The organism is Pseudomonas sp. P129 (genome assembly GCF_020312195.1).
Classification (GTDB): domain Bacteria; phylum Pseudomonadota; class Gammaproteobacteria; order Pseudomonadales; family Pseudomonadaceae; genus Aquipseudomonas; species Aquipseudomonas fragariae.
In genome coordinates this window covers 576,242-689,485 of sequence record NZ_JAGPYS010000002.1, presented here as the reverse complement: position 1 = coordinate 689,485, position 113,244 = coordinate 576,242, and the positions used below count along the sequence as shown (strand labels likewise).

The following is a 113,244-nucleotide window of genomic DNA, read 5'->3' as shown; positions in this document are numbered from 1 at the left end:
GCGGGTGTAGGCATTAACGTCCTTCCTTACAGTCGGTGGCGCCTCACAAGCGAATTGGCTTGGAGATCGAAGCATCGCTATAACAAGTTACGTGCCAGGTATCTCTTAAGTCAGTATTGTCAGCTGATTTGGCTATGAGGGTGACGCTCGTTGTGAATTTTTTCGAGTAACTTGCGCAAGTTTCTGCACACTATTTTCATTTTTTTGCGCAGCTTTCCAGGATTCTATCCAAATATATCCATATTTCTATATCTGGTCTTTTTGTGCGGAAGGTCATGGGTTTTGTACGTGCTATTGGCAAGGTTGCTGGCCGTTTAATGGCGCCTCCTGGGTGAGTTTTAAGCCAAATATATATGTGTGTTCTGATGAGCATGTGATAGCGTGTTTAGTCAATAGATAGTTAGGTTGTTAAATATTTTGGTACATAAATTATATGCGTTCCTACGTATTCTCTTCGTTTGTTTGTAAGAATTTTCCGAAAGTCTACTATCTATCAAGTGTCATCTTGCTTGCTGGTTTTTATGACGATAAGGTCTGCCTGGCTTTATGAGTGGTTAGACAATTCGTTCACAATGAAATGCACGGCGTGCGGGAATATGAGCAGTGGCCAGTAAAGACAAGCTCTCTATTCGATATCTGGATCTGGCCCGGCATCCTGTCGCAACGGGTGATTATGCAGGCGAAGACATCCGTTTTTCTACGGCGTTTGAAGCCTTGGAGCGTGAGTTGGGCGGTGCACAGGCCATTCTCGGGGAAGTGAATGTAGACTGGCTGCGGATCAGAGAGGGCTGCGAACATATCCTTTCAAATCAGTCCAAAGACCTGCGCGTCGCCAGTTGGCTGGCGTGGGCTCTATATGAATGCGAGTCTGTTAACGGATTATCTGCGGGGCTGGGATTGATTCATTATGTGTGCAAAGAGCATTGGCTGCTTTTTCATCCCAAAAAATTACGAACACGTTCAGCGGCCATGCAATGGCTCTTGCTGAAACTCGACAAGGCGCTGGGAGAGGATATTTCCATTACTCACCAGCTTCCTGAATTCCAGCAACTGCTCAGACAGCTTGATGGCCTGGATGAAATATTTAATCTGTATCTGGGAAGTGATGCCCCGTTGCTGCTGCCGTTGCGAAGACGGCTCGCCCGTATGATTCAGCGCGCTGAGCAAGTTGAGAAAGAGCCTGTCAAGGTGGTGGAGCGCGTCAAGCAGGCTGCGGTCCAGTTATTTTCAAGTGACTCTCACATCGACAACGAGAAAGACGCCCAGCGGACTTTAAGTGTGCAGGAGTACTCCGTACGTAGCCTTTGCAGATGGTGGCTTAAGCAAAAAACGACAGATCCGCGAGCTTTCCGCCTGGGTCGTTCGCAGACCTGGTATGCAGTGGACAGTCTTCCTGAAAGAAACAGTGAAAAAATAACCCCGTTAAGGAGGTTGCCCGCTGACAAATTAAGCAATTACCAAGAGCGATTCGAACAGGGTCTTTACGCAGACCTTATTGTGGATGTTGAAGCAAGTCTTGCGGGGTCGCCTTTTTGGTTTGATGGTCAGCGAATGGTCTGGAACTGTCTGAAAGCCCTGGGGGGCGAAGCGGCAATGCGCGAAGTGGAAGCTCAGTTTGCTTTGCTTTTAAAGCGCATTCCAGACCTTGTTGAACTTCGCTTTCACGACGGTGTGCCGTTTGCAGACGCGGAGACATTACAGTGGATCGCCACTTATATCCTGCCTGCCGAGGTCCATGTCGGAAATGCGTATGGCAGCGAAAGTCAGCATGACGCCTCAGAACGAAATTCGTTGTACCACGATGCACTGCCGGTTTTGCAGACAAAAGGGCTGAAAGCTGCTGTGCAATTAGTGAGTGATCGAATGAATGGTTTAGAGGGCGGGCGAGAGCGATTTTTCTGCAAACTATGCATCGCACGTCTCTGTATCGATGCAAATAAATATGAGTTAGCGAAGGTTCAACTTGAGTCTCTTGATCAGGAGTTTCAATCAGCAAGCCTCCCGGCATGGGAACCCACGATCTTCCTCGACGTGTCGCGCTTGTTATATAGCTGTTATGAGCGAATGGCTCTTAACGATAAGGCAGCAGCGCGCAAAGAAGTGATTTACCAGAGGTTGTGTCATCACGACCTTGAAAGATTTATTGATGGCTAACGTACAGTTTAATAAATTGAGGGGAAATGGAATGGCCAGAGAAGGCTCTGTAGCGCCCAAAGAGCGGATCAACGTGACGTTCAAGCCTGCTGTTGGTGGTGCGCAGGAAGAAATAGAGCTGCCACTTAAGTTGCTGGTTCTTGGCGATTTCATACAGCGCGCGGACGAGCGAAAGCTTGAGGACCGTAAATCAATCAGTATCGACAAGAACAATTTCGATGATGTGTTGGCGAAGCAGGAGCTTGAGCTGGTACTGAATGTACCTGACCGCTTGCAGGCTGAAAGCGGGGCTGACGATCTCACTGTCAGCATCAAGGTCTCTTCGATGAAAGACTTCAACCCTGCCAGTCTCGTCGAACAGATTCCTGAGCTTAAAAAGTTGATGGAGCTGCGCAACGCCCTCATGGCGCTCAAGGGGCCGTTGGGGAACATGCCTTCTTTTCGTAAGGCCATCGAGCAGGTCATTACGGATGAAACATCGCGTAAGAACGTGCTGGATGAGCTTGGCCTGGATGTCGCGGCGCAACAGTAACATCGGACCCATTGTCAGGAATTAACATATGAACACAAAAGCCATACCGCAGCGCGATGCAAGTGAACTTCACCATGGAATTCTCGATCAGATTATTGCACATACCCGATTAGAGCCTTGTGACGACGCCTATGGTATTGCCAAGCGAGGGGTGGCTGCATTTATTGAAGAACTGCTGAAACCGCGTAATAACGACGAGCCGGTCAAAAAAGCGCTGGTTGATCGGATGATTACCGAGATTGACGTCAAGCTGAGTCGCCAGATGGACGAGATCATCCATCATGCAGAATTTCAGGCGTTGGAAGCATCATGGCGCGGGCTGCAGTTACTGATTGATAGAACCGATTTTCGCGAAAATATAAAAATTGAGTTGTTAAGTGTTTCCAAGCAAGATCTTCTGGACGATTTTGAAGACTCGCCTGAAGTGGTTCAATCGGGCCTCTACAAACATGTCTATACCGCTGAATATGGTCAGTTTGGCGGTAATCCCGTAGGCGCGATCATTGCCAATTATTTCTTCTCGCCAAGCGCTCCCGATGTGAAGACCATGCAGTACGTTTCAAGCGTTGCCTGCATGGCGCATGCACCTTTTATTGCGGCCGCAGGCCCCAATTTTTTCGGGCTTGAGCAGTTCACCGGTCTGCCCGACCTAAAGGATCTGAAAGATCACTTCGAAGGGCCGCAGTTCGCCAAATGGCAAAGCTTTCGGCAGCGGGAAGACGCGCGTTATTTCGCACTGACAGTACCGCGTTTTCTTTTACGCAGCCCCTACGGGCCGAAGGAAAATCCGGTGAAGACGTTTGCCTATGAGGAAAACGTCTCGAACGACCACGAGCACTATTTGTGGGGCAATACGGCCTATGCATTTGCTACCAAGCTGACAGACAGCTTCGCCAGATTTCGGTGGTGCCCCAACATCATTGGTCCTTTGAGCGGTGGTGCTGTTGAAGACCTGCCTTTACACCACTTCCACAGCATGGGTGAAATCGAGACCAAGATTCCGACTGAGGTACTGGTGTCTGACCGTCGTGAATACGAGCTGGCGGAAGAGGGCTTTATCGCATTAACCATGCGCAAGGGCAGCGACAACGCAGCGTTCTTTTCTGCCAGCTCAGTACAGAAGCCCAAGTTTTTTGGCAACAATCCAGAGGGGAAAATAGCCGAGCTTAATTACAAGCTAGGCACTCAACTGCCCTACATGATGATCGTCAATCGCCTCGCACATTACCTCAAGGTGCTGCAGAGAGAGCAGATAGGTTCCTGGAAAGAGCGAGCGGACCTGGAGAGTCAGCTTAACAAATGGATACGTCAGTACGTTGCGGATCAGGAGAATCCGAGTTCAGAAGTGCGTGGCAGACGACCGCTGCGCACGGCACAGGTCATTGTCAGTGATGTTGAGGGTGATCCTGGCTGGTACCGGGTCAGTCTGAATGTTCGTCCTCATTTTAAGTACATGGGCGCTGACTTTACGCTGTCGCTGGTCGGCAAAATGGATAAAGAGTAGATCATCTATTGATGATGAATCCAAAAGGTAGCCTCTTTCAACGCTTGGCAGGTGACGTACTGCAACAGCAGTCTTTTGACAAGGAAGAGCAGTTAATGATGTTGATATCAGCTCATCTGACCAAGATGCTGGGTACGCGCGCCGGTAGCGTAAAGATGCTGCCTGATTATGGTCTCCCTGACTTGAACAATATGGGGCTGAGCCTTGACGATACGCTGAGGCACTCTCGCATGATCATCGAAAAGATGATTCGAACATATGAACCACGATTGTTCGATGTTCACGTGACGGTGGAAGAACACGAAGGTTGTCTGCTGAGGCGAACATTCTCGATCGGTGCGGCTCTGGACATTGCAGGTGTAAAGAAGTCCATTCGATTTTCTGCAATGCTCGGTGGCGACGGCAAAATAAGCATTATTTGAGTAAGTTTTTCGCCTCGCGAGGCGGTGCGCCGATTATCTACAGTTTTATACCCAGATTTTTCATTATCGATTTACGACCGGCCAGGTAGAAAAACGGTGTCATTTAACCTCTATTATCAAGAAGAACTGACGGCTCTCCGAGAGTCTGGGCGTCGCTTCTCCGAGCGTAATCCGGCGCTGGCTCCTTTTTTAGGGCAGGCGGGCAAGGACCCGGACGTAGAACGTTTACTTGAGGGGTTTGCTTTCCTGACGGGCCGTTTGCGTCAAAAGCTGGATGAAGATTTACCTGAGCTGACCCACTCCCTCATGCAGTTGTTATGGCCCAACTACCTTCGACCTCTGCCCTCGGTGAGCATGCTTCAGTTTGACGCTCTGGACGGCTCCGGCCCGGGTTTCGTTGTGGAGCGAGCAACACCTGTAGAAAGCGAACCAGTGAATGATCAGGTGTGCCATTTCCGTACCTGCTTTGCCACTCAGGTATTACCGTTGAAACTGACTCACCTCTATTGTTCGTCAAGCGGGGGCGGGACAACGCTGAAGCTGTGTCTCGCGATGAATGGAGACAGCCATTTAGGCGAGGTAAAGTTCAGTCAGTTGCGCTTGCACCTGGCGGGTGAGCGTCGCGTCAGCCAAGCTATTTACTTCGCGATAATGCAGAAGCTCAAGGGCATCACATTATTGCCTCTTGATGCGATGGGCGAACCGTTACTGAACTCTTCAGGTAAAGCGATCGAACTGATCATTCCTGTGGAACACGTGAAACCTGTAGGCTTCGCTGAAGAGGAGTCGTTGATTCCCTACCCACTCAATACCTTTCGGGGCTATCGCTACCTGCAAGAGTATTTCTTTTTCCCTGAGAAGTTTCTTTTTGTCGATGTTCTCGGTTTCGATGTCATTCACTCATTGACTGACGACCTGCTGAAGCGCGCGCGCGGGCTACAACTTGTTTTTGATGTGCAAGGAAAGGACATGCAACTCCTTCGTCCTACCCTCGAAAACATCAAGCTTTACTGCACGCCGGTCGTGAACCTGTTCAAACAGGATGCCTTGCCCATTCTTGCGGATGCCCGGCAGGACGAATATCTGCTCATTCCTGCGCATTACGCACACGGCGGTTGTGGTGTGTACTCGGTCGATAAGGTGGTTGGCTGGCAGCCTGGAGGGCTGGGCTATCAGAATTACGTACCCTTCGAATCGTTTGAACATGACGCTGCGGTCGATGTGGATAGTGACTCGCCTTACTACAGCGTGAGGCATCGTACTTCGCTGCAGCACAAGGGGCTTGATACATTTTTAAGCTTCGGTCTTCGAGCTGGGCGAACTGACGAGACAATGTCCATTGAGATGACATGCACTAACGGCGACCTTCCGTTGCAAATCAAGGCAGGAGGCCTATGTAAACCCTGTGAGGGCACCCCTGACTTTTTGCGTTTCAGAAATATAACGCCTGCCACGAAAACATTTGCGCCACCCATGGACGGGGATTTTCTCTGGCGTGTGATCAGTAACATGTCGCTCAACTACTTGTCGCTCGAAAATATCGAAGCACTGAAAGTGATTCTCGAAACGTACGATTTGCCTCGGTATTACGATTCGCAGGCAGAGAAAGTCAGTAAGCATCTCCTGGGCGGGTTGAAGTCCATTCGGCACCAACATATCGACTGCCTGCATGACGGGCTGCCTGTAAGGGGAGTCAGGACGGAGTTGACCGTCGAACCTGACGGCTTTGCAGGGGAGGGCAGTTTGTTCTTGTTCGCCTCCGTCCTAAACGAATTCTTTGCGCTCTACGCGAGCCTGAATTCCTTTCACGAACTTCATGTAAAGAGCACACAAGGTGGAGGATACGAATGGGCACCGCGCATGGGCATGCAACCGCTGCTTTAGCCAGGCTGAGTCAGGACATACGGCGGTACTCTGTTTATCAGGCGATACCGCTGATTCTCAATACTTTGCGTGAAATCCATCCCGATACGGATGAGCGCCGCGTTCATGATTTTCTCGAATTGCGGGCAAATCCGGGTCTTGGATTTCCTGGCAGTGATATTGAATGCATGGAGCTTTTTTACGAGCAGGGTCAGCTGCACGTACGACTTGATCTAAATGTGATGAGCCTGGTCGGTTCCGGCTCTCCATTACCCGCTTTTTATGCTGAACAAGCCTTGGGTGAGCGGGACAAGCCTAATGTGACTCGCGATTTTCTGGATATCTTTAATCGTCGATTGCAGATGTTAATGCTCCCCGTATGGCGCAAGTATCGCTATCACGCCATGTTCACCCGTGGCGCGACAGATCCGTTTTCCGAACAGCTGTTTGCACTGATCGGCCTGCACGGGCAGCGCATTCGCGAAACTCCCGAATTGAACTGGAAACGGTTGTTGCCGTATCTGGGGCTCTTGAGCCTGCGCGCTCATTCGGCCGCCTTGATCGAGTCGGTGCTTCGTTATTACTTCAAGCACGCTCAGCTGTTTATCGAGCAGTGCGTTGAGCGAACCGTCGATATTCGCAGCTCTCAGCTTAATTGCCTTGGAGTGACCAATCATCAGTTAGGACGCACTGTTGTTCTGGGTAATCGGGTCCCTGATCGGAGTGGCAAGTTTCGCGTCCACGTGAAAGAACTCGATTGGGAGCGGTTCCACGAATTTTTACCCATCGGCCCCGGCTACCGTCCGTTGGGCGCTCTTGTCCGATTCACGTTACGCGATCCTTTGGACTACGACGTTTGTCTTGAGCTGCGCCATGAAGACATCAGAGAACTGCGCATTGGCCAATCGAACACCTGTCACCTGGGCTGGACCACCTGGCTCGGGCGCGAGCATGCCCTGGGTCTGGTCATGCTCAACAGACCGATACATTAAGGATGACTCATGATCGATGTAGATTTGCAGCAACTCGTCAATGCCCTCGATGCGCCTACACGCGGAGAACTGGAGGGAACGGCCGAACGCTGCGTTTCGAGAGGCAGCAGCAAAATTCTGGTTGAAGACCTGTTGCTTGCCCTGTTGGAAAGACCTGATGGGATACTTGCCCGTGCGTTACTGGACGCCGAGGTTGGGGCTGACGAACTTGCAGGGTTTCTTCACCCGCCAGTCGAGCAAAGTGCTACCCGGAGCCCGGCATTTTCTGCCGAACTTGTTCAATGGCTTCAGGACGCGCTGTTGATTGCCAATCTGGATCTGGGCCAAAGCCTGATTGATCAGTCTGCGTTGATTCTTGCCTTGCTGCGTAATCCCTTGCGCTATGCCGACCGTCCATACCAGCCATTATTGGCGAAGATTAATATCGAGCGCTTTCGCGATCATGCCCTTGCCGAACAGATGCCGGAGGTAACAAAACCGTCAGTGAATCAATGTGATTCGCTGCTCGAACGCTTCACTCATAATCTGACGCAGCAGGCCAGGGAGGGGTTGCTCGATCCTGTGCTGTGCCGTGATGACTGTCTGCGTCAGATGATCGATATCCTGTCTCGTCGACGCAAGAACAACCCCATTGTGGTGGGCGAGGCGGGTGTCGGCAAGACTGCGGTTGTCGAAGGGCTGGCGCTTAAAATCGTTCACGGGGAAGTCCCCGATCTATTGGAAAACGTTGAATTACTGTCTCTGGATATGGGGCTGCTCCAGGCGGGTGCCAGTATCAAGGGCGAGTTCGAGCGTCGTTTGAAGGGCGTGATTGACGAGGTCAAATCCTCATCCAGTCCGGTTATTCTTTTCATCGATGAAGCTCACACACTCGTCGGCGCCGGTGCGCAGGCGGGTGGTTCGGATGCGGCCAATCTGTTGAAGCCGGCATTGGCACGCGGCGAGTTACCGACCATTGCAGCGACGACGTGGGCCGAGTACAGACAATATTTTGAAAAGGATCCGGCGCTTGCACGTCGCTTTCAACCGGTCCGGGTGCTGGAGCCGACAGTAGAGCAGGCCATCACCATTCTGCGCGGGCTTGCTCCGCTATATGAACGTACTCATGGTGTCTATCTGCGCGATGATGCTGTAGTCGCCGCAGCCCGGCTTTCGGCACGCTATCTCACCGGGCGCCAGTTGCCGGACAAGGCAATCGATCTGCTTGATACAGCTTGCGCTCGAGCACGAATCGCTCTGGTCGCCGTGCCTGAGCGTCTTGAATATCTACGAAGCGAGATGGCGCGTCAGCAGAGGCATTTCGAAGCAGCACGGCGTGATGCCAATGCCGGTCTGTCGGTTGATGACAAGGCATTGGATACGCTGGCTGCCGATCTGTCACGGCTGCGGAGCGAGGCTGTAGTGCTGGAGTGTACGTGGGCTGATCAACGGAAAGCCGTCGAGCGTCTGCTGGACCTGCGCAAGCGACTGGCTGACCGAACAGCACAGTCGGCTGAGGCGAATGAGTATGAGTCCATACGCGCGCTTGCGTCCGAGTTGGCCCAGGTTCGACAGACCCTGATCGATATTCAGATGAACGAGCGTCTCGTGAGCTTTGAGGTATGCCCCAGGCTGATAGCTGAAGTAGTGGGTGGTTGGACTGGAATTCCTGTATCGCGTCTGGCTCAGGAGCACAGCCCGGCAATCAACAGCTTTTCCTCAGAACTGCGTATGCGCATCCGGGGTCAGGAGCCGGCGATGCTGACCATTGAAAAGGCAGTCCGGGCATCGGCTGCGGGTTTGAATGCACCCGGTGCCCCAACAGGGGTATTTCTTCTGGTCGGACCCAGCGGAGTGGGCAAGACGGAAACAGCCATTGTTCTGGCTGATCTGTTGTATGGCGGCGAACGTTTTCTCACGACGATCAACATGTCCGAATTTCAGGAGAAGCATACCGTTTCCCGATTGATCGGCGCCCCTCCGGGCTATGTCGGTTATGGCGAAGGGGGGATGTTGACCGATGCCGTTCGATGCAAACCGTATTCAGTCATTCTGCTCGATGAGGTGGAGAAGGCTGATCCGGATGTACTGAATCTGTTCTACCAGATTTTCGATAAAGGCACGGCCAACGACGGAGAGGGCCGGGAAATCGATTTCCGCAACACTCTCATTCTGATGACCTCCAACCTGGGTGCCGATCTGATCCATGCAAGCTGCCAAGAGGGCAGACGACCTGATGTCACGGAGCTGAAAAACAGGCTGAAACCGATACTGAGTGCGCATTTCAAACCGGCATTGCTGGCTAGAATGCGGGTTGTGCCTTATTACCCGATCATGGGGTCGGCGCTGCGTGAACTGGTCGAGTTAAAGTTGGCTCGTCTTGGCGAGAGGCTTCAATCCCGTGGCCTGACCTTCAGCTATTCGCATGATCTGGTTTGCTATCTGCTTGAGCAGTGTGCGCAAGACGACAGCGGCGCCCGGCTGATCGATCAGTTACTGGAGTCCAGTCTGACCCCCTTGATAGCAGACCATTTACTTGGCGCCATGAGCCGTGGTGACAAAGTCGTCAGGGTTCACGCAACACTGGACAGTTCAGGTGGTGTTGTCTGTGAGTTCGAATAAGGTGGTCTCGTCCTTTCATTCGCTACACGACTCATTAGGCTATGCGCAAACATTGGTTTCGCGATACTCGGCGCTCTCCCGATCAGCCGATAGCCAGTCGTTGCAGCATGATTTTGTACTATCTGCTGCCGAGCTCAGTAGCTGCCAGGCAAGCCAGTTGTTTTTGCTCGACGCGAGCCACAAACGCCTCTGCCTTGCTGCGCAGACCGTCGATAGCATCATTCAGCCTGATCAGAAAACGATTTCACTTAAAGACTACTACGACGAGCCTTTACTGCAGTTCTGTCTGCTTCAGAACCGGGTTGTCAGCGTGCCGAAAATCAGCAGCGGTCTTTACGGAACCCGCTTTCTACCGGTAGAGGCGCAAGAGTGGAAATCACTGCTGTGCGTTCCGCTGCACAATCGTGAGCGGACAACTGTCGGGGTGCTGGTATGTGTGAGCAGGCATTCTGGAGAGTTGGAAGGCTACGCAGAATCTCTGGGCGCGCTAGGGTCGTTCGTGATTTCTCAATTATCCGTTCTGCAGTCATCAGCCAGGCTAGTGGGCGCGAGGCTTCATCCGCGCTGGCGCGCCCTACCGGCAGAGCGCTTTGGACTTATAGGGCGTAGCGCTGCCCTGGATCGAACCACCCATCTTCTGAGCAAGATTCTCGACAGTACTTGCACGGTATTGCTGACGGGCGAGACAGGGACAGGCAAGGAGATAGTGTCTCGTGCCATTCACGAACACGGACCTCGTCGCTCCAACGCGCTCGTGGTACAGAATTGCGCCGCCTTTCCGGAAGCCCTTTTGGAAAGCGAACTCTTTGGTTATCGCAAAGGCGCGTTTACCGGCGCCGATCGTGATCGGCTTGGCCTGTTCGACGCAGCGCATGGCGGCACGCTGGTACTCGACGAAATTGGCGATATGCCGCTGCAATTACAGGCAAAGCTTCTGCGGGTCTTGCAGGAGGGCGAGATTCGTCCACTGGGCGGCAACGACGTTCGCAAGGTAGATGTGCGAATCATCGCGGCGACTCATCGCCATTTACCGACATTGGTCGCCGAAGGGCGCTTTCGAGAAGACCTCTATTACCGTCTGGCGCAGTTCCCTATCGAGCTTCCTCCGCTACGTCATCGCGTGGAAGATATCGAAATACTGGCCCGGCATTTCTCCGACATGGCTTGCCAGAATTCACAGCGAGAGCCTGTGCTGTGGTCGGAAGCTGCGTTGAGAGCGTTATCGGGTTACGCCTTTCCTGGAAACGTTCGAGAGCTGAAAGGATTCGTCGAGCGTGCCGTATTGTTATGCGACGACGCGGAGCTGAGACCGGAACACTTTCCCATTGCCACCGACTCGACAAGCCATCCGGCTGGTCTTTCACTGCGTGAGCGCATCGAACAGTTCGAGCGTGGCGTTCTGCTTGAGAGTCTGCGCGACAGCGGCGGTAACCGGAGCCTTGCAGCACGCACGTTAGGGGTGTCGCGGCGCACGCTGCTTTACCGCCTGGCACATCTGAAGATTGGTGCTGCTCATGGACGGCGTACCTAGCCACTCAATAATCACGTTTTAGTTAATTTCTTGTCTGGAGACGTTCCAATGAACTTTCATTGTTGGCGCACTGTGCCTATCACATTCGTTGCGCTGATGTGCCTTGGAGGGTGCAAAGGTCATTTCAAGTTCAGTGATGATCAATACCGCGCGCTGGGCAGTCCAGAACCCTCCATCCCACTGAATGCGTTGCGGCAGGACTCGACTCCTGAAAAAGAGATGTCGGCGTCGCGTGCTTTTTCGATTGCTGCCCTGCGTCAGGATTTCCAGAAATGATCTCGGTGAGCTCTTGTGTTACCCGAGTCTTCCAAAAGGTACTGATAGTACTTTTGGTTTTGATCTCAGGTTGCTCTGCACTGTCGCCGTACTCAACGCAGACACGTCTGGATATCAGACTGAGCGCGAATGATCGACTGAATCCCGATGTGAATGGCAGACCGTCTCCGGTTGTTTTCAAGCTGCTTGAACTTCGGCGTCCCGTGACGTTTGAGAGCATGGATTTTCTCTCGCTTTATAAACGCACCGGGCAGGCGTTGGGAAATGATCTGGTGGCCAGCGAAGAGTTTGAACTTCGTCCTGGCGACAGTATTGAGTTGAAGCTGAAGCTCGACCACAGCAGTCGTTATATCGCTGTGCTAGCGGCTTATCGCAACCTGTCCGAGGCTCGCTGGCGTCAGGTGATTCAAATACTCCCCAACCAACAGAACAGCGCTGTTTTTGTATTGGGGGATTCCGGCCTGCAACGGGCAGACAGCCCAACTCGCACAGGAAATTCACTATGAATTCGCACAAGGTTATCTGGCAGGAAGGCATGCTGCTTCGCCCGCAGCACTTTCAGCATCACGATCGTTACTATGACGATCAATTGCGGATTCGGACTCAGTTGGCAGGCGCCTACAACTGGGGCTTTACAGCTCTGGAAATTGATCCGCAATTTCTGGGTTCGGGGCAGATCGTGATTGCCCAGGCCTCGGGCATCCTGCCGGACGGCAGTGTCTTCGATATACGCGGCCATGAGAGTCCTTTGGCGCTGGATATTCCTCCCAATACTTCAAACGTGTCGGTGTACCTGGCACTGCCGATCGTGGCGGGCAATTGCATTGAGTCTCGCAGTCATGAACAGCCGGATGTGGTCGCACGGTTTACAAGCTATTCAGCGAGCATCCGCGATTCAAACGCCGGTGAAGACCGTTCCACACCAGTGCTGTGCGCCCGTCCGGAGTTTCGGTTGTTAATGGGGGAGCCCCAGGGAGAGCACACCTACAGCATGCTCAAGGTCTGCCACATTCTGATCTGCAGCCCTGATAAGGCGCTGTCGCTGGACCTCGAATTTTCACCTGCCTTTATGAGCGCCAGCGGTTCCCGCTATGTGATGTCGTGCCTGAGGGAAGTGGCAGGCCTGCTGCATCATCGTGGGGACGTAATTGCCGAGCGTATCGGTGCTCGCGGTCAGGCGAGCAGTGCAGAGGCAAGCGATTTGATGATGTTGCAACTGGTCAACCGCAATGCTTTGGTTTTCCAGCATTATCTCAATATTCGAAGCGTCCACCCTGAAGAGTTATACCGTGCACTGCTGTCGCTGTTGGGCGAGTTATCGACATTTGGCGATGAAAGCAGACGTCCTCGATTGGAGGTTACTTACCAGCACAGTGACCAAGGCAGCACATTCAGAGGCGTAATGTCCGAGATTCGACAGATGCTGTCGATGGTTCTCGAACAGCAGGCTCAGGAACTGGAGTTGCAGCCCCGGCAGTATGGAGTTCTGGTTTCGCCTCGGGTGGATCGTGAGCTATTGGGGGATGCCTCGTTCATTATTGCTGCCCGTGCAGATTGCGATGCCGAAGAACTGCGTCTGCGACTGCCTTCACATCTTAAAGTCGGCTCGGTGGAACGTATTCGAGAGCTGGTGAGCCTGCATTTGCCGGGTTTACGTATCAGACCTCTGCCTGTCGCGCCTCGGCAAATACCTTTTCATGCTGCCAAAAGCTATTTCATTCTCGATGTCGATGACCGGGAACACGCCGGGATCGATCAGTCAGGAGGATTCGCTTTCCATGTATCAGGTGAATTTCCCGGCCTCGAACTGCAGTTCTGGGCGATCAGAAATTGAACAGGGTGGCGGATATGCAAAGCGGTCTCGAAGATCATGCTGCCTTCGACCGGGACACTAGCGGGTCGGGGAACGGTTATCTCACCGACACCCACAATACGACTCTTTTCGAAGGTCTGCAGGAGCAGTTGCTCTACAGCACTCGGCGAGTATCTGAAAGAAAGGTCGGTAGCCACATTAACCCACTGGTTGCTGCAGCAAGCGAATTGCTGGCTCAGGTGGCGAAGCTGGGTACAGCAAAAGACGTTGGGGATATCCATCTTCTGAATGTACAGCTTTCCGATCAGGTGAAACTGTTCGAAGCCAGGGCAAGGCGAAACGCGATAGCGAACGATGAACTGCTGGCCGCGCGCTATGTGCTGTGTACGGTAGTGGATGAAGCTGTGCTGAACACGGTTTGGGGTAGCCAGAGTGACTGGTCGAAGATCAGTCTGCTAAGCCGCTTTCACAAGGAAACCTTCGGCGGCGAAAAATTCTTTCAACTGCTTGAAAAGCTCTCCGCAAACGCTTTCAGGCATCTCTCGATGCTTGAGTTGATGTACCTGTGCCTGGCACTCGGTTTTGAGGGGAAGTACCGCTCCCATCGTCGCAATGGCAACGAGCTGGAAGATATCCGGCATAACCTCTATCTACAGATAAAACACGTAAGAGGCGATGTTTCGCGAACGCTTTCGCCTCACTGGCAGGGCGCACGCTCCGGCGCAGCCGACCGGCTGCGCATTATGCCTGCCTGGCTGATTGTGTTGTTCACCGCTATAAGCCTGACCGCGCTGTATTGCGGATTTGCCTGGGTACTCGGCGAGCAGCGTGAGGCCGTACTCAGGCCTTATCAGTCTGCGGATGCGGTAGTCATCGAGCGGCGGTCTTGAAATGAGAGATGCAGTGAAAAACTTGTTTAAAAAACTCATGACGCTATTGGGCAGCAGCTGGTTCTGGTCGCTGTTATTGGTACTGACGCTGGCCGCCTGTATCTGGATATTTGGCCCATTGTTGGCGATGGCCGATAACAGGTTCTGGGAGAGTCCCGTTGTGCGTCTGGCAACTATCAGTGCGTTGTTGCTGATTTGGGGGCTCGGGGTTGTATTTTCCAACTGGCGCAGCGGCTGGCAGAAAAGGAAGACGGAGGAAAGCGCGGCAGGCCAGGAGCATCTGCGTAAAACTGTTGCGGTGGAAAAAGAGCGCCTGGAACTCGTGGGCCGGTTCAAGGATGCCTTGCGCGTGCTCAAGGATTCGGACCTGTATGGCGTATTGAGCGCTCGGGGCCGAAATGAACTGCCGTGGTATGCAGTGATCGGACCCCAAGGTAGCGGCAAGACCAGTCTGCTGGATTTTTCCGGGCTCGATTTTCCCTTGGACAGGCGAGGGCGCAAGCTGACGCACGATATGCGCAGCACCAGCAGTTGTGGCTGGTATTTCACTGAGCAGGCAGTCCTGCTGGACACATCCGGGCGCTATCTCGAGCAGCCCGTGCCTGAGGTCGACGGCAGTGCTTGGACCACGTTATTGGAGTTGTTACGAGGCCGCCACCGCACGCATCCACTCAGCGGGGTGCTGGTCACATTGCCGGTCGACACTCTGCTTGATGAGCACGACAAGCGCCTGGAGAAAATCGCTGAAGACGTGCGTGCTCGCCTGGACGACGTATTTCATCAGTTGCATGTCGATGTGCCGGTTTATCTGGTACTGACCAAGAGCGACTTGATCGCAGGCTTCGACGCCTTTTTCGATCAACTCTCCCGCGAAGAAAGTGAGCAGGTCCTCGGCACTACGTTTCAGCAAGGCGAGCGAGGTAGCGATGTCGATGTTATCGGTAAGGCGTTCGATACGTTGCTGCAACGCCTTGGCAGTCAGGTGATCACCCGCATTCATCAGGAGCGGGATAGCCGACGCCGAGGGGAAATGCTTGAGTTTCCCAACCAGCTTGGAGGCATCGCGTATCGACTGAGCGTCTTTGTAGAATTGGCATTTTCCGGAAATCGCTATCAGCGGGCCAGTCAGTTGCGTGGATTTTACCTGACCCGAGCGCCGCAATTTTTGCAGAATGATCAGCCATCCGATGGGCAAAGCGATACTGGATCACTGACCCGCTACAGCGGAAAAGCGCGGTTCATTCATGATTTGTTACGACATGTGATTTTCCCTGAGGCCGATCTCGCGATTCTCGATAAAACAGCACGCCGAAAGATTCAGTGGCGTCAGCGGGGTATGTGTTGCGCGGCGTTGTTGCTCCTGTCTGTGTTCGGTGTGCTGTGGGCGACCGGTTTCAGTGCCAATCATGACCGGCTGGAAAGACTGCGTGTTCTGGGCGAGCAGTGGGCGCAACAACGATCATCACTTAGCGCCGAGGACGATCTGCTGACGGTTCTTGATAGCTTGAACACGCTTTATCTGGCAGCCCAAGTATTTCCGGATGGCGATGAGGTCCTTCTGTATGAACGAAGTGGCCTCTACCAGGGCGAACCTGCCAACGATGTTCTGATGCGCACCTATCATGCGGAGCTGCAGAGGCAGTTGCTGCCACGCGTGGCCCACATGATCGAGGCGCGCATAATGGCCAACCTGGGGGATCGCGAGCAGTTGCTGGATAGCCTGCGTGCCTACCTGATGCTGGTCAAGGACGAGCACCGGGAACCCTCTGCGCTGAAGGCGTGGGTAGCGACCGACTGGTCAGTTCGTTATGTCGGTCATGCGCAGGCTCAGAACCAGCTGACTCAGCATTTCGAGCGTCTGCTTGCTCAGTCCTTTGCCTACCCTGTAAACGACGCGCTAGTGGCACAGGCTCGACAGGTTCTGCGCAACGAGTCCTTTGCCAGCGTCGTTTATCGAGTGTTGCGCGAAAGGGCAAGTACACTCCCGGACTACAGTCTGGCCCACCACGTCGGCTCTCAGGCAGGTTTACTGGCGGGTACTGACTACCGAATTCCCGGGCTCTATACCCGCCATGGTTATGAGCAATATTTCGTCACTCGTGGCACGGGTTTGGTGACCGAACTCATGCATGGCAATTGGGTTCTGGGTGAGGGCGCGCTGCTCAATGCCCAACAATTGCGGGCCCTGATGGTCGAGCTGGAAAAGCTGTATTTCCGGGATTATGCGGATCATTGGGCCGAGGCCATCGGACGGGTTTCGCTGCAACCCTTCGAGGGGCCTGGTGCGGCCGCAGTGCAGATGGCCGGACTGACGGCAGCCCATTCGCCGTTGTTGCAATTACTGATCGAAGTACGTGACAACACGCTTTTCCCGGTCCTCGCAGACAGTATTGACGCTATGAAGGCTGACGCTGACAAAGCAGTATCGAGACCTTCGGCCCTCACTCAGGTGGCCGCGATCGGCGAGACAATGCAGCAGGCGGTTACTGCCAGTCTGCCCGGGACGGCAAAGAAAGCATTGCAGCGCCGTTTTGATCCCTTGCATCGGTTACTGGATGGCGATAATGGTCCCACTCCCGAACTGATTGCCGCACTTAACGCGATCAATGAATTGCAGATGCAAATGGCTGCCTTGGGACGCTCCGGTCAGCCCGACCTTGCCGCCTACGAGATGGCAAAGGGACGAATGTCCGGACAGCGGGATGCACTGAGCAACCTGCGCAACGCGGCGACCGGTCTGGCGCAGCCTCTGGGCGGGTTGCTCAATACGCTTGCGGAGGATACCTGGAGCTTCGTGTTGTATCAGTCTCATCGGTACCTTAACCAGCGCTACAAGGCCGAGCTTTACAGTTTCTATGAGCAATCGCTCGACAAGCGCTATCCGTTTCATGCACACAGCAGCAGTGATGTGGCGCTTAATGATTTTCGTGAGTTCTTCGGCTCGCAGGGGATAGCCGAACGCTTCTTTGATAGCTACCTGAGGCCATTCGTCAGTGGCGATCCGGGGCGATACAAACTGCGCAGCATTGACGGCTACAGCCTGCCCATGAGCCGTGCGTATCTGGATCAGATGGCAGGTGTGCATCGAATCCGCAAAAGTTTCTTTGCCCATCGCGCGCAAGAACTGCAGGTGCAGTTTACCCTTGAACCCTACACGCTCGACCCAAGTGTTCGCCGCGCCGAGTTCCGGCTCGGCGAGCAGTCACTGGAGTATCGGCATGGTCCTATCGTACCGACCTTGTTCAAATGGCCTGCTGACGCTGAAGAGGGGCGTACGAGTCTGGTGATGGAAGGGATGGTTGGCAGGCCACTGGGGATTGAAAAGAACACCGGTCCCTGGTCGCTGTTTCGCCTTCTGGATCTGATGCAGACCGAGCCTCTGAAAGGACGCGACGTTCTGCTGCTCAAGGCCGACGTGGGCGGGATGCGCGCCAACTATCTTTTGTCGAGCCAGCGGGCACCCAATCCATTTGATATGGGTGCGTTGCGCGATTTTCGTATGCCTGCGCAGCTTTGATGCCAGGAATGGACTGGAACGCTGATTAATAGAAATGACCTTGTATAAGTCGCAGGATCTCTATAGGTCCTGTGTTGCATCGGTACTTGGAGCGCTTATCGTTACGGGGATGAGTCTCGAGCAGAGGCTTGACTATCGTGCCAATGCTCCGCGTTGGCATGCATCGGGTGACGCTCTGCGTCACAAATCTTCAGGCTTGCGCAGTATCAAGCGCAAAGGAGTCTCAGGCTCTGGCGCTGCCTGTATCTCGGGCCGAATCGAGTAATGCGCCATGGCTGCAAGGTGACGCAGAGCGTCACGAAATGCATTACCACGCGGAGCGTGGGAACGAGAATCATCGGGGTGTCAGCCCTGTATTTCGGACTCTTCAAGGCTTGTGTGTAACGATGAGCGCGGAGCGTGGGGACGATATTATTGCTCGAAACTCCGTTTTCTTGCTGAAGAAATACTCAGCGTTAGCCCCGTTGTCAGTCAACCAACTGCACCAGGCTCGGCTCAATCGCATCTGAATTCATTTCAAGTATTGCCAGCGTCACCGGCAGTTTGAAACGCCGCCGTCCGGCGCTGCCCGGATTCAGATACAGCGTGTCGCCGCGCCAATCGATGAGAGGTTTGTGCGAGTGGCCGGTCACGACCAGTTTCACGCGGTCATCCACTAGCGCTGGAACGTCCGCGATGTCGTGGACCAGCAGGACCTCCCAGCCCTCGATGTCGAAGCGCAGGTGATCGGCTATGGGGGTTGCCCAGTCTGCTTCCATATCATTGTTGCCGCGCACGATGTGCAGCGGGGCAATGGCGGTCAGTTGCTCGACGATGTCCTGGCTGCCGATGTCTCCGGCATGGATGATCTGTGCGCAGCCCTGTAGCGCAGCGATGGCTTCAGGACGGAGCAGTCCGTGGGTGTCGGAAATCACACCAACTTTCATACGGGGGCCTCGGGTCGGGGGCAGGGTAGAAGCGCAGTGTAACGCGTTGCGCTTCTACGGCCAGTTACAGGATGGGCGCTATTGGCCGCACCCAAGCGCCAATACCAGCCGCTCCAGTCCGATGCCAAACCCGGCACCCTCCCGATAGGCGCCGCCGCCGACCACTTGTTGCTGCGCACCCAGGCGCGAACATCGCACCTCGAAGCCGTTGCCTTCCAGGTAGTAGCTCAGGCCCCGTTTCACCGCGGTATTGAGTTCATAGTCCAGGCCCAGCGAATCCAGAAAACCGGTGCAGATGGCCTGGCTGCGCAGCAACGCCTGCTGCGGTGAAGGGCTGAGGATTTCCAGCCCCAGCTGGGTGAATTCGCGGTAGCGTCCGGCTTGCGGGCGCTCGTAGCGATAACAGCGTGCGACGTAGAAAAACATTGCGTCACGTCGCCCCTCAAGCAGCGCTTCACTGCGCTCCTGAAACAGCGCCGTGGCTTCGGGTATCAGGCAACAGGCGCGTCCGGCCTTGTCCTCGAAGGCCCACATCTGGCCGATGATTTCGCTGCCGCCGGCTTTTTCGATAAAGGTGTCCTGGCCCCATAAGGCCGGCACTATCGCTTCCTCAGCCCCGGCTTCGATGAAGATAGCTCCGGAAACGGTTTTCTGTGTCACGCAGGGTTGCGGCTTCTGTTCCGGTCACGATGCGGGTTCCGCGTAGCATGGTCATGGGTGATGATCTCCAGTTTTTTCAGGCAATAAAAAAGGCGCCATGGGCGCCTTGGTCGGTTTCACTGATGGGTCAGAATGTGGATCTGTGTCTGGCCAATCGATGAGCACAAGCAACCGCAGCACCTTGAAGCGGGCTGTGGTGGTGATGTCGGTTGCTTCGGGGAAATTGATTCATGGCTGATCCTTGCATGCTTTAACGCAGCGCTCAAATAGCGGTGTTGAAGGACACGGTTTATCTGAGCCGCGCCATGCTGAAGGCATCAACGAACAGGCCATCGCGCACCGCGTAGTTGCGCAGCCGGCCCTCTGTTTCGAAACCGAATTTTCGATACAGACCCTGGGCAGCTTCGTTGTCGACATACACGGTCAATTCCACTCGGCGCAGGTTCATCCAGTTGTCTGCGATGTCCAGTGCTGTTGCCAGCAACTTCGAGCCGACGCCCTTGCTCTGCCAGGCCGATGCGACGCCCATACCGATAGCGCCGACATGGCTTTGCCGACTGCGCGAATACTGCTCCAGGCCAATGCTGCCAATCACCTCGTTGCCATGGAGAGCCACCAGTTTCACGTGTCGCTCGGTACTGGCAGCCAGGCGTTTGCGCCAGACTTCGATGGACTGATAAGGCATCTGCAACACCTGACGGCACACCGCAGGCTCGTTATAGAGTGCTGTGACACCTTCGAGGTGAATGTCGGCCATGCGCTGGATGAGGATTTGCGGGGCAGGGGCGTGCACGTTGATTCTTTCCTTGAATTGCATATCAGGCGTTCGTTCGAGGTACTTTGGCAGCGGATTATCCTGGCCGCAAGCAGGTAATATCGAGATTGGCGCCACAGTGACTCAAGAAGTAATGTATTTGAAACAGCCGAATTGAATGAGGGCCAGCGACACCGCCATTCTGTTCGCACTCATCAAACAAGGAATGACCCTGCCAATGACGGAGCAAAAAATTTACGGTGTTGAAGGCGAGAGCGAGGACTTTCGTGTCGCGGTTGCCAGTGCGCAGCGCACCTTCAGATTCTTCTGGCGCGAGATGTCCTGGGAGCGTCGCCGAATTGTGAAAGCGCTGGACCTGGCTGCGGTAAAGGTGTCCTTCACGACTGACTCAGCCGATCCCGACAGCCCGTCGGTTGAGAACATGTGGGTCACGGATGTCGATTTCGACGGCCTGACCCTCTCGGGCATTCTCATGAATGAGCCTGTATGGGTGAGTTCGATAAATGCCGGGGACCCTGTGTCGGTTTTCCTGGACCGCTTGAATGACTGGGTCTATGTATTTGGCGGTCGCGCATTCGGCGGTTTCACTATCGATGCCCTGCGGTCCGGCATGTCTGCGGCCGAGCGCGTCGAGCATGACCAGGCGTGGGGGTTGGACTTTGGTGAGGCGGGGACCGTTATGCTTGTTCCGCCAGCAGAGGGCAAGTCACCGGTCTGCTTCTCTCGCGCACTGGACAGTGCATCGGATAAACGTGCCTTGAACAAGCTGGAGCGGCTTGAGCATCCGATGGGACTCAACGCACAGGGTGCCGTGGAAGAGGGCCTTCGTGATGACCCGGGTCTGGCCACTGACTACGACGACTCGGGCTGGCAGATGATCCATCGCGAAACCCTCGCCGGTAATTGCAATTTCGTCGCCACGCTTCTGTACATGGGGGCAGATTCTGCGGCGACCAACAGCAACGGCCATGACGTACTGACGCTTGCTCGCATCGCAGGATGGCCGAGAACCATCGAGCTCTTGGAGGGGGATCGGTCGAACCTTGAAAAGCACGTACAGCGTCGTGGCTTTCCAGCCTGGCCCATTGGGCTGGTGATGGCGGTCATCGGGGTGGTCGGCCTTTATTTTGCTGCCTTGAGTCAGTCGACAGGTTCTCTGATTGTCAGAAACGATAGCCTTTTAAGCACTGGGCTTTTCATTGCCCTTGTCTGGTTCCTGGGGCAGGGTCTGATTCTCTGTACGGGCCCCTGGTATTTTCGACTCCGGGAGCGCACGCCGATATGGGGCAAGGCCAGAGCGCTGGATTTGCTGGCAATGCTTATCGGAGTATTGCTCGCTTTCTTCCTGCACGATCACTTGGGTAATTACCTGCATTCCCTTTAAAACGTCCCGCGGCAAAACAGGGCTATTGCTTCCATTTCTTCATAAGTGTACCGTTGTGTTCACTTATGAGGAGGGTCGCACCATGTTAGCCACTTCGCTCGTTCAGCTGTCGCAGGAACCCATAAAGCCAGGTATTGGCTCGCGTATTTTCAACGGCAAGCAGGAACTGCTGTCGGGTCGATTCGCTGGGGAGATCCGGGAACTGCTGGAGCAGCGAGGGGTGCTGGTGTTCCCGCAGATTCATTTTTCCGACGCAGAGCAGATTGCCTTTACTCGCACCCTGGGTACGTTCTGCCCTGAACCCGGCGATGGGCAGAACATCACCCGGATCAGCCTGGATGTGAGAGAGAATCCGGCAGGTGCGGAGTTTCTCAAAGGTTCGCTCTACTGGCACATCGACGGTACGAGCAGCGATTCACCCATTCTGGCGTCGTTGTTGTCCTGCAAGGTGCGCGCCAGTTGGGGAGGCAACACGGGTTTCTGTAACACTTACGCGGCGTACGAGGGGTTATCGAGCGCTGACCAACAGCATTACGACGGTCTGCGCGTCATTCATGCCCCATGGGCATCGTTACTCTATTACAATCCGGAGCCTGGCCTTGCAATGCTTGAGGCCATGCAGGCGATCGGCGAGAAGGAGTTGCCGCTGGTCTGGAAGCACCGATCCGGTCGCAAGTCGCTGATTCTGGGCTGCACCGCGCAGCAGGTCGTTGGCCTCAGCCTGGCGCAAAGTGCGCGGATTCTGGTCGGCCTTCGCGAGTGGGCCACGTCCGAGGCGTTCAGTTACAGCCATGCGTGGCAGGTCGGTGATCTGGTGATCTGGGACAACACCGGCACCATGCATCGGGCGCAAGCCTATGACCCCGAGTGCGGGCGGATGATGCATCGTACCAAGTTGCAGGGCGAAGAGCCCTTCGCCTGATGCGCCGACTGCGAGAGCCGGTTGACGCCCAGGCTTTTATACTGAATGGCTCATTGTGAGCCGGATCGTTTTGCCGGATTGGAGAAACGAGAATGTGCAGACCCAAAGAACCCATTGCGGGTATTTTTCTATTGTTGGTTCTGGCCGCTGGCGGTTGGTTGGCTCAGGAGCCATTTCCTCATTTCGGGATTGATCTGCCTGCAGAAGCCTTGCTGGACGGCGATCACCCGGTCACACCTGTACCGTCCCGACATCGCCTGCAACTCGACGAAGGCCAGTTCAGCAGCGACTTGCTCGAGTCTTAGCCGCTGCATGCGCTGGCAGAGCAGCCCGTGAGTCGACAGCGTTGCTTCAGGACGCAGCCCCGGATCAGCTGCCTTCGTTGATGTTGGCGAAGAAAATGCACCCGATCAATCGGGCGAACAGGGTCAGGGTTTCCGCCAGATCGGGGTCGTCGAACAGTGTCGTTCTTGAGTCCAGAGCGCATAACGCACCATACAGCTGTCCGTCGGGAAGGTAGATCGGCACGCCAGCATAGCTTTCGATGGCGTAGCGCTTCACAACTGGCAGGTTCGCATACCGGCCGTTCGTGCTGATCTGCGGCACGAACAGTGCCTGGGGATTGGTACAAAACTCGTTACAGAGCGTGGTCTCGAGTTCGAACACATCGCCGTCGTCGATACCCAGGTCAGTGGGGTCATAGACAGAACAGGCGATCCAGTCTGCGTCGGTAAATTTGGCGATACCAGCGAAGCGCATGCCTGTCAGGCGAGTGACAAGGCGCAGCACATTGGTCGTGGCCTCGATCTCGGCAATCGCAGCGCGCTCCTCGATGGTCAACAAGCTGCTTTTTGAGGCGATCAATTCCAGACTCATGTACTTCTCCAGAATACCCAAGTGTGGGTAACGGCCCATGCTAACTGACTGCAATGAAAATGCCATCGGGGTTGGTCGCGCCTGCGAGGATTTATTTTCAAGCGAAATATTGACGCCAGTTTTAAAGTTTGAAGCCTCGCTGCCGACATTTGTGGATTGTATGGCTAGCTGGCAAGGACAGGCCTCTTGTACTCCACTGATGACCAACGAAAGAGCGACTCCCTGTGATAAACACTCTGCGCAATATTTCTGTCAGGTCCAAGCTCGTGCTCGGGTTTGCTCTGGTCATCGTACTGACGGTGCTGATCGCGCTGACAGGCTGGACAGGCATCACCTCACTGAGCGAACGAAGCGAGCGGATTTCCGACATCGGCAAGCTGAGCGCACTCACGCGAGATGTCCGCATTGCCCGATTGGCCTATTCGGTCAACTATGACGCCGAGCGCGCCAGCAACTGGTTGAAAGCGCTCGAAGGTCTCGAAAATCATGTGAAGTACGCGCAGAAGGTGTTCGATTCTCCGTTGAACGTACCGTTGGTGAATACTGCCGCAGACGCCTTGAAGGATTACCGTATTCACTACGACAACCTCATGCAGGCAACCGCTGCCCGTGAGGCGACCCGTTCGGTGTTTGGCCAGTACGCCGATGCAGGCGCTGATGATTTGCAAAAGCTCAACGCCGTTGCCCGATCCGATGACGGGACTCCCGCGCAGCGCGATGCCATCGTGCAGGCGATGACGCTGTTCCAGAAAATGCGCTTCGACTTGCGTGGCTACACCTATTCGCTGAAGGCGGAAAACCGTGCTCCAGCGGAAACATCGATGAACACGGTTATCGAGTTTGTCAGAAATCTGCAGGGTTTCGATGGCCAGTCGGCGATCATCAAGCACCTTGTGGACTCGATGATCAGCTACCAGAACACCTTGAATCAGTTCACCGCGGCGCAGGCCAGGATTGATCTGGCTCAGGCAGGCATCACCAAAGACATCGGCATCCTGTTTGAATGTGCTGACAAGCTGTCCGAGAACCAGGTCAACCTGAGAGTGGAGGATGTGAGTCAGGCCAAGATGCTGCTCTCTGTCTGGCTGATTGCAGCGTTGATCATGAGTGCCCTGGCGGCGTGGGTCATTACCAACCTTATCGTTGGCCCGCTGCGTGACACACTGAAACTGGCCGAGCGTGTCGCTGATGGTGATCTGACGCACAACCAGGTGGTTACCCGCAAGGATGAACTGGGCCAGCTGCAGGGCAGCATGATGCGCATGACCGGCAACCTGCGCGAGCTGATTGGTGGCTTGCGCGATGGCGTGACACAAATCGCCAGTGCCGCCGAACAGTTGTCGGCTGTCACCGAGCAGACCAGCGCTGGCGTCAACAGCCAGAAGAGCGAAACCGATCAGGTCGCCACTGCGATGCACGAAATGTCTGCGACCGTTCAGGAAGTCGCACGCAACGCAGAGCAGGCTTCACACGCTGCGGTCAACGCCTCGAAAGAAGCTCGCGAAGGCGACGGCGTGGTGTCCAAGGCTGTTGCGCAGATCGAGAAGCTTGCGACTGAGGTCACTCACTCCAAGTCCGCGATGGACGACCTCAAGAACGAAAGCAACAAGATCGGTGGCGTGCTCGATGTCATCAAGGCCGTTGCCGAGCAGACCAATCTGCTGGCCCTCAACGCTGCAATCGAAGCAGCGCGTGCGGGCGAAGCAGGCCGAGGCTTTGCGGTGGTGGCTGACGAAGTGAGAAGCCTGGCCCAGCGCACGCAGACGTCGACCGAAGAGATCGCGGCCTTGATCAGCGGCCTGCATACCCGCACGGCGCAGGTGGCGACGATCCTCGACAACAGCCAGGCACTGACTGCAAACAGTGTCGAGCTGACACGCAATGCGGGTGTTTCCATCAATAACATGACGCAGGCAATCTCGACGATCGAGACGATGAACCATCAGATCGCCGCTGCCGCCGAAGAGCAGAGCGCCGTTGCCGAAGAGATCAACCGCAGTGTCCTGAATGTGCGAGACATCTCCGAACAGACGGCTTCCGCCAGTGAAGAGACCGCTGCGTCGAGCGTCGAGCTCGCTCGTCTGGGCGTGCATCTGCAAAGCCTGGTCAGTCGATTCCGGGTCTGACGTTCATTCCCGGTAAACCCCGGCGCGCACCGCAAAGGCCGCGCGCAGGGGGCGACCCGGTGACCCTCCGGCGGTAAGTCCTTACCGCCCCCAAAGCCCCGTCGCGTACTCCACAAAACTTCTCAGCTTGGGCAGTCGATAACGGTCCTGCACATACAGCAGGTTCATCGGTCGTCGGGGCAAATGGTAGTCCGGGAACAACGCAAACAGCCGGCCTTCCTGCAGGTCGCGCTGTACCAGTGCATCCGGAAGCATCACGACGCCCATGCCTGCACGAGCCGCCTGATAAAGACCGGCGGAAGTGTTGGCCACCATCGAACCGCTTACCTCCACCAGCACGTCGCCGTCTGCGCCGGTCATACGCCATTGTGTACCGGCAGTCCGCCATTCGTCTCCCGCCGGGTAGGCGAACGCCAGGCAATTATGCTCACGAAGATCCTCGGGATGGGTCGGCGTGCCGTGGCGGGCGAGATAGTCCGGCGCGGCGCAGATGGTCAAGGTGTAATCCTGCAGGGGACGGGCGATCAGTGGCGACGATTCTGGAATGTTGCCCAAGCGAATGGCGACGTCAAAACCATTGTCGATCATGTCCAGACGTTGATTGGTCAGTACAAGGTCGAGCCTGACTTCGGGAAAACGCCGCGAGAATTCGACCAGCGCAGGCGCCAGCACTTCCGAACCGAATGTCAGTGGTGCGGTGATGCGCAGCGTACCTGTGGGATCGCCATGAGCCTGCTCGGCCAGTTGCTCGGACTCGGCCACCAGCCCCAATACTTCCAGGCAACGCTCGTAATACGCGGTACCGAATTCCGTCAATCGCTGACGGCGTGTGGTGCGCTGCAAGAGGCTGACGCCCAAGCGCTCCTCCAGTGCGCGCAAGTGATTGCCGACCATGGTGGTGGAAATCGAACACGCTTGCGCCGCTGCCGTCAGGCTGCCTGCCTCGACCACTTTCACGTACACGCGCATTGCCTGAAACAAATCCATTATCAATCCTGGCTTTAAAATGATTGAAGTATTTCGCTGTTTATCCATTTGAGGTGGTTAACGATACTGCAAAAACCGAAACATACCCAAGGAGCTTCACCTCATGACCGCCACCTGCCTGATGAGCACTTACCAACCTCTGGCCCTGAGCTTCACACATGGTCTGGGCACACGTCTGTGGGACCAGAGCGGCCGCGAGTACCTGGACGCCGTGGCGGGCGTAGCCGTGACCAATGTGGGGCACTCGCATCCACTGCTGGTCGAGGCGATTCGCGATCAGGCGGGTCTGCTGTTGCACACCTCCAACCTGTACACCATCGACTGGCAGAAGCGCCTGGCGCAGAAACTGACGGCCTTGTCGGGGCTGGACGCGGTGTTTTTCAACAACTCCGGTGCCGAGGCCAACGAGACTGCGCTCAAGCTGGCGCGCCTGCATGGCTGGCACAAGTACATCGAACGGCCTTTGGTCGTGGTCATGGAAAACGCCTTCCACGGCCGCACCCTGGGCACATTGTCGGCCAGTGACGGGCCGGCCGTACGCCTGGGTTTCAGTACCTTGCCGGGCGATTACATCAAAGTGCCCTTTGGCGATCTGGCAGCGTTCGACAAGGTTTGTACGACGTATGGGCATCGGATCTGCGCCGTGCTGGTCGAACCGATTCAGGGCGAGGGCGGCGCGCAGGTGGCACCCGCCGGGTACCTCAAGGCCTTGAGGGAGCGTTGCACACGGCGTGACTGGCTGTTGATGCTCGACGAAATCCAGACCGGTATGGGCCGGACAGGCAAGTGGTTTGCCTTTCAACATGAGGGCATCGTTCCCGACGTCATGACCCTGGCCAAGGGGTTGGGCAACGGTATACCGATTGGTGCTTGCCTGGCACGGGGCAGGGCGGCGCAACTGTTCACGCCCGGCAGCCACGGCAGCACCTTCGGCGGTAATCCGCTGGCCTGTCGGGTCGGCTGCACGGTGATCGACATCATCGAACGGCAGGTGCTGGTGGCAAACGCCGCACTGCAAGGCCGGCAGTTGCTGGAAGGGCTGCGCACTGCGCTGGGTGCCCACCCGAACGTGCTGGAAGTTCGTGGCCAGGGTTTGATGATAGGGATCGAGTTACGCCAGGCGATACCCGAACTGACACGCATCGCAGCCGAGCAACATGGCCTGTTGATCAATGTCACCCGGGGCAAAATCATCCGCCTGTTACCGCCCTTGGTGCTGGACGCCGCTGAAGTGGGGCAGATTGTCCAAGGCCTGACGGCGAGCCTCGACAGCGCCTGTGATCAGTCGTTTGCACGCTCTGCCTGACGCAACGGATTAAGGAAAAGGACTACATCGGGCTGTACCGGGATGACCCATATGCGGTAGAACAGATCAGCATCGTGTCGGTCTGTACGCGATGGCTACCCAATGGATTTGAAAGGAGCCCACCATGTTAATCCGGTCCCTGACCCTCGCCACCCTGCTTGTCGCTGCCGGTACAGCGCTGGCTGCTGACAGCGATGGCCCTCTGGCACAGGAGCGCGGCAAGTCGCGTCCCTTGATCATCATCGCCCCCAGCAGCATCGATCCGGTGCTGATCAAGCTCAAGAAGTCACTGGACGAGCCTGCCAACCGTGAGGCTTTTGCGCAGCGCAATATGGTGCTGTTCACGGTGGTCAACACCATGGGCGAGCGCGACGGCAAAAGCATGGACCCGCAGTCGACCATGGCATTGATCCGTGAGCTGAAGCTGGGGGCGGGTGTGGGGACCAAGGTCATTCTGGTGGGCAAGGACGGCGAGAAAAAGATCGATAAGACTGTCGGAAAGTCGGAATCGATAGAGCCCAAGGAAATCTTCGCCACTATCGATCAGATGCCGATGCGCGAGCAGGAAGCTGCCGCACCGGCTCCCGAGCCGCCAGCCAAACCCGCGCCTGCCGAAAAACCCGGCAAGCCGGTCAAGGGCGCGGCACCTGGCAAGACGCTGGACGACTGAATGAACGGCGTGGCGCGCGGCAATCGCGCGCTGCGCCTGATGTGTTGCTCAGGTCATTCGCCGCGAATGTACTGCTCGAGCTGTTGAATGAGGTTCGCCTGTTCTGCAATGGCTTCCTTCACCAGGTCACCGATGGACAGCAGGCCCAGCAACTGGCCGCCTTCCACGACCGGCAGGTGGCGCAGATGGCTGTCGGTCATGATCCCCATGCACGCTTCGACGCTGCGTTGCGAGTCGACAGTGATCACTTTGCTGCTCATGATGTCCCTCACCGGTGTCCCCACCGACGAGCGTCCCTTGAGCACTACCTTGCGCGCATAGTCGCGCTCGCTGATGACGCCGACTACCACGTTGCCCTCGACCACCGGCAGCGCACCGATGTTCTTTTCAGCCATTAACTTGAGTGCGTCGAGCACCATCTGATCCGGTCCGATGGTATGCACTTGCTGGTTCTGCAGGTCTTTCAATTTCAGTAGCTGGGCGACGGTTTTCATGGGGCTCTCCGTGATCGGGACCTGGGTGGCTGTAGTGCATTGCCAGAACCACTACAGAATCATCCAGCGCGCAGAATCGAGCAAGCAGTAAATAAGGATCACGGGGATAGGAGGAATCAATTGTCCATGCCCCTCAATGTGCCGCTAATTCGCCTCCAGACGCGCCTTTAGCCTCATAGCCAAGTAGAATCATTTGTTTCACCGGGCGGTCGAGGTAACAGCGTTGGATGTACAGCAGGGCTTTATCCTGAGTCGGCACTGGCAAGACACGCCCGCCGGGACCGAGGTCGACTTCTGGTTGGCCACCGATCAGGGCCCGCGCCATATTCGCCTGCCTTGCCAGCCCTCTGTCGCCTTTATTCCTGCCGAACAGGGTGAGCGGGCCCGATCGTTGTTGCGTACCGAACGTGGCGTCGAACTGCGTCCGCTTGAGCTCTGTGATTTTCGTCACCGTCCGGTGCTGGGTGTGTATTGCCAGCAGCACCGCCAGTTGATGAACATCGAAAAGTTGCTGCGCAGAGGCAATGTAGACGTCTATGAAGCGGACATTCGCCCGCCCGAACGCTACCTGATGGAACGCTTCATCACCGCGCCGGTGCAGTTTGGCGGCACGCCGGATGCCGATGGGGTGCTGTGCGACGCGCAGATCAGACCATCGCCCGATTACCGTCCTAATCTGAGGCTGGTCTCGCTGGATATCGAAACCACCGCCCGCGGCGAGCTGTATTCGATTGCACTGGAGGGCTGTGGGCAGCGCCAGGTCTACATGCTGGGGCCGGCCAACGGTGGTGACGAGACGCTGGATTTTCAGCTCGATTATTGCGATACCCGCGCGCAGTTGCTCGAACGCCTGAACGACTGGCTGGCGCTGCACGACCCTGATGCGATTATCGGCTGGAACGTTATCCAGTTCGATTTACGCGTGCTGCATGAGCATGCCCAGCGCCTGCAAGTGCCGTTAAGGCTTGGGCGTGGCGGTGAAGCGATGGGCTGGCGTGAGCATGGCAGTCGTAACAACCATTTTTTTGCCGAAGTGAGCGGGCGGCTGATCATCGACGGAATCGAGGCATTGCGCTCGGCGACCTGGAGCTTTCCGTCGTTCAGCCTCGAATACGTCGCGCAGACTCTGCTGGGCGAAGGCAAGGCCATCGACACACCTTATCAGCGTATGGACGAAATCAACCGCATGTTCGCCGAGGACAAACCGGCGCTGGCGCGTTACAACATCAAGGACTGCGAACTGGTCACGCGCATCTTTGCCAAGACCCAATTGCTGACCTTTCTGCTCGAGCGCGCCACGGTCACCGGTCTGCCTGCCGACCGCAGCGGTGGTTCGGTTGCGGCTTTCTGCCATTTGTATATCCCGTTGATGCACCGCCAGGGTTTCGTGGCGCCCAACCTGGGCGAGCGCCTGCCAGAGGCCAGCCCTGGCGGTTTTGTCATGGATTCCCAGCCAGGGCTGTATGAGTCGGTGCTGGTACTGGACTACAAGAGCCTTTATCCGTCGATCATTCGTACCTTTCTGATTGATCCGGTGGGCTTGATCGAAGGCCTGCGCCATCCAGCGGACAGCGAGTCGGTGCCGGGCTTTCGCGGCGCGCGCTTCTCGCGCACCCGTCACAGCCTGCCAGCCATCGTCGAGCGCGTGTGGCAAGGTCGGGAAGCGGCCAAGCGCGAGCAGAACGCCCCCTTGTCCCAGGCGCTGAAAATCATCATGAATGCCTTCTACGGCGTGTTGGGCTCGAGCGGCTGTCGCTTTTTCGATCCGCGCCTGGCTTCATCGATCACCCTGCGTGGGCATGAAATAATGCTCAAGACCCGCGACCTCATTCAGGCGCAGGGCTACACGGTGATCTATGGCGATACCGACTCGACATTCGTCTGGCTGGGCCGTCCTCATGGGCAAGAGGAGGCAGCAAGCATCGGCAAGGCGCTGGTGCAGCAGGTCAATCAGTGGTGGCGCGAGCACTTGCACGCCGAGTACGGTTTGCACAGTGCCCTTGAACTGCAATACGAAACGCATTTTCGGCGCTTCCTGATGCCCACCGTGCGCGGTGCGGAGGAGGGCAGCAAGAAGCGTTACGCCGGCCTGGTGACCCGTGCTGACGGTTCCGAGGAGATGGTCTACAAGGGCCTCGAAACGGTACGCACCGACTGGTCGCCACTGGCTCAGCAGTTTCAGCAGGAGCTGTACCTGCGGATCTTCAAACGCCAGCCGTATCAGGATTACGTGCGTGACTACGTGCAACGCACCCTGTCAGGCGAGCTGGATGACCTGTTGATTTACCGCAAGCGCTTGCGTCGCAAGCTCGATGACTACCAGCGCAACGTGCCGCCTCATGTACGCGCTGCACGGCTGGCCGACGAATACAACGACCAGCAGGGGCGACCGCGTCAGTACCAGAGTGGCGGCTGGATCAGCTACGTGATGACCACCGCCGGGCCGGAACCGCTGGAGATTCGTCACGCCCCGATTGACTACGATCACTACGTGACTCGTCAGTTACAACCACTGGCTGACGCGATCCTGCCGTTTGTGGACGACGATTTCAGCACCCTGATCGGTGGGCAGTTGGGGCTGTTTTAAAGCGAAACCAATTGCTCGGCGAGCCACGGCAAGGCCTGCTCACAGGACGCTTCGATCTTCATTTCAAGCAGCTCGTCCGCCCGGGTCTTGCCATGGTTGATGGCGATGACCGGTTTGCCCTGTTCGGCCATGGCCTTGCACAGGCGGAATGCCGACCAGGCCATCAATGACGTGCCCACCACCAGCAGACCTTCTGCGTCCTCGACACTTTGCGTAGCCCTGGCAGCGGTCTGCGCGGCGACGTTTTCACCGAAGAACACGACGTCCGGCTTGAGCCTGTCGCCTCCACAGTGCGGACAGCGGGGCACCTCGAAACTGGCTTCGAACGCCGGGTCTAGCAGGGTATCGCCGTCCGGTGCCTGTGTCGCGTGGACGCCGATCAGATAAAGGTTGTGCGCCAGCATCTGCTCTTGAATTCCTGCACGGTCGCTGCGCTGCTGGCAATCCAGACACAGCACCCGGTGCAGGCTGCCGTGCAGCTCGATGACGTCCCGGCTTCCGGCCTGTGTGTGCAGTGCATCGACGTTCTGGGTGATCAGTCCGGTAATGGCGTGTTCAGCCTGCAGCGCAGCCAGGGCCAGATGCGCGGCATTGGCCTGTGCCGCGCGGATCCGCGGCCAGCCGAGCATGGCGCGTGCCCAGTAGCGCTGGCGCGCTGCAGGGTTGCCGAGAAATTCCTGATACATCATCGGCTGCTTGCCGCGCCGCACGCCATTCTTGTCGCGGTAGTCCGGAATGCCGGATGCGGTGCTGATCCCTGCGCCGGTCACCACCAGAAACGGTTTGTCGGCCATTACCTGGCATAGCGTGTCGAGCAGATCTCGGATTGGGCTGTCGAGCATGTTTGAACCTCGGGTGGCCTGCCTCTTGTGACTGGACACATTATCATCTGGCATGCAGGTAGCGTTGCGACTGCCACAGCTGTGAGCCGCCGTGGCCGACGTTGGTTCAATATCCCGTTGTTCACCCGGCTGTGGACGTGGCACTCTGGTTTTTTATACCGGAAAGGACGCCCCGATGCGCTCGTTCGATTTCAAGCAACTGGATGTCTTCACTGATCAGCCTCTGCTCGGCAATCCGCTGGCGGCGGTGTTGGGCGCTGACGGGCTGAGTGACGAGCAGATGGCCGCCTTTGCCCGCTGGACCAACCTGAGTGAGACCACGTTTCTGCTCAAGCCGACAGACCCGCGTGCCGACTATCGCGTGCGTATTTTCACCACCCTTGAAGAGCTGCCGTTCGCTGGCCATCCCACCCTGGGCAGTTGCCACGCCTGGCTGGAAAGCGGTGGCGTGCCTCGCGGTGAGGAAATCATTCAGGAATGCGGCATCGGCCTGGTGCGTATCCGCAAGGATGCCGCCGGGCTGGCATTTACCGCGCCGCCGCTGTTGCGCTCAGGCGCCGTGGACGCCACGTTTGTCGAGCGGATTCGCCTCGGTCTGAAGCTGGCTTCCGAGAGCATTCTGGACGCCCGCTGGGTCGATAATGGCCCTGGCTGGGTCGCACTGCGGCTGAAAGATCGTGCAACCGTTCTTGCTCTGCAGCCTGACCATGTTCAACTGGACGGCTTGAAAATCGGCGTTATCGGAGCGTGGGACGCTGATGTGGACGGTGTAGATGCCCAATTCGAGGTGCGTGCGTTTGTTTCCGGCGACGGTATGGCTGAAGACCCGGTGACCGGCAGTCTCAATGCCGGCATCGCTCGCTGGTTCCTGGAGGAAGGCCTGGCACCGGAGCGCTATGTCGTGAGTCAGGGCACTGCGCTCGGACGCAAGGGGCGGGTGTCCGTTCAGCGTGCAGGTGAGGATATCTGGGTGGGCGGCTCGACTGTGACGTGCATCGACGGAAGGGTTACGCTCTAGAGGATCGGGCTGGAAAGCCCCATGTGCGAGATACAGGCAGCACCAAAGCCTTAGACTCCTTTGCCCTTGATACCAGGCAGCAGATGTGTGACGCGGAGCGTCACGAAATGCATGCCAACTCGGAGCATTGGCGCGTTAGTCAAAACAGACTTGTGTATACCGACGCGCTCAATCCTTCAGCGCAATCTTCTTGCCGCGTCTGGCGGCGATGTCGCTGGCCTGGCCGTCACGCTGCTTGCCGGTGCGGGCCTGGGTGATCAGGGCAGGGATCAGCGGGCCTTCCGGCAGGTTTTTCCAGAAGCGCGAAGGGAAGTGACCTTCCATGACCTTGGGGTTCAGGCGCGCAGGGTTGAAGATGTGGCTGTAGTAGGTCAGCCACAGTTCGCCATGCGGGTCTTCCACCTGCCGGGCCATGGTCTGCCAGGCTTGCGGGCAGCGTCGCTCATGAATCAGTTGTTGGCCGTCGTAATACACGCCGTCCTGAGGCGTGGCGATCATCCAGCGATGCTGACCCATACGGCCGATGAAATGCTCGCTGGCACTGAGCAGAATATCGTGGGCCGGTTCGTGCCAGGCCACGTACTGCGGACGCATCAGAGCTTCGTCGGCAGCCACGGGCGGCAGCGCGACAAACCGCAGAAACGCATGCAGATGATGGGCCTCACGCCTTACCGATTTGAGGCGGCGATGCAATTCACTGCCGAGTTTGTCACCGGCCATCATGGCGGTGCGATCACCGTGGGTCACGCGCCACAACACTTCGTACAGAAGGCTCCAGCGCTGATCGCCCCGATAGTGCGAGGCGCTCTCCAGCAACTGCACCAACTCCAGCGGAACCCGTGCCTGAAAAGGCCCGGCTTCCCTGGGGTACTCTTCTTCACTGCCGAACAGGTCGGCGGCATCCGGCGACTTCCAGCTGACCTGACTGGGGTCGATTTCATGGCTCAACAGCCAGCGAGCCTGTTGTCGCCAGGTCTCGAACAGGTCGTCGCAGTCGAGGCAGATCATCCCCACAGGCCCATTTGCTGAGGCTGAGGCCGGTCGCGCAACTGGTGATGCAGGAACTCGCTGGTGGTTTCCGCGTGCGGCGGGTGGTAATCACTGGTAATGATGAACGGCTTGGCCTTGGCCAGTATGCAGCGCATGCGGGTGAGGTCTTCGTAGCGGATGCGTCGCTGTCTGCGCAGCTCGACCAGCCGCTGCGTGGTGCGGATGCCAATACCCGGCACCCTGGCGATCAGCGCCGGGTCCGCCTGGTTCAGGTCCAGCGGGAAAACCTGGCGGTTGCCCAGCGCCCAGGCCAGTTTAGGGTCGATGTCCAGCGCCAGATCACCGGGGCCGTCGAGCAGTTCACCCGCGGTAAAACCATAGCCGCGCAGCAGAAAGTCAGCCTGATACAGGCGATGCTCGCGCATCAGAGGCGGTGCCGCCAGGGGAACACTGTTGGGGCTGTTGGGTATCGGGCTGAACGCAGAATAGTAGACCCGGCGCAGCTTGAAGTTGCTGTACAGCGACTGCGCGCTGTGCAGGATGGTGCTGTCGTCGGTGGCATCGGCACCGACAATCATCTGCGTGCTCTGCCCGGCAGGCGCAAAGCGCGGCGAGCGAGGCTCGTTGCGCACCGTCTGCTCACCGGTGTAAATCGTCTGCATGGCCTGCTTGATCGACGCGACGTCTTTTTCCGGGGCCAGGGTCTGCAGGCTCAGGTCAGTTGGCAGCTCGATGTTCACGCTGAGACGGTCGGCGTAGCGGCCGGCCTTTTCGATCAGCGCCGGATCGGCGTCAGGGATGGTCTTGAGATGGATGTAGCCGCGAAACTCATGCACCTCGCGCAACAGCCGGGCAACTTCGACCAGTTGCTCCATGGTGTAGTCCGCGGAGCGAATGATCCCGGAACTCAAAAACAGCCCGCTCACGCAATTGCGGCGATAGAAGTCCAGGGTCAGGGTGACCACTTCTTCGGGAGTGAAGCGCGCACGGGGCACATCGCTGGAGCGACGGTTGACGCAGTACTGGCAGTCGTAAAGACAGAAGTTGGTCAGGAGGATTTTCAGCAGCGACACGCAACGCCCGTCCGGCGTGTAGCTGTGGCAGATGCCCATGCCATTGGTGGAACCGAGCCCGGACTTGTCCTGCGAGCTGCGCTTGGGTGCTCCACTACTCGCGCACGACGCATCGTACTTGGCGGCGTCTGCCAGAATGCTGAGCTTGTCGATAAGCTGCATGAAGTGCCCCTTGACTGTTTGTATATACAGTATAGGGAGGCGTGCAGTGTCACAAGTACCGCACGGCGGAGTTGTGCGTGGCGATTCTGAAACTGATCTGCGCGGGAGTTTATCTGCGTGGCTGGAAAGCAAGGTGCCGGCATGAATGTTATTTAATAACATTTATCCGGTTGATATGTAATACTGTAACAAATAGTTGCAGGTTACTTTTACTTGAAAAATCCTCCTGACGCTTCGACAGCAAGCGCTTCGATAGCAGGTTCCGTGCTGGCTCAGTCGGCCTGGAAGCGCGTCCTGTTTTCCCTGGCGATACTGATATTGCTCTGGCTGGCCATTGGCTGGTCGGTGGCGATTCCATGAGTGCCGCCATCGCTCTGGAAAACCTCACGGTGGCGTATGAACGCCGCCCGGCCGTGCACCACATCAGCGGGCGCTTCGAGGCCGGTAGCCTGACGGCTATCGTCGGGCCCAACGGCGCGGGTAAATCGACGCTGATCAAGGCCATCGCCGGCACCATGAAGCCTGCTCAGGGGCGCGTCGACCGGGGGCGTCTGGCAACCCGCACAATTGGCTATCTGCCGCAGGCCGCAGAAATCGATCGCAGCTTTCCGCTGAGCGTTGCGGATACGGTTTCGATGGGCGCCTGGCACAGCATCGGCCCGTTTCGCAGCCTGACCCGCAATCACGCGCGTCTGACCGGCGAGGCGCTGACGACTGTCGGCCTTGAGGGTTTTGAAGGGCGTAGCGTGGGCTCGCTGTCGTCTGGCCAGTTTCAGCGGGTGTTGTTCGCCAGGCTGCTGTTGCAGGACGCCTCGGTGATTCTGCTAGATGAGCCGTTCACTGCCATCGACGCGCGCACCACGCGTGATCTGTTGCAACTGGTGCGCGCCTGGCACGGGCAGGGGCGCACGGTGATTGCCGTACTGCACGATATCGAACAGGTCCGTCAGCACTTTCCGCAAACCCTGTTGATGGCTCGCGAAGCCATTGCTTGGGGTGAGACCTCGCATGTGCTTAGCGACGCCAACCTGCGCAAGGCGCGCAACATGGCTGAATACTGGAGCCCGGATGCCTTGTTGTGTGATGCCGAGGACGACGCATGATGCTCTATAGCCTGGTGGTTGAGCCGTTTATCGAATTCGGCTTCATGCGCCGCGCGCTGGTGGCGTGTCTGGCGCTGGGCATCGGCTCGGGGCCGGTCGGCGTGCTGTTGATGTTGCGGCGTATGAGTCTGGTGGGCGACGCCATGAGCCATGCGGTGCTGCCGGGCGCGGCGGTGGGCTTCATGGTCGCCGGTCTGTCGTTGCCGGCAATGGGGTTCGGCGGCCTGATCGCCGGGCTGGCAGTGGCCTTGCTGTCCGGTCTGGTGAGTCGACTGACCTCATTGCGCGAAGACGCCAGCTTTGCCAGCTTCTACCTGACCTCGCTGGCCGCCGGGGTGCTGATCGTGTCGCTGCATGGTTCCAGCGTCGATCTGCTGCACGTATTGTTCGGCACCATTCTGGCCATTGATGACACGGCGATCTACATGGTCGGCAGCATTGCCTCCTTCACCCTGATTCTGCTGGCGATCATCTATCGCCCGCTGGTGCTGGAGTGCTTCGATCCGGGCTTTCTACGTGCGGTCGGCGGGCGCGGCTCGCTGTACCACGTTCTGTTCCTGCTGCTGGTGGTGCTCAACCTGGTCGCAGGCTTTCAGGCGCTGGGCACGCTGATGGCGGTGGGCATGATGATGCTGCCGGCAACCGCCGCACGTTTCTGGACCCACTCGCTGAGTGGCCTGATGGTGATTTCGACGCTGCTGGCGACCTTGTCCGGGCTGATCGGGCTGATTGTTTCCTACCACCTTGGCGTCGCCTCGGGGCCGGCCATCGTGCTCACGGCCAGTGCGTTCTACGGCATCTCCCTGTTGTTCGGGCGCACGGGCATCGTGCGCCGGCTGTTTCCCAAACCTCACCTGGCTCACTGAAAAGGTACGTCATGAAACGATTGATGATGTTGAGTTCCCTGGCTGCACTGGCGTTGTCGGCATTCGCCAGCCTGGCTCAGGCCAAACCGCTCGAAGCCGTTGCCTCGTTCACGGTCATTGCCGACATGGTCAGTACGGTCGGCGGTGATCGTGTGCACGTCAGATCACTGATCGGTCCGAACGGCGATCCACACGTCTACGAGCCGACACCGAGTGACGCCCAGGCGCTGAAAAACGCCGATCTGGCATTTGTCAGCGGCCTGCATCTGGAGGGCTGGATGGATCGTCTCATCAAGGCTTCAGGCTACAAGGGGCAGCCGGTGGTGCTGTCCGAGGGCATCAAGACCCGCAGCATGGATGAGGACGGCAAGCGCATTGTCGACCCGCATGCCTGGAACAGCGCGGCCAATGGGGTGATTTATGTGCGCAACATCGTCGCAGCGCTGAAGAAAGCCGATCCGGAAGGGGCCAGCGTGTATCAGGCCAATGGTGATCGCTACATCGTCGAGTTGCAGCAACTGGACACCTACGCCCGCGATCAGATCCGTTCGATTCCGGCTGCCAGACGCAAGATCCTCACCTCTCATGACGCGTTCGGCTACTTCGGCGATGCCTATGGTGTGACCTTCCTGTCGCCGCTGGGCTTGTCTACCGAGTCTGAGGCGTCGGCCGCCGATGTGTCGAAACTGATCCGTCAGATCAAGACCGAACATGTCAGTGCCTACTTCTTCGAAAACTCCAGCGACCCGCGTCTGGTCAAGCAGATAGCCGAAGCCAGTGGCGCTCAACCAGGGGGTGAACTGTACGTGGAGTCCCTGTCGCCAGCCGACGGCCCGGCGCCAACCTACGCGAAGATGTTCCGTTACAACGTCGATACCCTGACTGCGGCAATGAAGCGCAATCAGTAAGCCTGAAGCTGCCCGGCGCTCTGATCACAGGCGCCGGGCAGCTCAACGCTTTAGTCGTTGAGGAATTTGAACACAGTCGTCTGGGTGTAGGCCTTGCCAGGATCCAGTCGGGTGCTGGGGAATTTCGGCTGGTTGGGTGCATCGGGGTAGTGCTGCGTTTCCAGGGTAAAGGCGCCCCAGTGCGGGTAGACCTTGCCTGCCTTGCCGTGAATGCTGCCATCCAGGAAGTTACCGGTGTACAGCTGCACGCCGGGCTCTGTGGTGAACAGTTGCAGTCTGCGGCCTGATTGCGGATCGCTGACCTCGGCGGCCAGTTTCTTCACATCACCCTTGGTGTCGAGCACCCAGTTGAAATCAAACCCGCCTTGCTTGGGTTCGGCGTATTTCAACTGCTGGTGATCAGCCTTGATGTGTTTGCCGAACGCGGTGGGCTTGAGAAAGTCCATGGGCGTGCCAGCCACAGCAGGCAGTTCACCGGTCGGGATCAGCTTGTCGTTGACCGGGGTGTAGTGCGAGGCGTGAAGGGTGGCGACCTGTTTGAGCACATCACCACTGCCAGCGCCGGCCAGGTTGAAATAGCTGTGGTTGGTCAGGTTCAGCACCGTCGGTTTGTCGGTGGTGGCGCGGTAGTCGATCTTCAGCTCGTTTTTTTCATTCAGGCTATAGGTCACTTCAGTCAGCAGGGCACCCGGAAAGCCCATCTCGCCGTCCGGCGACAGGTAGGTCAGCTTCACGCCGACCGAATCACCGCTCTTGGTTTCTTCTGCCTTCCACAGACGCTTGTCAAAACCCTGCGTGCCGCCGTGCAGCGCGTTGGTCTTGTCATTGAGCGGGACCTGATAGGTTTTGCCATCCAGACTGAATTTGCCGCCTGCCAGCCGGTTGCCGAAGCGGCCGATGGTCGCGCCGAAATAGACCGTACCGTTGTTCTGGTAGCCCTGCACATCGTCGAAACCCAGGACGATGTCTTCGACCTTGCCGGCCTTGTCAGGTACCAGCAGCGATTGCAGCGTCGCGCCGTAGGTGATGATGCTGGCCTGCACGCCGTGACTGTTGCGCAGGGTGTATTTTTCGACGGCAGAGCCGTCGGGCAGTTGGCCGAACGCGCTGTGTTCGCTGGAGAGTGCGGCGGCCTGTGCGGTCAGGGTGCTGATCATCAAGGACAGTCCAAGGGTGCTGAGAAGCGCATGTTTTTTCATCTGATCTGCCTGCTTTTATTGTTATTGGTAAGACTATTTGATCGGATTCAAGCCGATGCATGGATGTATAGCCTATAAAATGGTGCTTGAAAAATAAATTGTAATACTATTTAGTAGTGCCATCGTCGCGGAAGGCTTGTGACTTACCTTAGCCGATCTGTCGAATTTTTTGCCATGCAGCCCGAACGCCGTGCAACGGGTCGGCGCAGGCAGAGGTTGGACAAGACCGCGACACAAACATCCAAAAGTGCCTTTACAACAATAACAAAGGACATTTTTCATGAACTGGCTGCCCGTTTCCGAGCACCGCTTCAAGCTGGCCGAAGGCGCCTTCTGGGATGCCGAGCAGCAGGCTTTGTACTGGGTCGACATTGCCGGGTTTCTGGTGTGTCGTCTGGTCGCCGGGCAGATCCGCCAATGGCGCATGCCGGAGCCAGTCTCCGCATTTATTCCGACCGAGCAGGGTGATGCACTGGTGACACTGGCCAGCGGCGTCTATCGTTTGGACCTGGACTCCGACAAGACTTCCTTGCTGCCGTTCTGCGTGGCAGATCCCACACCCGGCAATCGCGCCAACGAAGCCAGGTGCGATGCACGCGGCCACCTTTGGCTTGGCAGCATGCAGAACAACATCGATGCCGAGGGCGGCGACGTGCCTTTAGTGCGTCGTTCAGGCGGGTTGTTCCGCGTTGAACCTGATGCCCGGGTGACTCGTTTGCTGGACGGGCAGGGCATCGTCAACACCCTGTTGTGGAATGAAGAGTGCAGTGTGCTGTACAGCGCCGATACCCTGGACGACGTCATTTATCACTATCCGGTGCTGGCGGATGGTGCTTTGGGGCCACGCAAGGTATGGGCGGAAAAACACCATCGAGGCTCACCCGACGGCTCGGCGATGGATGCCGAAGGGTATGTCTGGAATGCGCGCTGGGGTGGCAATTGCCTGATCCGCTTTGCCCCGGATGGCAGCGTTGACCGGGTTGTCGAGCTGCCGGTCAGCCATCCCACCAGTTGTGTATTCGGCGGTCCTGGCCTGGAGACGTTGTACGTCACCAGTGCCGCGCCTGCCGATGCAAATGGTCGCTTCGACGGCGCGCTGCTGATGGCGCAGGTTGGCGTCAAGGGCACGCCGTGTCAGCGTTTCGCCGGTTGAGATACGTGTCGTGCCGCTGAGTTTTATGCGACGGCAGCATGAGGGTAGATGCAAGGGTGACATTAGGTTACATAGCGGTCATCCGTTATATGGTATGACTATTTGATCGGTTTCGGACGTTCCGGCGTTTGCAACCGCCACCTCGCTGGTCGCTGTAGCTATTCAATAAAAATAAGGAGTTAGCTATGTTGAGTCGTCACGGGATTCGTTCCCTGTGCTGTGCCGCTGTCACTACCGCCATTCTTGGCATGAGTGGCATCACCTCCGCTGCCGAAGAAGTCAAAATCGGCTTTCTGGTCAAGCAGGCTGAAGAGCCGTGGTTCCAGGCCGAATGGGCCGCTGCTGAAAAAGCCGGCAAGGAGCATGGTTTTACCGTCATCAAGATTGCCGTGCCCGATGGTGAAAAGACCCTGACCGCTATCGATAACCTCGCCGCCAACGGTGCCAAGGGTTTCGTGATCTGCCCGCCTGACGTGTCGCTCGGCCCTGCGATTGTGGCCAAGGCCAAAGCGCTGGGATTGAAAGTCATGGCCGTGGATGATCGCTTTGTCGACGCCAAGGGCAACTTCATGGAGGACGTGCCTTACCTGGGAATGGCGGCATTCGAGGTCGGCCAGAAACAGGGCGCCGCCATGGCCACCGAAGCGAAGAAACGCGAGTGGGACAAGGATGGCTGGAAGGGCACTTACGCGATCATCAACACCTACAACGAGCTGGATACCGGCAAAAAACGTACGGATGGTTCGGTGAAGTCGCTTGAAGAAGCCGGCTTGCCTAAGGACCATATCGTCTTCACCGCACAGAAAACCCTCGATGTGCCGGGCAGCATGGACGCCACCAACTCGGCGCTGCCGAAACTGCCGGGCGATGCTAAAAACCTGATCATTGGTGGTATGAACGACAACACCGTGCTGGGTGGCGTACGTGCGACTGCGAGCAATGGCTTTACCTCGAAAAATGTCATCGGGATCGGCATCAACGGTACTGATGCAATCGATGAACTGAAGAAAAAAGAGAGTGGTTTCTTTGGTTCCATGCTGCCAAGCCCGGACAAGGAAGGCTACAAGACGGCCGAATACGTGTTCAATTGGGTCACCAAGGGGGTCGAGCCGCCCAAGTACACCGCTATGGATGACGTGACATTGATCACTCGCGAAAACTTTCAGGCTGAACTGACCAAAATCGGTCTGTGGAAGTGAGCTGAGCGAGGGGCCTGATTTTCGGGCCCCTCAACTGTGCGAGGAGGTTGGTTTCATGCAACAGGCTATCGAGCTTCAACCCATAGGCGGTGCCTTGCGTTTCAACGGCATCGGCAAGGTATTCCCCGGCGTCAAGGCGTTGTCTGACATCACCTTCGAGGCCCGTCCTGGCAGCGTTCACGCATTGATGGGCGAGAACGGCGCAGGCAAATCGACACTGCTGAAAATCCTTGGCGGGTCGTATCAGCCCAACAGCGGCAACCTGCAGATCGGCGACCAGACTCATCAGTTCAAGTCCACTGCCGACAGCATCGCGGCGGGTGTGGCGGTGATTCACCAGGAGCTGCATCTGGTGCCGGAAATGACCGTTGCCGAGAACCTGCTGCTCGGGCACATGCCCAATCGCTTCGGGCTGATCAATCGCGGTGCGATGTATCGCCGCGCCGGCGAGCTGCTCAAGGGTCTGGCTGACGAAATTGACCCGCACACACGCCTGGGCGACCTTTCGCTGGGCCAGCGGCAACTGGTCGAGATCGCCAAGGCCATGTCGCGCAATGCCCACGTCATCGCCTTCGACGAGCCCACCAGCAGCCTGTCGGCGCGTGAGATCGACCGACTGATGGCAATCATCGTGCGCCTGCGCGACGAGGGCCGAGTGATTCTTTACGTGTCGCATCGCATGGAAGAAATCTTCCGCGTCTGTGATGCGGTGACGGTGTTCAAGGACGGCCGTTTTGTAAAAACCTTCGAACAGATGGCTGATCTTGATCATGACCGACTGGTGACCTGTATGGTCGGTCGCGATATCCAGAACATCTACAACTACCGTCCGCGCCAGCATCAAGGGCCAAGTCTGCGTGTCACCGGTCTGCTGGGGCCCGGCCTGCACGAGCCGGTCACCTTCGCCGTGCAGAAGGGCGAAGTACTGGGCTTCTTCGGCCTGGTCGGCGCCGGGCGTACCGAGCTGTTCCGGCTGCTCTCGGGGCTTACCCGCAGCTCTGCAGGTACCCTGCAACTGGACGGAAAACCGCTGACACTCAAGTCTCCCCGAGATGCCATCGAGGCTGGAATTCTGCTCTGCCCCGAGGACCGCAAGAAGGAAGGCATCGTGCCGCTGTCCAGCGTCGCGGAGAACATCAACATCGGTGCGCGCCCCCGGCACGTGAATCTCGGCTGCCTGATTCAGGGTCGCTGGGAGCGTGACAACGCACGCAGCCAGATCAAGTCGATGAACGTCAAGACGCCATCGCCCGAGCAGCAGATCATGTACCTCTCGGGCGGTAATCAACAGAAGGCGATTCTTGGCCGCTGGCTGTCGATGCCCATGAAAGTCCTGCTGCTGGACGAGCCGACTCGCGGGATCGACGTCGGGGCCAAGTCCGAGATTTACGAGATCATTCACAACCTGGCCGCCGACGGTATTGCGGTGATTGTGGTCTCCAGCGATCTGATGGAAGTGATGGGCATTTCAGACCGCATTCTGGTGATGAGCGAAGGCGCAATCACCGGCGAACTCAATCGCGACGAGGCTGAAGAGTCGCGACTCCTGCAATTGGCTCTGCCTCGCACGCGCGGCTGACAATCGGTCCCTGACCATGAACAATAAAAAAGAGGTGCGTATGTCTACCGAATCCAGCCTGCAGGCTCCCCGCCAGGGCATGAACCTGCGTCGTTTCGCCGATGACTGGGTGATGCTCCTGGCCGCCGTGGGGATTTTCCTGCTGTGTGCCGTGTTCATCGATAACTTCATGTCGCCGCTGAACATGCGCGGTCTGGGCCTGGCGATTTCCACTGTAGGTATCGCTGCCTGCACCATGCTCTTTTGCCTGGCGTCCGGGCACTTCGACCTCTCGGTCGGTTCGGTGCTGGCCTGTTCCGGGGTGATCGCCAGTATCGTCATCCGCGACACCGACAGCGTATTCCTGGGTGTCTCGGCAGCCCTGGCGCTCGGGTTAGTCGTGGGTCTGATCAACGGCATTGTGATCGCCAAGCTGCGCATCAATGCCCTGATCACGACTCTGGCAACCATGCAGATCGTGCGCGGCCTGGCGTACATTTTCTCCAACGGCAAGGCGGTCGGCGTTTCCAACGAGGACTTCTTCATCTTTGGCAATGGCCAGGTATACGGCGTGCCGGTACCGATTCTGATCACCATCGCCTGCTTCATATTCTTCGGCTGGTTGCTCAACTACACCACCTATGGGCGCAACACCATGGCCATCGGCGGCAATCAGGAAGCTGCGCTGCTTGCCGGGGTGCATGTTGATCGCACCAAGATCATCATTTTCGCCGTCCACGGCCTCGTCGGAGCATTGGCGGGCGTGGTCCTGGCTTCGCGCATGACCTCGGGGCAGCCGATGATCGGACAGGGCTTCGAGCTGACGATCATTTCTGCCTGCGTACTGGGCGGGGTATCGCTAAGCGGCGGCATCGGCATGATCCGTCACGTCATCGCCGGGGTGCTGATTCTGGCGATCATCGAGAATGCGATGAACCTGAAGAACATCGATACGTTCTACCAGTATGTGATTCGCGGCACGATCCTGTTGCTGGCGGTGATCATCGACCGCATGAAGCGCCGCTGACCGGCCAGCGCAGTTAAAGAGCCCTTGTCTATGTATGGCAGGGGCTTTTTATTGCGGGTCAAACCGGCCGACTGCGGAAGTCGAGTCCTGCCCGGGTGCCCAGCGTCGGCATTGACTCCAGCGTCAGTGTCCACTGAAAGCGTTCACAGATACGTCGCACCAGAAACAGCCCGAGGCCTTTGCCACTGCCCGTCCTGATCGGGTTCCTCAGCAGCGACAGGTAATGCCGGGAAGCCTGCTCGGTGTCGAACCCTTCACCCGAATCGGTCACGCTCAACACATCATCCTTGAGTCGCACAGCGATGGTGCCGTCGTAGGTGTTATCTGCCGCATTGCGCAACAGATTGCCGACGGCAATGCGTAGCATTGCTTCCGGCACGTGCAGAGTCAGGGTCTGGTGGATCTGCACCGAGAACTTCACCGGCTTGCCGTCGAGCAAATGCTCATGATCCTTGACAAGGCCGGGCAGCAGACGATCAAGCTCGATCGGGTCATCCCGGTTGGAGGTCAACGGCTCACGCGACAGGTAAAGCAGCGCAACCATGATTTCCGTCAGGTTTTCCACGGTGGCTCGCATGCGTTGCAGTGGCGGCGCTGCACGCGGCGGCAGTTTTTGCCTGGCGAGGATATCCAGCGCACCGCTGATCACGGCGATAGGCGTGCGGAATTCGTGGCTGGCCTGATCCAGCAGCGCGCGTTCGCGGGCCATGAATTGTTCGACCCGTTCCAGGTGCGCGTTGATTCCGCAGGCAATGTCCTTGAGCTCTTCCTGAGCGTAGTGCACTGGCAATCGCTGGGCGGGGCGCTCCGGGTCGAGTTGCTTCATGCCCAGTGCCAGCCCCTGAACCGGAAGATGCAGGCGCACGTACAACCAGGCGATCACAGCAATGATCAGAATCAGATTGAGTACCAGAAACATCGCCCCCACCAGCGCGATGAAGTTCTGCTCCCGCTCCAGATCGCTGATGTCGATGGCGGCGATCAGGCGCTCTCTGCCAAGCGAGGTCACCAGCACCGCATAGTCGCGATCGCCATTGTCAGCGTCCTGGCGGTCCAGATCGCCCTCACTGTAATAGCCAGGTGCGAGTGCAGCGAGAGAGGGCGGCATGCCGGCTGCCGGCGTGCTGCCTGACAGTTTCCAGACCTGGATCCTGGCGTCTTTCTGCGCCGCGGGCAGCACGTCGTCTGCAAGCGTGTTGGCGGTCGCGGTCTCAAGCAGATCCTTCCAGATCGGATGATCAACAAGGTCCTGGCTCATGAACGCGAGGGTGGTCAGGCCGGTGGTCATCAGCAGCCCGAAACCGAGAATTATCACGCTGACGAGGCGATGCAGGCTGCCACGTCGGCGAGCGAAGTCAATCATGTGCGCACACGCACAGACGAAAACCGATGCCCTGCACGGTATGCAGCAATTTTTGCCCGGCAGCACGCTCGCCATCAATGGTTTTTCTGAGCAGGTGCATGTGCGAGCGCAGCAGATCGCCATCGGGCACGCTGTCACCCCAGACGAGTGATTCGAGTTGCGTGCGTGTGACCACGTGCGGTGAGTTGCGCATCAGCACCTCCAGCAGCGTTCGTCGGATCGGCGAGAACGGTAACGGTATGCCATCGCGCGTCACCAATTGCGTGCCGAGATCGAAGCGCAGGTCAGCGATTTCCAGTATTTGTCGCCTGTCTGCCCGCGTGTGGTTACGCGCTGCCAGCACTCGCAGGCGAATCTCCAGTTCAGGCAAGGCCAGCGGTTTGACAATGTAGTCATCCGCACCCGATTCAAAGCCTTCCAGCTTGTCATCCAGCTGGTCCTTGGCAGTCAGCAACATGACTGGCACCGGGTTATTCAATTCATTGCGCAGATGACGCAGCAATGAGATCCCGTCCATGCGCGGCATCATCCAGTCCAGCACAATGACGTCGTAACGGTTTTCCGCGAGCAGGCGGATGGCCGACTTGCCATCCGGTGCGGCGTCCGGCGTATGCCCGCAAGCCTCCAGGTAATCAAACATGTTGGCGGCCAGCGCCAGGTTATCTTCGACAATCAAGACGCTCAGTGATCGTTCGAGCACGGCGGGCTCCCGGTGAGTGGGTTCGAGGCGTTATCAGAGTGGTCTTCAGCATCAGAACTTTCGCGATATGCCGATGAACATCGACGTCGAGCTGTCTGTGTCGTGCTCCACCAGCGGGCTGTCGCTCAGTTCATCCGGCAGGGCGCTGTAGCGCAGGTTACCCGAGACTTCCCACTGTTTACCGATTGGCTGAGAAAAGCCAATGCCGACATAGGACACTGTGGCGCTACCGGGACGATACTCGGCAATGCCGCGTCGTTCTTCCTCGTTCAGGGTGCCGTAATAGTAATCCACCCTATTGCCGGACAGGTGGGTGGCACCGATGTTGGGTTTGAAGCGGGTGTTGCCCAAGGTAAAGGGGTACGCGTATTCGAGGTTTAACGAATAGCCATCGCTGGCACCGCTGATATCGTTTTTGGCGACCAGTTCAAGCAGGCCGGCATCACCGCGCAGCTTTGCCGCCAATCCGGCGTCGATGCCATTGTCGCGGTCTTCCAGCAGGTCGCGGTTGATGCCGTTTCGAGCCAGTTCGCGACGACCGAAATCGTCACGATCAATACCGTCCATCTGCAGGGCAAGAATGGCATCAAGGGCAAACGACTCGGTGTTGATCAGGTGGTAACCCGCTGTTACGCCGTTGACGTAAAAGCGTTCTCCTTCGTACCTGATCAGCGGGATCGGGTTGACCTGCGTGCCGACGCCTGCGTAAGGGCTTTCGCTGATGGCGGCGCCCAGGCCCAGACTGAAATCGCCCGGTTCGGCGTGGGCCAGCTGTAAAGACAGGGCAGGCAATACGACAACAGTCAGTGCAGGAAGGAAAAGGTGCTTCATGTCGAGGCTCTCTGAGTGGTCTTTCTGGCGTGCATCAGTGTGCGACTGCGCGTGTCGCCTGCATGTCGGCGTCGCAGCCAGCGAGAGAGTCAGGTGTGCGGGACAGGGTGGCCAGGTAACGCTGGACTGCCGGTACGAAATCGTCCGTGGCGGTCAGGCCGACGTACCCGTCGGGACGTATCAGAAAGATGATGTTTTCCTGAAGGCTTACGCCGTAAGCGTCACGTGCCTGACCGGTTTCATCGACCAGACCGTAGCGGTCATTACTGACGTGCGCGGGGCGAACCGCAAATGCCTGCAGGAATCGCTCGTCATGGCTGCCGAAAGTATTCATTGCAGCGATGGCCTGCGTACCGAAGGCCAGCAAGGTGAAATGCCCACCTCTGAAAACGTCGAACAATCGCGTGCGTCCGCCGTGCTGCTGCGAGCAGGTGGCATCGGGTGCGCGATCACCTGCCTGGACCTTGCCATCGACGATGTCGGCGCTGTTCACGGAAAGCGAGCTGGCGCGGTAGTTGAGTAATAACTGCCGCTCCTTGTCGCCACGCCTGAATGTGGGCAAGCCGGTGCCAGTGGTGTTATTGAAGAGTTCGCTGGACAACTCCAGCACCGCAGCAGCTACAGGCCTGCGTTCCTCTTCGTAAGTGTCGAGCAGTGCCTCGGGCGCGCCGTCCAGCACCGCTGCCAGTTTCCAGCCCAGATTCCAGGCGTCCTGCACGCCCGTGTTGAGGCCTTGAGCACCTGCGGGGGTATGCACATGGGCGGCGTCGCCGGCGAGGAACACCCGCTCGACCCGATAGCGCTCGGCCAGCCGAACATTGGGGCGGAATACCGAAAGCCAGGTCGGGCTGTGCAGGTGAATCTTCCTGGAGCCCGTAGCTGCCAGCCAGCGGGTCTGGATAGCATGCTCTGAGAGTTCCGGAGCCGGTTCGTCGGCGTCCAGACGCATCATCAGCTGGAACAGGCTCGAATGCGGAAGCGGACACAGGCCGATCATTCCACCTTTGCGCGTCGGCCATATGTGCCATGCATCCCGGGAAAGCCCCTCTACGTGCAGATCGCCAACGATCATCCGGCCTTCCTGAGACGTGGAGCCCGTGAAGTTCACGCCCAGCTGCTTGCGCACAAAACTCTTGCCGCCGTCAGCGCCGACCAGATAGCGGGCATGCACGATACGAGGCTCTCCCTGACAAGCAACCCGAACAGAGACACCTTCGGCATCCTGTTTGATCTGGAGTGCTCCAGTGTCCCATTCAACCTGAGTGCCCAGTTCAGCCAGTCGATCACGCAACACCTGCTCTGTGCGCCATTGCGGTACGAGCCAGACGTTCGGGTACGGGATATCCGCTGTCTGTTTCTGGTACTTCATCATGTTCCATTTGATCTTCAGGAAAGAAACATGAAACTTCATCGGCGGATAAAGCTGCCCGACGCCCAACAATGGCTGGGCGACGCCAAGGTTATCGAACACCTCGATCGTTCGTGGCTGTATGCCTTTGCCGCGAGAACCATTGAAGGGGACAGCCGATTTTTCAATGATTCTGACCTTGATCCCGCGCCTGGCCAGATCGCAGGCCAGCGCCAGTCCGGTCGGCCCCGAGCCGATTATCAGGACGTCGCAAACGTCCTGCTCAACAGGCTGATGTGTATTCAATTTAAAGGTGTTTGACTGGAAATGAATATCGCCGTCTGACATACCTGAACTCCACTTTTGTGTAGGCCACTTCCAGCGGCAGATGGTTGTCTCTCCTATTTCGGATACGATGTATCCGAAATAGGGTTGTGTCAATAAATCAGATCATTCACAAGGCAGCCAAGCAGACGGACGGTGATCCAGGTTGGCGCATCACCGGGGTGGCGGTAATCGATCACGTTCGGCTTATAATCTGCAAATGACTGAAGACCTGAATTGCCAAGCCGTTCCTGGAAGCCCTCGCTGGTGGATGAACCGCGTACGTCGCGTGGAAAAAAGCAGAAGTCGAGGCAGGCCTTCCGTTTCGGCAGAACGGATCATTGCAACTGCCCTGGAGGCGGTCGACGAGGTCGGCGCGCAGGCGTTCAATATGCGCATGCTTGCGGAGCGGCTCGAGTCCGGTACAGCGACGCTCTATCGGCATTTCGCCAGCAAGGACGAGATACTGGTTTACGTGGTCGATAGCGTGCTGGGCGAAATGAGTGCGGATCAATCCGATGCCGCTGAAGGAGCACCGCAGGAGCAGGGCGGCGATGAGCATGCCTGGCAAAAAGCCTGCGCATCAGGCGCCGAACGCCTTTATCGCGTATTGCGCAAGCATCCGGGTATCTTGCCGCTGTTGGTGTCACAGATACCGATCGGACCCAACGGGCTCAAGCGCCGCGAGCAGGGCATTGCGCTGTTTCTGGCCAACGGGTTTCCTGCCGAACTGGCTGCCCGCGCCTACACGTCGGTCGCTCACTATGTGCTGGGTTTCGCCATACAGCAGCATTCAAACGTTGCAAGCGAAGCCACGGACGGCGAGGACCTGGTCGAGTTTTTCTCCGCACTGGATGCGAGTGAATACCCGGCGATTGCGGCTGCCGGACGCCATTTACCTGGCGTTTCCGTGGAGGATGAGTTCAGGTTCGGCTTGCAGCTCATCATCGACGGTCTGGATCTTGCGCTTGCCGGGCTCCAGCAAGGCACCGGCAAGCGCTGAAGCAATGACTGCGCCGTTCAGCGGGGATGCGAAGCGAACGCCGAGCTGCCCAGCCGGGTCAGTCCGTAAAGCGCAGCACCGACCGCCAGCATGATGCCTGCCCGCAGCCAGGTTTCCGGACCTTGCTGAGTGAGCAGCAACAGGCACGAAAGAATGCCCAGCAGCGGGATAACCCAGTGGACCTGAAAGTGCCCGGCTTCGACCTTGTCGCGCTTGAGCACCAGAACGGCGATGTTCACGCTGAGAAACACGAAGAGCAGCAACAGCACGACGGTTTCGGCGAGGATGGTCAGGGTGCTGGTGAAGGACAGGGCAATGGCTACCAGTGTGGTCGCCAGAATTGCCAGCCCCGGCGTGCGCCGCTTGGGCAGCACCAAACCCATCACCGCAGGTAACAGGCCTTCGCGCGCCATGCCGAAGGTCAGTCGGCTGGCCATGATCATGGTCAGCAGTGCGCCGTTGGCCACCGCAATCAGTGCAATGACCGCAAACCACGGCGCAGGTATGCCAAGGCCCGAGGCACTGACCACGTCCATCAGGGGGGCTTGCGAATCCTTGAGTTGCTCGACGGGCAGGACCATCGCTGCGCCCATGCCAACCAGCATGTACACCGCACCCGCCGCCAGCAGCGCGCCGAACAGGGCACGTGGATAGACCTTGCGCACGTCCTTGATCTCTTCGGCAAGGTTGGCCGAGGTTTCAAACCCCACGAACGAATAGAACGCCAGCAGCGATGCGCCGAGAATCGCCGTCGCAGGCGAGGCGCTATCCAGTTCGAACACCCGTTGCGGCACGCCTTGCCCCTGGCTGACGAACCAGATCGCTGCCGCGATCACCATCAGCAAGCCGCTCAGCTCGATGACCGTCATGACCAGATTGGCTGAAAGCGATTCCTTGATACCGCGTGCATTGAGCAGGCCGACGATGACCAGAAATGCCACGCAGACCCACTGCGCAGGCCAGTCGAGCAGCGCCTGGAAGTAGTCGCCGGCGAACGCCACGGCCAGCCCGGCAGCGCTGGTAACGCCTGCTGCGACCATGGAGAAGCCAACCAGAAACGACAGCAGCGGCTTGCCGAAGGCTTTTTCGGCGTACACCGCGGCACCGCCCGCACGCGGGTATTTGGTCACCAGTTCGGCGTAGGACGCTGCGGTCAACAAGGCAAAGCACAGGGCAATCAGCAAGGGCGCCCAGATGGCTCCGCCGACGCGTCCGGCGATCGTGCCGGCCAATGCGTAGACGCCCGCCCCGAGCACGTCGCCAAGGATGAACAGGGTCAGCATGGGCGCCGTGATTGCCCGGCGCAGCGATGAAGTCTCGGCAGTGGCCATGGTCAAGGATTCCTTTCTCTACAGGTGCGGGTATCAACAGCAGAGCGTCGCGCGACAGGTAAATTCAAAACGATGGTGGCTGGCCTGGACCAGCGGCGCCGTTTGCCTGCTTGACGCTGAAATAAACGCTGTTGGCAAAAAAGGTGGAGCATTGTGTCGGGGAGGGGTCTCAATGAGATATTTGATGGATCAGCCAAGAGGCGAACATGAGTCATAGCAGCCAGCAACAGTTCAGGTCAGTCTGGGCAACCCTGCAGTCGTTGCGCAAGGAAGTGGGTGATCTGCAGCTCAGTGAACTCGAGCGTGCCGAAAGCCTGCGCGGTCATCAGACGGTGGACGACAGGGAGGTCATTGAACAATCGTTCGCGACGCTGGAACAGGCCATCGATAATATGGAAATAACGCTTGCCAGCATAGGTGAGGCCACTGGAGAGATCGGCAAGCTTTGAGCGAATGGCAGCGCCATCCTCAAGCGTGCGGCGTGAACCATAAGCAATTTTCCAGGTCTTATTCCGGCCCTGAAATTGATGCCACGCTGTTTCCTTCCAGAGTCTGTTCTCATGCCCGCATTGCCCCGTTTTTCCTGGCGCATCTGGTTGTATCTGGTCGCTCTGTTGCCGATCTACGCGAGCCCTGTCAGTGCTGCCGAAGAACGACAACTGGTCCAGGCAATCAATGATTTTCGCGGCCAGCCGCAGCGTTGCGAAGCGCGTACGACAAACATCTCCAGAGCCCTGGCGCTCAATTCCAGCGTGGCACTGCCGATCGGTTTCAGCGGTAATTTACGTGACGCACTCAAGGCATCCGGCTATCAGGCGGTCACTGTGCGGACCGTACGACTGGCCGGTGTGCAAAGCGCCGACGCAGCGTTCGACATGCTCAGGAGCCGCTACTGCGGTGCGTTGCTCGACCCGCAATACGCGGACATCGGCATCACCCGGCAGGGGAGCGACTGGCGTGTGGTGCTGGCGAAACCGTTGATCGACGAGAGCCTTGAAGACGCGCGCTCGGCTGGACGGGCGCTGCTGGCGCAGGTCAACGCCGCGCGTGCCAAGCCGCGCATGTGTGGCAAGCGGCCTTTCCCGTCGGCTCGGCCGTTGAGCTGGAATACCACCCTGGAAACGGCCGCGCAGGGGCACAGCCAGTCTATGGCCAGCGAGAATTACTTTACCCATCGCGGTTTCGATAATGACTCGCCGGCAGATCGCGCGCGTGCTGCCGGTTACGGCGGACGGCAGATCGGTGAAAACATCGCCGCGGGGCAGAGCACGGCCAGCAAGGCCATGGCGAGCTGGCTGGCCAGCCCGGGGCATTGCGCCAACCTGATGAACCCGATGTTTACCGAAGTCGGCGCGGCTTATGCGACGGCTACCCATGCTGATTACGGTGTGTACTGGACCATGCTGTTTGGTGCGCCCTGATCAGCAGCCAGCACCGTAGCGATCTTGCTCACCTGGCAGTCAGGCCGGGTACCGTTTGTCGCCTGTTCGATGTTATTTGAAAACCGCCGCTGATGAGCAAGGGTCGGTTGTACCACAAGAGGCGCGCTTGAACGGTGCGTCCGGTGGCAACGTCAGCGAGGTGTAACAGACGTCATGAAACGAACCATTGATGCTGCAGAGCTGAATATCTGTTTCAGCGAGGACCTCGAAAAGGCCTTATTCAAGTGGTTCGTCGCCAGCTTTCTGATGGGCAAGCGCATTCAGGCAGACATTGCCTGCGAGGCCTATCGCGTTATCGTCGAGAAGCATCAGCGTGACACTCCACGCAAGCTTGCTCACTGCACTCACCGGGAACTGGTCGCCATGCTGGGGCAGGCACATTATGTGCGCTATGACGAGTCAACGGCGCATCGACTGTCTGCACTGTGCGCAAAGCTCAATGACGAATACGCGGGCAAGATAGGTCGAATTCGCGAAGTGAGTGAGGATCGGAAGCAATTCGAGAAGCGACTCTGCGAGTTTGCCGGTGTCGGCCCCAAGACTGTTGAGATATTCATGCGCGAAGCCGGCAAGGTGCTGTATTGATTATGCCGCCAGTTTATATCGGTTGTGCAGGCTGGAGCCTTGCGCGTGAGTACTGGCCCGACTTTCCTGAACAAGGCAGCCATTTGCAACGCTATGCTTCGCGCTTCAACGCGGTCGAGATCAACAGCTCGTTCTATCGCCCTCATCGCGCTCAGACCTACGCACGCTGGGCGCAGGCGGTGCCCGCCGGGTTTCGCTTCTCGGTCAAGATGCCGAAACTCATTACCCACGAACACCGACTGCGCGAGTGCGAGACCGTTCTGACCACGTTCCTTTCTCAATGCACTGCGCTGGGTGACAAACTGGGCTGTCTGCTGGTCCAGCTTCCGCCCTCTCTGGACTATGCACCGCAGGTAGCTGAGAGGTTTTTCAGAGCATTACGCAATCAGTACGCCGGCAGCGTGGTATTGGAACCGCGCCATGAATCCTGGCGGCAGGCTCAGGCGCTGCTGATCGAGCATCACATTGCGCAGGTAGCCGCCGATCCGTCAGTAATCAGTGAAGGGCACTTGCCCGGTGGGTGGCAGGGTGCTCACTACTGGCGCCTGCACGGGGCGCCGAAAATTTATCACAGTGCCTATTCCGTCGAGCATCTGGAAGGTTTGGCTGGGCGAGCGTCGGCGTCTGTGGCGCGGGAAATCGAGACTTGGTGCATCTTTGACAACACGGCCAGCGGAGCCGCCGTCCGTGACGCGCTCGCGCTGCAGGCACTGGTTGAGCGCAACAGGGCTGGGTAATAGGTGCGAACGGGTGCAGTGCTCAGACCTCAAGCAGCTCACTCAACGCTTCGCTCAGTTGCTCGGCACTGAACGGCTTGGCGACGCAACGCCGGTTGAGCCACGCGTCGGGGATCCCCAGCCGCCCGTACCCCGAACAAAACATGAAGGGTATGCCGCGATCGGCAATGGCGGCGGCTATCGGAAACGAGTTGCCGCCGATAATGTTGATGTCCAGGATGGCCAGGTCGTACTCGCCGTTACGCGCATATTCGACGCCGTCGTTCAGCGTGCTGGCGTGGTAGGCGGTCGCAAAACCCAGATCCTCGAGCATCATCTCCATCAACATGGCGAGCATGGTCTCGTCTTCCACCAGGAGCACTTTGGGGTGCGAGGTCCGGTCGTCTGATTCTGAACTCATAAGCGGCTTTCCGGTTTGTCTGGCCAGGGAATCAGCATTGACCAGATGATTCCTGTTCGGGCGAACTGAATGTCGGCCTGACCTTTGAGTTCTCGCTCGATGCTGCGGCGTATCAAGCGCAAGCCAAAGCCTTTCACCGTGGTTGCGACGACCGGCAGGCCGCCTGTTTCCTTCCATTCGATCTTCAGCGTCGGGGGAGTGTGTTCGGCAGTCAGCGTAGAGGTCACTGTCACCTGACCTGAGGCCGAAGAAAGCGCACCGTGTTGCACTGCATTGGCCATCAGCTCATGGAGCACCATGGAAAGTGTCAGTGAAAAACGCGGTTCCAGGGTCACCGGATCGCCTTCGAAACAGATGCTGTGTGCCCCCGAGTCCACCTCCTGCAGTTGCTCTATCAGGTCGACCAGTTCGGTGGAAATCCATTCTGTACGCGCCAGTGCATCGTGCGCCTGGCTCAGGGCAAACAGGCGCGCGCCGAAGCTCTTGTGAAAGGATTCCAGTGACGCAGAGCTGTTGACGGTGAGAGAGGCTATGGCCTGAACGGTCGCCAGAGTGTTTTTTACCCGATGATTCAGTTCGTTGAGCAATCCGGCGCGGGTCAGCCGGTCTTCCAGTTGCTGGCGTTCCAGTTTGCTGGAGATCGATTGCGCCAGCCGATGGGTCGTACCGCTCTGCTTTAAAAATGTCGTTTCGCCAATACTGTCCGTCCCCTGATGCACGGGCAGGGTGAAGGAAAATACGCTGCCCGAATCCAGTGAGCTGTCGGCCCACAGACGCCCGCCGTGGGCCGTGATAATGCCTTGGCAGATATACAGGCCCAGGCCGTTGCCGCGCGGGTTGCCTTCCTTGACAGACCAGTAGCGCTGGAAAATGAAAGGCAGGTGTTCGGCCGGAATGCCTATGCCGTCATCACTGACCCTGAACAGCACTTCGTTCTGATCGGCTACCGCATCGATGTTGATTCGGCCACCTTTCGGGGTGAACTTGATGGCGTTACCGACCAGATTGGAAAGTACCTGAAAGATTCGTTCCGGGTCCGCATCGATCACCAGGCCTTGCGCGGCGGTGCAGTTGAGCTCGATGTTCTTTTCGGTGGTCAGCATCACCAGCAGGCTGCAGGCTTCTTCCAGCAGGCTGGTGACACTCAGCGGCAGGCGCGAAAGCTGGTAGCGGCCGGCTTCGATCTGCGCGGTATCGAGCAGGTCTTCCAGGAGGCTGTTCATGCGCGTCGTGGCTTTCTCGATGGTGCCCAGCGCACGCCGGATGTTGCGATTTTCAAAGTGTGTGTCGCCCACCGCCCAGCTTTGCATCATGCCGCACTGCATGATGATGATCGACATCGGGTTACGCAGGTCATGGGAAACCACGGCGACCAGTTCATCACGCAAACGGACCGCTTCCTGTTCGCGCTGTACCTGGCGCTCCAGGTCGCTTTCCAGAGCAGAACGACGAATGTCTTCAGCGCCATAAAGATCTGCGCGCGACCACGGGCTGGCAATGCCGGTAACCTCTTGCTCCCAGACATCGAAAGACTGCCTTGGGTGCAGACGATGACTCGCGGAACTCTCCGGACGGGTACTGACGTGGTGGGTCGGGTTACCGCTCCAGTTCATCGTGGAGGTGAGTTGGGCGCGAAACCACATCACTGCATTATCAATCGGCTTGGGCAGCGTGAACGCGATGACGCCGCTTGCGATGTCTCTGTAAACGGCGCTGTCGGCAAGCTCCCTCTGCATGGAGTTGGTGTGGAAAACCCCCAGACCCTGCAAGCCCGTCGCCCGCTGTCTGGATCGCTGATTGGCCAGGCCGGTGTCGCGTATCCAGGTGTACAGCTCACGCACCTGTTCGATTGAAGGGCAGGTGCCGAACAGATAAACCTGATCGTCAATCAGCACCGCGGCACCGTCTGCCAGGGTCAGCGACATGAGAAGCTCGGGCCGGCTCACCAGCCCGTCGAGAACCTCATGATTGGCGCGACTCATGGCGTCTGCCAGTTGCCCGAGCAGGACAACTTTCTCTTCCCGCTCGCGCTGGATATTAGTCGCGACAATGGCGGAAATTTTCACCGACAGTAACTGACCGATCATCGCGCAGGCATCGCGCAACTCTCTGGACACCCGCAACGGTTCGGGGTGACCGCAGGCAACCAGGCCCCAGAGCTCGCCGCCGTCCAGCAAGGAGATACTCATCGACGAGCGCACGCCCATGTTCTTGAGGTATTCGCAATGCACCGGGGACACGCTGCGCAGCGTCGAGAAGCCCAGGTCGAGCGGTTGCCCGGTCGCCGGGCGCAGTGTTGGTATCAGGGGTACGGGAACGTAGGTGGCGTCCGGAATCACACGGATCCAGTTCAGCCGATACAGCTCTCGCGCCTGGGCGGGAATGTCCGAACCGGGGAAGTTCAGGCCGCTGTAGCTGGGCAGTGGCCCGGTCAGTGCCTGCGCAACGACTTGGCCATGGCCCTCGGGCTCGAACCGGTAAATCATGACCCGGTCGTAACCGGTAAGCGCCTGAATCTCGTGCACACTGATATCGAACAGTGTTTCCAGCGTCGTGGCTGCCTGCAGGTTGCGCAATACCCGGGTAATGATTCTGGACTGCCCATGACCGGTTTCCACGAAGGGCTCCAGCTCGATTATCAGCACATCGTCGGCACGCTGCAGCGAGGCGCTGTAGTGGGCTGTTCCGATCGTCAGTTTTATCGGGTCAATGTGTGGGGCAGCGGGGTGGCCGTACGCATGGTCGATGAGGGCCGACTGTTCGGGCGATAACAGCCATGACAAAGGCTTGCCCAGCAACTCGTCAGCGGCCATTCCGAATTCTGTTGCGCAATTGGCGCTGACCTGCTCAATGCAAAGGGGATCGCCTGCAACGCTGAGCAGTACGCCATGCGGCTGAATCGCGCCAGGAACACGGATCGGCTCTCGGGCACATTCGGCCAGCGCAGCTTCAAGCGCTGCGTCAGGCTTTGCATCCAGCATGTCCTTGATCAATTGCGTGAACTCCATAGGGTGTTTCAGCCGGGAACAGCCAGCCGCTGCTTGGTACGACGTGCAGTCGTTCAACGCTAAACGCGGTTCAGATGGTTTTTTTGTCGGCCGCAACGAAAATTTGAGCGGCCAGCGGCCCGGATGGACAGCGCAAGAAAATGCGAGGTTGCCGCGAAAGTGCGGCGTGGAGACCTGGACGATGCGCTCTGCTGATACAAGCCAGAGATGGAAGGAAGTAGGCCACCATAACAGGTGCCCGTTGAACGCGTAGCTTTAACTGACTATGTCGGGGAAATGCCTGCAAGTTGGCAGGTGTGGGCCTTTTGAGGCCCTGCCTGCCATTTTTTAGCGAATTATCGGCAAGTGCTGGGTTGCTACAGGCCCGCTTGGGCAATCAGCCCTGGCCGTTCAACTTGCGTTCCAGCTCACGATTCTTTGCGCGAAGCGTTTCGGCATCCTGCTCTTTTTCCTTGATGGACGTCGGGGTGATGACCTTGTCTACGCCTTCGGTTTCGGGGTTTTCCTGCGCAATGTCCTTGCGCACCACATCAACCGGCTTGCCGGACTGGTCTGTCGTTGGCGCGGACTGTACAGGCGTGTGGCTGGAAGGCTTGTCAGTATGCTTGCTCATTGCAGTTCCTCTCTGTGTGTCGTCCTGCTTGGAGGAACGAACGGCGCGAAGAGTTCGACGTGTTTTCATGTCGGCACGGTTTGCGTGAGAAAGCAGCTGCAAAAAAAAGCCCCGCCAGACGAGGTCTGGCGGGGCTTTGCTCAAGCTCTGAAAGCCTTAGAGCGCCATGTCACTGGCTGGATTGCTTTTCGCTGGCTGTGCAGCAGGTGCAGGTGTTGGAGCATTACCTGTCTTGTTCACCGGCGGCGGTGGAGTCAGTTGCAGGACTTCGGCGGTGTAAGCCCATTCCTCGGCAACACGATCCGGATTGTTGTTCAGCTTGGTGCCGTAGCTAGGCACGATCTGGTGCAGTTTTGCCTGCCATTCCGGAGTCGCTACCTTGTCCTTGAAGACTTTCTCAAGTACGCCCAGCATGATCGGCGCTGCAGTCGAGGCGCCTGGCGAAGCACCCAGCAGGCCGGCAATGCTGCCGTCCTTGGAAGCAACGATTTCGGTACCCAGCTTCAGAACGCCGCCTTTCTCTTCGTCACGCTTGATGATCTGTACGCGCTGACCGGCTTGCATCAGGCGCCAGTCTTCTTTCTTGGCGTTCGGGAAGTACTCTTTCAGAGCAGCGAAGCGATCGTCGTCAGACATCATCACCTGACCGGCGAGGTATTCGATCAGCGGGTACTGTTCGATACCGACGCGAGTCATCGGCCACACGTTATGCGTGGTGGTGCTGGTCAGCAGGTCGAAGTAGGAACCGTTTTTCAGGAACTTGGTCGAGAAGGTCGCGAATGGGCCAAACAGGATCACGCGCTTGCCGTCCAGAACACGGGTGTCCAGGTGCGGAACCGACATGGGTGGCGCGCCAGTCGACGCGATACCGTAGGCCTTGCCCATGTGCTGCATGGCCAGGGTCTGGTTGTCAGTGACAAGCCACGAACCGCCGACCGGGAAGCCGCCGTATTCCTTGGCTTCAGGAATACCGGATTCCTGCAGCAGATGCAGCGCTGCACCGCCGGCGCCGATGAACAGGAACTTGGTGTCGGTCTCGGTAACGGTACCGTCTTTCAGGTTCTTGTACTTGACGCGCCAGGTGCCGTCGTCGTTGTGATTGATGTCTTCGACTTCGCTCGACAACTGCAGATTGAAGTTCTGCTTGGCTTTCAGGTTGGCGACGAACTGACGAGTGATCTCGCCGAAGTTGACATCGGTGCCGATCGGGCTCCAGGTCACGGCCAGCTTCTGCGCCGGGTCACGACCTTCCATCATCAACGGGACCCACTTCTTGATCTGCTCGTGGTCTTCGGAGTACTGCATGCCGCTGAACAGCGGGCTGGCTTGCAATGCTGCGTAACGCTTGCGCAGGAACTGGATGTTGTTGTCGCCCCACACGAAGCTCATGTGCGGTGTGGAGTTGATGAACGAACGCGGGTCTTTCAGGACGCCGGTCTTGACCTGCCAGGACCAGAACTGACGGGAGATCTGGAACGCTTCGTTGATCTCGATGGCCTTGGAGATGTCGACGTTGCCGTTCTTGTCTTCAGGGGTGTAGTTCAGTTCGGCGAGCGCCGAGTGACCGGTACCGGCATTGTTCCAGCCGTTGGAGCTTTCTTCGGCAACGCCGTCGAGGCGCTCGACCATTTCCATCGACCAGCTCGGCTCCAGCTCGTTGAGCCAGACAGCGAGGGTTGCACTCATGATGCCGCCGCCGACGAGCAGTACGTCGACTTTCTTGGTTTCAGCCGCCTGCACGGGCATCAGGCCCATGGAAATGGCCAGACCCAGGAGGGCCGTGTTCACTTTCTTAAACATTCTGTCATCCATCTGATAAACGCCATCCGCCGACTACTCCTGGGGAAACGGCCTGTCACATGCATCGAGCCTGCGACAAACACTCGCACCCACGGGGACTAGAGGTGGACATACAAGGCCAATATAATACCGCTCGAGACCTCAATTTATGTCCTGCTGCGCTGACTTCTTATCATCATTGGATTCAGCGTCATGAGTGACATTTGCTCTGTTGGTGCGCTGCGATGCCCGAGGGTCTTGCCCTCTGAGCCACGTGCGAAGACACACCTGGTCAGCCTGTTCACGGAGTCTGGGACGCCGCATCGGAGCATGGAGGCACGCCTGACGCGCAATTTTATGTACGCGTACTGCGCCACATCCTCGGTGGCATACCGGCAAAGACGCGGTATTTTCGCATAATGTGCACCCCGGTTGCGAGGTGCCATCATCAAATTGGCCACGAATGCGTTGATTTAGACACTTCACAGCCTTCCACTGCCTATCTGTATCGGCATTTTCGCCCGGGTCTTTAGCCGTCAGACGGATATGGCCCTCACTCGGTCTGCAACCCGCTCCGAACAACGCGCTCATCCGGCTCCCATGCATTCATGAGCCAGGCTCATAACGGCGTGTGACCTTGGCTGGCTAATCAGCGCGCTGACCTCCTGTTAGGGTCCGTACTCGGCTGTCATGCGGGTGGCGGCAATGTCCGGATACAGACGCCCGTCAAACAGTTGGAACTTTGGAGGCGCTGACCAGTTAAACACTTATGACGGGTGATAGCGTTTTGGCTTTGATTACCCCCGAAAATAAAGGCAGCACGTCAGTGAGCAGGAGTACGCCCGGGCCGCTGACCACACCATAACGCCCGTCGCTTTACAGCAGCGACGGCTATTACCGAGTGATCCTGATGACCGAACCCAAGAAGCACAAGGAAACTGCTGGCGACAGCAGTACCGTGCAGCCCTCACGCCGAAACTTTCTGAAGTTCGGTGCCTCCGGCATTGCTGCGGCCACGCTGTCTACCTGGATCCCCTCCGACGGCATGCTGCAGGCGGCGCCTCTGGCACCTGCGGCCCCCGTGGTCGAAGACAGTGACGCGCCCGCAGCGGGTGAGCAGCGCATCCAGTTGAAGGTCAATGGCCAAGTTCATACCCTGAACGTGCCGGCCAATGCCGTTCTGCTCGATGTGCTGCGTGACCGCCTGCAACTGACGGGCACCAAGAAAGGCTGCGATCACGGCCAATGCGGCGCCTGCACGTTGTTGGTCAACGGCGTGGCGATCAACTCCTGTCTGTCGATCGCCGTTCAGCACCAGGGCGACAGCATTACCACCATCGAAGGGCTGGCCGAGAACGGCAAGCTGCACCCGGTACAGGAAGCGTTCTGGGAACACGATGCCTACCAGTGTGGTTATTGCACCTCCGGACAGATCATGAGCGCGGTCGCGATTCTCAAGGATCCGAACATTGCGTCCGACGACGCCAGCGTTAGAGAGGCCATGAGCGGCAATATCTGCCGTTGCGGTGCCTACAAGAACATTCTGTCTGCCGTGCAATCTGCGCGCTCGAAAATGGGAGGTGTCGCCTGATGCGAACTTTTGACTACGCTCGCGCCGCTTCGCCCGCGCAGGCTTTCAGCACAGCGTCCGGTGAAGGGCAACGCTTCTATCTGGCCGGTGGCACCACACTGCTGGACCTGGTCAAGCTCGACGTGATGCAACCGCAGCAACTGGTGGACATCAACCATCTGGCGTTGAAGCAGGTCGAGTCGCTGCCCGATGGTCGCCTGCGCATCGGCGCGCTGGTCAGCAATACCGACCTGGCCAGCCACCCGCTGGTGCAGCAGCGCTACCCGGTGTTGTCCGAGGCGATTCTTGCCGGTGCTTCGACCCAATTGCGCAACAAGGCGACCACCGCCGGCAATCTCATGCAGCGTGTACGCTGCCCGTATTTTCGCGATGGTATTTCCGCCTGTAACAAGCGCCAGCCGGGCTCTGGCTGCGCAGCGATCGGCGGGATGAACCGCAGTGTGCACGCAGTGCTGGGCACCAGCGAACACTGCATTGCCACGCATCCGTCAGACATGTGTGTCGGCATGGCGGCCATCGGCGGGCAGGTTACCGTCCAGGGCGCCAACGGCTCGCGGGATATCCCGCTCGCCGACTTTCATTTGCTGCCGGGTGATACGCCAGAGCGCGAACACGCGCTGGCGCCCCATGAGCTCATCACGCATGTGACCCTCGACGCGCCGCTGTCAGGCAGCCGCTCTTCTTACCTGAAGCTGCGCGACCGAACCTCTTACCAGTTCGCCCTGGCATCCAGTGCCGTGATTCTGGTGATGGACGGCAAGCGCATTACCGATGCGCGCATTGCGCTGGGTGGCGTGGGCACCAAGCCGTGGCGTGCCCTGGAAGCGGAACGTGCGCTGATCGGTCAGCGTGCCGACCCGGACACCTTTGCGCAGGTCGCAGCGCTGGCGATGAAGGGCTCGCGGGCCTATGAACACAACGCCTTCAAGATCCCGCTGGGTCAGCAGGTCATCGTCCGCAACCTTCGTGACCTCACGGCCTAGGAATTTCTCATGAGTGAAAACATCATTGGTGTGCCGCAGCGTCGTATCGACGGCGGCAAGAAAGTCAGTGGTCAGGCGCGCTATGCCGCAGACCATCCGATGGGCAAGATGCTTTACGCCTATGGCGTCTACAGCACCATCGCCAACGGGCGCGTGCTGGCCATAAAGGATCAGCAGGCCAAGGCGATGCCTGGCGTGGTCGATATCTTTCACCACGACAACTTCCCCACGTTGCACCGTACTCCGAACACCAAACTGAGCTTTGCCAAGATGCTCTCGGCCAGCAAGGCGGACGAGCATCGCTTGCCGTTCGAGGATGACCGTATCTATTACCCTGGTCAGTTTGTGGCCCTGGTGGTGGCCGAGAGCTTCGAGCAGGCGAGGGCGGCGGCCTATCGCGTGACGGTGGATTACGACGAGCGTCCGGCGGTCAAGGACCTTGCCGAAGGCATGCGCGTCAACGGCGCCCGCGATGGCGGTGCCGGGCACAACCGGGGCAATCCGGACAGCGCGTTCGATGGCGCAAAAGTCAAAGTCGACCAGACCTACACCACGCCGGTGGAAGTGCACAACCCGATGGAAATGCACGCCAGCACCGCCTGGTGGCAGGACGGCAAACTGTTCGTCTACGAAAGCACCCAGGGCGTGGTCAACCACCGCAACCTGCTGGCCAACGTCTTTGACCTTTCCCCCGACCGGGTGGAAGTGCGCGCGCCCTTCATAGGCTCGGGCTTCGGCGGCAAGCTGTGGCCGTGGCCGCATTCGGTCGCAGCCTGCGCCGCTGCCAAAGTCACCGGGCGACCGGTGCAACTGGTGTTGCCGCGTGCGCAGATGTTCACCACCGTGGGCCACCGTCCGGAAACTCGCCAGCGCCTGCGTCTGGCCACCGATGCGAGCGGCAAGCTGGTGTCGATTCGTCACGAGTCGTTCAACAACACCTCGATGCTCGATGACTACACCGAAAACTGCGGTGGCGTGACCAAAAGCCTGTATGCCTGCGATAACGTACTGGTCAGCCACAAGATCAGCCCCATCAACCGCGGTACGCCGACCTCCATGCGTGCGCCGGGCGCGGCACCGGGTCTGTTTGCACTGGAGTCGGCCATTGATGAAATGGCGCTGGCCAGTGGCATGGAGCCTCTGGCATTCCGCAAGCTGAACCTCTCTGACAAGGATCAGAGCGCAGGCCTGTCGTGGTCCAGCAATCACCTGCCTGAAGCCATCGACAAGGCCGCCGAACGGTTTGGCTGGCAGGCACGCAAGGCCGACGTCGGTTCGATGCGCGAAGGCGATGAAATCATTGGTTACGGCATGGGCGCCTGCAATTGGGAAGCCTATCAGGTGCCCACTGATGCGCGGGTCATTCTGCGTTCCGACGGCACGGCTCTGGCTCAGTGCGGCTTGCAGGACATCGGCACCGGCACCTACACCATCGTCGCGCAAACCGTCAGCCAGTTGACCGGCATTCCCATGGAGCGCGTCGAAGTGGAACTGGGCAGCTCGTCGTTCCCGGCAGGCCCGGTGTCCGGTGGTTCGTGGGTCACTGCCAGCGTAATGCCGGCGATTGCCGGCGCCACCCGCGAAGCGTTGCAGAAACTGCGCCAGTACGCCGTCAGCAAGGATGCCGTGTTCGCCGGACAGGACGCCGAAGCGATCAAGGTCGAGAACGGTCAACTGGTCATGGGTGAGCAGCGTGCGAGCTTCGTCGATGTGCTCAATGGCCAGCGTCTGTCGCGTGCCGAGGGCACGTTCCAGAGTGGCATGCCTGAGGCCGGCAAGTACTCATTCCGCTCGTTCGGCGTGCATTTTGTCGAGGTGCGCTGGGACCCGGGCATTTCCAGCCTGCGCGTTTCGCGGGTGGTCAGCGCCATTGACGTGGGCAAAGTGGTCAACCCGCTGGCGGCACGCAATCAGGTGGAAGGCGCGATTGTGATGGGCATCGGCATGGCCTTGTTCGAGGCCGGTGAATACGATCCGCGCAGCGGCATGCCGGTCAATAACAACTACGCCGAGTACGTGGTACCGGTGCATGCGGATCAACCGGACATCGACGTCCTGCTGCTCGATTATCCGGACTACAACCTGGGTGAATTCGGCGCACGAGGTATCGGCGAGATCGGTGTGACCGGGCTGGCCGCAGCAGTGGCCAACGCGGTGTATCACGCGACCGGCAAACGGGTGCGCAGCCTGCCGATCAGCAAGGAAAAACTGATGGCAGGGTTGTAACAATGAAACAGCTTGATTTGCAGGTAGTACAACAGGCGAGGGACTGGCTGGCCAGCGGCAAGGCGGTCTGGCTGTGCACGGTTCTTTCCACGTTCGGCTCGGCCCCACGCGGGCCGGGTGCGATGCTGGTGGCGCTGGGCAGCGGTGAGCATCGCGGCTCTCTGTCGGGTGGTTGCGTGGAAGAGGATTTTCTCGAGCGCGTTGCCGCGGGGCAGTTCGAGCCGGTCAATCAGGTGGTTCGCTATGGCGACGGCGGCTTCGCGCCAACGCGGGCCTTGCCGTGCGGCGGTGTGCTGGATGTGCTGATCGAGTTCATTGCGCCAAAACCTGAGGCCGATGCACATCTGGCGGCCATCGAGCAGGCGCTGGCCGGGCGCGAACTGGTCAGCAGGCAGGTGCACCTGGGCGGTGTGCAGAGAGCGATCGGGCCGGCGACGATGGGCGAGTCGCGTGTGCAGGTCGATGGTGAACGGATCAGCATCCGCATGGGCGCGGTGTATCGTGTGCTGCTCGCCGGGCTGTCGCCGGTGGCAGAGTTCTGCGCCAGTTTTGCCGTTGCGATGGGCTATGAGGTCATCGTCTGTGACCCTCGTGTCGAAGTGACCTCGGGGTTTTCAATGCCCGGTGTCGAAGTGCGTGGCGTGCTGCCTGCGGTGTTCATTGCCGAGGGCGGCTGCCACAGTTCGACGGCCGTGCTGGCGCTGACGCACGATCCGAAGCTGGACGATCTGAGCATGCTTGAGGCGGTACGTACCGAGGCGTTCTACATAGGTGCAATGGGCTCGATGCGCACCAGCAGCAAACGTCTGGAGCGTCTGGGGCGGATTGGCGGGCTGGACGCTCAGGTCCTGGACCGGATCCACGCGCCGATCGGCCTGAACCTGGGCAGCAAGACGCCTTCCGAGATCGCCATTGCGGTGATGGCTGACATCCTGCGGGTGGCCAACGGCGTCAGTCGTGCCGAGGTGTGAGGTGTTGCCGGCAGGCTTCTGCCAGCGCTGAAGGGGTGTCGGCGTCGCGCAGGATGCCAGGGTCATCGCAATACAGTAGGTCACACGCCTCGGGGTTATTCGTGATCAGGGCCTTCGCGCCCTGATCGCTTTCCAGTTTCAGCAGTGCCGGCCAGAATCGTCGACCGATGATCACCGGATGGCCACGCTGGCCTTCATGCATTGGCAGGACGATGCGCTGGGGATCGGCCATTCTGGCCAGGTCATGCAGGGTCTGCGGCTGTATCCAGGGCATGTCCGCAAGAACAACGGCAACCGCATCGGCAGAGGAGTCCATCGCTGCCGCAACGGCGCTCGCCAGGCTGTGGCCCATCCCCAGTTCGGCCTGTTCGCTGCGGATGATCGTGATGTTCGAGGCAACCCCCAGCGCATCCGCCTGGTCATCAGGGCGCAATACCACCGCCGTTTTGGCGAATGCGTTTTGCGCGTTTTCCAGGCTTGCCGTCAGCAGGGTCCGCCCGCACGGCAGAAGCGCCTGCCGCTTGTCACCGGCAAAGCGCCTGCTGCGGCCGGCTGCGAGGACCAGGGCGAACACTTCGGGGATCTGGCTGTCTATGCTGCTCAATCCGAAACCTTATGAGTGGGTGAAAGGAGAGGGCGCGTGCGGTTTGCGCGGCGCACCCTGCAGTTCTGCCGATGCACGCACAATGCCTTATTTCGCTGCCTTGCCGGTAGCGGCACGAATCATGTTTTTCGAGGGTTTCAAGTGGACAATCATATTCGTCCTGTCGAACTGGAAAAAGCCTACCGTTTGCTCAACCACGGGCCGACCGTGCTGGTCTCATCCAGCCACGAGGGCACGCATAACGTCATGGCTGCGGCCTGGGCCTGTGCGCTGGACTTCTCGCCACCGAAGGTGACGCTGGTCATCGACAAGATGACCAAGACCCGCGGACTGGTGGAGAAGAGCGGCTACTTTGCCCTGCAGGTGCCCAATCTGGATCAATTGCAGATGACCTTCGACGTCGGCACCCAGAGCAAGGTCTTCACTCCGGACAAGCTGGACAAGGCCAATGTGGACCTGTTTCGCATCGACGGGCATGACTCGCCGCTGGTGGCCGGATGTTCGGCCTGGCTGATCTGCAAGGTCATTCCCGAGCCGCACAATCAGCAGACCTACGACTTGTTCATCGGTGAAGTCGTCGGCGCCTGGGCTGACAACCGCGTGTTCAACGACGGGCACTGGGAATTCGAAAAGGCCGACCCGAAATGGCGCAGCCTGCATTACGTCGCGGGCGGGCATTTCTATACGATCGGTGAGCCTGCGGTGGTGGATACGGGCGACGAGTAATCGCGATGTCTGGCCCTGACGATCCTCGCCGACCGTAAGGGCCTCTTCGTGAGCAAGCTCACTCCCACACAAGCACACTCATTGCTCCCACAGATGGCTCCCGTGGTAGCGAGCTTGCTCACGAAGGGGGACTGACTGATCAGTCAATACTCAGCGGCTACACCTGCTCCTTGGTGAGCAACGCGAATCGCCATCCCGGCCAGTCCCGCAAGGGCTTTGTATCTTCTGCACCCTCAGTGACGATCCCGCCACACAGTCTGTGCATTGCAGAACTCGCGTACTCCGAAGTGCGACAGCTCACGGCCAAAACCGCTTTTCTTCACACCACCAAAGGTCACGCGCGGGTCTGAAGCGCTGTAGCCGTTGATGAACACACCGCCGGTTTCCAGTTCCTCGGTCATGCGCTCGGCCAGTTGCAGGTCGCGGGTATAAACCGTCGCGGTCAGGCCGAAATCACTGTCATTAGCCAGCTCCAGAGCGTGCTGCGCGTCGCGGGCGGTGATGATCGACGCAACCGGCCCGAACAGCTCCTGCCTGAACGAAGTCATCCGGTCGGTGACGTCACCGAGCACGGTCGGCTCGTAATAATTGCCCTGGCCTTCAGCTTTTTTGCCGCCCAGCAACAGCGTGGCGCCTTCGGCGAGCGTGTCCTGTACCTGGGCATCCAGCTCGTCGCGCAGATCGAAGCGCGCCATGGGGCCAATGTAGGTTTCGCCGGAAAGAGGATCGCCCGTTACCAGTTGACGCGTTTGCTCGACGAACCTGCGGGTGAACTCCTCGACCACGCCTTGCTCGATGATCAGACGCTTGGCCGCTGCACAGACCTGCCCGGTGTTCTGGAAGCGGCCAATCACCGCTGCCTTCACAGCCTGATCCAGGTCCGCATCATTGAGCACGATGAACGGGTCGGAACCGCCTAGTTCCAGCACGCACTTCTTCAGTGCCGCACCGGCCTGGGCGCCGATGGCCTGGCCGGCACGCACGCTGCCGGTCAGGGTGACGGCTGCGATGCGCGGGTCGGCAATGGCGTTTGAAACGCCTTCCGGGGTCACGTTGATGACTTCGAACACACCCTCGGGGAAGCCGGCACGCTCGAAGGCGTCGAGCATCAGGTAAGCGCAGCCCATTACGTTGGGCGCGTGCTTGAGCACATAGGTGTTACCGGCCAGCAGGGTCGGAATTGCGCCGCGCAGCACTTGCCAGATCGGAAAATTCCACGGCATTACCGCGAGAATCGGGCCCAGCGGACGGTACTCGATCCGCGCCTTGTCATGCTCGACCTGAGTTGCTTCGGCCACCAGCATCGCCGGGCCTTGTGCCGCGTACCAGTCGCACAACTGGGCGCATTTCTCGATCTCGCCTCGGGCCTGGGCAACGGGCTTGCCCATTTCCTGGCTGATCATGCGGGCAATGTTTTCGACGTCATCGCGCAGGGCCTGGCCCATGGCGACGATCAGTTGCGCACGTTGCTGAACCGGCGTGCGCTTCCAGCCGGCAAAACCGGCAGCCGCACGCGACAGGCTTTGATCCAGCGCAGTGGCGGATTCGAAGGCATAGTGGCCGATCTGCTCGCCGGTGGCAGGGTTGATCGAGATTGCATGGGTGTTGCTGGTGACAGTAGTCATTGCGCCATCCTGTTGAGGTGGAAGTGGGACCAGAATATAGGCGTGCAATGCTTTCTAAAACTGAATAATAATGAGCGTAACGTTCATGTTTGGAGAATGATATGGATCTGGTTCAGCTGGAGATCTTCAAGGCAGTGGCTGAACACGGCAGCATCAGCGCCGCCGCGCAGCACATCCACCGGGTGCCCTCGAACCTGACCACGCGCATCAAGCAGCTGGAGCAGGATCTGGGCGTCGACCTGTTCATTCGCGAGAAGCACCGCTTGCGCCTGTCTCCTGCAGGCTGGAATTTTCTCGACTACACGCGACGCATCCTGGATCTGGTGCAGGAAGCGCGTTCTGCTGTGTCCGGGGAGGAGCCACAGGGGCCTTTTGCACTGGGGTCGCTGGAAAGCACGGCTGCGGTCAGGATTCCTGCGCTGCTGGCCGCCTACAACCAGCAGAACGCCAAGGTCGAGCTGGACCTGTCCACTGGCCCGTCCGGAACCATGATCGACGGCGTGCTGGCCGGTAGACTGGTGGCTGCGTTCGTCGACGGGCCGGTGCAGCATCCGTCGCTCGACGGCGTGCCGGTCTTCGAAGAGGAAATGGTCATCATCGCGCCGCTCAATCATGCGCCGGTCAAGCGCGGGCGGGACGTCAGCGGAGAGAGTATCTATGCGTTTCGTGCCAACTGCTCGTACCGCCATCATTTTGAACGCTGGTTCACCGATGACGCGGCAGTGCCGGGCAAGATCCATGAAATGGAGTCCTACCACGGCATGCTCGCCTGCGTCAGCGCCGGTGCCGGGCTGGCGCTGATGCCGCGCAGCATGCTGGAAAGCATGCCCGGCTGCGCCACGGTCAGTATCTGGCCGTTGTCCGAGAAGTTTCGCTACCTGCACACCTGGCTGATCTGGCGCCGGGGCACGGTGTCGCGCAGCCTGGCCCGCTTTGTCGAACTCCTGGAACAGCGCAGCGAACCGGCGAACGTTTAACGGCCTGCAGAAACCCGCTCGGCAATCGCCGCACCCACGTGCTGAGTCGAAAGCGTGCCGCCCAGATCCGGCGTGACGTCGCCGTTGGCGATCACTTGCTCGATGGCGGTGATGATCTCGTCATGGGCCGCGGTGAAACGCTGATCGCCCTGGCCGAGGAATTCGAGCATCAGCGCCCCTGACCAGATCATCGCGATCGGGTTGGCGATGTTCTGGCCGAAGATGTCCGGGGCCGAGCCGTGGACCGGTTCGAACAGCGACGGGAAGTGGCGCTCGGGGTTGAGGTTGGCTGACGGCGCAATGCCGATGGTGCCTGCGCACGCCGGGCCGAGGTCGCTGAGGATGTCGCCGAACAGGTTGGACGCCACCACCACGTCGAAGCGCTCGGGTTGCAGCACGAAACGCGCGCAGAGAATGTCGATGTGTTGCTTGTCCCAGCTGATGCCGGGGTACTGGCTGGCCATCGCTTCGGTGCGTTTGTCCCAGTACGGCATGCTGATAGCCATGCCGTTGGATTTGGTCGCCGAGGTAACGTGCTTGCGCTCGCGTTTGCTGGCCATCTCGAAGGCGAACTTGAGAATGCGGTCAACGCCGCGACGGGTGAACACCGATTCCTGCAACACGAATTCGTTGTCGGTGTTTTCGAACATGATCCCGCCCAGCGACGAGTATTCACCTTCGGTGTTTTCCCGGACCACGACAAAGTCGATGTCGCCCGGTTTGCGATTGGCCAGCGGGCAGGGCACGCCGGGAAACAGCCGCACCGGGCGGATATTTGCGTACTGATCGAATTCGCGACGAAACTTGAGCAGCGAGCCCCACAGCGAGATGTGATCCGGGACCTTTTCCGGCCAGCCCACGGCGCCGAAGAAGATCGAGTCAAAGCCTTTGAGCTGTTCGAACCAGTCGTCCGGCATCATCTTGCCGTGTTTCAGGTAGTAATCGCAGCTGGCCCATTCGAAGTATTCGAACTCCAGTTCCAGCCCGTGCCGGGCGGCAGCGGCCTGCACCACGCGTACCCCTTCAGGCAGCACTTCCAGGCCGATGCCGTCACCGGCGATGGCAGCAATACGCAGTTTGTTGTTGTTCATGGCGGCGCTCTCTCTGAATCGATCCATTACGGGTGTGCGATGAATGAGTTGCACAGGCCATCCATGCTATAAGCGCACGATATAAAGATAATCAGCTGATTAATGCACTGAGAAAACACGAATCGTGAATAAATATCCCAGCCTCGATGATTTGAATGTGTTCGTTCATGTGGCCCGGCGTTCAAGCTTCGTCGGGGCTGCGTATGAGCTGGGCATGTCCGCGGCCTACGTCAGCAAACGTATTCGTTTGCTGGAGCAGGGCATGGGTGTGGTGTTGCTGCACCGCTCGACCCGGCAGGTGTCGATTACCGAAGATGGCGAGCGCGTCTACGAGTGGGCCAAGGGCATGCTCGATTCAGTGCAACAGATGGGTGACGAAGTGGCGGCGCTGCACGGCGAGCCGAGTGGCTTGTTGCGGGTCGTCAGCAGTCAGGGCTTTGGCCGCCGTTTCGTCGCGCCTGCGTTGTCGGAGCTGGCGGCGCGTTATCCGAAGCTGGATATCCGCCTGGACATTCAGGACCGGCTGGTCGATCTGATCGAGGAGGGCGTCGATCTGGATATCCGCGTCGGCAACGAAATCGCCCCGCACCTGCGCGCCAGGCATCTGGCCGACAACTGGCGGGTTTTGTGCGCGAGCCCCGGCTACCTCGACGTTCATGGCACGCCGCTTAATCTTGGTGAGCTGGCCAATCACGATTGCCTGGTGATCAAGGAGCGCGACCGGCCATTCGGCATCTGGCACCTCAACGGGCCGCAGGGTGCCGAAACCGTCAAGGTGACCGGCAGCCTGTCTACCAACCACGGCGAAATCGCCCGTCAGTGGTGCCTGGACGGGCGCGGGGTGTTGCTGCGTTCGCTATGGGATGTGCGCACTGACCTGGCCGAGGGCCGGCTGGTTCAGGTGTTGCCGGATTACCGCCAGGATGCAGACATCTGGGCGGTGCATACCTCGCCGCTGATGAGTTCGGCCAAGGTCCGCGTCACGGTGGAGTTTCTGCGCGACTACCTTGCCCTGCATCCTTCACCCGTCAACCACTAAGGCACTATCAGTGCGTGCCGGCGGCCTTGTTCAGGTCGCTGTCGGTCCACTCGGTGTAGATGCACGCGTCTGCGGCCGCCCAGCGCACGCGCACCGGGTCGCCCGCCTTGAGCGACATGCCGTTCGCGGAAAGCGCTTTGACGGTCATGGCAGTGCCTCCGGCTGAGACCACCGAGCATGTCTGGCTCTCGCCGAGAAAAAGCACTTCAGTAACCGTGGCGCTTACCTCGTTCCAGCCTGCTTCAAGCGGCATGGCCGCTGCCTGGGACACGCTCAGCGCCTGGGCTTTCTCCGGGCGCACCATGAGCAGCACGTCCTGATCGGTCTTGAGCCCCGCGGTCAAGCGAATCGCCAGTGTGCTGCCTTCGAAGGTCGCTACGGCATTGCCCTGGGCCTTGAGCCTGAGGAAGTTCGAGTTGCCGAGAAACGAAGCGACGAACGCATTCGGCGGATCCTGGTACAGGTCATAGCCCGAGCCCAGACCGACAATCTTGCCATGGCTGAAAATGGCGATGCGCTGTGACAGGCGCATGGCTTCTTCCTGGTCATGGGTCACGTAAACGATAGTGATGCCCAGGCGACGATGCAACTGACGCAGTTCGTCCTGCAGGTCTTCGCGCAGCTTCTTGTCCAGTGCGCCCAGAGGCTCGTCCATCAGCAGGATGCGCGGCTCGTAGACCAGCGCCCGGGCGATGGCGACCCGTTGCTGCTGGCCGCCGGACAATTGCGACGGGCGCCGATGAGCAAAGGCTTCCAGCTGAACCAGCTTGAGCATCGCATCGACTTTCTTCTCGCGCTCGGCCGCAGGCAGCTTGCGGATCGCCAGTGGAAAGGCAATGTTGTCGCGTACCGACAGGTGCGGGAACAGCGAGTAGCGCTGAAACACCATGCCGATGTCGCGCTTGTGTGGCGGCACATTCACCAGCGATTTGCCACCCACCAGAATCTCGCCCGAGCTGGGCGTTTCGAAGCCGGCGAGCATCGACAGCGTGGTGCTTTTTCCCGAGCCGCTGGAGCCCAGAAAGGTCAGGAATTCACCGTCCTGGATGTCCAGGGAAATGTCGTCGACAGCGGCGAAATTTCCGTAGTGCTTGTTCAGATTACACAGGCTGACCAGTGTGTTCTGGTGCTGATGGGCGGGGTCTTTGATCACGGCACTCATGACGTACTCCTGGCTTCGTTGCGGCGACGCAGGGTCGCGGCGATGAACATGATCAGCACCGACAGGGCGATCAGCAGCGTTGAGGCGACGGCGATGACCGGCGTCAGGTCCTGACGCAGGGTGGTCCACATTTTCACGGGAAGGGTTTGTAGGGTCGGGCTGGCCATCATCACGCTCAGCACCACCTCGTCCCACGACACCAGGAACGCGAACAGCGCGCCGGCCATCATGCCCGGCCGGATCCCGGGAAAGGTCACCTTGTAGATGGCCTGCAAGCGTGAAGCGCCGCAGATGACCGCAGCATCCTCGATGGACTGGTCGAACAGCTTCAGCGAATTGATGATCGAGATGATGGTGAACGGCAACGCGACGATCACATGGCTGACGACGAAGGAAAACAATGTGCCGGTGTAACCGAGCTTGAGAAACAGCGCGTAGACCGCGACGGCGATGATCACCAGCGGCACGATCATCGGCAGTGTGAAGACGCCGTACAGAAAATCACGCCCCGGAAACCGGCCACGCACCAGTGCGAACGCGGTGGGCAGGCCCAGCGCCACCGAGGCGAGGGTGGTCAGGATCGCGACCTTGAAGCTGGACATGGCCGCGGCCATCCAGTCCGGGTTGGAAAAAAACTGCTGATACCACTTCAGCGTCCAGCCGGGCGGCGGGAACACCAGCCACTGCGAGGAACCGAACGACAGCAGGACGATGAACAGGATCGGCAGCAACAGGAACAGCGCGATCAGGGCGGTGGTCAGGTACAGGCCCGTACGCAAGCCGGGGCTCATGGCATTGGGTGTCAGGAGCATGGCGGTTTACCTCGCGTTGCTGGCGCCGACCGGTGATTCCGGCTGGAGCTTCAGGTAGAAGTAGAACAGCACCAGCGTGATCAGCACCAACAACGCAGCGGCGGCACTGGCCAGCCCCCAGTTGAGGAACGACTGCACCTGCTGGACGATGAATTCGGGCAGCATCATGTTCTGCGCGCCGCCGAGCAGTGCCGGGGTGACGTAGTAACCGAGTGACATGACAAACACCATCAGGCCTCCGGAAAACAGCCCAGGACGGCACAGTGGCAGAAACACTCTGAAGAAATTGCTCCAAGGGCTGGCACCGCAGATCGAGCCCGCCTGCAGCACCATGGGATCGATGGCCTGCATGGTCGCCTGCAATGGCAGGACAATGAACGGAATCATGATGTAGCTCATGCCGATCACCACACCGGTCAGGTTGTGCACCATTTCCAGCGGTTGATCGATGATACCCATGGCCATCAAGGCCTTGTTGACGACCCCGGAGGCCTGCAACAGCACCAGCCACGAATAGGTGCGGGCCAGCAGGCTGGTCCACATCGACAGCAGCACGATATTGAGAATCCAGCGGCCCCAGCCGCGCGGCACCAGGGTGATCACCCAGGCGAGCGGAAAGCCCAGCAGCAGACTGAACAGCGTCACCAGACCGGCTACGGAAAAGGTATTGAGCAGCACCCGCGAGTAGGCCGAGTTGGCAAACAGTTGCTCATAGTTGCCAAGGCCCGGCACCGGCTCAAGCACGCCTCGCAGCAGTAGAGCAATCAGCGGCGCGAAGAAGAACAGTCCGAGGAAGATCAGCGCCGGAAGCAGATTGCGGCTGCCACGCCAGCGCTGTGCGAGGGAAGGGGATGGCGGCATGCCCGGCGCCCTCTGGCTGGCCGCACCAGCGGTGCTGGAAGCACCCCCGGCCGGCATGGATTGACGAGGAGCAACCGCTGTCATCTTTACTTGACCAGCCATTCGTTCCACCGTGTCGCAATATCAGCGCCGTTCTTGGCCCAGTATGCGAAGTCGAGAGTGATTTGATCGGCAACGTGCGCGGTCGGCAGGTTAGGTGCCAGCGTAGAGTCCAGGCGCGCAACGCTCTGGGTATTGACCGGGGCATAGGCACTGAGGTTGGAGAAGTCTGCCTGGCCTTTGGCGCTGGTCGCGTTGGCGATGAATTTCATCGCGGCGTCCTTGTTTTTTGCACCCTTGGGTACGACCAGAAAGTCAGCCATGACCAGGTTCTGCTTCCAGCTCACCCCCACCGGGGCGCCATCCTGCTGCAGGGCGTAGACCCGGCCGTTCCACATCTGCCCCATCGACACTTCGCCGGAGGCCAGCAGTTGCTGGGACTGCGCACCGCCGCCCCACCAGACGATGTCCTTCTTGATGGTGTCGAGTTTTTTGAAGGCGCGGTCGAGGTCCAGCGGGTAAAGCTTGTCGGATGCTACGCCATCGGCCAGCAGGGCCAGTTCCAGCACGCCGGGGCTTGGCCACTTGTACAGCGCGCGCTTGCCCGGGTAGGTCTTGGTGTCGAACATCGCGGCCCAGTCGCCAGGCGCCTTGCCGCCGACTTTACTTTCGTTGTAGCCGAGCACGAAGGAGAAGAAGAACGAACCGGCACCGTGGTCAGTCACGAAGCGCTTGTCGATCTCATCGCGTTTGATGGCGCTGAAGTCCAGAGGCTCCAGCAGGCCTTCGCTGGCGGCGCGCAGGGCGAAGTCGGCTTCGACATCGACAACGTCCCACTGCACGTTACCGCTTTCGACCATGGCCTTGAGTTTGCCGTAGTCGGTAGGACCATCCTGCACGACGGTGATGCCGCTAGCCTTGCTGAATGGAGCGGCCCAGGCCTCCTTCTGGAAGTCCTGCGTGGAGCCGCCCCAGCTCACGAAGTTGACGCTCTCGGCGGCAATAGCGGCGACACTCGAGAAAGCCAGCACGCCAGCGGCCAGGACTGCTGTTGCACGTTTGTTCAACACCATTTTTACGCCCTCATTTGTTGTGTTTTGAGCGGGCTTTTCTTGCCCGCGTAATCGGGAGCAGTAGGTCCAATGGGCCTTGAAACCTTGTACAGGTCAGGTGCTGTTATTAGTGCTTTCCCTTGCCGGGCGCGTCTGACCAGATCTTGTATTTATGGAATGTCATATTATGGTATTCCAAACTTTCTGCAAGCGTTTTGCCCTCTCAAAACGCCGTCATGGTCGGGTTTCCGGTCAGCGCCTGTGGTTGCAGGCGGCGGATTATCGGGCTCGCGTGACGAGTTTTTGCCTGGTCAGCCGGGAAACGGAATACTTTCAATCACTTCCAGATCGTAGCCGGTCAACCCTGCGTATTTCAGTGGCGGGCCGAGGTGGCGCAGCTTGCCGACGCCCAGGTCCTGCAAGATCTGTGCGCCCGTACCGACCTCGGAATAAATGCGCGATTGCGAGCGGGTGTATTGACGGGGTGGCTGGGTGAGTTGCGGGATGCGCTCCAGCAGCGCCTGGGACGATTCGTGATTGGCCAGCACCACTACCACACCGTGACCTTCCTGTGCGACACGTTGCAGGGCGGCCCAGAGTGTCCAGTTGGCAGGCCCGTTGTATTCGGCGCCGACCAGGTCGCGCAGCGGGTCGACCACATGCACGCGTACCAGCGTGGCGGCGTCGCGCCGGATGTCGCCCATCACCATGGCCATGTGCACGCCACCTTCGATGCGGTCTTCGTAGCTGAACAGACGGAAGGTGCCGTGCACGGTCGGCAGTTCGCGCTCGCCAATCCTGACGATGGTGTGTTCGGTGCTCAGGCGGTAATGGATCAGGTCGGCGATGGTGCCGATACGGATGTCGTGCTTTTTGGCGAACACTTCCAGGTCGGGTCTTCTGGCCATGCTGCCGTCATCATTCATCACTTCAACGATGACCGACGCTGGCGTGAAACCGGCCAGCCGGGCCAGGTCGCAGCCCGCTTCGGTATGCCCGGCGCGGGTCAGCACGCCGCCGTCGCGAGCGCGCAATGGAAAGATATGGCCCGGCTGCACCAGGTCCTCCGGTACCGCGTGCGGGTTGACGGCGGCCTGCACGGTACGCGCACGATCTGCCGCGCTGATGCCGGTGGTCACACCCGTCGTCGCCTCGATGGATACCGTGAACGCGGTGGCGAATACGCTGCCGTTGCTGGGCACCATCTGTTCCAGGCCCAGACGCTGACAGTGCTCGTCGGTCAGCGTCAGGCAGATCAGACCGCGCGCTTCGCGAGCCATGAAGCTGATTGCCTGCGGCGAACAGCAGTCGGCGGCGAGTAGCAGATCGCCTTCGTTTTCCCGGTCTTCGTCGTCGACCAGCAACACCATCTTGCGCTGGCGGTAGTCTTCAATGATGTCTTCGATGCGATCGAACGCCATAGTCAGTTTCCCGGTTTTATGGGTGGATGAATCGTGGTATACCATAAGACAGAATATTCCACAGATTGCCTATCAATGAAACAGTGAGATCGCGATGAAAGCCTATTGGATTGCACACGTTGATGTGACCGACCCCCAGCAGTACAGCCAATACACCCAGCGCGCCCCGGCGGCTTTCGAGCTGTTCGGTGGCAGGTTCCTGGCGCGCGGCGGGCGTTCCGAGGCGCTTGAAGGGCGCGGCACGCCGCAGCGCACGGTGATTATCGAATTTGAATCCTACGAAAAGGCGCTGGCCTGTTATCAGTCGCCCGAGTATCAGAATGCGATGAGCCACAGGCAGGGCGCTTCCAAGGCCGAGATCGTGATCGTGGAGGGGCAGTTTTAGGCGTTCAGTGGCGAGCTGAAAGCTTCAGGCGTTCACCGGATAAAGTGCACCTTGCCGGTGTCGTCGTTGCCGATATAAATACCGTAGACACCGGCCTGACGTTCTTCGATATAGCGTTCCAGTATCTGCCGGATAGCGGGGTAATAGATGCTGTCCCACGGTATGTCTTCGGCGGCGAAGAATCTGTAGTCCAGGGTTTCCGGGCCGAACTGGCCGGTCACCTCCAGCGCGATGGCACGGAACACGATGTAGACTTCGCTGATGCGCGGCACGCTGAAAATGGAGTAGGGCGAAAGGATCTCGGCGCGTACACCGGTTTCTTCCCAGACTTCACGCAGCGCCGCCTGCTCGGTGGTTTCACCGCTTTCCATGAAGCCGGCAGGCAGCGTCCAGGTGCCGGGGCGCGGCGGGATGGCACGCTGGCAGAGCAGGTACTTGCCTTCCTGCTCGATGATGCAACCCGCGATGATCTTCGGGTTGACGTAGTGAATGTACTGACAACCGCCACAGACCAACCGCACATGCGTATCGCCCGACGGCACACGCTTAACCAGATCAGCGCTACCGCATTGGGGACAGAAGCGCGGTGTGGCCATTTCAGCGACCTATGCGAGGTTCTTTCAGCGCGACGGGGGCGACGATGTCACGGACTTTGCTGACTTCGTCCTGCTTGGATTTGAGGTATTCCAGCGCCACGCGTGCGGCGTTGCGTACGTGATCGACCGACGCCTGATGCGCGGCCAGCGGGTCGCCGCTCTTGATCGCTTCGACCATGAGCTCCATTTCCTTGTTGCTGGCACCGCGGCGGTTTTCCTGGGATACCGAGGTGGCGCGCAGGTAGCTGATGCGCGCCTGCAACTGGCGTAACTGGGTCGCGGCCACATGGTTGCCCGAGCCTTCCAGCAGTACATCGTAGAAACCCTGGACCGAGTCGATCACCTGCTGCAGTTCGCCTTCCTTGAGCGCCTGACGATTTTCCTCCAGGGCTTTTTCCAGTGCGCGAATGTCCTTGGGTTTGGCCCGCAGGGTAAACAGCTGAACGATCAGGCCTTCGAGCACGCAGCGTAGTTCGTAGATATCGCACGCGTCAGCCAGCGTGATGATGGCAACGCGCGGGCCCTTGGCATCGGCGAACTCGACCAGACCTTCGGATTCCAGGTGGCGCAGTGCTTCGCGCACCGAGGTGCGGCTCACGCCGAGGCGGTCACACAGATCACGCTCGACCAGACGGTCACCCGGCAGCAGCTGAAAGTTCATGATTGCGCTGCGCAGCTTGTCCAGCACGATCTCGCGCAGCGTGACGGGGTTGCGGTTGACCTTGAAGGTGTCGTCGAGAGGCAGGCGTTTCATCGGGTGTGCTCGGAATGGGGCTGTCAAAGTAAAAACGTGACTGGAAATAAAGTCTCGCTCATGTCGGCAACCCGCACACTGCGCGGGCTGCTGCATGGCCCGGACGGATGAACCCGGGTCGCGGCCGAGTTTATCACGCCCGTGCCTGCAACCACCAAAACCGCCCTGCGCGGCCTCAGACGATGGCCGGCAGTGCGCCCATCTTGCCCCGGTGATAGACCATCGGTGTGACCGGCGTCGCGGGCAGGATCAGGTTTTTCACCGCGCCGACAATGATCGCGTGATCGCCGCCGTCGTATTCGCGCCACAGTTCACACTCGATGATCGCTGTGGAGTTGCCCAGCAGCGGGTTACCCAGCTCGCTCAACTGCCACTCGATGCCCTTGGTCTTGTCCTTGCCCTTGCTGGCAAACGCATAGGCTTCTGTCTGCTGATCGGCAGACAGCAGGTGAATCGCGAATTTCCTGCTGTCGCGCAACACCGGGTAAGTGTCCGATTCGTAGTTGGGGCAGAACAGCACCAGTGCCGGGTCGATGGACAGCGCGCTGAATGCGCTGGCAGTAATGCCGACCAGATTGCCCTCAGGGTCCAGGGTGGTGACGATGGTCACGCCCGAAGGGAATGACGCCATGACTTCTTTGTAAATACCGGGTTCTATCATCGCAGCGGCCTCGTTAACGCATGACAAATGGATCAGGCATGGGCGCCTGCGAAAGGTTGATCCACACCGTTTTCAGTTCGGTGTAGGCCAGCACGGAGTCTATCCCGCTCTCACGACCGTAGCCGCTATTTTTGAAACCACCGATAGGCGCCATGGCCGACACGGCTCGATACGTATTCACCCAGATGATACCTGAGCGAATATCCCGCGCCAGACGGTGCGCGCGTCCCAGGTCACGGGTCCAGATGCCGGCGGCGAGGCCGAACTGGGAGTCGTTGGCGATGGCCAGCGCTTCGGCTTCGTCCTTGAAACGAATCACCGAGGCCACCGGACCGAACACTTCTTCCTGCATGATCTTCATCGAATTGTGATCGCACTCGAACAGCGTAGGTTCATAGAACCAGCCTTTGCTGTCCAGCTCCGGTCGCTTGCCGCCCAGACGCAGGCGTGCACCTTCGGCCAGCGCGTCAGCTACCAGGCCTTCTACCACGGCCAGTTGCTGGGCGGTGGCCATCGGGCCCATTTCGGTGCCTTCATCCTGCGGATTGCCGATCCGGATCCGACTGGCGCGTTCGGCCAGGCGTTCAACGAATTCGTCGTAGATTTCGTCCTGCACCAGCAGTCGCGAGCCGGAAACACAGCTTTGCCCGGACGCCGCATAGATGCCGGCGACGGCGCCATTGATGGCGCTGTCCAGGTCGGCGTCGGCGAAGATGATGTTGGGTGATTTTCCGCCCAGCTCCAGCGACAGTTTGGCGAAGTTCTCCGCGCTGCTGCGCACCACATGTCGCGCCGTGGCCGCGCCACCGGTGAAGGCTATCTTGCGCACCAGCGGGTGCCGGGTGAGGGCTGCGCCAGTGGTCGGGCCGTAACCGGTGATGACGTTGACCACGCCAGGCGGAATGCCGGCTTCAAGTGCCAGACGCGCCAGTTCGAGCACGGTCGCCGAGGCGTGTTCCGAGGGTTTGAGGACGATGGTGTTGCCAGCAGCCAATGCCGGGGCCAGCTTGATGGCGGTGAGGTACAACGGGCTGTTCCAGGGGATGATCCCGGCCACCACGCCCATCGGTTCGTGCACGGTGTAGGCGAACAGGTCCGGCTTGTCGAGGGGCAGGGTGCCGCCTTCGAGTTTGTCAGCCAGCCCTGCGGTGTAATGAAAGAACTCCGGCAGGTAGCCGACCTGCCCGCGGGTCTCGCGAATCAGTTTGCCGTTGTCGCGGCTTTCCAGCTGCGCCAGTTGCTCCTTGTTTTCGGCAATCAGGTCGCCCAGCTTACGCAGAAGCTTGCCGCGTGCCGTGGCCGTCAGGCCGCGCCAGGCCTGCCCCTCGAAGGCTTTCTGGGCGGCCTGAACGGCCCGTTCGACGTCGGCTTCGTCGGCATCCGGCAGTTGCGCCCAGGGTTCGGCCAGCGCCGGGTCGAGGCTGTCGAAGGTCTTGCCGGACAACGCATCGACCCACTGACCGTCGATGCACATCTGAAAGCGGGTAAGGCTCATGCAACAATCCCCTTGATCGAATGGTGAGCGGACGCCGGTTTGTCGAGGCCGATCTTTTCGAAGAAACCGAGCAACACCTGGTTGACCAGACGCGGCGATTCAACCGGCATCATATGGCGTTGATCGGGCAATATCGCGACCTCGGCACCGGGGATACGCGCGGCCAGTTCGCGGGCCATTTCCGGCGTCGATCCCGGGTCAAGTTCGCCGGTGGCGATCAACGTCGGTGCGCGAATATCGCCCAGATCCCCGGCGCGGTACATATCCTGAGTGGCGAACAGCTTGTACGTGGTCAGGTATCCCTGAGGATCATTGCTGGCCAGGTTGTGCCGAATGGCCGCAATCTGCGCCGGACTGGCCGCCTGATACTCGCGGCTGAACCAGCGCGAAAGCGCTTCGCCCGCGTTGGCGTCCGGGCCATGCTCGGCAGCCTGGCTGGTGCGCGCAATGACGCTGGCACGCTGTTCCGCGCTGCGATTGAAGACGCTGTTGAGCACCACCAGCCCCGACAGGTGCTGGGGGAACTCCAGCGCGAACGCACGCGCCACCAGGCCGCCCATGGAGAAACCGACGACCGCCGCCTGCGGCAACTGCAAATGTGTCAGCAGCTCGTGCAGTTGTTCGGCATAGCCCGGCAGGCCGGTGTCCGGATCGGGGCGCGGGCTGGCGCCGTGGCCGAGCATGTCGTAGGCGATGACCTGATAATGCGTGGCCAGCCCGACGATCTGGCCGCCCCACATTTCCTTATTCAGGCCCACCCCGTGAATCAACACCACGGGGTGACCTTGGCCGGTAGCCAGATAGCTGGTACCCGCCGGGGTGTGTTCAGCGGTGAGCTGAATCATGGATCGCTCCTGCGCGGACGTTAAAGGGGATGGATCACTGGGCCTTTTCGGCGGCCAGCTCTTCCAGGTCGATATACCGATTGCCGATTCGCGGATGCAGGCGTCCGCCGTTGGCGGCGCCAAGGACTATGATGATTTCGTCGGCGCGGGGCGAATCTTCGATGTGCATTTCCAGGGTGATGTAGTGCGAGCGCAGCCCTTCATCGTCCTTGTGCATCATCGGAATCTGGATCGACGTACCTGGGCCGCCGCGTTTGTTGGTGAAGCTCAGGTAGCTCTTGGCCTTGACGGCCTCACGGTAATGATTGCCAAAGCGCAGGGTATGGATCACTGCCGAGGCGTGTTCGATTTCACCTTCCGCGCCGACCACTGCAGCCTTGCCGTAGGCCTCGATTCTTTCCGCACCGCCAATCGCATCGGTGAGGCGCTTGACCATCAGCTCGCCCAGTGCAGAGCAGTTGGCGCGGATCTCCGGCTTCAGGTCTTCGACGAAACCACGGCCCAGCCAGGGGTTCTTGATCACCGCCGCCAGTCCGATCATGGTGACCGGTTTGTCGGTGGCTTTGCCGCCCTCGATAAAGGTTTCTTCGGTGTACGTGACGATCTTGCGAATTTCAAAGCTCATGAATGACTCCCGGAGCGAGTAATTTTGTATTTCGTCTGATGGTATACCATAAGATCGAGCATGCAAATCCTTTATTTGCGGCGGCTACCGGGCTTGTCGTTCATCTCATTTACCTCAATCCATACGCGCCCACAGCTCTAGGCTCTGTACGAAAAGTGGCTGCGCTCGGTGATGCTTCGTTAAAAACAGGCTCGGAATGCTCATTTACAACACGTAGACTCCGCTTCCTCGCCTGTTTTTGCCTCGCCTGACCTTCGCTCGCCGACTTTTCGTACAGAGCCTATCTCGCACTCATCGATGACCATTCGTCAGGTGTAAAGGCAATCGCTTTGAACAGGCGCCTTCTGGTTGTGACAGATATTCGGTGAGCCCTAAAAAGCCCTAACGAATTTTTTACTGAGGAGACTCCGAACATGAAAGCCATCGTCTATAGCGGTCCGCGTGACGTCAGTGTCAAAAACGTACCGGATGCGAAGATTCAGAAGCCGACAGATGCGCTTGTCCGAGTGACCTCCACGAATATCTGTGGCTCGGACCTGCACATGTACGAAGGCCGCACGTCGTTCGAGACCGGGCGCATTTTCGGCCATGAGAACCTCGGCCAGGTGATTGAAGTGGGCGCCGGCGTTGACCGCATCAAGGTGGGCGACTGGGTGTGCCTGCCGTTCAACATTGGCTGCGGCTTTTGCGAAAACTGTGAGAAGGGCCTGACCGGTTATTGCCTGACCGCCAACCCTGGCAGCGCTGGCGCGGCCTATGGTTTTGCCGATATGGGCGATCACGAAGGTGGCCAGGCCGAGTTGCTGCGCGTGCCGTATGCCGACTTCAACTGCCTGCTGTTGCCCGAAGATGCCGCCGAGCGTGAAGAAGATTACGTCATGCTCTCGGACATCTTTCCTACCGGCTGGCATGCCACCGAGCTGGCCGGGCTGCTGCCTGGCGAAAGCGTTGCCATCTACGGTGCCGGCCCGGTCGGTCTGATGGCTGCCCACTCGGCAATGATCAAGGGCGCCTCGCAGGTGTTCGTGGTCGACAACCATCCTGATCGTCTGGCCCTCGCGGCGAAGATGGGCGCGACGCCGATCAACTCGCTGGAGCAGGGCGCGGTGGATCAGATCCTCAATCTGACCGATGGCAAAGGCACCGACCGAGGCTGTGAGTGCGTCGGTTATCAGTGCTGCGACCGTCATGGTCACGAGGCCAATCACGTCACCATGAACAACCTCGTTGCCTCGACCAAGGCGACTGGCGGAATCGGTGTCGTGGGCGTTTTCGTGCCGCAGGATCCGGGCGCCAAAAGCGACCTCGCCAAGGAAGGCAAGATGGCCTTCGACTTTGGCTCGTTCTGGTTCAAGGGCCAGCAGATCCGTACCGGTCAGGCCAACGTCAAGGCTTACAACCGTCGCCTCGCCGAGCTGATCCACCACGGTCGCGCCAAGCCGTCGCAGATCATTTCCCATCGCCTGAAGCTTGAAGAGGGCCCTGACGCCTACAAGCACTTCGATGCGCGTGATGAAGGCTGGACCAAGGTAGTGCTCAAGCCAGGTGCGTGATAGCCGCGTTTGACCAGCCCTTTGGTTGAAAGCCCTTGTCCTATCCGCCACAGGCGATCGGCAAGGGCTTCAGCACTTCAGTCAGAACTTTTATTCAGCGAGATTTATTCAGATGAACGAAGAATACCCAAAGCCGCCATTTGCCAGTCAGCCACAGGAAGTTCCAGGCATGCAGGGCAAGATGGACCCCTATCCCGATTGCGGTGAAAAGAGCTACAAGGGCTCCGGACGTCTGCAGGGCAAGATCGCTCTGATCACCGGCGCTGACAGCGGCATCGGCCGCGCAGTGGCGATTGCCTTTGCACGGGAAGGCGCGCAGGTCGCGATCTCCTACTTGAACGAGCATGAGGACGCGCAAGAAACCAAGCGCTGGGTCGAAGAGGCGGGCCGCAAATGCCTGCTGTTGCCGGGCGACCTGGCACAGAAGCAGCAATGCGAAGACATCGTGAGCAAGACCGTTGCAGAGTTTGGTCGCATCGATGTGCTGGTCAACAACGCTGCGTTCCAGATGACGCATGAAACGCTGGACGAAATCTCCGACGAAGAGTGGGTCAAGACCTTCGATATCAACATCACCGCGATGTTTCGCATCTGCAAGGCTGCGGTTCCGCATATGCCACGGGGCGGCTCGATCATCAATACCAGTTCGGTGAATTCGGACATGCCCAAGCCGACGCTGCTGGCCTACGCGACCACCAAGGGCGCGATTGCCAACTTCACCGGTGGCCTGGCGCAGTTGCTGGGCGAGAAGGGCATCCGTGTGAACAGCGTGGCACCCGGCCCGATCTGGACGCCGCTGATCCCGGCGACCATGACCGATGAAGACGTGAAAAGCTTCGGCAGCGAGACACCGCTGGGACGCCCGGGGCAGCCGGTGGAAGTTTCGCCGATCTATGTGCTGCTGGCCTCGGACGAAGCCAGTTACATTTCCGGCTCGCGCTATGCAGTGACGGGCGGCAAGCCGATTCTGTAATTACCCCGACAACGCCTTTTTTGTTGAAACGGTGCCCAGACAGGCACCGTTTTTTCAGGCGTCAATGGCACTCTGTATCTGCACTAGCGGGTACTGTCATTGATCACCTAATTTCCAGGCTGATTCATCCGTGTTTGTGCATATCGGACAGGCTGGCCGGTCGCCATGACCAGCGACGAAAGCGTGTCGGCATTCATCTGCAATAATAAAGTCCGGGTCGTTGTGTTGCTCAAGAACTCTTGTTTTCGCTGTGCCGGGGTGCGCGCATTCTTGGTCAACGCCTGCATGGCGGCTATATAGTCGGCAGGATCAAATTGTTCTTCGTCGGGGCCATGCTGCGAGATTTCTCTTAATGACATTCGGATCTCGCTGGACCACGCCTCGACCTGTGCAGCATCCGCTCCGTCGACGAGGAGCTTGCCAGCATCCGTCAGATAATAAAACGCATCCATCGTATTCAGTTGGACATGGGAGGCCTCATGAATAATGGATCGTGCAACTTCCAGCACATCGTAGTTGGCAAGCAGGGAGGCCGACACCCCAATCCGTTCCACCGATTCCTGAAACTCGCCTTGAAAACGAGTCGATGCGAGAATGTTTTCGGGTCCATTAAAAAGAAACAGCGTCAGATCGGATTCTGGACTGCCGATGCCCTCAATGAGCTCCTGCATCTGCCGTAAGGAATCCTCCACGTCGATACTCGTAGCGGCGCGAGCGCTGGGAGCCAGCGCCCCAAAGGTTGCGTCGAATGCCTCCTTTACGTCTTCACTTGGTGATGCTTTTAACAGCTCGGAACGCGTGAACGTCAATAACGAAACGGCAACATCCCTGGCGGCAAATATTTTAAATTGCTGCTCAGGCTTGAACTCGGAAAGGTCGTCTGCGACGACTGTAAGGGGAACGTCGTGGGGAGCAGCCCCTTGTTGATCAGCAAACCGCAAAGGCGAATTCCTGACAAAACGATATAGATTCATCCCGTCCACTGTGCCCGCCGGATCCGGATTGATCCATCGCTGCAACCACGGCGCGTAATAGCGCAGGCCGTAGTAGTACAGCCCTGTTGCATCGCGCTCCTTGCCAGAATATCGAATGGTTTTATAGCTGGCTTCAATCGTACTGCGCCCTGCCCACCACGACGTACCACCAAACGGGTAGTAACTTTCCTGGCTGATGATGTGCGCGTTTTTATCCAGCTCCAGGGTGCCGGACCCCAGATGATCGGCGAAGCTGTAGCGAACCTGATCGTTTTCAAGTCCTTCAGGCTGACCCGCCTGCCAGTGCAACACCCGGACCTCGTTGCGCCCGGCCTGGGTGACGATAACGTGCAAGGTCTCGGCTGTGGCGCTGTTGCTGTGCACCTCCAGGCCTGGCAAGTAGCGCACTTCGGCATTGTGGACAACGGCTTTCGCCTTGGTCGTATGGATTTTGCGCAGGCGTTGCCCACTGGCGTCGTAGACATAGCGCTCTTTGTCGTCGTCACCCGCTTCCCGAACCACAGGCCGCACTTGCTGCAACTGATTACGCCAGTCCCAGCTCATCGCTTGCCCGGCTTGCAGCTCACTCAGATTGCCATTGGCGTCGAACGCGGCAGCGATGGCTGCTTCATCCGGCGGTTGATCGTTGATGACCGGCAGGCTGCGATTGCTGGTTTGCGAAGTGACCAGAGTGCGCGAGTGGGACTGGGTGCCAGTGTGAGTCAGTTGCAGCAGATTGCCGCTCGCATCATAACGATAGGTTTGCCTGTAATTGGCTAGCTGCGTCGGGTCGGGGGGAACCTGGAATGATGGAAAAACCGGGCCTTGATTGCGTTTCGCGGACTCCGTGCCCGTAGCCTGGATCAACTGATACAGCGTGTCGTATTGATAAGTCGACACCGGTTCAAGGCGCTGATTGCGATAGTACCGCGTCGGCTGAGCGCGATCTTCAATACGCAGGACATTGCCCACCGGGTCGTAGTCATACAGCAGATGTTGCAGCAGTTGGCCATCTGCTCGTGTGCCTTTGAGTTCAATCAGACGGCCATTTGCGGCGTCATGCAACGCCTTGGTCATAACACCGTTGCCAGCCGTTTCCGAGGTTACGTGGCCTTGAGCGTCGTAATCGATCCTGTGAATCAGAATTCGCTCTGTCTGCCCGGGGAGGCTGAGTGAAATGGCCTCGATATGACCTGCCACACTATGGGCAAAGGTCTGGACGTTACGCTGGGCGTCCGTCTGCGAGATGACATCGCCAGGCGGACTGCGTGCCCAGCGCGTAGTTGCGCCTGGACCAGATTCGAGCAAGGCGTCACGTTCTGTCATCGGTTCTGGCCAGTCGACATTTTCGGGATTGAAGAGAAAATGCCGCGTCTGTTCAAGCACGCCACCCGCCAGGGCGAACTCGTCATCCATTCGCGAACCAGCCGGGTCATCATGGCGTATACATTGGCCGCACTGGTTATGGCCTTTGGTATCCGGCCCGCCGTATTGCCGCCGCTCGACGCAGCGTCCGTTTTCAATGATGGCAACGGGTCTGAGCAGGGCGTCATACTGCACGCTCCGCTCAGTCCCACGGCCATCCCGGCTCACCACGACCGCGCCGCTGTCACCGGCCAGCATCAGCCGCCAACCGGCATCGACACTGTCGCTGAGAAGCGCCTGACCACTCAGGGAAAACACAGTGGCAAGATTGACCGCAGCCTGGCTTTCCCAGAGCCTTGCATCCCAGCAGCTGACCGGATGCCCGGCAGCGTCATGAGCTGCGCGGTTTACCAGTCGTTCCGGCGTGTCGATTAACGGGTTGCGCCGAAAATCAATCGCGCGAATCTCCAGACCGCGTGGATCAATGACAGTCAGGCGGGGCGTATGATGATGCAGTGCGGCAGACTGTGCGTTCATGATCCCGTCATCCCTGACTGGTGGCTCGAATCCAGGCTGTGTAAGTTAAATATTGTCGTAAGTGCAGCATAGCGCAGGCCAATGAGACCACGGGGCCCAAACGTGTTGTGGGATTGTCGACGCGCGTCACGACGCGTCGCAAAATCGACGAGCCGTAGCGCTTGGTATTTTTGCCGATGGCCGGTGCTGATCAGCGAGTCTGATCCATCGGCCACACCGTTCCTTTCAGCGACTTATGGAGAAAGTGTTTATGTATCCAGACGTACAGCTTTATATCGATGGTCAGTGGCGCGCCAGTCGCGACAACCGCACGCTGTCAGTCATAAACCCGGCGACGGGCGAGGCGCTGGGCACTGTGGCGCATGCCGGTATCGCCGATCTTGATGAAGCCCTGGCGGCGGCCGAGCGTGGCTTTGCCACCTGGCGTGCGACCTCGGCTTATGATCGCTACAAGCTGATGCAGAAAGCGGCAAACCTGATTCGCGAGCGTGCGGACAGCATTGCCCGAATCATGACGCAGGAGCAGGGCAAGCCTCTGGCCGAAGCGCGCATGGAAACCTTGTCGGCGGCGGACATCATCGACTGGCTGGCCGAAGAGGGGCGTCGCAGTTATGGCCGTCTCGTGCCATCGCGTAACGTGTCCATCGAGCAGAAGGTCATCAAGGAACCGGTCGGTCCGGTTGCTGCGTTCACGCCGTGGAATTTCCCGATCAACCAGGTGGTGCGCAAGTTGTCCTCGGCGCTGGCTGCGGGCTGCTCGATCATCGTCAAGGCCCCGGAAGAGACGCCGGCGTCGCCTGCCGAGCTTATCCGCGCATTCGCCGATGCGGGCGTTCCAGCGGGCGTCATCGGGCTGGTGTACGGCGACCCTGCAGAAATCTCCGGTTACCTGATCCCGCATCCGGTCATTCGCAAGGTCACGTTCACCGGCTCCACGCCGGTCGGCAAGCAGCTGGCCGCATTGGCTGGCAAGCACATGAAACGGGCGACCATGGAGCTGGGCGGCCATGCACCGGCGTTGGTGTTCGATGATGCGGATATCGATCTCGCCGCTCGCGTGCTGGCCACCGCCAAGTTCCGTAACGCCGGGCAGGTCTGTGTATCGCCGACGCGAATTCTGGTGCAGCGCAAGGTGCTGGATGCGTTCACCGAGAAATTCGTCGGGCTGACCCGTGAAATCAAGGTTGGCAACGGTCTGGAGGCGGGCACTACCATGGGCCCGGTGGCCAATGATCGACGTATTCCTGCGCTGGTCGATCTGATCGATGACGCGGTGCGCGGTGGTGCGACGCTGTCTGCGGGTGGCAAGGCTGGCGAAGGACCGGGCTATTTCTTCGAGCCGACGGTGTTGAGTGGCCTCAAGCCGCACATGCGCATCATGAATGAGGAGCCTTTCGGCCCTGTTGCGCTGCTGGTGCCGTTCGACACACTAGAGGAGGCGATCGCCGAGTCCAACCGCGTGCCGTTCGGGCTGGCATCCTATGCCTTCACCACGTCGATGAAGACTGCTCAGGCGCTGAGCACCTATATCGAAGCGGGCATGCTGTCGATCAACCATCAGGGCATCGGCTTGCCGGAAGTGCCGTTTGGCGGGATCAAGGATTCCGGTTACGGTTCCGAAGGTGGCACCGAAGCCATTGAGGCTTACCTGAATACCAAGCTGGTCACTCAATACAACTGAGCGTTGCTCGGGTAAATAAAAACGGTCGCGATGTGCAAGCATCGCGACCGTTTTTCGTTGCCTGTGTGACTCAGTCTCTTGCTTGAATACCGGTCTGTCTCATGACCAGATTCTTTTCCTTCTTGTACTGCAGGGCCACTTCGGGGGCCGGGCCGCTCTGGCCGGTCTCCATCCATTTGCGTATGCGGCTGGCATCGGCGAAGTGCGTGTATTTGCCGAACGCATCGAGAATCACCACTGAAACCGGGCGGTTGGCCATGCTGGTCAGCAGCACCAGGCAGTGACCGGCCTGATTGGTAAAGCCGGTCTTGGTCAACTTGATGTCCCAGTTGTCCTTGCGCACCAGATGATCAGTGTTGCTGAAACCGAGGGTGTAGGTCGGTTTGCGGAACGTCACAGTCTTCTGCTCGGTGGTGCTCAGTTCACTGAGCAGCGGGTATTTGCGCGCCGCCATCACCAGCTTGGTGAGGTCGCGTGCGGTCGACACGTTGTACACCGACAGGCCAGTGGGTTCGACGTAGGCCGTGTGTTTCATGCCCAGCGCCTTGGCCTTGGCGTTCATCGCCAGAATGAACGCCGGATAGCCACCCGGATAGCTGTGCGCCAGGCTGGCCGCCGCGCGGTTTTCCGAGGACATCAGGGTGATCAGCAGCATGTCCCGGCGGTTCATTTCACTGCCGAGTTTAACGCGGGAGAAAACACCTTTCATTTCCGGTGTCTGGGAAATGTTCACCGGAATGACTTCGTCCATCGGCTGCTTGGCATCCAGCACGACCATCGCGGTCATCAGCTTGGTGACCGAGGCAATCGGCACGATCACATCCGGGTTGCTGGAATACAGCACCTTGTCGGTCTGCAGGTCGATGACCATTGCGCTGCCCGAGGCAAGGTGCAGGTTGGAAGGATCACGGCTCAGGACGGCAGGTTCGTTTGCCAGCGTAGGGGTAGAAAGCATGGGGCCGGTAAGTACAAATAATAGGCCCAAAAGAGACAGACGGATTTTCAAGAGCAAGGCTCACTCGATAAAAGGTGGTAAATGGAAGGGATCGCGTCAAAACGCTGCATTTTATGAGCAGACTTTGCCGTATGTCGATGGGCTGGGGTGGGCGTTTGCGCAATAAATGACGCAATCGGTCGTTCATTAAGTTGCCGTTAAGTCGCTTTCTGCTCTGCAACCTGCCAAAAACCGCCTCTCAATTGAATATTCGTGGTGCGCAAGGCCCGCACCGATTAGCATTCCATGCCATTCAGGTCACCGATTCAGGAGTCATGCAATGCTCAAGGGGTTTGTCAGCAAGGATTACGCAGTTCTGGTGATCATCGCGTCATTGATTGTCATTCTGCTGCTGGGGGTCGGCTTTACCTCACGTCCAAGTGACTGGGCGGGCTGGATGCAGGCGATCGGTCTGATTGTCGGGCTGATGGCCGCCGTCGCAGTACCGGGCATCCAGCGCAAGCAGGAAGCGGAACTGGCGCACAAGCAGCTACGTGACCGGGAAGTGGGCTACGCGCGGCGCATGCAGTACCTGTGCGGCGAGCTGAGCGAACTGCAGGGCCGTATCAGCCTCAACCTGACCCATCTGCGCGCCAGTGACCGGCATAGCCTGAAATACACTTTGCAGGATTACCTGCATCGCCTGTTCGAGTCGCATAAACATGACCTGAACGATGACCGTGTGGTGCTGGCTTACGAATTGCGTCAGGTTGCCAATGACCTGATCGATGAACTCGACAGTGGCCGTACCGATCGCGTGGTGTTCATGGCGCTGGAGAAACGCCTGCAGAAACTGGCCCATCGCTGTCAGGTCAACGCGGCCATGGCCGAGCGCGGCTGAGCCTCGTTACCGGCTTTTTCCGTGGCAAAAAAAGCCCGCCTTCAAAGAGGCGGGCAAGGGATGTGCGGAGCAACGCACGAGGTTTGCAGAAGAAGTCAGCTGTTGAGGGGCTGGCACTGCATTTGCCGCGACAGGGCCTCTGCAACAGGCAATGACGCAAACGGGCCGCTGACGGGTTCGCCATCCTGAATCAGGTACCAGCAGGCCAACAGGCCGCGCTCTCTGAGCGGGGCTGGAACTGCGCTACCGACGACGGACATGATGTGTACCTTGGTCATACGTGCCTCCTCAATCCATGGCGCTACTGTAGAGGGCGAGCGGGCAAGTCAGAAATCGACGCTCTCAATAGTGGTCATTGATAACAACGAGGGTTGGGCGCATTGCATTGGCCGCCGATAGTGTGAGCACACCAATGAAAAACCCGCCTGAAAAGGCGGGTTTTTTGTTCTGTTACCAGCGACCGCGTGGCGGGCCGTAGTAATAGCCGGGGCCTGGAGGCGGGCCATAACGATGGTAGTAGCCTGGCGGTGGCGGTGGCGGGTAGCGCTCGACCACCTGATAAACCGGGGCCGGCTGGTAGTAGACAGGCGGCGGCGCGTAGTAGACCGGCTGCTGCTGTACATAAACCGGCTCGCGCTCGACGTACACCGTCCTGTCGCGGCCTGAAGATACCGCCGCCCCGACAACGGCAGCGCCTACGATAGCACCTACCACGGCAGGGCCACCCCAGCCACGGTCAGCATTCGCCTGGCCAGCAAGGGCCAGGGCACCTACAAACAAGGCGATCTTGGGGATTTGACGAATCATGACTGTTCCTCGCTCTCAACCCGTTGTCGCGCGCCTGCATCACTCTCAAGCACTGCCACGGGATAACACTATGACACCGAAATTGTAAGAATCTGCGAAAGTGCTGAGTAAATTTTATGTAAGGTGTGCCGCGTATGTCCTCGCGCTCACTGGTGCGTAGCATACGCTTCTATCGAAGATTCAAGCCATTACCGTCTGGAGGAAACACCCGATGTCCGTCACTGCTAACAGGGAGACATTATTGTGCATGTCCATGGCCGCCCGTCCCGGCAACTTTGGTGTGCGTTTCCATAATCATCTTTACCAGCAGTTAGGCTTGAACTTCTATTACAAGACCTTCGCCCCCAATGACCTTGCCGCCGCCGTGGCCGGCATACGCTCGCTGGGGATTCGTGGCAGCGCAGTTTCGATGCCCTTCAAGGAGGCCTGCATCGAACTGGTCGACGAACTGGACGCCTCGGCTGCCGCTATCCAGTCGATCAATACCATCGTCAACACCGACGGGCATCTGAAGGCGTTCAACACCGATTACATCGCCGTCGCTCAACTGATGGAGAGCCATGCGGTGCCGCGCAGCGCGTTTGCCCTGCGTGGAAGCGGGGGGATGGCCAAGGCAGTGGCGTTCGCGCTGCGCGATGCGGGTTTCACCGAGGGGCTGATCGTGGCCCGCAACGAGCAGGCCGGCCGGCGTCTGGCAGAGGCGTGCGGCTTTCGCTGGCAAGCGGAGCTGGGCAGTGCGCGACCCCCCTTGCTGGTCAACGTCACTCCGTTAGGCATGCAGGGCGCGCAAGCTGACGAACTGTCGTTTGACCTGCAAGCCATCGACGCTGCTGAAACGGTTTTCGATGTGGTGGCTACCCCCGCCGACACGCCGCTGATCCAGGCTGCACGTCGTTTGGGCAAGCGTGTGGTGAGTGGTGATGAAGTGGCGGCGATCCAGGCACTGGAGCAGTTTGTGCTCTATACCGGCGTGCGCCCGACCGACGAGCAGTATCAGCAGGCTGCAGCCTTCGCAAAAGCCGGCTAGTCGTCAGGTCGTCAGGTCGGGCAGGGCGCGTTCCAGTCTGGCCAGGCGTTCTTCAAGGGCCGCGACCCGTGCCTCCAGTTCATCGATACGCGAGTTGGCCGCCGGGCTTGCAGAATGTCGCTCCGGTGCCTGTTGGCGAGCGGCAAGCAGTTCCTGCAGCGATTCCGGGTCACCGAGCAGATGCATGTAACGGTCTTCGCGCTGGCCCGACTGGCGCGGCACGAGCATCGCCAGGCCTCTGGCGATCAGGCGTTCCAGCTGGTGGATGACCTGCTCGCTGTCCTCGAAATCATGCATGCGGTTACTGCGGGTCAGCAGCTCGTTGACGGTCTGCGGCCCGCGCAGCAGCAACAGGCCAGTGAGTATCACCTGCGCCGGGACCAGCTCCAGCCCCTTGTCGACCCTGTGCTCCCAGCGATCGGCGCGACTGCCCATGACCAGCCGCGTCAGACCGCGGCCTTCCAGGGCACGCAGGCTCTGGCCGACCTGACCCTGGGTGAGGTTCATGACCGGGTCACGACTGGTCTTCTGGTTGCAGGCCGTCACCAGTGCATTGAGGGTCAGCGGGTAGGTTTCCGGGTTGGTCGCCTGTTTTTCGATCAGGCAGCCCAGAATGCGCACTTCAGTGCCGTTGAGTTGTAACGCCTCGGTATTCGGGGAGGATTCGGTGGAGGACGATTCGATGGACATGACGCTTCCCTGAGTGATGGCGGTGGATCAGCGTAGGGCGTGGCGGACATTATTGCCAGCGTCTGCTGCACGGATCTGCAGGGGCGCTGAAAAGTGTCACGGCGTTTGGCGTCGTGTGGGTCTATAATTGCGCCTTTCTCAATCAGGATATGTCATGTCTATTTCCCTGTACGCCGCTTCCATTCCTGTCTTTCAGCAAATGCTCAACGCGCTGAGCGACGTTCTGACCAAAGCCGAAGCTTACGCGACCGAGAAGAAAATCCAGCCACCAGCCCTGCTGCAGGCGCGTCTGTTCCCGGACATGCTGCCGTTTACCCGTCAGGTGCAGATCGCCGTCGATTTTGCCAAGGGTGCGTCGGCGCGCCTGGCAGGCGTCGAGATCCCGCAGTACGATGACACCGAAACCACCTTTGCCGAGTTGCAGGCACTGCTTGCCAGGACACTCGCGTTCATCGGCAGCATCACTCCTGATCAGGTCGACGGCAAGGAAGGCATCGAAATCGTCCTGCGCCCCGGCACTGAAAAGGAAAAACGCCTGAACGGTCAGGCCTATCTGCTCAGCTACGCCTTGCCGCAGTTCTTCTTTCACGTCACGACTGCCTACGATCTGCTGCGCCATAACGGCGTTGAAATCGGCAAGCGCGATTTCATGGGCAAGTTCTAAACAGTGCGGGGCTGAGACCTGGTTGATGGTCTCGGCCCCCGGCGTTATACACAAAGCCAACTGACTATCGTGCCAATGCTCCGCGTTGGCATGCATTGGGTGACGCTGCGCGTCACACATCTGCAGTCTTGCGCGGTATCAAGCGCAAAGGCGTCGCAGGCACTGCTTCACAAAATGCATGCCAGTGCGAAACATTGGCGTGACAGTCATCTTCAAGCTACTTTAATCCCCCTCCCGCAGGCCGCGCTGTTGCAGCGGGCTCTGTTGTTGTTCTGGAGTATTCATGTTGTTGCCCATCCTTCTGCTGTCAGCCGCCGGGTTTACCGTGCTGACCACAGAATTCGTCATCGTCGGTCTTTTGCCAGCGGTTGCCCGCGACCTGAATGTCACGGTCTCCCAGGCAGGTCTGCTGGTGACGCTGTTTGCGTTTACCGTCGCCGCCTTTGGTCCTTTTCTGACCGCCTATTTTTCGCGCTTCGAGCGCAAGCGCCTGTTTGTCAGCATCCTGGTGCTGTTCGGCTTTGCAAATGTCCTGGCGGCGCTGGCGCCCAATATCGCCGTGATGGGGATCGCCCGGCTGATTCCTGCGTTGGGGTTACCGGTGTTCTGGGCGCTGGCCAGCGAGACCGCCGTGGACATTGTCGGTCCGCAGTTCGCAGGCCGGGCAATTGCCAGGATCGGTTTCGGCATCGTTTGCGCCACGGTATTCGGCATTCCCATCGGCACCCTGATCTCCGATGCCTTCGGCTGGCGCACGGCCTTTCTGGTTCTGGCCGCTCTGGCGTTCGCCAAGGCACTGTTGCTGACGGTCTATCTGCCGAAGACGGCTGCCAGGCAGAACCCGGTATCGATCCTTAAGCAGTTCGGCATCTTGCGCAGCCGGATGATGCAGGGGCACGTGCTGCTCTCGGTGCTGGTGTTCAGCGGCATGTTCACGGCCTATACCTATCTGGCGGACATGCTCGAGCGTCTTGCCGGTTTCGACGGCGCTCTGGTGGGCTGGTGCCTGATGGGCTTTGGCGCTGTCGGCTTGCTGGGCAACTCGCTGGGCGGGCGCATGGTCGACCGCCATCCGTTGATTGCCAGCCTGGTGTTCTGCGCATTCATGGTGGTTGGCATGGTCGCGGTGGTGCCGAGCATCCATTCGGTGGTGGCCTTGCCACTCGCGCTGGCGGTCTGGGGTATCACCCAGGCGGCCTTGTTTCTGGTCAGTCATGTGCGGTTGATCAAGGCCGCGCCGCAAGCGCCTGCGTTCGCGGCGTCACTGAACATCGCTGGTGCCAACCTCGGCATTGGCATCGGCGCGGTGATCGGCGGCAGGGTCATTGATCACCTGGGGCTGGGCAACGTCGGTTTTGCCGCTGCGGGCATCATTGTGCTGGCGATTGTGCTGGCGCTGCTGTTGATCAAGCGTGATCCGGGGCCGCTCCCGGCTTAGCCAGCATCGGTAAACAGCTGATTCCGAGCACTTTCGGCAATGGCGACGACGCCGGGGTGCTTGACCTTGCGCTCCACGGTGATGGCGTAGAACGATTCGGTCACCGCATCAGTATGGCCAATCACTTGTACGCCATACTGGTTCTGCACTTCGTCGGCGATCACGCTGGGCGCCACGAACACGCCGCTGCCGGATTTGCCAAACGCCTTCATCAGTGCGCTGTCATCGAATTCGCCGATGATGCGTGGCTGAATGCCCTGTTCGGCAAACCAGCGCATCAGTCTGCCTCGAACCACGGTCTCCTGACCCGGAATCAGCAGCGGTGCTCCATGCATGCACTGCGGAAAATTTGTCCCGATACGCTCCGCCATTTCACGCGTGGCGAAAAAACTGACCCCGCATTCTCCCAGCTTCTGGCTGTAGCCCTTGATGTCCAGATGCGGCGGCATGGGGCTGTCGGAAATCACCAGGTCCAGACGCTGGATGGCCAGGTCTGCCAGCAGTCGTTCCAGCTTGTCCTCGCGACAGGTGATGCGAATGGACTCATCCAGCGTCATGGTCGGGGCAATCAGGCGGTAGACAATGGACTTGGGCACGACGTCGGCCACCCCAATGCGCAACAGCAATTGCTGTTCATCCGGCTGTGAGCGCAACAGGTTTTCCAGGTCATTGCCCAACTGAAACATCTGTTCGGCATAGGGCAGGGCGAGGCGGCCTGCTTCGGTCATTTCCAGCTGCCGACCGACGCGCTGGAACAGATCGACCCCAAGCGACGCCTCGAGCAGGCTGATCTGCCCGCTGACAGTCTGCGCGGTCAGATTCAGCTGTTCGCAGGCGCGCACGATGCTGCCGGTCTTGGCCACGACCCAGAAGTAGTGGAGTTGGCGGTAATTGAGCATAATTTCAGCCGATTCGGTAAAACCGAAGTATACGACTTATAAAATCGAATTTTCCTTATGTTTCAAGATGTCTAGAATCCGCTCCAACGCCGGGCTGAACATGCCGCCCGGCTTCACAACCGAGGAGCCCATGAACAAAGCCCTTTACGCTGTATTACTGAGCGGTTCGCTGCTGGTAGTGGCAGGGTGCGATCAGCTAGAGTCTTCCACCAAGCATGTGGTGAACGCCGCAGCTGACAGTGCAAAACAGGTGGTCGATGACACCCATAAAGCTGCGACCCAGGCATTGGACGACGCCAGGCAGGAACTTTCGTTGCAGGAATCACCAGCAAACTCGGCTGAAACCGAAAACACGTCTGATAAAGAAATCTGACTTATAACTATTGGCGCAGGCAGGGCAGTGATCTATGGAATACCTATTGGAACTCGCGACAAGTCCGGCAGCCTGGATCGCGCTGGCGACACTGGTGGTGATGGAAGTCGTACTGGGCATCGATAACCTGATTTTCATCTCGATTCTCACCAACAAGCTGCCTGAACAACAGCGCGAGAAGGCTCGCAAGCTGGGTATCGGCATGGCGCTGGTGATGCGCCTGGGTCTGCTCAGTACCGTTGCGTACATCGTGCAGCTGACAGAACCGGTTTTCGAGGTATTCGGCCAGGCGTTCTCATGGAAGGACATGATCCTGATTGCCGGTGGTCTGTTCCTGGTGTGGAAGGCAACAACGGAAATTCACCACAGCATGGACATCAAGACCGAGGAGGAGAAAGCCCTGGGTTCGGTGGTGATGTTGAGCATGAGCGCGGCGATCGTACAGATCCTGATGCTGGACCTGGTGTTCTCCATCGACAGTATCATCACTGCCGTGGGCATGACCGAACACCTGCCGATCATGGTCATCGCGGTAATCTCTGCTGTCGTGGTGATGCTTGTTGCAGCCAACCCGCTGGCGAAATTCATCAACGACAACCCGACGGTGGTCATGCTGGCGCTGGGCTTCCTGATCATGATCGGTATGACACTGATCGCCGAAGGTTTCGGCGCCCATGTGCCCAAGGGGTACATCTACGCGGCCATGGCTTTCTCGGCAGCCGTTGAAGCCTTGAACATGCTGGTACGCAGGGCAAGACGCAAGAAAGCCGGTACCCAGGTGTCCACGCACTGATAACTGGCGAAGCGGTAGAAAAGGTCGGCCCTGGCAACAGGGTCGACCTTTTGCATTCAAGGTGCGGGCAAATACGCAGAGGAGGGCAGATCAGCTAAGCGCTGCTCATACTCTGTAAATCAGTTTGCGGCGACAGCGGGGGCCTTGATGTGTTTTGCAAGTACAGCCGGTTGTACCGCACGCGGCTCGACGCTGCGCGGCTGATGATGGCGACGGGATATACGCATCACCCCCCACAGCATCGCGCTGGCGACGGCAAGCCACGAAGCGATCAGCATCACTATTGTCAATTCCAGGCTCATAAGTGCCTCCACATTCCTGCTTTTGTTGCGGTCTTGATAACTGACAGTCTAGTACGGGGCATGTTTCGGTTAATTGACCAGTGGCATCGGGCTATGAATTATTTTCGCCATTCCGTTGGGCTGGGAGCCGCGCGCGGCTATCCCCGAGACCCGGTCAGCTCTATCATCGGTGCTCAGGTCGGGTCGCGGGTTGCCCGACAACAGTTGAAGTGGGTGAACATGCTGTCGGTTTCTTTCTTTACCGGTACTTCCGGTGCACTGCGTTCATGGCTGATCGGGGCCATGCTGATTGGCCTTACCGGTTGTTCATCGATGGTTACGCCGGAGATGAAGCGCCTTCCTGACCGGGTCGAGCTAACTTCGGTGCCGTTCTTCCGGGGTAATGCCTATCAAAGCGGGCCGATGGTGCTGGCAAGCATGCTGGCCAACCAGCAGGTGCAGACGACGCCTGGTTTGCTCGACAAGCCGCTGCAATTGCCGGGTGCCGAGGACCGGCTCGAGCAGAACATGCAGAAGGTCGCGCGTGAGTACGGTTTCATGGTGTACCCGCTTGATGGCCAGTTACAGGACCTGCTGACTCAGGTCTCGGCGGGCTATCCGGTGATGCTGCGTTTTGCCCAGGGCTCTGTACTGTGGAAAGGGCCACGTTATGCGGTGCTGATCGGTTACAACCGCATCAAGGAGACCGTGCTGCTCAACGCAGGCATGGACCGTCGCTATTCAATGAGTTTCAGCAGCTTTGCGTCGGCCTGGAAAGACGCGGGCAGTTGGGCGGTGCTGATCCAGTCGCCCCGGCAGTTGCCAGCCAGCGTCGATGCGCAGCGCTGGTTGCAGGCGGCCGAAGCATTATCGACATCAGGACAGGAACAAGCGGCGGGCGAGGCGAAAAGAACGCTGGCACGCGGCGTTAAATGAACTCAACGCGGCAGGAACAAAAACGGCACCGAGAAGGTGCCGTTTTACGTTCAGCGAGCTTAGAAACCGAGTCGGTCACGCAGGCTGTAATACCACGCGCCCAGCGCAGTCAGCGGGGTGCGTAGCATCTGCCCGCCGGGGAACGGGTAATGAGGCAGGTCGGCGAATGCATCGAAGCGTTCGGCCTGCCCGCGCAGGGCTTCGGCCAGCACTTTGCCGGCCAGGTGCGTGTACGTCACGCCATGCCCGCTGCAACCCTGCGAGTAATAGATGTTGTCGCCCAGCCTGCCAACCTGCGGCAGGCGAGACAGGGTCAGCAGGAAATTGCCGGTCCACGCGTAGTCGATCTTCACGTCCTTGAGTTGTGGGAATGCCTTGAGCATCTTCGGGCGAATAATGGCTTCGATGTTGGCCGGATCTCGTGCGCCATACACCACGCCGCCACCGAATATCAGGCGTTTGTCGGCGCTGAGACGGTAGTAATCGAGCAGATAATTACAGTCCTCGACGCAGTAGTCCTGCGGCAGGAGTGTCTTGGCCAGTTCATCGCTCAACGGCTCGGTGGTGATCACCTGAGTGCCGCACGGCATCGACTTGGCCGCCAGCTCCGGGACCAGATTGCCCAGGTAGGCATTGCCGGCCACGATAATGAACTTGGCCCGGACCCTGCCTTGCGCCGTATGCACCACAGGATTTGCCCCGCGCTCGATACGAATGGCCGCTGATTGCTCATAGAGGGTGCCACCCAGCGTCTCGACAGCGGCGGCTTCACCCAGCGCCAGGTTGAGGGGATGAATATGCCCACCGGTCATGTCCAGCAACCCGCCGATGTACTGATCACAGGCCACAACTTCATTGATCCGGCGCTTGTCCATCAGCTCGAGGCCGGTATGCCCGTAGCGCTCCCAGAGCCGCTGCTGGGCCTCGAGATGCGCCAGCTGCTTGCTGGTCAGCGCTGCGAATACACCGCCATCTTTCAGGTCGCACTGAATGCCGTAACGGGAAACCCGATCCCGAATGATCGATGCGCCTTCGAAGGCCATCTGCCCGAGCAATTGCGCCTGGCGTGGCCCCACGGTTCGCTCGATGACATCGATGTCGCGGCTGTAGCTGTTGACTATCTGCCCGCCATTACGCCCCGATGCGCCAAACCCGACCTTCGCCGCTTCCAGCATAGTGACCCGAAATCCGTTTTCCAGCAGAAACAGAGCGCTGGACAAGCCTGTGTAACCGGCTCCGATGACACACACGTCAGTTTCGACTTCGCCCTGCAGCACGGGACGTTCCGGGGCAGCATTGGCTGAAGCCGCGTAATAGGACTGCGGGTAGGGCGTGTTTGCCATCCTGAGACTCCGTTTAATATTCTTGACGATGGCGGCAATCGTACCCGAGATGTAAAAGCTCTGCCAGCAGCAGGCAAAAAGGGCCGTTGCCTGTTGATTGGCAAAAAACGCTGTATTTCATAGGGTTAGCAAAAAAACAGATTGACAGGTATTCGCATATCCGTAGAATGCCGACCCACAGCAGGCACGTAGCTCAGTTGGTTAGAGCACCACCTTGACATGGTGGGGGTCGTTGGTTCGAGTCCAATCGCGCCTACCAGACAAAATCCGCTCTGCTGGGCGGTAAGAAAAGGGTCAGCCGAGAGGCTGGCCCTTTTTGTTTTGCTGTCAGTTGCCAATGATCGAGTAGACGCGCGTGTTGCGCAATCCTCCCTGAATACTCATCCGATCCTGTCTAAGTGTGCCTTCGTACTCAAAACCGACCCGCTCGGCGAGTCTCTGGCTCGCCAGGTTTCTTTCATCCATTGTCAGAAACACGCGATTAGCCATCAAGTTGTCCAGCGCATAGCTGACCAATGCTGCAACGCCCTCACTTATCAAGCCGGCGCCAAGGTATTGAGTTCTGCCCCAATAGCCTACTTCAAAGCTTCGCAACTGCCAGTTGGCATTATGCAAGCCGCTGCTTCCTACTAATGCGCCGTTGTTTTTCAGAAAGAGAAGAGCCCTGAGATCCTCATTCAGGAGGAACCGGGCGTAGGCATGGCGGCAGATCAGTTCGGACTGATCGATACCAGGAGTCGGCGTTGCCCAGGCCAGCCATTTCTGCAAATGCTCGGCCGATTCGGCAACAGCCTGATTAAACACGATGCCGTCACCTGGCTTTGCAACGCGAATCAACAGGCGCTCTGAGTAGATTGGACGCTGTCATCGACAATGCTCATGTGTCAGTACTTTAAGCCCTCTTTAGTGTCGGCCTTGCACGGTTTCCAGTCAGGCGTCGGGGGCGGGCCTGGGATGTTTTTAATGATAATGACGATCCCGTCACTTCCCACTCTTGCATAGCGATTCGTGATAGCGGCCCCGTCTGCGGAGGCTGATTTGCTTTCATTGTTGCTCTGAACCGAGCCTGAGCCGTTATCAACCACCAGTGCGGACACTTCATCGTCCATGATTTTTCTCCTGAGTAACGCATAGTTCGACGCCTATGACGCTAGCAAGGCTATTGCGGCCGGATGATGAGTGATACTGGTAAATGTGCTAGGTAAGGTTTCGAAAGGTGCGTGAACACAAGAAGGCCGCTCGATCAGCGTGCTGGAAAGACGAAAGGAATCCGATGGCACGTGATCAGTGACAGGAGCCTTAAAAATTTCACGTATTCAGCGAGTTACTGCAAAAAAGCGTTTGACAGGCAATCGAATATCCGTAGAATGCCGACCCACAGCAGGCACGTAGCTCAGTTGGTTAGAGCACCACCTTGACATGGTGGGGGTCGTTGGTTCGAGTCCAATCGCGCCTACCAAACAAAATCCGCTCTGCTGGGCGGTAAAAAAAGGGTCAACCGAGAGGTTGACCCTTTTTTGTTGTGCTTGCCTTAGCTGTAGCAAGTGCCAGCTCTTGTGCCAACGCGAGCATTGGCACAAGAGGGCAAGCAGCCTCAGGGGATCAGGCGGTCACGGCGCAGCTTTTCAAACACGTCGAAGAACGCGTCGTCACTGGCCTGAAATGCCGTGAAACCCAGTTTGCGGCTTTTCGACATGTCGGTGACCACCTCGATCGGGCGGCCAAGGTCGGCATCGCTGTGCCATGGCGAAATCAGGCGGTTGATGTCACTTTCCTTGAGCTGATGCTCGCGGACAATGTCATCCCAGATTGCTTGATCGTTGGCCATCTGCGTTTCCAGCGGGGCAGGCTCGCTCGGGAAATCGGCTGGTTGCAAGCCGAAGTATTCGGCGATCTGTCCCCACATCCAGCTCCAGCGGAACACATCGCCGTTGGTGATGTTGAACGCCTGATTGGCCGCTGCAGGTGTGGTCGCAGCCCACAGTTGCTGGCGGGCCAGCTGACGCGCATCGGTCATGTCGGTCAGGCTGTCCCACTGCACGCGTGAACCCGGGAACACGAAAGGTCGGCCGGTGGCTTTACAGATCGAGGCGTAAACGGCCAGGGTCGTCGCCATGTTCATCGCGTTGCCGACGGCGACACCGGTCACGGTGTGCGGGCGATGGACGCTCCAGGTAAAGCCATCCTTTTCGGCGGCAGCGAAGACTTCGTCTTCCTGGGCGTAGTAGAAGTTCTCGATATCCAGGCGCGCCTGCGATTCCCTGAACGGCGTTTGCGGCAGGGTGCCTTTGCCATATGCTTCGAACGGGCCGAGGTAATGCTTGAGGCCGGTCACCAGCGCAACATGCTTGACACTGCCAGCGGGCCGCACAGCGTCCAGCACGTTGCGCACCATCGCAGCATTGACGCGGATGTTTTCTGCTTCAGTGGCCTGACGCGACCATGTGGTGATGAAAACGTGGGTGGGCTTTACATCAGCCAGAGCCGCACGCACGGAATCCGGGTTCTGCAGGTCTGCAGCTACCGGGATTACACCGGGCCGCGCTGACGGGCTACGGGAGAGGGCGGCAACCTGCCAATCGTTTTCCAGTAACAACTGCGTGATTGCGCTGCCGACAATGCCACTTGCGCCAACAACCAGGGCGGTCTGAGTCATAGGGGTCTCCTGAGACGGGGAAGAAAGTAATGAACCGTCTGCTGTCTCAGAACCGAATCAGGCCATACCGTTCAACCTTATTGTTCCGATTACCCTGTGACGTGGCTCCGGGAGCCGGAGACGTCTTCTGGCTGATTGGCATACGACTTGACGATGGTCTTGGTCGCACTGCTGGCCTTCAGGTCGTCAAGTTTCTGCGGCGCAAGCCATTTGCAGGCGGCAATTTCGTTCTGCGGCGATGGATCGCTGGAGGCTGGAACCTGGGTGGTGAAAACGTAGTGGGTCACCTGATCCTTCTCATACACATCAAGGTACAGAAGGTTAAGGTCAGTAAGCCCGGTTTCCTCGCACAGTTCACGCACTGCGGCCTGGAAGGGCGTTTCACCCGCTTCTATCTTGCCGCCGGGCAACGCCCAGCGGGATTTCGGTTTGCGCACGTAGAGGACCTGGCCGTCACGTTTGCAGATGACTGTCGCTCGTTGTTTCATAATCCATTCACCTGTTGAACGTCCGTTGACATGAGTATCTGCAAGGAGTGCGTGAACTTGAGACTCAAAGACAGTCAGTAGTAGTCACCAAAATGTAATAAATAGTTCATTTCGGAGGGCGGGCCGCTCTGGCCGTAAAGGGAAGCGGCCAGAGCGGGGCGCGCAGCAGGCGGGTTACCGATGCCTGCAATGAGAGTCCTGCAACCAGAGTATGGACATCAGTGGGCGATTGATGGCGATCGGTTCACCGGGGGCGACGTACGGCATGTCGAAGCGCAGCCGTCCATGGCTGCCAGGTGCGCATCAGGCAGCATTCGAGTCGGCAGCCGCCTCCTGCTTGAGGCTGTCCATGTCGATGACGAAGCGATACTTGACGTCGCCCTTGAGCATCCGCTCGTAAGCCTCGTTGATGTCCTGCATGGCGATCACTTCAATGTCGGAAACGATGCCGTGCTCGGCGCAGAAGTCCAGCATTTCCTGGGTTTCCTGAATGCCTCCGATCAACGAGCCGGCCAGGCTGCGACGCTTGAAGATCAGGTTGAACACTGCGGGTGACGGATGCGGTTCTGCCGGCGCGCCAACCAGTGTCATGGTGCCGTCGCGTTTGAGAAGAGACAGGAAGGCGTCCAGGTCATGCGGCGCTGCGACCGTGTTGAGGATAAAGTCCAGGCTGTTGGCCTGAGCGGCCATCTGTCCCGCGTCCCTGGATACGACCACTTCGTCGGCGCCCAGACGCAAGCCATCTTCGCGCTTGTCGGGGGAGGTCGTGAACAACACCACATGGGCGCCCATGGCGTGGGCGATCTTGACGCCCATGTGGCCGAGGCCGCCAAGCCCGACAATGCCGACTTTCTTGCCGGGGCCGACCTTCCAGTGGCGCAAGGGGGAATAGGTGGTGATACCTGCGCACAACAGCGGCGCGACGGCGGCCAGGTTGGCATCATGTGAGATGCGCAAGACGAACTTTTCCTTGACCACTATCTTGTCGGAGTAGCCGCCGAATGTGTTCTCTCCGCCAAATACCGGTCCATTGTAGGTGCCGGTGAAGCCGCTCTCGCAATATTGCTCGTCGCCCTCGGCGCACGATGCACATTGCTGGCAGCTGTCGACCATGCAGCCGACGCCAGCCAGGTCGCCGACCTTGAATTGCTTGACGTCGGAGCCGACCGCCGTGACCCGGCCGACGATTTCGTGACCCGGAACAGAAGGATAGAGTGTGTTGTGCCACTCATTGCGCGCAGTATGCAGATCGGAGTGGCACACGCCGCAGTACAGGATGTCGATCTGAACATCGTCAGCGCCGGGCGAGCGACGTTCGAATTGATGGGGCTTGAGTGTGTCCTGAGCCGATTGCGCTGCGTAGCTGTATGTCTTGACCATTACTGTCACCTGTTCAATGGGGATAAGTGTAACGCCGTACGACAGCATAGCCGAGCCTCGCTCATTGACCTTGCTGTCTGGCAATGCACCTGAATCTGACCCATGGGCAGCCATGTAGTGCCCTGCGTCACACAAGCGCCATCGGGAAGCCGAAGGGTCTGCCAAAAAGGTATGAACTTTGCAACAATGCCCTGTCACGCTTGTAATCTTTGGTCATGGTTTTAGGGATGACCGCCGTCGGCTCATGCATCTGGGTGTTTCCATGACAGTCTCACTTCTGGCCACGGGCCTTTGCCCAAGCGTAGCTTGCACCTCAATTGCTCCCGGCAGCGCGTTGCCAGCCACCCGCGACCGATTCTCCTGTCACGCCTCCATCGAAGCACTGATCAACGCCGCAAGGCAGCAGACAGGAGCCATTGCCTGGGCTGCATACGCCGCTGGTGAACTGAAATGCCTGCTCGGGCAGGGCGACGAATGCGTTGTCTGGCCGACACACATCGCTGCTGAAGATTTCGAGGCGTATTGCACTCAGTTGCAGCTGCATTGCCGGGTCGCGGGGCAGGGCGAGGGCGTGCTGGGTTGGGTGTTGGCACCGATGGCTGAAAAAGACCACCCCTTGCTGTTGGATCTGGCTGTCAGGCTGGGCTCGCTGTTGCAGACCGCGGCGTTGATCCGCGCGCAGAACACTCAGCGCGTTCTGTACGAAATCAGCTTGCTGGCCAGTACTACGCTGGACCGCGGCGCTTTTCTGCAAGGCATTCATGAGCAACTCGGGACCCTGATCGATGCCGAAAACTTCTACGTTGCGCTGTATGACCGGCAAAGCGGCAAGATCACCTACCCTTATTACATTGACCGCTTCGATGACGAAGCGATGGCACATGAGACGTTCGAGTTTATCGACGCTGACCGGATGTCGCTCACCGGGTATGTCTTGAGCAGCGGGCAGCCGTTGTTTCTCGATGCCGCCTGCATCGAACTGGCCAAAGCCGAAAACCGGTTTTACTGCGTTGGACGTCTACCCGAGTTCTGGATGGGCGCGCCTTTGAAAAATGCATCGGACGACGTCTTTGGCATGGTCGCGATGCAGGTTTATGACGTGTCTCGTGTCTACAGTGCCCAGGATCGTGCGTTGTTCGCCGTGGTGTCGCGCCATGTGGCCATGGCACTGGACCGGCAGTTGCACCGCACTGACCTGGAGCAGGTGGTGGCCCTGCGCACGCAGCAGCTTTCTGCAGCCAACGACGCGTTGCGTCAGGAAGTCAGGGATCGCGAGCGCGCCGAGCATCTGCAGAATGCCCTGTTCCAGATTGCCGAGCTTTCCAGTCAGCCCGGTGACATGAACGAGCTTTTCCGCAGCCTGCACATGATCGTCGGCGAGCTGCTGGTGGCGCTCAATTTCTACATCGCGCTTTACGACAGTACGACAGGCGAAGTGACCTTTCCGTACTACATTGACAAGTTCAAGCCCACGCCGCCGCGCTCACGACGCGGGCAGCGGGGGTTTACCGAGTATGTGATAGGTCAGCGGCGACCGTGCCTGATCGATTATGACGACGCCCGCAGACTGGAACGCCTTGGCGAAATCGAGTTGCAGCGAGATTCCGGCCGTTCTTATTCCTGGCTGGGCATTCCGCTGTTCGAAGGTGGGCAGGTGCGCGGCGTGCTGGTGGTGCAGAGCTATTCCAGAGACGTCAGCTATACCTTGCGCGATCAGGAGCTGCTGACCTTCGTTTCTCGTCACATCGACACGGCGCTGTCCCGGCGCAGCGCGGCAGAAGCAATCCACACCGCCAATGTTCTGCTTGAAGCCAGGGTTCGAGACAGGACCCGGGAGCTGGATAAGGCCAACGCCAGGCTGCAGCACGAAAACTCCCATGACTCACTGACCGGGCTGCCCAATCGCAGCCATTTGCAACATCGCCTGAGGCAGGCCTGGCAGGACTTCTGCCGCAATGGCCAGCAAGTGATCGTCATGTTCATCGATCTGGATCGCTTCAAGATGATTAATGACAGCCTTGGTCATCACTGTGGCGACATCCTTCTGGTGCAGGCCGCTGAACGCCTGCGCAGTTGCATGCGCGAAAGGGACCTGCTGGCGCGGCTGGGCGGTGACGAGTTCGCCGTGTTGAGCATCGACACGCCGTTGCAGACCGGCACGGAGATCGCTCAGCGAATACTGACCGCATTCGAGCAGCCGTTCGTGATCGATGATCACACGGTTTTCTCTTCCTGCAGTATCGGTGTGGTGGGCGCCGACAGCTGCTTCCATCAGGAACCGGCCGACCTGCTGCGCGATGCCGATACTGCCATGTACCGGGTCAAGAACGGTGGGCGGGACAGCTTTGCGGTGTTCAATCAGGCGTTGCGCCGCGAGGTGTCGGATCAGGTCGAGCAGGAAGGTGCGTTGCGCACGGCGCTGAAACGTACGGATCAGTTGATTCCCTATTTTCAGCCGGTGATCTGCGTCAACAGTGGAAAGTTGCTGGCGTTCGAGGCGCTGATCCGCTGGCGCATGCCGGATGGACGCATCGTCGGGCCAGAGAGCTTTCTGCCTGCGCTCGAGGGGCTGCGCCTGATTGGCCGTCTGGACCTGTACATGCTCAGGCGTGTGGTTTCCATTCTGGCGCAACCCGAGAACAGTCATTGGCCGCCCGTGCACGTGAACTGTTCGAGCTACAGCATCACCCGTCCGGCGTTCGCCGCAGAAGTACTGGCACTGCTTGCCGAGCAGAATGTTGCGCCTGAACGTCTGTGTCTGGAACTCACCGAAGGCGCACTGGTGGCCGATCCCGAGCAGGCACGTCTGTCGATGAAGCTCCTGGCCGAGCACGGCATGTCGGTCATGCTCGACGATTTCGGCGCGGGCTTCTCTTCGCTCAGCTACGTGCACCAGTACCATTTCAGCGGTTTGAAAATCGACAAGTCGTTTATCTTTGGCTTGACCTCCAGTGTGCGCAGCCGCGCCATTGTGCGTGCCATTGTGCGCATGGCCGAATCCCTCGATCTGACCGTGGTTGCCGAAGGGGTCGAGGATCGAGAAACGCTTGAGTTGCTGCGCGAGATCGGCGCCACGCAGGCGCAGGGCTACTACTTCTCCGAGCCGCTGCCGATTGAGCTGTTGGATATCAACACCGGTCTTGCAGCAGGCTGACGCTCGGCCAGTGCTTGCCGCAGACGGCAGGTTGTATCCGTTCTTTGACGCGCTCGATAGACCTGATTTTTATTTAATCATTAAAAATCAACGGATTATGACTTTATGCGGCAGTTGGCACTGGACTTGCTGGTAAACCTGGGCAACAGGTTCATCAGGAGGTGAGAGATGATTATTGGCACGAGTGCGCTTGAGCAGCTTGTTTCCCGGGCTGTTGTCGGGCGCAAGACCGTGGATGAGGTGTCCCAGGACGCCTTCAGCTCGGTCGCTGCCGCTGGCCTGACATCAGGTTCGGCACCGGTTACCGCGCAGACCAGCAGTTCGACATCGCAAGACAGCAAGCAGGACAACAGCGGTTACAACGAATCCTTTGCACGGATGATGATCAACCTGAAGTCCGCCGGTGATACGTCACTGTCGGAAAAGACGGCTGACCGTGACAACGGTGTCATCGGTTCAGTGGCTGGCACCACCAGCACCACTGACACGGCATCGACGGATTCGGTACAACAGAAATTCATGGACTCTCTGAAGCAGACAGCCGAAGAGAAAGTGCGCGAAAAGCTGACGGGCATCACCCAGAAAGACTATGACGCCATGGCGCCACAGGACCAGCTGGCGATTGACCAGAAGGTTCAGGACGCGCTCAAGGACAAGCAGAACGATGTTGCGGATGACATCAACACCCGCATCAGAGGGATCAAGGCCGGTATGGTGGCTTGAAGGCTCGAAAAAAGCCGCTCAGACCATGATGACCGTCGTGCCGATGCTCTGCATTGGCACGATATTCATTGGATTTCAGCCCTGTCACCCCAATTGATGTCTGTACGGCAAATCCGGCCCGACCTTCGTGCAGGTCAGCGCGGCCGCGCCGACGGCGAAACTCAGCATCTCATCCAGCAATTCCCGTGACAGTGTTGCCAGGCCCTCTGGCGTGTCCAGTTGGCGTTCGCTGAGGAAGGTCAGCAGCGCCGCCTGAAACGTATCCCCGGCCCCGACGGTATCGGCGGTGACCACGGTTCTTGCCGGCACCGACCAGGTGCCGTGCTGGCGGGTGAAGACGCTGGCGCCTTGCGTGCCGCGGGTAACGATGACCAGTTGCGTCCGCTTGCCGAGCCAGCCTTCGGCGATCTTTTGTGGATCGCTGTCCGGGTACAGCAGGTGCAGGTCTTCGTCGCTGACCTTGATCAGGTGCGCATGCTCGGCGAACGCTGCGACCTGGCTGCGCCAGCGCTGAATGTCCGGTGCCGGGTTGAGGCGCACGTTGGGGTCCAGCGAGATCAGGCGTGTGCTGCTTTCACGGGCTACCAGCGCCAGCAGCGTGTCGGCAATCGGCTGCACCACCAGGGAAAACGAGCCGACGTGAATGCCGCGTACCTGCCCGTCGAGTTCCGGGAGGTGTTCCAGGCGCAACTGACGGTCTGCGCAGCCTTCGCCTCGAAAGCTGTAAGTTGGCGATCCATCGCTGCCCACGGCGACCATGGCCAGTGTGGTAGGCGCGTCGAAGTCGATCAGGTGATCGGTATTGACCGTTTCCTTTTCCAGCACGGCGCGCAGACGGCGGCCCAGGTAATCGGTGGACAGCCCGGCAAGGAAGCTCGCTTCTACACCCAGACGGCGCAGGCCGATGGCAACGTTGAACGGAGAGCCGCCGGCAATCGCATCGAACCCCAATCTGTTCAGGGAACCGCTGTCATCCGCGCGGGTAAAAATATCGAACAGTGCTTCGCCACAAACCAGAAACATAAGTGCTCCATGAAAAAACGCTTCAAACCTTGCGCAATTGCGCCTGATAACCCTGATAGACCTGCTGGTAGGCGGCCACATTATGCACCACAGGATGCGTCTCACTGCTCTGATCGAGACTCACACAGCGTTCACACAGTTGCTGCAGGTCCTGAGCTTTGCCGTTGGCGCGCGACCAGCACCAGGCCGCTTGAATGGCGGCGCCCAGCGCGGCGGCTTCCGAGTGGTCGGTGCAGATCACCGGTGTGTTCATGATGTCGGCCACGATCTGCCGCCACACGGCACTTTTGGAGCCACCGCCGATCAGACGGATCTTTTCGCTTTTGATACCGCTGTCGCGCAACAGGTCGAGCCCGTAGCGGAGGCCGAAGGTAGTGCCTTCGACTACCGCACGGCACAAGTTGGCCTGAGTCAGATTGGTGCTGTCCAGCCCGACGATGCTGCCGGTAGCGTCGGGCAGGGCGGGCACGCGTTCGCCGTTCAGAAAGGGCAGCATCAGTACGCCTTCGGCACCGATCGGCGCCTGGGCGACCACCTGGTTGAAGCCGCCGATGTCGAGGGCGAACAACTCGCGAATGGCAGTCGTCGCGTTGGTCAGGTTCATCGTGCAGATCAGCGGCAACCAGCCGCCGGAGGATGAGCAGAACGTCGCGACCGACTCATGCTCACTGACCCGCGCCTCATCGCCGTAGGCATACACGGTGCCCGAAGAGCCCAGGCTCATGGTGATCAGCCCCGGCTGGATATTGCCTGTGCCGATCGCGCCCATCATGTTGTCGCCGCCGCCACTGGAGACCAGCGCGTCAGGGTCCAGGCCCAGCAGCCGGGCGACCTCAGCACGCAGTGCGCCCACCGGTTCGTGGGCGTGCAACAGCTGTGGAAGTGCCTTGCCCAGGCGACCGCTCGGGTCGATGTGCGCGAGCAACGGCAGGTCCCACTCGCGAGTGCGCACGTTGAAGTAACCGGTGCCCGATGCGTCGCCAAACTCGGTGCAGCAGCGGCCGGTCAGCCAATAGTTGAGGTAGTCGTGGGGCAGCAGCACCTTGTCGATCCGCTCGAACAGATCCGGGTATTGCTCCTTGGTCCACAACAGTTTCGACACGGTATAGCCTGGGGCGATGACCAGGCCAAGGCGTTGCAGCGAACCCTGCGCGCCGCCCAGAAAGTCCAGCAGGCGCTGGTTTTCCGGTGCCGACTCGGTATCGCACCACAGTTTGGCCGGGCGCAGTACCTGGCCTTGAGCATCGAGCAGCACCAGGCCATGTTGCTGGCCTGAGACCCCGATGCCCTGAATCTGCTGACCGGAAACGCCCGACGCTGCCAGTGCCTCGCGGGTCGCCTGTTGCAGCGCGTCCAGCCATTGCTGCACGTCCTGTTCACGGCGTCCGTTATGGTCGCTGATCAGGCTGTGCGGCGCCGAGCCTTCGCCCAGCACGGTGCCGCTTTCGGTGTCGAGCACCAGCACCTTGGTGCCCTGGGTCCCGCAATCGATTCCAAGAAACATGGGAATTCCCTCAGGCCTTGGCGGCCAAAAGTTTTTCCAGTGTGCCACTCACACCCAGTGTGCGGAGATCATTGAGGTTCTGCTCGAAGGCCGCCACAAATGCTGCGGATTTCGGAATGGCCGAGCCAAAGATTTCTTCCACTGCCAACAAGCGCTGAGTAATAAGCGTGTCATCAGCCACCAGCGCCTGACAGAACCCGGCACGCGGGTCAGGAATGGTGTAGGTCGTGCCGTTTTCGTCGACACCCTTCAGATACAGCGCCCATGCAGCGACCACCAGCGAAGCGCGTTCGAGATTGCCCTGATCGACGATCAGACGATTGATCGTCGGAATGGTGAACTTGGGAAATTTCGACGATCCGTCCGAGCAGACCCGTTCCAGCTGGTCGGCAATTGCCTGGTTGGAAAAGCGCTCGATCAAGGTGTCCTTGTAACCTTCCAGATCAATACCTGGCACCGACGCCAGTTGCGGGGTCACGTCCAGGTCCATATAAGTGCGGATATAGCTCACGAACAGCGGGTCATTCATGGTTTCGTGGACAAAACGATAACCTTTCAGGAAGCCCAGGTAGGTCAATGCCAGATGACTGCCGTTAAGCAGTTTGATCTTCATCTCTTCATAGGGCGTCACGTCATCGGTGAACTGCACGCCGACTTTTTCCCACGCCGGGCGACCATTGACGAACTTGTCTTCCAGCACCCACTGCACGAATGGTTCGCAGACCACCGGCCAGGCGTCGTCGATGTGTTTGTCATCCGCCAGTTGCAGCCGGTGGGCTGCGCTGGTCATTGGCGTGATGCGATCCACCATCGCGTTGGGAAAGCTGACGTTTTCCTTGATCCAGTCGTGCAGATCGGCATCGCGCAACGTGGCAAATGCCAGCAATGCCTTGCGAGTGACCGCGCCGTTGTGTGGCAGGTTATCGCAGGACATCAGGGTGAAGGCTGGCGTACCTTGCGCCCGGCGGCGGGCCAGTGCGGCGCAGAGGAAGCCGAAGACCGTCGTTGGCTGATCCGGGTTTGCCAGGTCGTGCTGAATCTGCGGCAGATGGGCCATGAACTGCCCGTTGCTGTCATCGATGCAGTAACCACCTTCGGTGATGGTCAGCGAGACGATGCGGATGTCCGGGCTGGCCAGTTTGTCGATCAGCGCCTGCGGGCTGTCGTCGGCCAATAGCATGCCGCTGATCGAGGCGATGATGCGGGTTTTGGTGTCAGGCGTGTCACCCAGTTCAT

Annotated in this window: 103 protein-coding genes, 2 tRNA genes and 1 pseudogene (2 of these 106 only partly in view); 56 read left to right on the top strand and 50 right to left on the bottom strand. The window is 58.8% G+C overall.

Going from position 1 to position 113,244, the window contains the following annotated elements; genetic code table 11:
- A protein-coding gene (locus KBY02_RS08215; RefSeq protein WP_024643126.1) for an Hcp family type VI secretion system effector crosses the window boundary here: on the bottom strand, positions 1-14 show its beginning. It extends 505 nt beyond the left edge of the window; the window shows 14 of its 519 coding nt (coding positions 1-14); its start codon is at positions 12-14; its stop codon lies beyond the left edge, outside the window.
- Positions 15-603: 589 nt separating this feature from the next.
- On the opposite strand from KBY02_RS08215, the gene tssA reads away from it, so the two are divergent.
- From tssA to tssM, 12 genes are all read left to right on the top strand, one after another.
- Positions 604-2,154, top strand: coding sequence for a type VI secretion system protein TssA (gene tssA / locus KBY02_RS08210; protein ID WP_024643125.1), 1,551 nt, complete (start codon positions 604-606; stop codon positions 2,152-2,154).
- A gap of 31 nt (positions 2,155-2,185) precedes the next feature.
- Positions 2,186-2,686, top strand: coding sequence for a type VI secretion system contractile sheath small subunit (tssB, locus tag KBY02_RS08205; protein ID WP_003405674.1), 501 nt, complete (start codon positions 2,186-2,188; stop codon positions 2,684-2,686).
- Between the two features lie 28 nt (positions 2,687-2,714).
- A complete protein-coding gene (gene tssC / locus KBY02_RS08200; protein WP_024643124.1) occupies positions 2,715-4,190 on the top strand; it encodes a type VI secretion system contractile sheath large subunit in 1,476 nt (491 codons plus the stop codon).
- An 11-nt stretch (positions 4,191-4,201) separates the two neighbouring features.
- Positions 4,202-4,612 carry a type VI secretion system baseplate subunit TssE gene (gene tssE, locus KBY02_RS08195; RefSeq protein WP_003405672.1) on the top strand — a complete coding sequence of 137 codons (411 nt, stop codon included), beginning with the start codon at positions 4,202-4,204 and terminating at the stop codon, positions 4,610-4,612.
- Between the two features lie 96 nt (positions 4,613-4,708).
- The gene (gene tssF / locus KBY02_RS08190) at positions 4,709-6,496 is read left to right on the top strand and encodes a type VI secretion system baseplate subunit TssF (protein WP_024661250.1); all 1,788 of its coding nucleotides are present in this window, start codon (positions 4,709-4,711) and stop codon (positions 6,494-6,496) included.
- Positions 6,460-7,467: a type VI secretion system baseplate subunit TssG gene (tssG, locus tag KBY02_RS08185; RefSeq protein ID WP_058398490.1), complete on the top strand. Its 1,008-nt coding sequence runs from the start codon at positions 6,460-6,462 to the stop codon at positions 7,465-7,467. The genes tssF and tssG overlap by 37 nt, the downstream gene beginning before the upstream one ends.
- 9 nt (positions 7,468-7,476) lie before the next feature.
- Entirely contained in the window at positions 7,477-10,068 is a 2,592-nt protein-coding gene (tssH, locus tag KBY02_RS08180) for a type VI secretion system ATPase TssH (protein WP_116894118.1), read from the top strand.
- On the top strand, positions 10,055-11,599 hold the full coding sequence (locus KBY02_RS08175; protein ID WP_172452209.1) for a sigma-54 interaction domain-containing protein: 1,545 nt from the start codon (positions 10,055-10,057) through the stop codon (positions 11,597-11,599). The genes tssH and KBY02_RS08175 overlap by 14 nt, the downstream gene beginning before the upstream one ends.
- Before the next feature lie 272 nt (positions 11,600-11,871).
- On the top strand, positions 11,872-12,381 hold the full coding sequence (tssJ, locus tag KBY02_RS08170; RefSeq protein ID WP_024638850.1) for a type VI secretion system lipoprotein TssJ: 510 nt from the start codon (positions 11,872-11,874) through the stop codon (positions 12,379-12,381).
- Positions 12,378-13,709: a type VI secretion system baseplate subunit TssK gene (gene tssK / locus KBY02_RS08165; protein ID WP_116799949.1), complete on the top strand. Its 1,332-nt coding sequence runs from the start codon at positions 12,378-12,380 to the stop codon at positions 13,707-13,709. The genes tssJ and tssK overlap by 4 nt, the downstream gene beginning before the upstream one ends.
- A gap of 14 nt (positions 13,710-13,723) precedes the next feature.
- Positions 13,724-14,578 (top strand): type IVB secretion system protein IcmH/DotU, encoded by an 855-nt coding sequence (gene icmH, locus KBY02_RS08160; RefSeq protein WP_104723605.1) that lies wholly within the window; start codon positions 13,724-13,726, stop codon positions 14,576-14,578.
- A 13-nt stretch (positions 14,579-14,591) separates the two neighbouring features.
- Positions 14,592-18,095 carry a type VI secretion system membrane subunit TssM gene (gene tssM / locus KBY02_RS08155; RefSeq protein ID WP_116894119.1) on the top strand — a complete coding sequence of 1,168 codons (3,504 nt, stop codon included), beginning with the start codon at positions 14,592-14,594 and terminating at the stop codon, positions 18,093-18,095.
- Positions 18,096-18,562: 467 nt separating this feature from the next.
- Here the strand turns inward: tssM and KBY02_RS08150 are convergent, their stop codons facing one another.
- From KBY02_RS08150 to KBY02_RS08140, 3 genes are all read right to left on the bottom strand, one after another.
- Positions 18,563-19,021, bottom strand: a complete 459-nt coding sequence (locus KBY02_RS08150; protein ID WP_103753744.1) for a metallophosphoesterase family protein — start codon at positions 19,019-19,021, stop codon at positions 18,563-18,565.
- A 78-nt stretch (positions 19,022-19,099) separates the two neighbouring features.
- Entirely contained in the window at positions 19,100-19,681 is a 582-nt protein-coding gene (locus KBY02_RS08145) for an ATP phosphoribosyltransferase regulatory subunit (protein ID WP_011267614.1), read from the bottom strand.
- Between the two features lie 289 nt (positions 19,682-19,970).
- Positions 19,971-20,474, bottom strand: a complete 504-nt coding sequence (locus tag KBY02_RS08140; protein ID WP_024651495.1) for a GNAT family N-acetyltransferase — start codon at positions 20,472-20,474, stop codon at positions 19,971-19,973.
- 139 nt (positions 20,475-20,613) lie between these two features.
- On the opposite strand from KBY02_RS08140, the gene KBY02_RS08135 reads away from it, so the two are divergent.
- The 3 genes from KBY02_RS08135 to KBY02_RS08125 all read left to right on the top strand — a co-directional run bounded on the left by KBY02_RS08135 (position 20,614) and on the right by KBY02_RS08125 (position 23,067).
- Positions 20,614-21,840: a YegJ family protein gene (locus KBY02_RS08135; RefSeq protein ID WP_011267616.1), complete on the top strand. Its 1,227-nt coding sequence runs from the start codon at positions 20,614-20,616 to the stop codon at positions 21,838-21,840.
- Positions 21,841-21,922: 82 nt separating this feature from the next.
- Positions 21,923-22,762: a TauD/TfdA dioxygenase family protein gene (locus KBY02_RS08130; RefSeq protein WP_024659616.1), complete on the top strand. Its 840-nt coding sequence runs from the start codon at positions 21,923-21,925 to the stop codon at positions 22,760-22,762.
- 92 nt (positions 22,763-22,854) lie between these two features.
- A complete protein-coding gene (locus KBY02_RS08125) occupies positions 22,855-23,067 on the top strand; it encodes a hypothetical protein (protein WP_003405632.1) in 213 nt (70 codons plus the stop codon).
- Positions 23,068-23,131: 64 nt separating this feature from the next.
- Here KBY02_RS08125 and KBY02_RS08120 read toward each other — a convergent pair whose 3' ends face one another.
- Entirely contained in the window at positions 23,132-23,638 is a 507-nt protein-coding gene (locus tag KBY02_RS08120) for a GAF domain-containing protein (protein WP_011267618.1), read from the bottom strand.
- 224 nt (positions 23,639-23,862) lie between these two features.
- Here KBY02_RS08120 and KBY02_RS26450 point away from each other — a divergent pair.
- Both KBY02_RS26450 and KBY02_RS26445 read left to right on the top strand, forming a co-directional pair.
- Positions 23,863-24,909, top strand: a pseudogene (locus KBY02_RS26450) (methyl-accepting chemotaxis protein); the annotation flags it as partial.
- Complete coding sequence (locus KBY02_RS26445; protein ID WP_404944253.1) at positions 24,892-25,764, top strand: methyl-accepting chemotaxis protein; 873 nt, start codon at positions 24,892-24,894, stop codon at positions 25,762-25,764. The pseudogene KBY02_RS26450 and the gene KBY02_RS26445, both read left to right, overlap by 18 nt.
- 81 nt (positions 25,765-25,845) lie before the next feature.
- Here KBY02_RS26445 and KBY02_RS08110 read toward each other — a convergent pair whose 3' ends face one another.
- Positions 25,846-26,751 (bottom strand): LysR family transcriptional regulator, encoded by a 906-nt coding sequence (locus tag KBY02_RS08110; RefSeq protein ID WP_003405623.1) that lies wholly within the window; start codon positions 26,749-26,751, stop codon positions 25,846-25,848.
- Between the two features lie 103 nt (positions 26,752-26,854).
- On the opposite strand from KBY02_RS08110, the gene KBY02_RS08105 reads away from it, so the two are divergent.
- Both KBY02_RS08105 and KBY02_RS08100 read left to right on the top strand, forming a co-directional pair.
- Complete coding sequence (locus KBY02_RS08105; protein WP_032653689.1) at positions 26,855-28,057, top strand: aspartate aminotransferase family protein; 1,203 nt, start codon at positions 26,855-26,857, stop codon at positions 28,055-28,057.
- A 124-nt stretch (positions 28,058-28,181) separates the two neighbouring features.
- Positions 28,182-28,727: a DUF4174 domain-containing protein gene (locus KBY02_RS08100; protein ID WP_011267621.1), complete on the top strand. Its 546-nt coding sequence runs from the start codon at positions 28,182-28,184 to the stop codon at positions 28,725-28,727.
- 53 nt (positions 28,728-28,780) lie between these two features.
- Here the strand turns inward: KBY02_RS08100 and KBY02_RS08095 are convergent, their stop codons facing one another.
- Complete coding sequence (locus tag KBY02_RS08095; protein WP_003405616.1) at positions 28,781-29,221, bottom strand: CBS domain-containing protein; 441 nt, start codon at positions 29,219-29,221, stop codon at positions 28,781-28,783.
- A 223-nt stretch (positions 29,222-29,444) separates the two neighbouring features.
- On the opposite strand from KBY02_RS08095, the gene KBY02_RS08090 reads away from it, so the two are divergent.
- Positions 29,445-31,808 (top strand): DNA polymerase II, encoded by a 2,364-nt coding sequence (locus KBY02_RS08090; protein WP_032653685.1) that lies wholly within the window; start codon positions 29,445-29,447, stop codon positions 31,806-31,808.
- Here the strand turns inward: KBY02_RS08090 and KBY02_RS08085 are convergent.
- A complete protein-coding gene (locus tag KBY02_RS08085; RefSeq protein WP_024641023.1) occupies positions 31,805-32,650 on the bottom strand; it encodes an NAD-dependent protein deacetylase in 846 nt (281 codons plus the stop codon). The two genes, KBY02_RS08090 and KBY02_RS08085, sit on opposite strands and share 4 nt — an antisense overlap.
- Positions 32,651-32,825: 175 nt before the next feature.
- On the opposite strand from KBY02_RS08085, the gene KBY02_RS08080 reads away from it, so the two are divergent.
- Entirely contained in the window at positions 32,826-33,668 is an 843-nt protein-coding gene (locus tag KBY02_RS08080) for a PhzF family phenazine biosynthesis protein (RefSeq protein ID WP_011267624.1), read from the top strand.
- 168 nt (positions 33,669-33,836) lie between these two features.
- On the opposite strand, the gene KBY02_RS08075 is transcribed toward KBY02_RS08080, so the two are convergent.
- Both KBY02_RS08075 and KBY02_RS08070 read right to left on the bottom strand, forming a co-directional pair.
- Positions 33,837-34,676, bottom strand: a complete 840-nt coding sequence (locus tag KBY02_RS08075; protein WP_011267625.1) for a TIGR03915 family putative DNA repair protein — start codon at positions 34,674-34,676, stop codon at positions 33,837-33,839.
- A complete protein-coding gene (locus tag KBY02_RS08070; protein WP_003405604.1) occupies positions 34,673-35,893 on the bottom strand; it encodes a putative DNA modification/repair radical SAM protein in 1,221 nt (406 codons plus the stop codon). Before KBY02_RS08070 ends, KBY02_RS08075 begins: the two co-directional genes overlap by 4 nt.
- Before the next feature lie 213 nt (positions 35,894-36,106).
- Here KBY02_RS08070 and KBY02_RS08065 point away from each other — a divergent pair, with 213 nt between their 5' ends.
- From KBY02_RS08065 to KBY02_RS08050, 4 genes are read left to right on the top strand one after another with little or no spacing between them, the layout of a single operon-like run.
- A complete protein-coding gene (locus tag KBY02_RS08065) occupies positions 36,107-36,253 on the top strand; it encodes a hypothetical protein (protein ID WP_153795665.1) in 147 nt (48 codons plus the stop codon).
- Positions 36,250-36,996 carry a zinc ABC transporter ATP-binding protein AztA gene (aztA, locus tag KBY02_RS08060; RefSeq protein ID WP_003405598.1) on the top strand — a complete coding sequence of 249 codons (747 nt, stop codon included), beginning with the start codon at positions 36,250-36,252 and terminating at the stop codon, positions 36,994-36,996. Before KBY02_RS08065 ends, aztA begins: the two co-directional genes overlap by 4 nt.
- The gene (locus KBY02_RS08055) at positions 36,993-37,862 is read left to right on the top strand and encodes a metal ABC transporter permease (RefSeq protein ID WP_003410031.1); all 870 of its coding nucleotides are present in this window, start codon (positions 36,993-36,995) and stop codon (positions 37,860-37,862) included. Before aztA ends, KBY02_RS08055 begins: the two co-directional genes overlap by 4 nt.
- Before the next feature lie 11 nt (positions 37,863-37,873).
- Positions 37,874-38,770: a metal ABC transporter substrate-binding protein gene (locus tag KBY02_RS08050; RefSeq protein WP_011267627.1), complete on the top strand. Its 897-nt coding sequence runs from the start codon at positions 37,874-37,876 to the stop codon at positions 38,768-38,770.
- 50 nt (positions 38,771-38,820) lie between these two features.
- On the opposite strand, the gene KBY02_RS08045 is transcribed toward KBY02_RS08050, so the two are convergent.
- Positions 38,821-39,969 carry an aldose epimerase family protein gene (locus KBY02_RS08045; protein ID WP_003405591.1) on the bottom strand — a complete coding sequence of 383 codons (1,149 nt, stop codon included), beginning with the start codon at positions 39,967-39,969 and terminating at the stop codon, positions 38,821-38,823.
- Between the two features lie 280 nt (positions 39,970-40,249).
- Between KBY02_RS08045 and KBY02_RS08040 the strand changes: the two genes are divergently transcribed.
- From KBY02_RS08040 to araH, 4 genes are all read left to right on the top strand, one after another.
- Positions 40,250-41,122 (top strand): SMP-30/gluconolactonase/LRE family protein, encoded by an 873-nt coding sequence (locus tag KBY02_RS08040; RefSeq protein WP_024643218.1) that lies wholly within the window; start codon positions 40,250-40,252, stop codon positions 41,120-41,122.
- Positions 41,123-41,307: 185 nt separating this feature from the next.
- Positions 41,308-42,321, top strand: a complete 1,014-nt coding sequence (locus tag KBY02_RS08035) for a substrate-binding domain-containing protein (protein ID WP_032653683.1) — start codon at positions 41,308-41,310, stop codon at positions 42,319-42,321.
- A 55-nt stretch (positions 42,322-42,376) separates the two neighbouring features.
- Complete coding sequence (gene araG / locus KBY02_RS08030) at positions 42,377-43,900, top strand: L-arabinose ABC transporter ATP-binding protein AraG (RefSeq protein WP_032653680.1); 1,524 nt, start codon at positions 42,377-42,379, stop codon at positions 43,898-43,900.
- Positions 43,901-43,940: 40 nt separating this feature from the next.
- Positions 43,941-44,906, top strand: coding sequence for an L-arabinose ABC transporter permease AraH (araH, locus tag KBY02_RS08025; RefSeq protein ID WP_003405587.1), 966 nt, complete (start codon positions 43,941-43,943; stop codon positions 44,904-44,906).
- Positions 44,907-44,964: 58 nt separating this feature from the next.
- On the opposite strand, the gene KBY02_RS08020 is transcribed toward araH, so the two are convergent.
- Genes KBY02_RS08020 through KBY02_RS08005 form a run of 4 tightly spaced genes read right to left on the bottom strand, consistent with a single transcriptional unit; the run spans position 44,965 to position 49,454 of the window.
- A complete protein-coding gene (locus KBY02_RS08020) occupies positions 44,965-46,269 on the bottom strand; it encodes a sensor histidine kinase (protein WP_011267632.1) in 1,305 nt (434 codons plus the stop codon).
- On the bottom strand, positions 46,262-46,969 hold the full coding sequence (locus KBY02_RS08015) for a response regulator transcription factor (protein ID WP_011267633.1): 708 nt from the start codon (positions 46,967-46,969) through the stop codon (positions 46,262-46,264). The genes KBY02_RS08020 and KBY02_RS08015 overlap by 8 nt, the downstream gene beginning before the upstream one ends.
- 51 nt (positions 46,970-47,020) lie before the next feature.
- Positions 47,021-47,800, bottom strand: a complete 780-nt coding sequence (locus tag KBY02_RS08010; RefSeq protein ID WP_011267634.1) for a MipA/OmpV family protein — start codon at positions 47,798-47,800, stop codon at positions 47,021-47,023.
- A gap of 34 nt (positions 47,801-47,834) precedes the next feature.
- Positions 47,835-49,454, bottom strand: coding sequence for an FAD-dependent oxidoreductase (locus KBY02_RS08005; protein ID WP_219812131.1), 1,620 nt, complete (start codon positions 49,452-49,454; stop codon positions 47,835-47,837).
- Positions 49,455-49,743: 289 nt separating this feature from the next.
- Between KBY02_RS08005 and KBY02_RS08000 the strand changes: the two genes are divergently transcribed.
- Complete coding sequence (locus tag KBY02_RS08000) at positions 49,744-50,475, top strand: TetR/AcrR family transcriptional regulator (RefSeq protein ID WP_225650149.1); 732 nt, start codon at positions 49,744-49,746, stop codon at positions 50,473-50,475.
- A 17-nt stretch (positions 50,476-50,492) separates the two neighbouring features.
- Here KBY02_RS08000 and KBY02_RS07995 read toward each other — a convergent pair whose 3' ends face one another.
- Positions 50,493-51,806, bottom strand: coding sequence for an APC family permease (locus KBY02_RS07995; RefSeq protein WP_225650147.1), 1,314 nt, complete (start codon positions 51,804-51,806; stop codon positions 50,493-50,495).
- A gap of 206 nt (positions 51,807-52,012) precedes the next feature.
- Here KBY02_RS07995 and KBY02_RS07990 point away from each other — a divergent pair, with 206 nt between their 5' ends.
- The 4 genes from KBY02_RS07990 to KBY02_RS07975 all read left to right on the top strand — a co-directional run bounded on the left by KBY02_RS07990 (position 52,013) and on the right by KBY02_RS07975 (position 54,570).
- Positions 52,013-52,255 (top strand): hypothetical protein, encoded by a 243-nt coding sequence (locus tag KBY02_RS07990; RefSeq protein WP_024643223.1) that lies wholly within the window; start codon positions 52,013-52,015, stop codon positions 52,253-52,255.
- Between the two features lie 111 nt (positions 52,256-52,366).
- Entirely contained in the window at positions 52,367-53,227 is an 861-nt protein-coding gene (locus KBY02_RS07985) for a CAP domain-containing protein (RefSeq protein WP_024643224.1), read from the top strand.
- 174 nt (positions 53,228-53,401) lie between these two features.
- Positions 53,402-53,833 carry a hypothetical protein gene (locus KBY02_RS07980; protein WP_003405571.1) on the top strand — a complete coding sequence of 144 codons (432 nt, stop codon included), beginning with the start codon at positions 53,402-53,404 and terminating at the stop codon, positions 53,831-53,833.
- 2 nt (positions 53,834-53,835) lie between these two features.
- Positions 53,836-54,570 (top strand): DUF72 domain-containing protein, encoded by a 735-nt coding sequence (locus tag KBY02_RS07975; protein WP_003405569.1) that lies wholly within the window; start codon positions 53,836-53,838, stop codon positions 54,568-54,570.
- Positions 54,571-54,592: 22 nt separating this feature from the next.
- On the opposite strand, the gene KBY02_RS07970 is transcribed toward KBY02_RS07975, so the two are convergent.
- From KBY02_RS07970 to mqo, 4 genes are all read right to left on the bottom strand, one after another.
- On the bottom strand, positions 54,593-54,970 hold the full coding sequence (locus KBY02_RS07970) for a response regulator (protein ID WP_032653669.1): 378 nt from the start codon (positions 54,968-54,970) through the stop codon (positions 54,593-54,595).
- Positions 54,967-57,978, bottom strand: coding sequence for an ATP-binding protein (locus KBY02_RS07965; RefSeq protein ID WP_060406206.1), 3,012 nt, complete (start codon positions 57,976-57,978; stop codon positions 54,967-54,969). The genes KBY02_RS07970 and KBY02_RS07965 overlap by 4 nt, the downstream gene beginning before the upstream one ends.
- A 376-nt stretch (positions 57,979-58,354) precedes the next feature.
- The gene (locus KBY02_RS07960) at positions 58,355-58,591 is read right to left on the bottom strand and encodes a hypothetical protein (protein ID WP_011267642.1); all 237 of its coding nucleotides are present in this window, start codon (positions 58,589-58,591) and stop codon (positions 58,355-58,357) included.
- Positions 58,592-58,747: 156 nt separating this feature from the next.
- Positions 58,748-60,391 (bottom strand): malate dehydrogenase (quinone), encoded by a 1,644-nt coding sequence (gene mqo, locus KBY02_RS07955; RefSeq protein ID WP_024651478.1) that lies wholly within the window; start codon positions 60,389-60,391, stop codon positions 58,748-58,750.
- Positions 60,392-61,280: 889 nt separating this feature from the next.
- Between mqo and KBY02_RS07950 the strand changes: the two genes are divergently transcribed.
- The 4 genes from KBY02_RS07950 to KBY02_RS07935 are packed head-to-tail and all read left to right on the top strand — an operon-like array spanning position 61,281 to position 66,141.
- Positions 61,281-61,961: a (2Fe-2S)-binding protein gene (locus KBY02_RS07950; RefSeq protein ID WP_024638827.1), complete on the top strand. Its 681-nt coding sequence runs from the start codon at positions 61,281-61,283 to the stop codon at positions 61,959-61,961.
- Positions 61,961-62,944, top strand: coding sequence for an FAD binding domain-containing protein (locus tag KBY02_RS07945; protein ID WP_024651477.1), 984 nt, complete (start codon positions 61,961-61,963; stop codon positions 62,942-62,944). The genes KBY02_RS07950 and KBY02_RS07945 overlap by 1 nt, the downstream gene beginning before the upstream one ends.
- A 9-nt stretch (positions 62,945-62,953) precedes the next feature.
- Complete coding sequence (locus KBY02_RS07940) at positions 62,954-65,170, top strand: xanthine dehydrogenase family protein molybdopterin-binding subunit (RefSeq protein ID WP_058398507.1); 2,217 nt, start codon at positions 62,954-62,956, stop codon at positions 65,168-65,170.
- A 2-nt stretch (positions 65,171-65,172) separates the two neighbouring features.
- Positions 65,173-66,141 (top strand): XdhC family protein, encoded by a 969-nt coding sequence (locus KBY02_RS07935; RefSeq protein ID WP_032653657.1) that lies wholly within the window; start codon positions 65,173-65,175, stop codon positions 66,139-66,141.
- Here the strand turns inward: KBY02_RS07935 and KBY02_RS07930 are convergent.
- On the bottom strand, positions 66,122-66,745 hold the full coding sequence (locus KBY02_RS07930; RefSeq protein ID WP_225650145.1) for a DUF2064 domain-containing protein: 624 nt from the start codon (positions 66,743-66,745) through the stop codon (positions 66,122-66,124). The genes KBY02_RS07935 and KBY02_RS07930 overlap by 20 nt on opposite strands.
- Before the next feature lie 141 nt (positions 66,746-66,886).
- On the opposite strand from KBY02_RS07930, the gene KBY02_RS07925 reads away from it, so the two are divergent.
- Entirely contained in the window at positions 66,887-67,471 is a 585-nt protein-coding gene (locus KBY02_RS07925) for a flavin reductase family protein (protein WP_024638824.1), read from the top strand.
- A gap of 233 nt (positions 67,472-67,704) precedes the next feature.
- Here KBY02_RS07925 and KBY02_RS07920 read toward each other — a convergent pair whose 3' ends face one another.
- Positions 67,705-69,096: an aldehyde dehydrogenase family protein gene (locus KBY02_RS07920; RefSeq protein WP_103753762.1), complete on the bottom strand. Its 1,392-nt coding sequence runs from the start codon at positions 69,094-69,096 to the stop codon at positions 67,705-67,707.
- A gap of 101 nt (positions 69,097-69,197) precedes the next feature.
- Between KBY02_RS07920 and ptrR the strand changes: the two genes are divergently transcribed.
- Positions 69,198-70,073, top strand: coding sequence for a putrescine utilization regulator PtrR (gene ptrR / locus KBY02_RS07915; protein ID WP_024651472.1), 876 nt, complete (start codon positions 69,198-69,200; stop codon positions 70,071-70,073).
- Here ptrR and KBY02_RS07910 read toward each other — a convergent pair.
- Complete coding sequence (locus KBY02_RS07910; protein ID WP_003405544.1) at positions 70,070-71,164, bottom strand: tartrate dehydrogenase; 1,095 nt, start codon at positions 71,162-71,164, stop codon at positions 70,070-70,072. The two genes, ptrR and KBY02_RS07910, sit on opposite strands and share 4 nt — an antisense overlap.
- A gap of 124 nt (positions 71,165-71,288) precedes the next feature.
- Here KBY02_RS07910 and KBY02_RS07905 point away from each other — a divergent pair, with 124 nt between their 5' ends.
- Positions 71,289-72,203: a LysR substrate-binding domain-containing protein gene (locus KBY02_RS07905; protein ID WP_024642551.1), complete on the top strand. Its 915-nt coding sequence runs from the start codon at positions 71,289-71,291 to the stop codon at positions 72,201-72,203.
- 7 nt (positions 72,204-72,210) lie between these two features.
- Here KBY02_RS07905 and KBY02_RS07900 read toward each other — a convergent pair whose 3' ends face one another.
- The 5 genes from KBY02_RS07900 to ribBA form a co-directional block, all read right to left on the bottom strand.
- Complete coding sequence (locus tag KBY02_RS07900) at positions 72,211-73,365, bottom strand: ABC transporter ATP-binding protein (protein WP_152092015.1); 1,155 nt, start codon at positions 73,363-73,365, stop codon at positions 72,211-72,213.
- Positions 73,362-74,177 (bottom strand): ABC transporter permease, encoded by an 816-nt coding sequence (locus KBY02_RS07895; protein WP_003405538.1) that lies wholly within the window; start codon positions 74,175-74,177, stop codon positions 73,362-73,364. The genes KBY02_RS07900 and KBY02_RS07895 overlap by 4 nt, the downstream gene beginning before the upstream one ends.
- Positions 74,178-74,183: 6 nt before the next feature.
- Entirely contained in the window at positions 74,184-75,140 is a 957-nt protein-coding gene (locus tag KBY02_RS07890) for an ABC transporter permease (RefSeq protein WP_116865582.1), read from the bottom strand.
- Positions 75,125-76,150, bottom strand: a complete 1,026-nt coding sequence (locus tag KBY02_RS07885) for an ABC transporter substrate-binding protein (protein WP_116865583.1) — start codon at positions 76,148-76,150, stop codon at positions 75,125-75,127. The genes KBY02_RS07890 and KBY02_RS07885 overlap by 16 nt, the downstream gene beginning before the upstream one ends.
- Before the next feature lie 290 nt (positions 76,151-76,440).
- On the bottom strand, positions 76,441-77,550 hold the full coding sequence (ribBA, locus tag KBY02_RS07880; protein ID WP_122320053.1) for a bifunctional 3,4-dihydroxy-2-butanone-4-phosphate synthase/GTP cyclohydrolase II: 1,110 nt from the start codon (positions 77,548-77,550) through the stop codon (positions 76,441-76,443).
- Between the two features lie 94 nt (positions 77,551-77,644).
- On the opposite strand from ribBA, the gene KBY02_RS07875 reads away from it, so the two are divergent.
- Positions 77,645-77,935 (top strand): DUF1330 domain-containing protein, encoded by a 291-nt coding sequence (locus tag KBY02_RS07875; RefSeq protein WP_024642548.1) that lies wholly within the window; start codon positions 77,645-77,647, stop codon positions 77,933-77,935.
- A 32-nt stretch (positions 77,936-77,967) separates the two neighbouring features.
- Here KBY02_RS07875 and KBY02_RS07870 read toward each other — a convergent pair whose 3' ends face one another.
- From KBY02_RS07870 to KBY02_RS07845, 6 genes are all read right to left on the bottom strand, one after another.
- Positions 77,968-78,531 carry an NUDIX hydrolase gene (locus tag KBY02_RS07870; protein ID WP_003405527.1) on the bottom strand — a complete coding sequence of 188 codons (564 nt, stop codon included), beginning with the start codon at positions 78,529-78,531 and terminating at the stop codon, positions 77,968-77,970.
- Position 78,532: 1 nt separating this feature from the next.
- Positions 78,533-79,285, bottom strand: coding sequence for a GntR family transcriptional regulator (locus KBY02_RS07865; protein ID WP_003405525.1), 753 nt, complete (start codon positions 79,283-79,285; stop codon positions 78,533-78,535).
- Positions 79,286-79,460: 175 nt separating this feature from the next.
- Positions 79,461-79,946: a flavin reductase family protein gene (locus KBY02_RS07860; protein ID WP_003405523.1), complete on the bottom strand. Its 486-nt coding sequence runs from the start codon at positions 79,944-79,946 to the stop codon at positions 79,461-79,463.
- 13 nt (positions 79,947-79,959) lie between these two features.
- Positions 79,960-81,441, bottom strand: a complete 1,482-nt coding sequence (locus KBY02_RS07855; protein WP_011267658.1) for an aldehyde dehydrogenase — start codon at positions 81,439-81,441, stop codon at positions 79,960-79,962.
- Complete coding sequence (locus tag KBY02_RS07850) at positions 81,438-82,286, bottom strand: alpha/beta fold hydrolase (protein ID WP_024651466.1); 849 nt, start codon at positions 82,284-82,286, stop codon at positions 81,438-81,440. The genes KBY02_RS07855 and KBY02_RS07850 overlap by 4 nt, the downstream gene beginning before the upstream one ends.
- A 34-nt stretch (positions 82,287-82,320) precedes the next feature.
- The gene (locus KBY02_RS07845) at positions 82,321-82,911 is read right to left on the bottom strand and encodes an amino acid synthesis family protein (protein WP_057457943.1); all 591 of its coding nucleotides are present in this window, start codon (positions 82,909-82,911) and stop codon (positions 82,321-82,323) included.
- Positions 82,912-83,324: 413 nt separating this feature from the next.
- Here KBY02_RS07845 and KBY02_RS07840 point away from each other — a divergent pair, with 413 nt between their 5' ends.
- Both KBY02_RS07840 and KBY02_RS07835 read left to right on the top strand, forming a co-directional pair.
- Positions 83,325-84,464: a glutathione-independent formaldehyde dehydrogenase gene (locus KBY02_RS07840; RefSeq protein WP_003405501.1), complete on the top strand. Its 1,140-nt coding sequence runs from the start codon at positions 83,325-83,327 to the stop codon at positions 84,462-84,464.
- Positions 84,465-84,576: 112 nt separating this feature from the next.
- Complete coding sequence (locus KBY02_RS07835) at positions 84,577-85,437, top strand: SDR family oxidoreductase (RefSeq protein ID WP_011267661.1); 861 nt, start codon at positions 84,577-84,579, stop codon at positions 85,435-85,437.
- 107 nt (positions 85,438-85,544) lie between these two features.
- Here the strand turns inward: KBY02_RS07835 and KBY02_RS07830 are convergent, their stop codons facing one another.
- Positions 85,545-88,313, bottom strand: coding sequence for an RHS repeat domain-containing protein (locus KBY02_RS07830; protein WP_104653132.1), 2,769 nt, complete (start codon positions 88,311-88,313; stop codon positions 85,545-85,547).
- A gap of 250 nt (positions 88,314-88,563) precedes the next feature.
- Here KBY02_RS07830 and KBY02_RS07825 point away from each other — a divergent pair, with 250 nt between their 5' ends.
- Positions 88,564-89,994 (top strand): NAD-dependent succinate-semialdehyde dehydrogenase, encoded by a 1,431-nt coding sequence (locus KBY02_RS07825; protein ID WP_024659730.1) that lies wholly within the window; start codon positions 88,564-88,566, stop codon positions 89,992-89,994.
- Positions 89,995-90,064: 70 nt separating this feature from the next.
- On the opposite strand, the gene pbpG is transcribed toward KBY02_RS07825, so the two are convergent.
- Positions 90,065-91,000 (bottom strand): D-alanyl-D-alanine endopeptidase, encoded by a 936-nt coding sequence (pbpG, locus tag KBY02_RS07820; protein ID WP_032611021.1) that lies wholly within the window; start codon positions 90,998-91,000, stop codon positions 90,065-90,067.
- A 268-nt stretch (positions 91,001-91,268) separates the two neighbouring features.
- On the opposite strand from pbpG, the gene KBY02_RS07815 reads away from it, so the two are divergent.
- Positions 91,269-91,829 (top strand): hypothetical protein, encoded by a 561-nt coding sequence (locus tag KBY02_RS07815; protein WP_003405490.1) that lies wholly within the window; start codon positions 91,269-91,271, stop codon positions 91,827-91,829.
- A gap of 95 nt (positions 91,830-91,924) precedes the next feature.
- Here KBY02_RS07815 and KBY02_RS07810 read toward each other — a convergent pair whose 3' ends face one another.
- Together KBY02_RS07810 and KBY02_RS07805 are read right to left on the bottom strand one after the other, a co-directional pair.
- The gene (locus KBY02_RS07810) at positions 91,925-92,107 is read right to left on the bottom strand and encodes a hypothetical protein (RefSeq protein WP_003405489.1); all 183 of its coding nucleotides are present in this window, start codon (positions 92,105-92,107) and stop codon (positions 91,925-91,927) included.
- Positions 92,108-92,279: 172 nt separating this feature from the next.
- The gene (locus tag KBY02_RS07805; RefSeq protein WP_003410180.1) at positions 92,280-92,636 is read right to left on the bottom strand and encodes a hypothetical protein; all 357 of its coding nucleotides are present in this window, start codon (positions 92,634-92,636) and stop codon (positions 92,280-92,282) included.
- Between the two features lie 211 nt (positions 92,637-92,847).
- Between KBY02_RS07805 and KBY02_RS07800 the strand changes: the two genes are divergently transcribed.
- Entirely contained in the window at positions 92,848-93,663 is an 816-nt protein-coding gene (locus KBY02_RS07800) for a shikimate 5-dehydrogenase (protein ID WP_225650144.1), read from the top strand.
- Positions 93,664-93,666: 3 nt separating this feature from the next.
- On the opposite strand, the gene KBY02_RS07795 is transcribed toward KBY02_RS07800, so the two are convergent.
- Complete coding sequence (locus tag KBY02_RS07795) at positions 93,667-94,353, bottom strand: YceH family protein (RefSeq protein WP_096135601.1); 687 nt, start codon at positions 94,351-94,353, stop codon at positions 93,667-93,669.
- A 154-nt stretch (positions 94,354-94,507) separates the two neighbouring features.
- Between KBY02_RS07795 and KBY02_RS07790 the strand changes: the two genes are divergently transcribed.
- The gene (locus KBY02_RS07790) at positions 94,508-95,017 is read left to right on the top strand and encodes a DUF1993 family protein (protein WP_003405482.1); all 510 of its coding nucleotides are present in this window, start codon (positions 94,508-94,510) and stop codon (positions 95,015-95,017) included.
- Positions 95,018-95,300: 283 nt separating this feature from the next.
- The gene (locus tag KBY02_RS07785) at positions 95,301-96,455 is read left to right on the top strand and encodes an MFS transporter (RefSeq protein WP_116886502.1); all 1,155 of its coding nucleotides are present in this window, start codon (positions 95,301-95,303) and stop codon (positions 96,453-96,455) included.
- Here KBY02_RS07785 and nhaR read toward each other — a convergent pair.
- Positions 96,452-97,354, bottom strand: a complete 903-nt coding sequence (nhaR, locus tag KBY02_RS07780) for a transcriptional activator NhaR (RefSeq protein ID WP_003405479.1) — start codon at positions 97,352-97,354, stop codon at positions 96,452-96,454. The two genes, KBY02_RS07785 and nhaR, sit on opposite strands and share 4 nt — an antisense overlap.
- A 130-nt stretch (positions 97,355-97,484) precedes the next feature.
- Here nhaR and KBY02_RS07775 point away from each other — a divergent pair, with 130 nt between their 5' ends.
- Complete coding sequence (locus tag KBY02_RS07775; protein WP_225650132.1) at positions 97,485-97,727, top strand: hypothetical protein; 243 nt, start codon at positions 97,485-97,487, stop codon at positions 97,725-97,727.
- A 34-nt stretch (positions 97,728-97,761) separates the two neighbouring features.
- The gene (locus KBY02_RS07770) at positions 97,762-98,520 is read left to right on the top strand and encodes a TerC family protein (protein ID WP_225650131.1); all 759 of its coding nucleotides are present in this window, start codon (positions 97,762-97,764) and stop codon (positions 98,518-98,520) included.
- A gap of 119 nt (positions 98,521-98,639) precedes the next feature.
- On the opposite strand, the gene KBY02_RS07765 is transcribed toward KBY02_RS07770, so the two are convergent.
- Positions 98,640-98,822: a hypothetical protein gene (locus tag KBY02_RS07765; protein ID WP_024651461.1), complete on the bottom strand. Its 183-nt coding sequence runs from the start codon at positions 98,820-98,822 to the stop codon at positions 98,640-98,642.
- A 219-nt stretch (positions 98,823-99,041) separates the two neighbouring features.
- Between KBY02_RS07765 and KBY02_RS07760 the strand changes: the two genes are divergently transcribed.
- A complete protein-coding gene (locus tag KBY02_RS07760; protein ID WP_057457478.1) occupies positions 99,042-99,737 on the top strand; it encodes a hypothetical protein in 696 nt (231 codons plus the stop codon).
- Positions 99,738-99,796: 59 nt separating this feature from the next.
- Here the strand turns inward: KBY02_RS07760 and KBY02_RS07755 are convergent, their stop codons facing one another.
- Entirely contained in the window at positions 99,797-101,080 is a 1,284-nt protein-coding gene (locus KBY02_RS07755) for an NAD(P)/FAD-dependent oxidoreductase (RefSeq protein ID WP_225650129.1), read from the bottom strand.
- Between the two features lie 182 nt (positions 101,081-101,262).
- On the opposite strand from KBY02_RS07755, the gene KBY02_RS07750 reads away from it, so the two are divergent.
- Positions 101,263-101,339 (top strand) — tRNA-Val (locus KBY02_RS07750).
- 68 nt (positions 101,340-101,407) lie between these two features.
- On the opposite strand, the gene KBY02_RS07745 is transcribed toward KBY02_RS07750, so the two are convergent.
- Both KBY02_RS07745 and KBY02_RS07740 read right to left on the bottom strand, forming a co-directional pair.
- Positions 101,408-101,917, bottom strand: coding sequence for a GNAT family N-acetyltransferase (locus tag KBY02_RS07745; RefSeq protein WP_225650127.1), 510 nt, complete (start codon positions 101,915-101,917; stop codon positions 101,408-101,410).
- A gap of 47 nt (positions 101,918-101,964) precedes the next feature.
- The gene (locus tag KBY02_RS07740) at positions 101,965-102,189 is read right to left on the bottom strand and encodes a hypothetical protein (RefSeq protein ID WP_024651457.1); all 225 of its coding nucleotides are present in this window, start codon (positions 102,187-102,189) and stop codon (positions 101,965-101,967) included.
- Between the two features lie 273 nt (positions 102,190-102,462).
- Between KBY02_RS07740 and KBY02_RS07735 the strand changes: the two genes are divergently transcribed.
- Positions 102,463-102,539, top strand: a tRNA-Val gene (locus KBY02_RS07735).
- 135 nt (positions 102,540-102,674) lie between these two features.
- Here KBY02_RS07735 and KBY02_RS07730 read toward each other — a convergent pair.
- From KBY02_RS07730 to KBY02_RS07720, 3 genes are all read right to left on the bottom strand, one after another.
- Positions 102,675-103,736, bottom strand: a complete 1,062-nt coding sequence (locus KBY02_RS07730; protein WP_024641985.1) for an SDR family oxidoreductase — start codon at positions 103,734-103,736, stop codon at positions 102,675-102,677.
- An 89-nt stretch (positions 103,737-103,825) separates the two neighbouring features.
- Positions 103,826-104,224 (bottom strand): NUDIX hydrolase, encoded by a 399-nt coding sequence (locus KBY02_RS07725; protein WP_024641984.1) that lies wholly within the window; start codon positions 104,222-104,224, stop codon positions 103,826-103,828.
- Between the two features lie 303 nt (positions 104,225-104,527).
- Entirely contained in the window at positions 104,528-105,604 is a 1,077-nt protein-coding gene (locus tag KBY02_RS07720) for an NAD(P)-dependent alcohol dehydrogenase (RefSeq protein ID WP_024641983.1), read from the bottom strand.
- Between the two features lie 244 nt (positions 105,605-105,848).
- Between KBY02_RS07720 and KBY02_RS07715 the strand changes: the two genes are divergently transcribed.
- Together KBY02_RS07715 and KBY02_RS07710 are read left to right on the top strand one after the other, a co-directional pair.
- Positions 105,849-108,758: an EAL domain-containing protein gene (locus tag KBY02_RS07715; protein WP_225650122.1), complete on the top strand. Its 2,910-nt coding sequence runs from the start codon at positions 105,849-105,851 to the stop codon at positions 108,756-108,758.
- A 168-nt stretch (positions 108,759-108,926) separates the two neighbouring features.
- Positions 108,927-109,481: a hypothetical protein gene (locus KBY02_RS07710; RefSeq protein WP_003369324.1), complete on the top strand. Its 555-nt coding sequence runs from the start codon at positions 108,927-108,929 to the stop codon at positions 109,479-109,481.
- Between the two features lie 84 nt (positions 109,482-109,565).
- Here the strand turns inward: KBY02_RS07710 and KBY02_RS07705 are convergent, their stop codons facing one another.
- The 3 genes in view from KBY02_RS07705 to KBY02_RS07695 are tightly spaced (at most 22 nt apart) and all read right to left on the bottom strand, a layout consistent with a single transcriptional unit that may run on beyond the window.
- Positions 109,566-110,504 carry a carbohydrate kinase family protein gene (locus KBY02_RS07705; RefSeq protein ID WP_024641981.1) on the bottom strand — a complete coding sequence of 313 codons (939 nt, stop codon included), beginning with the start codon at positions 110,502-110,504 and terminating at the stop codon, positions 109,566-109,568.
- A gap of 22 nt (positions 110,505-110,526) precedes the next feature.
- Positions 110,527-112,008, bottom strand: a complete 1,482-nt coding sequence (xylB, locus tag KBY02_RS07700; protein WP_225650120.1) for a xylulokinase — start codon at positions 112,006-112,008, stop codon at positions 110,527-110,529.
- Between the two features lie 10 nt (positions 112,009-112,018).
- Positions 112,019-113,244: the 3' portion of a mannitol dehydrogenase family protein gene (locus KBY02_RS07695; protein ID WP_225650118.1), read on the bottom strand. Its footprint extends 256 nt past the window's final position; the window shows 1,226 of its 1,482 coding nt (coding positions 257-1,482); its start codon lies beyond the right edge, outside the window — the gene reads right to left on this strand; the stop codon is at positions 112,019-112,021.

What these genes read in the sequence shown, in the direction of transcription:
- tssB (WP_003405674.1), top strand. Translation starts at nt 2,186, where the DNA reads ATGGCCAGAGAAGGCTCTGTAGCGCCCAAAGAGCGGATCAACGTGACG.
- tssC (WP_024643124.1), top strand. Translation starts at nt 2,715, where the DNA reads ATGAACACAAAAGCCATACCGCAGCGCGATGCAAGTGAACTTCACCAT.
- tssE (WP_003405672.1), top strand. Translation starts at nt 4,202, where the DNA reads ATGATGAATCCAAAAGGTAGCCTCTTTCAACGCTTGGCAGGTGACGTA.
- tssG (WP_058398490.1), top strand. Translation starts at nt 6,460, where the DNA reads ATGGGCACCGCGCATGGGCATGCAACCGCTGCTTTAGCCAGGCTGAGT.
- tssH (WP_116894118.1), top strand. Translation starts at nt 7,477, where the DNA reads ATGATCGATGTAGATTTGCAGCAACTCGTCAATGCCCTCGATGCGCCT.
- tssJ (WP_024638850.1), top strand. Translation starts at nt 11,872, where the DNA reads ATGATCTCGGTGAGCTCTTGTGTTACCCGAGTCTTCCAAAAGGTACTG.
- tssK (WP_116799949.1), top strand. Translation starts at nt 12,378, where the DNA reads ATGAATTCGCACAAGGTTATCTGGCAGGAAGGCATGCTGCTTCGCCCG.
- icmH (WP_104723605.1), top strand. Translation starts at nt 13,724, where the DNA reads ATGCAAAGCGGTCTCGAAGATCATGCTGCCTTCGACCGGGACACTAGC.
- KBY02_RS08150 (WP_103753744.1), bottom strand. Translation starts at nt 19,021, where the DNA reads ATGAAAGTTGGTGTGATTTCCGACACCCACGGACTGCTCCGTCCTGAA.
- KBY02_RS08135 (WP_011267616.1), top strand. Translation starts at nt 20,614, where the DNA reads ATGAGGGCCAGCGACACCGCCATTCTGTTCGCACTCATCAAACAAGGA.
- KBY02_RS08130 (WP_024659616.1), top strand. Translation starts at nt 21,923, where the DNA reads ATGTTAGCCACTTCGCTCGTTCAGCTGTCGCAGGAACCCATAAAGCCA.
- KBY02_RS08125 (WP_003405632.1), top strand. Translation starts at nt 22,855, where the DNA reads ATGTGCAGACCCAAAGAACCCATTGCGGGTATTTTTCTATTGTTGGTT.
- KBY02_RS08120 (WP_011267618.1), bottom strand. Translation starts at nt 23,638, where the DNA reads ATGAGTCTGGAATTGATCGCCTCAAAAAGCAGCTTGTTGACCATCGAG.
- KBY02_RS26445 (WP_404944253.1), top strand. Translation starts at nt 24,892, where the DNA reads ATGATGCGCATGACCGGCAACCTGCGCGAGCTGATTGGTGGCTTGCGC.
- KBY02_RS08110 (WP_003405623.1), bottom strand. Translation starts at nt 26,751, where the DNA reads ATGGATTTGTTTCAGGCAATGCGCGTGTACGTGAAAGTGGTCGAGGCA.
- KBY02_RS08105 (WP_032653689.1), top strand. Translation starts at nt 26,855, where the DNA reads ATGACCGCCACCTGCCTGATGAGCACTTACCAACCTCTGGCCCTGAGC.
- KBY02_RS08100 (WP_011267621.1), top strand. Translation starts at nt 28,182, where the DNA reads ATGTTAATCCGGTCCCTGACCCTCGCCACCCTGCTTGTCGCTGCCGGT.
- KBY02_RS08095 (WP_003405616.1), bottom strand. Translation starts at nt 29,221, where the DNA reads ATGAAAACCGTCGCCCAGCTACTGAAATTGAAAGACCTGCAGAACCAG.
- KBY02_RS08085 (WP_024641023.1), bottom strand. Translation starts at nt 32,650, where the DNA reads ATGCTCGACAGCCCAATCCGAGATCTGCTCGACACGCTATGCCAGGTA.
- KBY02_RS08080 (WP_011267624.1), top strand. Translation starts at nt 32,826, where the DNA reads ATGCGCTCGTTCGATTTCAAGCAACTGGATGTCTTCACTGATCAGCCT.
- KBY02_RS08075 (WP_011267625.1), bottom strand. Translation starts at nt 34,676, where the DNA reads ATGATCTGCCTCGACTGCGACGACCTGTTCGAGACCTGGCGACAACAG.
- KBY02_RS08070 (WP_003405604.1), bottom strand. Translation starts at nt 35,893, where the DNA reads ATGCAGCTTATCGACAAGCTCAGCATTCTGGCAGACGCCGCCAAGTAC.
- aztA (WP_003405598.1), top strand. Translation starts at nt 36,250, where the DNA reads ATGAGTGCCGCCATCGCTCTGGAAAACCTCACGGTGGCGTATGAACGC.
- KBY02_RS08055 (WP_003410031.1), top strand. Translation starts at nt 36,993, where the DNA reads ATGATGCTCTATAGCCTGGTGGTTGAGCCGTTTATCGAATTCGGCTTC.
- KBY02_RS08050 (WP_011267627.1), top strand. Translation starts at nt 37,874, where the DNA reads ATGAAACGATTGATGATGTTGAGTTCCCTGGCTGCACTGGCGTTGTCG.
- KBY02_RS08045 (WP_003405591.1), bottom strand. Translation starts at nt 39,969, where the DNA reads ATGAAAAAACATGCGCTTCTCAGCACCCTTGGACTGTCCTTGATGATC.
- KBY02_RS08040 (WP_024643218.1), top strand. Translation starts at nt 40,250, where the DNA reads ATGAACTGGCTGCCCGTTTCCGAGCACCGCTTCAAGCTGGCCGAAGGC.
- KBY02_RS08035 (WP_032653683.1), top strand. Translation starts at nt 41,308, where the DNA reads ATGTTGAGTCGTCACGGGATTCGTTCCCTGTGCTGTGCCGCTGTCACT.
- araG (WP_032653680.1), top strand. Translation starts at nt 42,377, where the DNA reads ATGCAACAGGCTATCGAGCTTCAACCCATAGGCGGTGCCTTGCGTTTC.
- araH (WP_003405587.1), top strand. Translation starts at nt 43,941, where the DNA reads ATGTCTACCGAATCCAGCCTGCAGGCTCCCCGCCAGGGCATGAACCTG.
- KBY02_RS08020 (WP_011267632.1), bottom strand. Translation starts at nt 46,269, where the DNA reads ATGATTGACTTCGCTCGCCGACGTGGCAGCCTGCATCGCCTCGTCAGC.
- KBY02_RS08010 (WP_011267634.1), bottom strand. Translation starts at nt 47,800, where the DNA reads ATGAAGCACCTTTTCCTTCCTGCACTGACTGTTGTCGTATTGCCTGCC.
- KBY02_RS08000 (WP_225650149.1), top strand. Translation starts at nt 49,744, where the DNA reads ATGAACCGCGTACGTCGCGTGGAAAAAAGCAGAAGTCGAGGCAGGCCT.
- KBY02_RS07995 (WP_225650147.1), bottom strand. Translation starts at nt 51,806, where the DNA reads ATGGCCACTGCCGAGACTTCATCGCTGCGCCGGGCAATCACGGCGCCC.
- KBY02_RS07990 (WP_024643223.1), top strand. Translation starts at nt 52,013, where the DNA reads ATGAGTCATAGCAGCCAGCAACAGTTCAGGTCAGTCTGGGCAACCCTG.
- KBY02_RS07985 (WP_024643224.1), top strand. Translation starts at nt 52,367, where the DNA reads ATGCCCGCATTGCCCCGTTTTTCCTGGCGCATCTGGTTGTATCTGGTC.
- KBY02_RS07980 (WP_003405571.1), top strand. Translation starts at nt 53,402, where the DNA reads ATGAAACGAACCATTGATGCTGCAGAGCTGAATATCTGTTTCAGCGAG.
- KBY02_RS07975 (WP_003405569.1), top strand. Translation starts at nt 53,836, where the DNA reads ATGCCGCCAGTTTATATCGGTTGTGCAGGCTGGAGCCTTGCGCGTGAG.
- KBY02_RS07970 (WP_032653669.1), bottom strand. Translation starts at nt 54,970, where the DNA reads ATGAGTTCAGAATCAGACGACCGGACCTCGCACCCCAAAGTGCTCCTG.
- KBY02_RS07965 (WP_060406206.1), bottom strand. Translation starts at nt 57,978, where the DNA reads ATGGAGTTCACGCAATTGATCAAGGACATGCTGGATGCAAAGCCTGAC.
- KBY02_RS07960 (WP_011267642.1), bottom strand. Translation starts at nt 58,591, where the DNA reads ATGAGCAAGCATACTGACAAGCCTTCCAGCCACACGCCTGTACAGTCC.
- mqo (WP_024651478.1), bottom strand. Translation starts at nt 60,391, where the DNA reads ATGTTTAAGAAAGTGAACACGGCCCTCCTGGGTCTGGCCATTTCCATG.
- KBY02_RS07950 (WP_024638827.1), top strand. Translation starts at nt 61,281, where the DNA reads ATGACCGAACCCAAGAAGCACAAGGAAACTGCTGGCGACAGCAGTACC.
- KBY02_RS07945 (WP_024651477.1), top strand. Translation starts at nt 61,961, where the DNA reads ATGCGAACTTTTGACTACGCTCGCGCCGCTTCGCCCGCGCAGGCTTTC.
- KBY02_RS07940 (WP_058398507.1), top strand. Translation starts at nt 62,954, where the DNA reads ATGAGTGAAAACATCATTGGTGTGCCGCAGCGTCGTATCGACGGCGGC.
- KBY02_RS07935 (WP_032653657.1), top strand. Translation starts at nt 65,173, where the DNA reads ATGAAACAGCTTGATTTGCAGGTAGTACAACAGGCGAGGGACTGGCTG.
- KBY02_RS07920 (WP_103753762.1), bottom strand. Translation starts at nt 69,096, where the DNA reads ATGACTACTGTCACCAGCAACACCCATGCAATCTCGATCAACCCTGCC.
- ptrR (WP_024651472.1), top strand. Translation starts at nt 69,198, where the DNA reads ATGGATCTGGTTCAGCTGGAGATCTTCAAGGCAGTGGCTGAACACGGC.
- KBY02_RS07910 (WP_003405544.1), bottom strand. Translation starts at nt 71,164, where the DNA reads ATGAACAACAACAAACTGCGTATTGCTGCCATCGCCGGTGACGGCATC.
- KBY02_RS07900 (WP_152092015.1), bottom strand. Translation starts at nt 73,365, where the DNA reads ATGAGTGCCGTGATCAAAGACCCCGCCCATCAGCACCAGAACACACTG.
- KBY02_RS07895 (WP_003405538.1), bottom strand. Translation starts at nt 74,177, where the DNA reads ATGCTCCTGACACCCAATGCCATGAGCCCCGGCTTGCGTACGGGCCTG.
- KBY02_RS07890 (WP_116865582.1), bottom strand. Translation starts at nt 75,140, where the DNA reads ATGGCTGGTCAAGTAAAGATGACAGCGGTTGCTCCTCGTCAATCCATG.
- KBY02_RS07885 (WP_116865583.1), bottom strand. Translation starts at nt 76,150, where the DNA reads ATGGTGTTGAACAAACGTGCAACAGCAGTCCTGGCCGCTGGCGTGCTG.
- ribBA (WP_122320053.1), bottom strand. Translation starts at nt 77,550, where the DNA reads ATGGCGTTCGATCGCATCGAAGACATCATTGAAGACTACCGCCAGCGC.
- KBY02_RS07875 (WP_024642548.1), top strand. Translation starts at nt 77,645, where the DNA reads ATGAAAGCCTATTGGATTGCACACGTTGATGTGACCGACCCCCAGCAG.
- KBY02_RS07870 (WP_003405527.1), bottom strand. Translation starts at nt 78,531, where the DNA reads ATGGCCACACCGCGCTTCTGTCCCCAATGCGGTAGCGCTGATCTGGTT.
- KBY02_RS07865 (WP_003405525.1), bottom strand. Translation starts at nt 79,285, where the DNA reads ATGAAACGCCTGCCTCTCGACGACACCTTCAAGGTCAACCGCAACCCC.
- KBY02_RS07860 (WP_003405523.1), bottom strand. Translation starts at nt 79,946, where the DNA reads ATGATAGAACCCGGTATTTACAAAGAAGTCATGGCGTCATTCCCTTCG.
- KBY02_RS07855 (WP_011267658.1), bottom strand. Translation starts at nt 81,441, where the DNA reads ATGAGCCTTACCCGCTTTCAGATGTGCATCGACGGTCAGTGGGTCGAT.
- KBY02_RS07850 (WP_024651466.1), bottom strand. Translation starts at nt 82,286, where the DNA reads ATGATTCAGCTCACCGCTGAACACACCCCGGCGGGTACCAGCTATCTG.
- KBY02_RS07845 (WP_057457943.1), bottom strand. Translation starts at nt 82,911, where the DNA reads ATGAGCTTTGAAATTCGCAAGATCGTCACGTACACCGAAGAAACCTTT.
- KBY02_RS07840 (WP_003405501.1), top strand. Translation starts at nt 83,325, where the DNA reads ATGAAAGCCATCGTCTATAGCGGTCCGCGTGACGTCAGTGTCAAAAAC.
- KBY02_RS07835 (WP_011267661.1), top strand. Translation starts at nt 84,577, where the DNA reads ATGAACGAAGAATACCCAAAGCCGCCATTTGCCAGTCAGCCACAGGAA.
- KBY02_RS07830 (WP_104653132.1), bottom strand. Translation starts at nt 88,313, where the DNA reads ATGAACGCACAGTCTGCCGCACTGCATCATCATACGCCCCGCCTGACT.
- KBY02_RS07825 (WP_024659730.1), top strand. Translation starts at nt 88,564, where the DNA reads ATGTATCCAGACGTACAGCTTTATATCGATGGTCAGTGGCGCGCCAGT.
- KBY02_RS07815 (WP_003405490.1), top strand. Translation starts at nt 91,269, where the DNA reads ATGCTCAAGGGGTTTGTCAGCAAGGATTACGCAGTTCTGGTGATCATC.
- KBY02_RS07810 (WP_003405489.1), bottom strand. Translation starts at nt 92,107, where the DNA reads ATGACCAAGGTACACATCATGTCCGTCGTCGGTAGCGCAGTTCCAGCC.
- KBY02_RS07805 (WP_003410180.1), bottom strand. Translation starts at nt 92,636, where the DNA reads ATGATTCGTCAAATCCCCAAGATCGCCTTGTTTGTAGGTGCCCTGGCC.
- KBY02_RS07800 (WP_225650144.1), top strand. Translation starts at nt 92,848, where the DNA reads ATGTCCGTCACTGCTAACAGGGAGACATTATTGTGCATGTCCATGGCC.
- KBY02_RS07795 (WP_096135601.1), bottom strand. Translation starts at nt 94,353, where the DNA reads ATGTCCATCGAATCGTCCTCCACCGAATCCTCCCCGAATACCGAGGCG.
- KBY02_RS07790 (WP_003405482.1), top strand. Translation starts at nt 94,508, where the DNA reads ATGTCTATTTCCCTGTACGCCGCTTCCATTCCTGTCTTTCAGCAAATG.
- KBY02_RS07785 (WP_116886502.1), top strand. Translation starts at nt 95,301, where the DNA reads ATGTTGTTGCCCATCCTTCTGCTGTCAGCCGCCGGGTTTACCGTGCTG.
- nhaR (WP_003405479.1), bottom strand. Translation starts at nt 97,354, where the DNA reads ATGCTCAATTACCGCCAACTCCACTACTTCTGGGTCGTGGCCAAGACC.
- KBY02_RS07775 (WP_225650132.1), top strand. Translation starts at nt 97,485, where the DNA reads ATGAACAAAGCCCTTTACGCTGTATTACTGAGCGGTTCGCTGCTGGTA.
- KBY02_RS07770 (WP_225650131.1), top strand. Translation starts at nt 97,762, where the DNA reads ATGGAATACCTATTGGAACTCGCGACAAGTCCGGCAGCCTGGATCGCG.
- KBY02_RS07765 (WP_024651461.1), bottom strand. Translation starts at nt 98,822, where the DNA reads ATGAGCCTGGAATTGACAATAGTGATGCTGATCGCTTCGTGGCTTGCC.
- KBY02_RS07760 (WP_057457478.1), top strand. Translation starts at nt 99,042, where the DNA reads ATGCTGTCGGTTTCTTTCTTTACCGGTACTTCCGGTGCACTGCGTTCA.
- KBY02_RS07755 (WP_225650129.1), bottom strand. Translation starts at nt 101,080, where the DNA reads ATGGCAAACACGCCCTACCCGCAGTCCTATTACGCGGCTTCAGCCAAT.
- KBY02_RS07740 (WP_024651457.1), bottom strand. Translation starts at nt 102,189, where the DNA reads ATGGACGATGAAGTGTCCGCACTGGTGGTTGATAACGGCTCAGGCTCG.
- KBY02_RS07730 (WP_024641985.1), bottom strand. Translation starts at nt 103,736, where the DNA reads ATGACTCAGACCGCCCTGGTTGTTGGCGCAAGTGGCATTGTCGGCAGC.
- KBY02_RS07725 (WP_024641984.1), bottom strand. Translation starts at nt 104,224, where the DNA reads ATGAAACAACGAGCGACAGTCATCTGCAAACGTGACGGCCAGGTCCTC.
- KBY02_RS07720 (WP_024641983.1), bottom strand. Translation starts at nt 105,604, where the DNA reads ATGGTCAAGACATACAGCTACGCAGCGCAATCGGCTCAGGACACACTC.
- KBY02_RS07715 (WP_225650122.1), top strand. Translation starts at nt 105,849, where the DNA reads ATGCATCTGGGTGTTTCCATGACAGTCTCACTTCTGGCCACGGGCCTT.
- KBY02_RS07710 (WP_003369324.1), top strand. Translation starts at nt 108,927, where the DNA reads ATGATTATTGGCACGAGTGCGCTTGAGCAGCTTGTTTCCCGGGCTGTT.
- KBY02_RS07705 (WP_024641981.1), bottom strand. Translation starts at nt 110,504, where the DNA reads ATGTTTCTGGTTTGTGGCGAAGCACTGTTCGATATTTTTACCCGCGCG.
- xylB (WP_225650120.1), bottom strand. Translation starts at nt 112,008, where the DNA reads ATGTTTCTTGGAATCGATTGCGGGACCCAGGGCACCAAGGTGCTGGTG.